Genomic DNA, 111,278 nt, shown 5'->3' on the forward strand with positions numbered 1-111,278 from the left:
GCAAGTTCCGCAGCGAGGCCAGCGAGAAGCAGGCCGCCAAGGCCCGGCAGACCCAGCGCATGATCGAGCGGCTGGACGTGGTCGAGGAGCCGCGCAAGGAGTGGGATCTGCGCATGGAGATCGCGGCCGCCCCGCGCTCCGGCGCGGTCGTGGCGACTCTGCGGGACGCCGAGGTCCGACGCGGCGGCTTCACCTTCGGCCCGGTGTCGTTGCAGATCGACTGGGCGGACCGGGTCGCGGTCACCGGAGCCAACGGCGCCGGAAAGTCGACCCTGCTCGGCGCGCTGCTGGGCCGTGTCCCGCTCGACTCCGGACACGCCGTGCTCGGCTCGGGCGTCCTGGTCGGCGAGGTCGACCAGGCCCGCAAGGTGTTCCACGGCCCCGAGTCCCTGCTCGACGCCTTCTGCGCGGCCGTCCCCGACACGGAGCCGGTCGAGGTGCGCACCCTGCTCGCCAAGTTCGGCCTGAAGTCCGACCATGTGCTGCGCCCGGCCGCGAGTCTCTCCCCGGGCGAACGCACACGCGCCGCTCTGGCGTTGCTCCAGGGCCGGGGAGTGAACCTCCTGGTCCTCGACGAGCCGACGAACCACCTGGACCTGCCCGCCATCGAGCAACTGGAATCGGCCCTCGACTACTATGAGGGCACCCTCCTCCTGGTCACCCACGACCGGCGCATGCTGGACGCGGTCCGGGTGACCCGCCGCCTGGAGGTGGCCGCGGGCAAGGTCACGGAACGCTGACGGCGGGAGCGTACCGAGACGTCCCGCCGCGCGGCGGGACGCCGGCGCGGCCGGTGATCACGGAGCGAGAGGGCGCACGGCCCGATCGGCCTCCTCGGCCGCCCGCTCGACACGCTCCAGGTGCGCGGGATCGAAGGGCGCCACGTTGAGCCCGTTCGGCCGCTGGCCCGTGGCCCCGTCGATCAACTCCCGCACGATGTCCGCGTGCCCGGCATGCCGCTGGGTCTCGGCGACCATGTGCGTGAGGACGCGGTGCAGGGTCGGTTCGGAGCCCCGGTCGCCCGGCATCCGGCCGACCGCGTCCAGTGACAGCGAGGCGATCGTCTCGTCGGAGTGCGCCCACGCCGTCCGGTACGCCCCGACGATCTCCTCCCGGGTCTCCTCGGGCCGCGCCCACAGGTCGGAGTCGGGCTCGGCGTCGCCCATGATCCACAGGGGCGTCCCGGCGAAGGGCCGGCCGAACGTCACCCCGAAGTACAGGGCCTCCGCCCCGGTGAGGTGCTTGACCAGGCCCAGCAGATTGGTGCCGGTCGGCGTCAGCGGCCGCCGGACGTCGGACTCCGACAGGCCCTCCAGCTTCCACAGCAGGACGTCACGGGCATCCTGCAGGTACAGCCGCAGGTCTTCCTTGGGATCCGAGACGGTCATCCGGCCAGTCTGCCGATCGGATGATCACCTTCCACCGGATTTCGGCCCGATCATACGACGCGCGACCGTACGCCGCGGGGGCGGGCGAGGCATGCCGTATGCCTCGCCCGCCCCACGGACTCAGCGCCGTCCGTCCTTCGGGTTCAGCAGGCCCGCCCGGCGCAGCGCGTCCGCCATCGCGCTGTTGGCCGGGGCCGGCGCCTGACGGCCGCCACGGTCACCACCGCGGCCCTGCCGCTGGCCCTGTCCGCTCTGCCCCTGTCCCTGCCGCTGGCCCTGTCCGCCCTGTCCCTGCCGCTGCTGCGGCGGCCGGGCACCGCCACCCCGCTGCTGGCGGCCGCCCTGACCCTGCGGCGCGGCCTCGTCGTCAAGCCGCAGCGTCAGCGCGATCCGCTTGCGCGGAATGTCCACGTCGAGGACCTTCACCTTGACGATGTCACCGGGCTTCGCCACATCCCGCGGGTCCTTGACGAACGTCTTCGACATCGCCGAGACATGCACAAGGCCGTCCTGGTGGACACCGACGTCCACGAACGCCCCGAAGGCCGCCACATTGGTGACCACGCCCTCCAGCACCATCCCGGCGGACAGGTCGGAGATCTTCTCCACGCCCTCCTTGAAGGTGGCCGTCTTGAAGGCGGGCCGCGGGTCGCGCCCCGGCTTCTCCAGCTCCTTGAGGATGTCGGAGACGGTCGGCAGACCGAACGTGTCGTCCACGAAGTCCGCCGGCCGCAGCGACCGCAGCACACCCGTGTTGCCGATGAGGGAGGCGACCTCCTGGCCCGCCGTCTTCACCATGCGCCGCACCACCGGATACGCCTCCGGGTGCACGCTGGAGGAGTCCAGCGGATCGACGCCGTCCCGGATCCGCAGGAAGCCCGCGCACTGCTCGTACGCCTTCGGACCGAGCCGCGCCACCTTCTTCAGCTCGGAGCGCGACGTGAACGGTCCGTTCGAGTCCCGGTGCGCCACGATGTTCTCGGCCAGGCCGGCGGAGATGCCGGACACCCGCGAAAGCAGCGGCACGGACGCGGTGTTGACGTCCACACCGACGCCGTTCACACAGTCCTCGACGACCGTGTCGAGGGAGCGGGACAGCTTCACCTCGGACAGGTCGTGCTGGTACTGGCCGACACCGATCGACTTGGGGTCGATCTTCACCAGCTCGGCCAGCGGGTCCTGCAGGCGCCGGGCGATGGAGACCGCGCCGCGCAGCGAGACGTCCATGTCGGGCAGCTCCTGCGAGGCGTACTGCGACGCCGAGTACACCGAGGCGCCCGCCTCGGACACCATCACCTTGGTGAGCTGCAACTCCGGATGCTTGGAGATCAGTTCACCGGCGAGCTTGTCGGTCTCCCGGGACGCCGTGCCGTTGCCGATCGCGACCAGGTCGACCGCGTGCTCCTCGGCCAGCCTCGCCAGCTTGGCGATCGCCTCGTCCCACTTGTTGGCCGGGACGTGCGGGTAGATGACGTCCGTCGCGACGACCTTGCCGGTGGCGTCGACCACGGCGACCTTCACGCCCGTCCGGAAGCCGGGGTCCAGGCCCAGCGTCGAGCGCGTGCCGGCCGGCGCAGCCAGCAGCAGGTCCCTGAGGTTCGCGGCGAACACGTTCACCGCCTCGTCCTCGGCGGCCGTACGGAGCCGAAGGCGCAGGTCGATGCCGAGGTGCACCAGGATGCGGGTGCGCCAGGCCCAGCGGACCGTGTCCTTCAGCCACTTGTCGGCCGGGCGGCCGCGATCGGCGATGCCGAACCTCCCGGCGATGATTCCCTCGTACGAGGAAGGCCCGTCCGTGGGCTCCTCCGGCTCCAGGACGAGGTCCAGGACCTCCTCCTTCTCGCCGCGCAGCATCGCCAGGATGCGATGCGAGGGCAGCTCCGTGAACGGCTCGGCGAAGTCGAAGTAGTCGGCGAACTTGGCGCCCGCCTCCTCCTTGCCGTCCCGGACCTTCGCGGCCAGCCGCCCGCGCACCCACATGCGCTCGCGCACCTCGCCGATCAGGTCGGCGTCCTCGGAGAACCGCTCGGTCAGGATCGCCCGTGCGCCCTCCAGCGCGGCCTGCGGGTCGGCGACGCCCTTGTCGGCGTCCACGAACGCGGCGGCCGCGGCCTGCGGCTCGACCGACGGGTCGCCCAGCAGCCCCTCGGCGAGCGGCTCCAGGCCCGCCTCACGCGCGATCTGCGCCTTGGTGCGCCGCTTCGGCTTGTAGGGCAGGTAGATGTCCTCAAGCCGCGCCTTGGTCTCGGCGCCCCGGATCTGGGCCTCCAGCTCCTGCGTGAGCTTGCCCTGCTCGCGCACCGACTCCAGGATCGCGGCCCGCCGCTCTTCCAGTTCCCGCAGATAGCGCAGCCGCTCCTCGAGCGTACGCAGCTGCGCGTCGTCGAGCATCTCGGTCGCTTCCTTGCGGTAGCGGGCGATGAAGGGCACGGTCGAACCGCCGTCGAGCAGCTCCACCGCGGCCTTCACCTGCCGCTCCCGTACGCCGAGTTCCTCGGCGATCCTGCCTTCGATGGACCCTACTTCGATGGACCCGGGTGTCGTCACGATCCCGTACCGCCTTCTCCACTGAGGTTGCGCGGCAATTGTGGCAGGTGACACCGACAACCGGGGATCAGGGCGCCACCCGGCGGGCCGCGCGTCCCGGAAGACGGGCCCGGTCCGGGCGCCATGGCAGCAAAGGTGGGGAACCCGTCATTGCGGCCACGCCCTCGGCCTCGAAGAATCGGAGGTATGCAGCAGCGAACCCTCCTCTTCGTCCTGTTCGACGGTGTCCAGAGCCTCGATGTCACCGGACCCCTGGAAGTGTTCGCCGGCGCCGAGACCCACACGCCCGGGACGTACCGCATCCGCACCGCCTCCCTGGACGGCGGCCCTGTGCGCACCTCCAGCGGTCTGACCCTCGTACCGGACGAGGCGCTCGACGAGGTGTCCGACCCGCACACCCTGCTGGTCCCCGGGGGCCGGGGCACCCGTAGTCCTGATCCGCTGCTGACCGAGTGGCTGCGTACGCACGGCCCGCGGGCGCCGCGGCTCGTCTCCGTGTGCACCGGCGCGGTCCTGCTCGCCGCCGCGGGTCTGCTCGACGGCCGCCGGGCGACGACCCACTGGGCCTACTGCGACAAGCTCGCCCGCGACCATCCGGCGGTGGCGGTGGACCCCGAGCCGATCTACGTCCGTGAGGGGCACGTCTCCACCTCGGCGGGCGTGACGTCAGGCATCGACCTGGCCCTGGCGCTGGTCGAGGAGGACCTGGACCGGGACGTGGCGCTCGCCGTCGCCCGGCACCTGGTGGTCTTCCTGCGCCGGCCCGGCAACCAGGCCCAGTTCAGCGCGCAGCTCGCCGCCCAGACCGCGCAGCGCGCACCCCTGCGGGAGGTCCAGCGCTGGATCACCGAGCACCCCGCCGACGATCTGACGGTCGAGTCGCTCGCCGCCCGGGCCCGGCTCTCGCCGCGCCACTTCGCCCGTGCCTTCCGGGAGGAGACCGGGATGACACCCGGCCGCTACGTCGACCGTGTCCGCCTCGAACACGCCCGCCGGCTTCTGGAGGACACCTCCGACGGCATAGAGGAGATCTCTCGCGCCGGCGGCTACGGCACCCCCGAGGCCATGCGGCGCGCGTTCGTCAAGGCCCTCGGCACGGCACCGGCCGAGTACCGGCGCAGGTTCCGCCCCGCCACCGCCCACTGAGCCGACCACCGCCCACTGAAAGGACACCTCATGCAGATCGCCATCGTGCTCTACGACCGCTTCACCGCACTCGACGCCGTCGGACCGTACGAGATCCTCGCCCGCACGCCGGACGCGGAGACCGTGTTCGTCGCCGAGAACGCCGGCCCCGTCCGCGCGGACACCGGTGCACTCACGATCATCGCCGACACATCCCTCGCCGAGGTGAGCAGCCCTGATGTCGTGCTGGTGCCGGGCGGCCCCGGCCAGAGCGCGCTGATGGAGCACCGGCCCCTGCTGGACTGGCTGCGCCGCGTCGACGCCACCAGCACCTGGACCACCTCGGTGTGCACGGGCTCCCTGCTGCTCGCCGCCGCCGGACTGCTGGACGGCCGCCGTGCCACCTCGCACTGGCTGGCCCTCGACCAGCTGAAGCGGTTCGGCGCCGAACCGGCCGAGGAGCGGGTGGTCCTCGACGGCAAGTACGTCACGGCGGCCGGCGTCTCGGCCGGTATCGACATGGCCCTCACCCTGCTCGGCCGGATCGCGGGCGACGAACACGCCCAGGCGGTCCAGCTGGCCACCGAGTACGACCCACAGCCGCCCTACGACGCCGGATCCCCGCACAAGGCCCCCGGGCACCTCGTCGACGCCCTGCGCGCGCGGAGCCGCTTCATCCTGTCGTAGTCCAGGTGAAGCGCGGCTGCCTGCGCTCCAGGAAGGCGGCGACCCCCTCCGCGGTGTCGCCGCTGCCGCCTGCCTGCTCCGCCCAGTGGACGTCCCGGTCGGTGCGGCCGTCAGCGAACTCCTTCGCGGCGGCCTGGGTGAGCTGGGAGCGCGACACCAGGATCCGGGTCAGCTCGGCGACCCGCTTGTCCAGCTCGCCCTCGGGCAGCACCTCGTCCACGAGCCCCGTGCGCAGCGCCCGCTGCGCGTCGATCAACTCGGCGGAGAACAACAGGTACTTGGCAGTGGCCGGTCCCACCAGCGACACCAGCCGCCGGGTGGAGGACGCCGGATACACGATCCCGAGCTTCGCCGGGGTCACCCCGAACAGCGCACCCTCCTCCGCCAGCCGCAGATCGCAGGCCGCCGCGAGCTGGGCCCCGCCGCCCACGCAGTGGCCGCGCACCGCGGCGAGCGTCGGCCCGGGAAACGCGGCCAGCGCCTCCTCGGCCGCCACCGCCAGCGCCTGCGCCTCGGCGGGCGAGCCCTGGAGGGTGGAGATGTCCGCGCCCGCGCAGAAGGTCCCCCCCTCGCCGGTCAGCACGAGCGCCCGTACCCCGGGATCGCCCGCCAGCTCGTCCAGCAGCGGCGGCAGGGATCGCCACATCGCGGCCGTCATGGCGTTGCGCTTGGCCGGATGACGGACGACGACCGTGGCGACGGCGTCGACGACCTGGTGCGACAGCTGGGGCTCCATGCGCGGGATGCTATCGGCCTGCCGGCCGGGGCGGCGGGGAAGGGTTCGGCCTCGGCCCGGAAGCAGCCGGTATCAAACCCGTACAACAGGAATAGTTCGCGAACCGGCGTCAGGGGGACAGGAAACTGTCCTACAACTGACCTTGTCATACGCCAATGGTCAGAAGCGCTCGATACCTGCTGACTTCTGTTCAGTCATCCGGAGGGGAGCGGTTTGTTACCAACACTCGACGTGTGGTGACAATCGAGCGCGAGGGTGGCGACCGGACGATGGACAACCACGGGCGCGGGGACGGCCCGCGCCCAGCGGGGGGCGCCGAGCGGCTGCCCGATCCACTGCCGTACGAGGGCGTCTGGCGGTTCACCGCGGCCGCCGTGGACGCCTCGGTCCCGCAGGCGCGGCACGCCGTACGGGACCTGCTGCTGCGCCAGGGGGTGCCGGTCTACGACGACCTGGTGCACGGGCTGCTGCTGATCGTCTCCGAACTGGTCACGAACGCGGTCAGGCACGCGGCGCTGCTGTCGCCGATGCTCGCCGTGGAGGTGGCCGTCGGTGCCGAGTGGGTGCGGGTGTCGGTGGAGGACAACCACCCCTACCGCCCCACCGCCCTGGAGGCCGATCACGGCCGGACCGGCGGCCGTGGGCTGCTCCTGGTCCGTGAGGTGGCCCGGGAGGCGGGCGGGGTGGTCGACGTGGAGCACACCGCGAGCGGCGGCAAGGTGATCTGGGCCGCCCTGCCGCTCAAGCCCGCGACCCTCGCGTAGGCGCCGGCGGGCAGCACCGGGGACCTACCAGCCCGCGGACTGGCCCGTCAGCTCCCTGATCGCCGGACGGGCCGCGTCCAGCACCGTCATGAACCACGCCGAGAACGGGTCCCGGGCGTGCCGCTCGGCCAACTCGGCGGCGGTCACGAAGGCAGTTCCCCCGACCTCCTCCGGGTCCGGTCCGAGCGGCGCCTGCACGAGGCCCACGAACAGGTGGTTGAACTCCTGCTCGACCAGGCCCGAGGCCGGGTCCGGGTGGTTGTAGCGCACCGTGCCCGCCTCCGCCAGCAGCGACGGCGAGACGCCCAGCTCCTCGTACGTCCGCCGGGCCGCCGCCGCGAAGGGCGCCTCACCGGGGTAGGGGTGGCCGCAGCAGGTGTTGGACCACACACCGGGGGAGTGGTACTTGCCGAGCGCCCGCTGCTGCAGCAGCAGCCGGCCCTGCTCGTCGAAGAGGAACACCGAGAACGCCCGGTGCAGCTGTCCCGGCGGCTGATGGGCCGCGAGCTTCTCCGCGGTGCCGGTCGTCACGCCCTTCTCGTCGACCAGTTCCAGCAAAATCGCCTCTGAGGTGCCGTTCGTCGAGCTGTGCGTCTCGGTGGCAGGTGTGATCGGCATACCCATCCTTCGCCTCGGTCTTCGCACCCCAAGTCTGCCGTACGAATCCGGCACTCCCGGCACTTCGCGGCGCGTCCGCATGTCCCGCGCCGGGGCGCACCGGAGTGGGACCCGGTAGATCATCGTGCCCGGCGTACGCCGCTGGGAACCGTTCCCGATTGTCGAACAAACATGCGCACGGTTAGTGGCACAGCCGGGCCTCGTGCTCCGCGTGTCCGCCCGGCTCCAGCTGGAAGGTGCAGTGCTCCACATCGAAGTGGTCGCCCAGGCAGCCCTGCAGCTCATGCAGCATCTTCTCGTGCCCGATGGCGTTCAGCGCCTCCGAGTTGACCACCACGTGCGCGGACAGCACGGGCATGCCGGAGGTGATCGTCCAGGCGTGCAGGTCGTGCACGTCCTCCACGCCGTCCAGGGCCAGGATGTGCGCCCGTACCTGCGCCATGTCGACGTCCTTCGGAGCCGCCTCGAGGAGCACGTCCAGGGTCTCGCGCAGCAGCTTCAGCGTCCTCGGCACGATCATCAGCCCGATGACCAGCGAGGCGATCGGGTCTGCCGCCTGCCAGCCGGTGGTGAGAATCACGGTCGCGGAGATCAGCACCGCCACCGAACCCAGCGCATCCGCGGCCACCTCCAGGAAGGCCCCGCGCACGTTCAGGCTCTCCTTCTGTCCGCGCATCAGCAGGGTGAGCGAGATGGTGTTCGCGACCAGACCGATCAGACCGAACACGACCATCAGGCCGCCCTCGGTGTCCGCGGGCGTGAAGAACCGCTGGATCGCCTCGAAGAGCACATAGCCGCCGACGCCGAGCAGCAGCAGGCAGTTGGCCAGGGCGGCGAGGATCTCGGCGCGGGCGTAGCCGAAGGTGCGGTTGGTGCTCGGCGGGCGGTTCGCGAAGTGGATGGCGAGCAGCGCCATGATCAGCCCCACCGCGTCGGTCGCCATGTGGGCCGCGTCCGCGATCAGGGCGAGCGAGTCCGCGAGGAGACCGCCGAAGATCTCGACCACCATGATCGTGAGCGTGATGCCCAGCGCCGCGCGCAGCCGGCCACGGTATGCGGCCGCGGCCGTACCCGTGGGCGGCGCATGGCTGTGCGCATGCCCGTGGTCGTGCCCTGCCCCCATGAGAAGACCGCCCTTCCGTGTTGCTCCCGGGCTCCCAGTGAACTACGGGTGGGGGGTATCGGGCAACGCGGCACTGAACACCGTTGTCATGTGCCTTGACCTGCGCAAACGAAGCGCTGGTCAAGGCACCGCCGGCTCACTTCCCGTGGTGCAGCTGCCAGCCCTGCCAGGCCGAGGCCACCATCTCGGGCACCCCGAGCCGGGCCCGCCAGCCCAGCGTGTCGGCGGCCCGCTCGGCCGAGGCGACCGCGCGCGGCGCGTCCCCCGGGCGGCGTCCCTCCACGACCGCGGGCCGCCGGTCGCCGGTGACCTCCCCGATGACCGTGATCAGCTCGCGCACGGAGACGCCCTCACCGCGCCCGATGTTCAGCGTCAGATCGCCCGTGAGGTCACCGCCGGCGAGCCGCCGGGCCGCCGCGAGGTGCGCCTCGGCGAGGTCGGCCACATGGATGTAGTCGCGGATGCAGGTGCCGTCCGGCGTCGGATAGTCGGCGCCGAAGATCCGCGGAGCCTCGTCGCGGGTGAGCCGGTCGAAGACCATCGGCACGATGTTGAACACACCCGTGTCCGAGAGCTCCGGCGCGGCCGCGCCCGCCACGTTGAAGTAGCGCAGGCACACCGTGGAGATCCCGTGCGCCCGGCCCGCCGCCCGCACCAGCCACTCCCCGGCCAGCTTGGTCTCGCCGTACGGGTTCACCGGCGCGCACGGGGTGTCCTCGGTGATCAGATCCACGTCCGGGTTGCCGTACACGGCCGCGGACGAGGAGAACAGCAGCCGGTGGATGCCCGCCCCGGCCATCGTGTCCAGGAGCGTGGCCAGGCCGCCCACGTTCTCCCGGTAGTAGTGGGTGGGCTCGGCCACGGATTCGCCGACCTGCTTGCGCGCCGCGAGATGGACGACGCCGGTCACGTCGTACTCCGCGAAGACCCGCTTGAGCCGGTCCCCGTCCAGCGTCGAGCCCTCGACGAGCGGGATGTCCGCCGAGAGCCGTGCGGGCACCGCGGCCGACAGGTCGTCCAGCGCCACCACGCTCTCCCCGGCGCCCGCCATGGCCCGTGCCACATGCGCCCCGATGTATCCGGCTCCGCCGGTGATCAGCCACGTCATGGTCGCCCACCCTATGCCGACGCGCCCGCGTGTCCGTGATGCCGGGGGATGCCCGGGTCTGCCCCCACGGTTTGTGGGGCGGGCCCGGGATCACCGATGATGATCGCGGCAAAGGCCGGGGCAGCCCCCGTGGACCGGGCCGTGAACGGCCGGTGAACACGGGCCTCGGCCCATCCGATAGCCTCTGCCGACATGCCGCCCGGGTGCCGCAGGTCAGGGGCGCCCCACCACGCAAAAGACCGGTGCCGATGCGCCGGCACCCAGGGAGTGAGTTCGGTTGTCGACCGCCATCGTCACCGGTCAGCCGGTGCCCGGATCGTCGCTCGAGAACGATCTGCGGTCCCTCGGCTTCGACGTGCGCGCGGCCGCCGACGCCTCCGAGGCCGAGGTCCTGCTCGCGGCGGTCCCGGCCGACCGGCGCGTGGCCCTGGTCGACGCCCGCTTCGTCGGCCACCCGCACGCCCTGCGCCTCGGCCTCACCGACCCGCGCTTCCCGCTCGCCGCCGTCCCCGGCGCCGTCACCGCCCAGCCCGCCGCCCGGCAGGCGCTGACCCGGGCGCTGGCCCGCGAGACCTCCGCCGGCGGCGGCACGGCACATGGGGGCGCCCCCGCGCGAGCGAAGTCGAGCGTGGGGGACGTCGACAGCGTCGCCGACCGCGTCGTCACCGCCCTCGACGCCGACGGCAGCGAGGTCCACCGGCCCGAGCTGGGCAGCCTGGTCGCCGCCGTCCCGGCCGACCCGCAGGCCCGCAACGAGGCCCGGCAGGCCGTCGCGGCCGTCGACGACGAGGCGGTCCGGCTGAAGTCGGCCGTGAAGTCCCGCGACGGCTTCTTCACCACGTTCTTCATCAGCCCGTACTCGCGCTACATCGCCCGCTGGTGCGCCCGCCGGGGCCTGACCCCCAACCAGGTCACCACGGCCTCGCTGCTCACCGCCCTGATCGCGGCGGGCTGCGCGGCGACGGGCACCCGGGGCGGGTTCATCGCGGCCGGCCTGCTGCTGATCGCCTCCTTCGTCCTGGACTGCACCGACGGCCAGCTCGCGCGCTACGCCCTGAAGTACTCCACGCTCGGCGCCTGGCTGGACGCCACCTTCGACCGGGCCAAGGAGTACGCCTACTACGCCGGCCTCGCCCTCGGCGCGGCCCGCGGCGGCGACGACGTGTGGGCCCTCGCCCTCGGCGCGATGATCCTGCAGACCTGCCGGCACGTCGTGGACTTCTCCTTCAACGAGGCCAACCACGACGCCGCCGCCAACACCAGCCCCACCGCCGCCCTCTCCGACAGGCTGGACAGCGTCGGCTGGACGGTCTGGGTGCGGCGGATGATCGTCCTGCCCATCGGCGAGCGCTGGGCGATGATCGCCGTCCTCACGGCGGCCACCACCCCCCGCATCACGTTCTACGTGCTGCTGATCGGCTGCGCCTTCGCCGCGACGTACACCACGGCGGGCCGTGTGCTGCGGTCGCTGACCCGCAAGGCGAGGAGGACCGACCGGGCCGCCCGGGCGCTGGCGGACCTCGCCGACTCGGGTCCGCTCGCCGAGAGTCTGACGCGCCTGGTCAAGAGGGGCCTGCCGGGGCTTGCCGTCCCTGCCGTCGCCCTCCTGGGCGGGGCCGTCGTCGTGGCCTGCTCCGCGCTCACCGGCTTCGGCGGGGTGCTGCCGGTCATCGGCGCCGCCGTGTACGTCCTCACCTCGGCCCTCGCCGTCGCCCGCCCCCTCAAGGGCGCCCTCGACTGGCTGGTCCCGCCCGTCTTCCGGGCCGCCGAGTACGGCACCGTGCTCGCCCTCGCGAGTAAAGCAGGGGTAAACGGGGCCCTTCCTGCGGCTTTCGGCCTGGTGGCCGCCGTCGCCTACCATCACTACGACACGGTGTACCGCATCCGCGGCAACGCCGGAGCACCCCCGGCCTGGCTGGTGCGCGTCATCGGGGGGCACGAGGGTCGGACGCTGCTCGTCACCGTCCTGGCCGCGGCGCTCACCGCCTCGCAGTTCAAGGTCGCGCTCACGGTCCTCGCCGTGGCCGTCGCCCTGCTGGTGCTCGTCGAGAGCATCCGCTTCTGGGTGTCCGCTGGGGCGCCCGCCGTACACGATGAAGGAGAACCCGCATGATCGGCCTCGTGCTGGCGGCCGGCGCCGGACGGCGTCTGCGCCCCTACACCGACAGCCTTCCCAAGGCTCTGGTGCCGGTGGGGCCCGCTGGCATAGAGGGCGAACCCACGGTTCTGGACCTGACCCTCGCCAACTTCGCCGAGATCGGCCTGACCGAGGTCGCGATCATCGTCGGCTACCGCAAGGAAGCCGTGTACGAGCGCAGGGCGGCCCTCGAGGAGAAGTACGGCCTCAAGCTCACCCTGATCGACAACGACAAGGCCGAGGAGTGGAACAACGCCTACTCCCTGTGGTGCGGACGTGACGCCCTCAAGGACGGTGTGATCCTCGCCAACGGCGACACCGTCCACCCGGTCTCCGTCGAGAAGACGCTGCTCGCCGCGCGCGGCGAGGGCAAGCGGATCATCCTCGCCCTGGACACCGTGAAGTCCCTCGCGGACGAGGAGATGAAGGTCGTCGTGGACCCCGCCAAGGGCGTCCGGAAGATCACCAAGCTGATGGATCCCGCCGAGGCGACCGGCGAGTACATCGGTGTCACCCTGATCGAGGGCGATGCCGCCCCCGAGCTGGCCGACGCGCTGAAGACGGTCTGGGAGACCGACCCGCAGCAGTTCTACGAGCACGGTTACCAGGAGCTGGTGAACCGAGGCTTCAAGATCGACGTCGCGCCGATCGGCGACGTTCAGTGGGTGGAGATCGACAACCACGACGATCTCGCCCGCGGACGGGAGATCGCGTGCCAGTACTGACCCGGCTCATTCCCTCGCCGGTCGTCGTGGACATCCGCCCGGGTGCCCTCGAGGACCTGGCCTGTGTCCTCGCCGACGAGCGCATCTCGCAGTCCGGCCGGCTCGCCATCGCCGTCAGCGGCGGCTCCGGCGCGAAGCTGCGCGAGCGCATCGCCCCCTCGCTGCCCGGCGCCAGCTGGTACGAGGTCGGCGGCGGCACCCTCGACGACGCCGTACGGCTGGCCGGCGACATAAAGGCCGGCCATTACGACGCCGTGGTCGGACTCGGCGGCGGCAAGATCATCGACTGCGCCAAGTTCGCCGCGGCCCGGGTCGGCCTGCCCCTGGTCGCCGTACCGACGAACCTCGCGCACGACGGCCTGTGCTCGCCGGTCGCCACGCTCGACAACGACGCCGGGCGTGGCTCCTACGGTGTGCCGAACCCGATCGCGGTCGTCATCGACCTGGACGTGATCCGCGAGGCACCGGCGCGCTTCGTGCGGGCCGGCATCGGCGACGCGATCTCCAACATCAACTCGATCGCGGACTGGGAGCTGTCCAACCGGGTCAACGGCGAGAAGATCGACGGCCTCGCCGCGGCCATGGCCCGCCAGGCAGGCGAGGCGGTGCTCAGGCACCCCGGCGGCATCGGGGACAACGACTTCCTCCAGGTGCTCGCCGAGGCGCTGGTCCTCACCGGAATCGCGATGTCGATCTCGGGCGACTCCCGGCCCGCCTCGGGCTCCTGCCACGAGATCAACCACGCCTTCGACCTGCTCTTCCCCAAGCGCGCCGCCAGCCACGGCGAGCAGTGCGGGCTCGGCGCCGCCTTCGCGATGTACCTGCGCGGAGCGCACGAGGAGTCGGCGTACATGGCCGAGGTACTGCGCCGGCACGGGCTTCCGGTGCTGCCGGAGGAGATCGGCTTCACGGTGGACGAGTTCGTCCGCGCCGTGGAGTTCGCCCCGGAGACCAGGCCCGGCCGCTACACGATCCTCGAACACCTCGACCTCAAGACGAACCAGATCAAGGACATCTACGCCGACTATGTCAAGGCCATCGGTAGCTGAACTCCGACCGGTCGTTCACCCCGCAGGGGTGAAGGACCGGCGCAGCGGTGAGCACTGGGCGGGACGCCTCTACATGCGTGAGGTGTCCCTGCGCGTCGACCGCTACCTGGTGAACACCAGGGTCACGCCCAACCAGCTCACGTACCTGATGACCGTCTGCGGCGTGCTCGCGGCCCCGGCCCTGCTGGTGCCGGGGATCCCGGGCGCCGTGCTCGGCGTGGTCGCCACCCAGCTGTATCTGCTGCTTGACTGCGTCGACGGCGAGATCGCCCGCTGGAAGAAGCAGTACTCGCTCGGCGGGGTCTATCTGGACCGGGTCGGCGCGTACCTGACCGACGCGGCCGTCCTGGTCGGCCTCGGCCTGCGCGCCGCCGACCTGTGGGGGAGCGGGCGCATCGACTGGCTGTGGGCCTTCCTGGGCACCCTGGCCGCCCTCGGCGCGATCCTGATCAAGGCCGAGACCGACCTCGTCGGCGTCGCCCGGCACCAGGCCGGGATGGCGCCCGTCAAGGAGTCGGCGGCCGAGCCGCGCTCCTCCGGCATGGCGCTGGCCCGCCGCGCCGCCGCCGCGCTGAAGTTCCACCGGCTGATCCTCGGCATCGAGGCCTCGCTGCTGATCCTGGTCCTCGCGATCGCGGACCAGGTACGCGGCGACCTGTTCTTCACCCGGCTCGGCACCGCTGTGCTCGCCGGCATCGCCCTGCTGCAGACCGTGCTGCACCTGGTGTCCATCCTCGCGTCCAGCAGGCTGAGGTGAGCGGCATGAAGGTCGGCGCGGTCATCATCACCATGGGCAACAGGCCCGAGGAGCTCAGGGCGCTGCTCGACTCCGTCGCCAAGCAGGACGGCGACGGCGTCGAGGTCGTCGTCGTCGGCAACGGCTCGCCCGTCCCGGACGTACCCGAGGGCGTGCGGACCATCGAGCTGCCCGAGAACCTGGGCATCCCCGGCGGCCGCAACGTCGGCATAGAGGCCTTCGGCCCCAGCGGCCGCGATGTCGACATATTGCTCTTCCTTGACGACGACGGCCTGCTCGCCCGCCACGACACCGCCGAGCTGTGCCGTGAGGCGTTCGAGGCCGACCCGAAGCTCGGCATCATCAGCTTCCGCATCGCCGACCCGGACACGGGCGAGACCCAGCGCCGGCACGTACCGAGGCTGCGCGCCTCCGACCCGATGCGCTCCTCCCGGGTCACCACCTTCCTCGGCGGCGCCAACGCCGTACGCACCCAGGTCTTCGCCGAGGTCGGCGGGCTCCCCGACGAGTTCTTCTACGCCCACGAGGAAACCGACCTGGCATGGCGGGCCCTCGACGCGGGCTGGATGATCGACTACCGCGCCGACATGGTGCTGTACCACCCGACGACCGCTCCCTCGCGGCACGCGGTGTACCACCGCATGGTCGCCCGCAACCGGGTCTGGCTGGCCCGCCGCAACCTCCCCGCGCTCCTGGTCCCCGTCTATCTCGGGGTCTGGATGCTGCTCACGCTGCTGCGCCGCCCCTCGGGACCGGCCCTGAAAGCCTGGTTCGGCGGCTTCAAGGAGGGCTGGACCACTCCGGCCGGCCCCCGCCGCCCCATGCGGTGGCGTACCGTGTGGCGGCTGACCCGGCTGGGCCGGCCTCCCGTCATCTGAGAAGCTCGACCGTGCGGGGCCGCGCGCTCCGGGCGTGCCCGAGGACCGGTCCGGCGCACGCGAAACGAAGAACACGACGTAGTCGAAGACGAAAGCTTCCACCTGTGAGTGAGACAACGCACGACGGCGGTGTCGCGGTGACCGCGGCCCCGTCGCCCGACGAGGGACTGACGGCGGCGCAGCTCGCCGCCAAGTACGGGCTCGCCGTGAGCGGTGCCCGGCCTTCGCTCGGTGAGTACGTAAGGCAGCTGTGGGGGCGGCGCCACTTCATCCTCGCCTTCTCCCAGGCGAAGCTGACCGCGCAGTACAGCCAGGCCAAGCTCGGCCAGCTGTGGCAGGTGGCGACCCCGCTGCTGAACGCGGGCGTGTACTACTTCATCTTCGGCGTCATCCTGCACGCGAGCCGGGGCATGTCCAAGGACGTGTACATCCCGTTCCTGGTCACGGGTGTGTTCGTCTTCACCTTCACGCAGAGCTCGCTCATGTCGGGCGTCCGTGCCATCTCCGGCAACCTGGGTCTGGTGCGCGCCCTGCACTTCCCGCGCGCCTCGCTGCCCATCTCCTTCTCGCTGCAGCAGCTGCAGCAACTGCTCTTCTCGATGATCGTGATGTTCGTCGTTGCGGTCGGCTTCGGCAGCTACCCGAGCCTGTCCTGGCTGCTGATCGTGCCGGTCCTGGTGCTGCAGTTCCTGTTCAACACCGGTCTCGCGATGATCGTGGCCCGCATGGGCGCCAAGACGCCCGACCTTGCCCAGCTGATGCCGTTCGTCCTGCGGACCTGGATGTACGCATCCGGCGTCATGTTCTCCATCAGCAAGATGATGGAGGGCCGTCCCGAGTGGGTGGTCCGCCTGCTGCAGGTGAACCCGGCCGCGATCTACATGGACCTGATGCGCTTCGCGCTGATCGACGGGTACGGCGCCTCGAACCTGCCGCCGCACGTGTGGGCCATCGCCCTGTTCTGGGCCGTGGTCGCCTTCGCCGGCGGGTTCGTGTACTTCTGGAAGGCGGAGGAGAGGTACGGCCGTGGCTGAGCTGAATCCCCAGGACACCGTGGACCCGCGCCCCACGGTCATCGCGGACGACCTGCACATCGTCTACCGGGTCAACGGCGCGAAGACGGGCAAGGGCAGCGCGACGGCCGCCCTCAGCCGCATCGTCAAGCGCGGCGAGGAGCGGGGCGTGCGCAAGGTGCACGCCGTCAGGGGCGTCTCCTTCGTCGCCTACCGCGGCGAGGCCATCGGCCTGATCGGCTCCAACGGCTCCGGCAAGTCCACCCTGCTGCGCGCCATCGCCGGGCTGCTGCCCGCCGAGCAGGGCAAGGTCTACACCGACGGCCAGCCGTCGCTGCTCGGCGTGAACGCGGCCCTGATGAACGACCTCACCGGCGAGCGCAACGTCATCCTCGGCGGGCTCGCCATGGGCATGTCCCGTGAGCAGATCAAGGAGCGCTACCAGGAGATCGTCGACTTCTCGGGCATCAACGAGAAGGGCGACTTCATCACCCTGCCGATGCGCACCTACTCCTCGGGCATGGCGGCCCGGCTGCGTTTCTCCATCGCCGCGGCCAAGGACCACGACGTCCTCATGATCGACGAGGCGCTGGCCACCGGCGACCGCAAGTTCCAGAAGCGCTCCGAGGAGCGCATCCGGGAACTGCGCACGGAGGCCGGCACGGTGTTTCTGGTCAGTCACAACAACAAGTCCATCCGCGACACCTGCAATCGCGTCCTGTGGCTGGAACGCGGCGAGCTGCGCATGGACGGCCCGACCGAAGAGGTCCTCAAGGAATACGAGAAGTTCACGGGCAAGTGACCCGTTTCGGCCAGGGCCCCGCCGGAGAACCGTCCGGCGGGGCCCTGCGTCTGCAAAGGAAACGTCAACTCCGGGCGCCCGTAGGAATCTTGACGCCAATCGGTGTGTTGTTGTGATGTGCAGGACACCCCGACGGACCGTGCCGCGTTGTACAACGTAAGCTGTACCGGTGCCGGAAAGCGGCAAGTAGGGCCATAATGCGCGACACCCTCGCCGGGCGACCCCGCCGGACGGCCGGGCGGCGTGTCCGAAATAGTGTGTATTGGGTCGGCGGTGTAGAACGGGAGATGTGACGGCAATGGCTACGGAAACTCCCCAGCTCAACGCAGCATGTGCCGTCCCCGCCCCGGGCAGTGCACGGTGACGGGAACCGACACGGCGCCCGGACTGGAACGCGCCACGCTGGACAAGGCTACGAGCGAGAACTTCCCCGTGGCCCCCTTCTTTCTGCCCCGGGCGTGGCGCGACGACCTCATGGCCGTGTACGGATTCGCCCGGCTGGTGGATGACATCGGCGACGGAGACCTGGCCCCCGGCGGAGCCGACGCGCGCGTCCTCGGTGTGCCGGCCGCCGAGGCCGAGGACCGCCTGGTCCTCCTCGACGCCTTCGAGGCCGATCTGCGGCGTGTTTTCGACGGCACGCCCCGTCACCCTCTGCTCCGCCGACTGCAGCCGACCGTCCGCCGCCGCGCTCTCACTCCCGAGCCCTTCCTCGGCCTGATCGCCGCCAACCGGCAGGACCAGCTCGTCACGCGGTACGAGACCTACGACGACCTCCTGGCCTACTGCGAACTGTCCGCCAACCCCGTCGGCCGCCTCGTTCTCGCCGTCACCGGCACCTCGACCCCCGAGCGGATCCGCCTGTCCGACGCGATCTGCACCGCACTGCAGATCGTGGAACACCTCCAGGACGTCGCCGAGGACCTCGGCCGCGACCGGATCTATCTGCCTGCCGAGGACATGAAGCGCTTCCACGTCCAGGAAACGGATCTCGCCACAAAAACCACGGGCGCATCGGTGCGCGCCCTGGTTGCATACGAAGCACAACGCGCCCGCGATCTGCTGAATGAAGGCGCCCCCCTGGTGGGTAGCGTCCACGGCAGGTTGAAGCTGCTGCTCGCGGGGTTCGTGGCGGGGGGAAGGGCGGCGATCCGGGCGATCGCCGCCGCGGAATACGACGTACTTCCCGGCCCGCCCCGACCCGGCAAGGTCCAGTTGCTGCGTGAGGTGGGCGTGACCCTGCGAGGAGAGGGGTGATCCGGACCGTGGAGTCAGTCCCGCACGTGTCCGCACCGGTACTCGCCGCCTACAGCTACTGCGAGGCCGTCACCGGACAGCAGGCCCGTAACTTCGCGTACGGCATCCGGCTGCTGCCGACGCCCAAGCGCCGCGCCATGTCGGCGCTGTACGCCTTCTCCCGGCGTGTCGACGACATCGGTGACGGCGACCTGCCGGGCGAGGTCAAGGTGGCGCGCCTGGAGGACACCCGGGCGCTGCTCACCCGGGTCCGCGAGGGCGGCGTCGAGGAGGACGACACCGACCCGGTGGCCGTCGCCCTCACCCATGCCGCCCGTGCGTTCCCGATCCCGCTGGGGGGCCTGGACGAGCTGATCGACGGCGTCCAGATGGACGTGCGCGGGGAGACCTACGAGACCTGGGACGACCTGAAGGTCTACTGCCGCTGCGTGGCCGGCGCCATCGGCCGTCTCTCGCTCGGTGTGTTCGGCACGGAACCGGGGGCGCGCGGCGTCGAGCGCGCGCCCGAGTATGCCGACACGCTCGGTCTCGCGCTCCAGCTCACCAACATCCTCAGAGACGTCCGCGAGGACGCCGAGGGCGGTCGTACCTATCTGCCCGCCGACGACCTCGCCAAGTTCGGCTGCTCGGCCGGGTTCAACGGGCCGACCCCGCCGGAGGGCTCCGACTTCGCGGGCCTCGTGCACTTCGAAGTGCGACGGGCCCGCGCCCTTTTCGCCGAGGGCTACCGGCTTCTCCCCATGCTGGACCGGCGCAGCGGCGCCTGTGTCGCCGCCATGGCCGGCATCTACCGCCGGCTGCTGGACCGCATCGAGCGCGACCCGGAGGCCGTGCTGCGCGGCCGGGTCTCGCTGCCCGGACGGGAGAAGGCCTACGTCGCCGTTCGCGGACTGTCCGGCCTCGACACCCGGCATGTGTCCAGGCGGACCGTCAGGAGGCGCGTCTGATGGTCTGCGTGGACCAGTCCGGCTCCGAGGGCCCGATGCGGCGGGCAACCCTCCGCTGCGGCGTGGCGTCCCTGACTGCGACGGCCGACCGTGCACCGTTCATCCAGCACGCTCGGCACGCACGGAAGGACGCACGATGAGCGACGGCTCACGCCACACGGAGGCGCATGCCGACACCCCGGCAGCGCGCAGTGCCGTCGTGGTCGGCGGCGGCCTCGCAGGCATCACCGCGGCGCTCGCGCTCGCCGACGCGGGCGTCCGGGTCACGCTGCTCGAAGGCAGGCCGAGACTGGGCGGCCTCGCCTTCTCCTTCCAGCGCGGCGAGTTGACCGTCGACAACGGCCAGCACGTGTACCTGCGCTGCTGCACCGCCTACCGCTGGTTCCTCGACCGCATCGAGGGCACGGGGCTGGCACCGCTGCAGGATCGTCTCGACGTGCCCGTACTCGACGTGAACCGGCCCGAGGGACGGCGGCTCGGCAGACTGCGGCGCGATGCCCTGCCCGTACCCCTGCATCTGGGCCGGAGCCTGGCCACCTACCCGCATCTCTCGCTCGCCGAGCGTGCCGCGGTCGGGCGTGCCGCGCTCGCGCTCAAGGGGCTCGACCTCGCCGATCCGACTCTGGACACACAGGATTTCGGCAGCTGGCTGGCCGCCCACGGCCAGTCGGCGCGTGCCGTCGAGGCCCTGTGGGACCTGGTCGGGGTCGCCACCCTCAACGCGGTCGCGGGCGACGCCTCGCTGGGGCTCGCCGCGATGGTGTTCAAGACCGGCCTGCTGTCCGACCCGGGCGCAGCCGACATCGGCTGGGCCCACGTCCCGCTGGGCGAACTGCACGACCGGCTGGCCCGCAAGGCGCTCGACTCCGCGGGCGTCCGTACCGAGGTCCGTACACGCGTCACCTCCGTCTCTACCAACGAAAACGGGACCTGGAGCGTTCAGGTTCCCGGCGAGACACTTCAGGCCGACGCGGTCGTCCTCGCCGTACCCCAGCGCGAGACGCACGACCTGCTGCCCCCCGGTGCCCTCGACGCCCCCGAACAGCTGCTGCGGATCGGCGCCGCTCCGATCCTCAACGTGCACGTCGTCTACGACCGCAAGGTGCTCGCCAGGCCCTTCTTCGCCGCCCTCGGCACCCCCGTGCAGTGGGTCTTCGACCGGACGGACGCGTCCGGGCTCGGCGAGGGGCAGTACCTGGCGCTGTCCCAGTCGGCCGCGCAGGACGAGATCGAGGCGCCGGTCGCCGCGCTGCGCGAGCGCTACCTGCCCGAGCTGGAGCGACTGCTTCCGGGTACGCGCGGTGCCGTGGTGAAGGACTTCTTCGTGACCCGGGAGCGCACGGCCACGTTCGCCCCCACCCCCGGCGTCGGGCGGCTGCGGCCCGGCGCCCGTACCAAAACACCCGGCCTGTACCTGGCCGGAGCGTGGACCGCCACCGGGTGGCCCGCGACCATGGAGAGTGCGGTCCGCAGTGGAGTGAGCGCGGCCGATGCCGCGCTGAGCGCCCTGGGCCGGCCCCGCCCCCGCCGACTCTTCGAGTTCGAGGAGGCGGCCTGATGCTCGATCAGCAGCCGGCGGCAGGCCCCCGCACCCCCGGTACCGCAACTAGAGGAGAGACTGTGCCCACTGTGCCCCCGGCCTCGATGCCCGATCGGAGGACCGCGGTGGACGTGACCGCGCTTCTGGAGCGCGGCCGGACCCTGGCCACACCGGTACTGCGTGCGGCCGTCGACCGCCTTGCGCCTCCCATGGACACCGTCGCCGCCTACCACTTCGGCTGGATCGACGCCGCCGGCAACCCGGCCGACGGTGACGGCGGCAAGGCCGTGCGTCCCGCCCTTGCCGTCCTCTCCGCCGAGGTCACCGGCGCCGCACCCGAGGTGGGCATCCCCGGCGCCGTCGCCGTCGAACTCGTGCACAATTTCTCGCTGCTGCACGACGACCTGATGGACGGCGACGAGCAGCGCCGGCACCGCGACACGGTCTGGAAGGTGCACGGCCCCGCCCAGGCCATCCTCGTCGGCGACGCCCTGTTCGCCCTCGCCAACGAGGTACTGCTGGAACTCGGCACCGTCGAGGCCGGCCGTGCCACCCGCCGTCTGACCACCGCCACCCGCGCCCTGATCGACGGTCAGGCACAGGACATCTCCTACGAGCACCGCGACCGCGTCAGCGTCGAGGAGTGCCTGGAGATGGAGGGCAACAAGACCGGCGCCCTGCTCGCCGCCTCCAGCTCCATCGGCGCGGTGCTCGGCGGTGCCGACGACCACACCGCGGACACGCTGGAGAAGTACGGCTACCACCTCGGCCTCGCCTTCCAGGCCGTCGACGACCTTCTCGGCATCTGGGGCGATCCGGAGGCCACCGGCAAGCAGACCTGGAGCGACCTGCGCCAGCGCAAGAAGTCCCTCCCGGTGGTGGCCGCGCTCGCGGCGGGCGGCTCCGCCTCCGAGCGGCTCGGCGAGATCCTCGCCGCCGACGCCAAGAGCAGCGACTTCGAGAACTTCTCCGAGGCGGAGTTCGCGGCCCGCGCCGCCCTCATCGAGAAGGCGGGCGGGCGTGAGTGGACGGCCGAGGAAGCGCGCCGTCAGCACACCATCGCCATCGAAGCCCTCGACGCCGTCGACATGCCCGACCGGGTACGGGCCGCCTTCACAGCACTCGCCGACTTCGTCGTCGTACGAAAGAGATGATCGTTATCGGTCGAATACCCCTCGCTTAGTCGCCGGCCGGTGCCGAGGGACGACGGACACCGGCCGACGGCGGACCCACAGCAGCACGACTCGCACGACTGCACGAAGGGGAAGCCATGACAGCGACGACCGACGGAAGCACCGGAGCGACCATTCCGCCCCGCGCGGCCTCGGCCAGCGACACCGACATCACCACCCCCGCGGCGGCCGGGGTACAAGAAGCCGCCGAAGGCGCCGCACGGCGCGCCACCGACTTCCTGCTCGCCCGGCAGGACCCCGAGGGCTGGTGGAAGGGCGACCTCGAGACGAACGTCACCATGGACGCCGAGGATCTGCTGCTCCGTCAGTTCCTGGGGATCCGCGACGAGGAGACGACGCGGGCCGCCGCTCTGTTCATCCGCGGCGAGCAGCGCGAGGACGGCACCTGGGCCACCTTCTACGGCGGGCCCGGCGAACTGTCCACCACCATCGAGGCGTACGTCGCCCTGCGCCTGGCCGGGGACGCGCCCGACGACCCGCACATGGCGAAGGCGTCCGCCTGGATCCGTGAGCGCGGCGGCATCGCCGCCTCCCGGGTGTTCACCCGGATCTGGCTCGCCCTGTTCGGCTGGTGGAAGTGGGAGGACCTGCCCGAACTCCCGCCGGAACTCATCTACTTCCCGAGCTGGATGCCGCTCAACATCTACGACTTCGGCTGCTGGGCCCGGCAGACCATCGTGCCGCTGACCATCGTCTCGGCCAAGCGCCCGGTGCGCCCGGCGCCCTTCCCGCTGGACGAGCTGCACACCGACCCGGCGAACCCCAACCCGCCCAAGCCGCTGGCTCCGGTGGCGAGTTGGGACGGCGCCTTCCAGCGTCTGGACAAGGCGCTGCACCAGCTGCGCAAGGTCGCCCCGCGCAGACTGCGCAAGGCCGCGATGAACTCGGCGGCCCGCTGGATCATCGAACGCCAGGAGAACGACGGCTGCTGGGGCGGCATCCAGCCCCCGGCCGTGTACTCGGTGATCGCCCTGCACCTGCTCGGCTACGACCTCCAGCACCCGGTGATGCGCGAGGGCCTCGCGTCGCTGGACCGTTTCGCCGTCCGGCGCGAGGACGGCGCCCGGATGATCGAGGCCTGCCAGTCCCCGGTGTGGGACACCTGCCTCGCCGCCATCGCGCTCAGCGACGCCGGCCTGCCCGCCGACCATCCGCAACTGGTCAAGGCGGCCGACTGGATGCTCGGCGAGGAGATCGTCCGGCCCGGCGACTGGGCCGTGAAGCGTCCCCAGCTCCCGCCGGGCGGCTGGGCCTTCGAGTTCCACAACGACAACTACCCGGACATCGACGACACCGCCGAGGTCGCCCTCGCGCTGCGCCGGGTCAGGCACCACGACCCCGAGCGGATGGACCGGGTCATCGGCCGCGCGGTGCGCTGGAACCTCGGGATGCAGTCGAAGAACGGCGGGTGGGGCGCCTTCGACGTCGACAACACCAGCCCGTTCCCGAACCGGCTGCCGTTCTGTGACTTCGGCGAGGTCATCGACCCGCCGTCCGCGGACGTCACCGCGCACGTGGTCGAGATGCTGGCCGCCGAGGGACTGTCCCACGACCCGCGCACCCGCCGCGGCATCGAGTGGCTGCTGGCCGAACAGGAGCCGGACGGCTCGTGGTTCGGGCGCTGGGGCGTCAACTACGTCTACGGCACCGGCTCGGTGGTGCCGGCCCTGACAGCGGCCGGACTGCCCGCCTCCCACCCCGCGATCCGGCGGGCGGTGACCTGGCTGGAGAACGTCCAGAACGAGGACGGCGGCTGGGGCGAGGATCTGCGCTCCTACAAGTACGTCAGGGAGTGGAGCGGGCGCGGCGCCTCCACCGCCTCGCAGACCGCATGGGCGCTGATGGCGTTGCTCGCGGCGGGGGAGAAGGACTCCAAGGCCGTCGAGCGCGGCATCCACTGGCTGGCCCGGACCCAGCGGGAGGACGGCTCCTGGGACGAGCCGTACTTCACCGGTACCGGCTTCCCGTGGGACTTCTCCATCAACTACCACCTCTACCGGCAGGTCTTCCCGCTCACCGCGCTCGGCCGGTATCTGCACGGCGACCCCTTCGACCGGCAGCCGCTCGCCAGGGCCAGGAAGCCGCTCTCCGAGGTCAAGGGGACCTGAATGAGCGCCCAGCCCGCCCCGGCCCCGCTGCTGATCGCCTGCGCGCTCGGCATCGAGCACCTCGCCCTGCGCACCGGCGACCGCGGTGTGAGGCGGAGGGGCGCTCTCGGCACCGGCCCTCGGCGTCCCGGAGCCGAACCGAACAAGTGGGGCGCCGGCGGGCCGTTCACCTTCGTCCGTACGGGCATGGGCCCCAGGGCGGCGGAACGCTCCGTCACCCGGCTTCTCGCCGATCCGGCGCTGGCCGATGCGGCCGTGCTGGCCACCGGCTTCTGCGCCGGGCTCGCCCCCGGAATGCACCCCGGCGACCTGGTCGTCGCCGAGGAGACCCGGTACCCGCACGGGACCGTCCCGTGCGTCGGCACCGATCTGCTGGTCAAGGAACTGGTGCGCCTGCTGCCCGGGCGTACGGTCCACACCGGTCCCGTCACCGGCTCCGACCACGTCGTCCGAGGTCACGAACGGTCCGACCTGTTCGCGACCGGCGCGATCGCGGTCGACATGGAGTCCGCGGCCACGCTCCTGAGCGCCGTGCGCACGGGCGAGCGCCCCGTTGCGGCCGTACGGGTGGTCGTGGACGCTCCAGAACATGAACTCGTCCGGATCGGCACGGTGCGCGGTGGAATATCAGCCTTCCGTGTCCTTCGTTCCATCCTTCCCGCTTTTTTCGAATGGCACCGTTCTTTGTTGCTCCCCCGGAGGTGAGCCAGATGGCCATGCCGCTGCGTCAGTCCATCAAGGTCGCTACATACCTGGCTGAACAGAAGGTCCGCAGGCGGGACAAGTTTCCGCTCATCGTCGAGCTGGAACCGCTCTTCGCCTGCAATCTCAAGTGCGAGGGCTGCGGCAAGATCCAGCACCCGGCCGGCGTGCTCAAGCAGCGTATGCCCGTCGCGCAGGCCGTGGGAGCGGTGCTCGAATCAGGGGCGCCGATGGTGTCCATCGCGGGTGGAGAACCGTTGATGCACCCGCAGATCGACGAGATCGTGCGCCAGCTGGTGGCCAAGCGGAAATACGTTTTCCTGTGCACCAACGCCATGTTGCTGCGCAAGAAGATGGACAAGTTCCGGCCCTCGCCCTACTTCGCGTTCGCGGTGCACATCGACGGGCTGCGCGAGCGGCACGACGAGTCCGTGGCGAAGGAGGGTGTGTTCGACGAGGCGGTGGAGGCCATCAAGGAGGCCAAGCGGCGCGGCTTCCGGGTGACCACCAACTCCACCTTCTTCAACACCGACACCCCGCAGACCATCATCGAGGTCCTCAACTTCCTCAATGACGACCTGGAGGTGGACGAGATGATGATCTCGCCCGCCTACGCCTACGAGAAGGCGCCCGACCAGGAGCACTTCCTCGGTGTCGAGCAGACCCGCGAGCTGTTCAAGAAGGCCTTCGCCGGCGGCAACCGCAGGCGCTGGCGGCTCAACCACTCCCCGCTCTTCCTGGACTTCCTGGAGGGCAAGGTCGACTTCCCGTGCACCGCGTGGGCGATCCCGAACTACTCGCTCTTCGGCTGGCAGCGGCCCTGCTACCTGATGAGCGACGGGTACGTGCCGACGTACCGCGAGCTGGTCGAGGAGACCGACTGGGACAAGTACGGCCGCGGCAAGGACCCGCGCTGCGCCAACTGCATGGCGCACTGCGGCTACGAGCCCACCGCCGTCCTCGCCACGATGGGCTCCCTGAAGGAGTCGCTGCGGGCCATGCGCGAGACCGTCGCCGGAAACCGGGACTGACGCCATGACCGCCGTCCCCTTGGGCGTCCCCGAGGTACCGGCGCGGCCGGTCGCACCGCGGCGCGTATCGCGGCAGATCCACGTCGGTCCGGTGGCGGTCGGGGGCGGAGCCCCGGTGTCGGTGCAGTCGATGACGACGACCCGCACGTCGGACATCGGCGCCACCCTGCAGCAGATAGCCGAACTGACCGCGTCCGGCTGCCAGATCGTCCGCGTCGCCTGCCCCACGCAGGACGACGCGGACGCTCTGGCGACCATCGTCCGCAAGTCGCAGATCCCGGTGATCGCGGACATCCACTTCCAGCCGAAGTACGTGTTCGCGGCCATCGAGGCGGGTTGCGCGGCGGTCCGGGTGAACCCGGGCAACATCAAGAAGTTCGACGACCAGGTGAAGGAGATCGCGCGGGCCGCGAAGGACCACGGCACGCCGATCCGTATCGGTGTCAACGCGGGCTCGCTGGACCGGCGGCTGCTGCAGAAGCACGGCAGGGCGACCCCGGAGGCGCTCGTCGAGAGCGCGCTGTGGGAGGCGTCCCTCTTCGAGGAGCACGGCTTCAGGGACATCAAGATCTCGGTCAAGCACAACGACCCGGTCGTGATGATCGAGGCGTACCGCAGGCTCGCCGAGAGTTGCGACTACCCGTTGCACCTGGGCGTCACCGAGGCGGGCCCGGCCTTCCAGGGGACGATCAAATCGGCGGTGGCCTTCGGGGCGCTGCTGTCGCGGGGAATCGGCGACACCATCCGGGTCTCCCTGTCGGCGCCGCCGGCCGAGGAGGTCAAGGTCGGCATCCAGATCCTGGAATCCCTGGGTCTGCGGCAGCGGCGCCTGGAGATCGTCTCCTGCCCGTCCTGCGGGCGGGCCCAGGTCGACGTGTACAAGCTGGCCGACGAGGTCACGGCCGGTCTGGACGGCATGGACGTGCCGCTCCGGGTCGCGGTGATGGGCTGTGTGGTCAACGGCCCGGGAGAAGCCCGTGAGGCCGACCTCGGGGTTGCCTCGGGCAACGGCAAGGGCCAGATCTTCGTCAAGGGCGAGGTCGTCAGGACCGTCCCCGAGTCCAGGATAGTGGAGACCCTGATCGAGGAGGCCATGAAGCTCGCAGAGCAGACGAAATGAGTTGGGGCAAGGCACGGCACGGACCTGGAGGGGGCCCAGCGTGACGATTCTGGAGAGCATCAGGGGACCACGCGACCTGAAGGCGCTGTCCGAGGCAGAGCTCGGTGAACTGTCCGGAGAAATCCGTGAGTTCCTGGTGCACGCGGTGGCGAGAACCGGCGGTCACCTCGGACCCAATCTGGGGGTGGTGGAACTCGCCATCGCCCTCCACCGGGTGTTCGAGTCACCGGTCGACCGCATCCTGTGGGACACCGGCCACCAGAGCTATGTGCACAAACTGCTGACGGGGCGCCAGGACTTTTCCAAGCTGCGCAGCAAGGGCGGCCTGTCCGGCTACCCCTCGCGCGAGGAGTCCGAGCACGACGTCATCGAGAACAGCCACGCCTCCACCGCGCTCGGCTGGGCCGACGGCCTGGCCAAGGCCAACCAGGTGCAGGGCGAGAAGGGCCATGTGGTCGCGGTCATCGGCGACGGCGCGCTGACCGGCGGCATGGCCTGGGAGGCACTGAACAACATCGCGGCGGCCAGGGACCGGCCGCTGATCATCGTCGTCAACGACAACGAGAGGTCGTACGCCCCGACCATCGGCGGTCTCGCCAACCACCTGGCCACGCTGCGCACCACCGACGGCTACGAGAAGGTCCTCGCCTGGGGCAAGGACGTCCTGCTGAGGACTCCGGTCGTCGGCGGCACCCTCTACGAGTCCCTGCACGGCGCGAAGAAGGGCTTCAAGGACGCCTTCGCCCCGCAGGGCATGTTCGAGGACCTGGGGCTCAAGTACGTCGGGCCGATCGACGGACACGACATCAAGGCCGTCGAGTCGGCGCTCAGGCGCGCGAAACGCTTCCACGGGCCCGTCCTGGTCCACTGCCTCACGGAGAAGGGCCGCGGCTACGAACCCGCCCTCGCCCACGAGGAGGACCACTTCCACACCGTCGGCGTGATGGACCCGCTCACCTGCGCACCGCTCACACCGTCCAACGGCCCGTCCTGGACCTCGGTGTTCGGCGAGGAGATCGTCCGGATCGGGGAGGAGCGGGAGGACGTCGTGGCGATCACGGCGGCCATGCTGAACCCGGTGGGCCTCGGGAGGTTCGCCGAACGCTTCCCGGACCGGGTGTGGGACGTCGGCATCGCCGAGCAGCACGCGGCCGTCTCCGCGGCCGGCCTCGCCACCGGCGGACTGCACCCGGTCGTCGCCGTCTACGCCACCTTCCTCAACCGCGCCTTCGACCAGCTGCTGATGGACGTCGCCCTGCACCGTTGCGGCGTGACCTTCGTGCTGGACCGGGCCGGTGTCACCGGGGTCGACGGGGCGTCCCACAACGGCATGTGGGACATGTCCGTCCTGCAGGTCGTACCCGGCCTCAGGATCGCCGCGCCGCGTGACGCCGACCAGCTGCGCGCCCAGCTGCGCGAGGCCGTCGCCGTGGACGACGCACCCACCCTGGTGCGCTTCCCGAAGGAGTCCGTCGGACCCGGGATCCCGGCGATCGACCACGTCGGCGGCATGGACGTCCTGCACCGCGCCGAGCGCCCCGAGGTGCTGCTGGTGGCCGTCGGCGTGATGGCACCGGTGTGCCTGCAGGCCGCCGAGCTGCTGGCGGCCCGCGGTATCAACTGCACGGTCGTGGACCCGCGTTGGGTCAAGCCCGTCGACCCGGCGCTGCCGGGCCTGGCCGCCGGGCACCGTCTGGTGGCCGTCGTGGAGGACAACAGCCGTGCCGCCGGCGTCGGTTCGGCCGTGGCCCTCGCCCTCGGTGACGCCGACGTGGATGTGCCGGTACGGCGCTTCGGCATCCCGGAGCAGTTCCTCGCGCACGCCAAGCGCGGCGAGGTGCTGGCCGACATCGGTCTCACGCCCGTCGACATCGCCGGGCGGATCAGCGCGAGCCTGGCCGTCAAGGAGGCGGGTTCCGCCCTGGAGGAAGCGAGGTTCGCCGTCAGGGACGCGGGGGGCACAGTCAAGGAGAGAGCTGAATGACCACGGAGTTCGACCTCGGTGCCCTCCTCACCGAGCGCGGAGCCGAGCGCTACGAGCTGCATGCGAAGTACCTCAACCCGCAGCTCCCGCGCATGCTGCACACCATCGGCTTCGACAAGGTCTACGAGCGCGCCGAGGGCGCCCACTTCTACGACGCGGACGGCAACGACTACCTGGACATGCTCGCCGGGTTCGGGGTGATGGGCCTCGGCCGGCATCACCCGGTCGTCCGCAAGGCGCTGCACGACGTCCTGGACCTGAACCTGGCCGACCTCACCCGCTTCGACTGCCAGCCGCTGCCCGGCCTGCTCGCGGAGCGGCTGCTCGCCCACAGCCCGCACCTGGACCGGGTGTTCTTCGGCAACAGCGGCACGGAGGCGGTCGAGACCGCTCTCAAGTTCGCCCGGTACGCCACAGGCAAGCCGCGCGTCCTCTACTGCGACCACGCCTTCCACGGCCTGACCACCGGCTCCCTGTCGGTCAACGGCGAGGACGGATTCCGCGACGGCTTCGCCCCGCTGCTGCCCGACACCGCCGTACCCCTCGGCGACCTCGACGCGCTCGCCCGGGAGCTGAAGAAGGGGGACGTCGCCGCCCTGATCGTCGAGCCGATCCAGGGCAAGGGCGTGCACGAGGCCCCTCCCGGTTATCTGCGTGCCGCGCAGGAGGTGCTGCACCGGCACAAGGCGCTGCTCATCGCCGACGAGGTGCAGACCGGGCTCGGCCGCACCGGCGACTTCTACGCCTACCAGCACGAGGACGGCGTCGAGCCGGACCTGGTGTGCGTGGCCAAGGCGCTGTCCGGCGGCTATGTCCCGGTCGGCGCCACCCTCGGCAAGGACTGGATCTTCAAGAAGGTCTACTCGTCCATGGACCGCGTTCTGGTCCACTCGGCGAGCTTCGGGGCCAACGCGCAGGCGATGGCGGCCGGACTCGCCGTGCTGTCGGTGATGGAGAGCGAGCAGATCGTCGCCGGCGTCCGCACCACGGGCGACCTGCTGAAATCCCGGCTCACCGCGCTGATCGACAAGTACGAGCTGCTCGCCGACGTCCGCGGCCGGGGCCTGATGATCGGCATCGAGTTCGGAAAGCCGGCCTCGCTGAGGCTGCGCGGCCGCTGGGCCATGCTGCAGGCCGCGCGCAAGGGCCTGTTTGCCCAGATGGTGGTCGTACCGCTGCTGCAACGGCACCGGATCCTCACCCAGGTCTCCGGCGACCACCTGGAGGTGATCAAGCTCATTCCGCCGCTGGTCGTCGACGAGGCCGACGTGGACCGCTTCGTGGACGCCTTCACGTCCGTGATGGACGACGCCCACAGCGGCGGCGGCCTCATGTGGAACTTCGGCAAGACCCTGATCAAGCAGGCGGTGGCCAACCGCTAGTGCGGACCACCGGCCGGCGCCCGCGCAGCGGCCCGGCCGGTGACCCGGACGGCCGGGCCGGTGACTGGGCAGACCGGGCAAGCGGCCCAAGCCTGCTCACGGGCTTGCACGCCCAGAAAATCGATCGCCTGTGCTGATCGGCGCGGGCACAAGCTGCCCATGCCGACCACCGCGGACCAGCTGCTCTCCGCACTCGAACCGCTGCCGTTCCCCACCCGTCTCACCCACACCGCGACAACGGCTCGTCGGCTGGCGGACGAGGGACGGCTCACCTCGCTTCTCACCGGCCTCGACGCACGCGGGCCCTACGAGCGGCGGCTCGCGGCGCTGGACGACGCCGGGGTGACCGTCGCCACGCAGATCGCGAGCCGGCTGAGGACCGACCGGGTCCAAGGGGCCCTGCCCCGACGCGGCGGCGCCCTTCTGGCCGCCGCCGACCAGCTGGCCCGCGACAGGCGGCGGTGTCACCGGTCTGCCGGCGGCCGGGCTGGTCACCGGAACGGGCGCCGCCCTCGGCTGGCCGGAGGAGTGGCGTGCGCCGCTGCGCCTGCTGCGCGGACATTCGCACCCGGACGTACGGCACAGGGCGTACGAGACCATGACGACGTACGAATGACCAGCGGAGGGGGAGGGCTCGCGGGCACCCTTTGCCTCTGAGGCAAGAAATTTGCCGCAGAGGCAATGCTCCGGCTGAATGGAGGCATGAACGCCTCAGAAGTCACGCCTCCGGCGGGCCAGGGCGACGACCTGCCCGCCGTGGCGCCGCAGCTGCGCGCCCTGCGCCGGCGTGCCGGTCTCACCCTGGAGGCCGCGGCCGGATCCGCCGGGCTCTCGCCCGCCCACCTCTCCCGGCTGGAGACCGGGCAGCGCCAGCCCTCGCTGCCGATGCTGCTCTCGCTCGCCCGCATCTACAGTACGACTGTCTCGGAGCTGCTCGGCGAGACGGTCGCCGACCGTGACGCCATCGTGCGCGCCGCCGACATGGAGCCGACCCATGCGGGTGGCTGGACATACTTCCAGGCCGGGGCCCCCGGGCGCGGCATGCAGGCGCTGCGCGTCCGGGTGCCGTACGGGGCGCAGGGCGACATCGTGCGCGTCCACCCCGGCGAGGAGTGGCTCCACGTCCTCAAGGGGCGGCTCAGGCTGCGCCTGGGCGACACCGTGCACCTGCTCGCGCCCGGAGACAGCGCGCACTTCGACTCGCTCACCCCGCACCGCCTCGCCGCCGAGGACCACGACGGCGTGGAGCTGCTGTTCGTCCACACCCTGCTGCAGAGCCCCACGGCCACGCTGTGCCTGGGCCCCCTGACTGGAGAGCTGCCATGAGCAACCTGGAGGAGAAGTTCCCCCGCGCCCTGTGGGTCCGGCTGATCATCTACATCGCCCTCGGGCACGTCCTGGCCGCGTTCCTCTATCTGCTGTTCGCGGTCGGAGCCAAGGGCTGACCGTACGGCGCGGCGTCAGTCGACCAGACGCTCCCGCAGCCGCTCCCGGGTCCCGGGGGTGAGCCCCAGGCCCTGCTCGAAGTACGCGTCGAGACCGCCCCACGTCTCCTCGATGCTGTCGAACGCCGCCTCGAGATACTCGGCGCGCGCGTCGAAGAGCGGGCTGAGCAGCTCCATCACCTCGGGCGTGTAGGCGGTGTCCGGGCTGCCGTTGCGGCGGACCTTGTACCGCCGGTGCTTGGCGTTGGACTCCAGGTAGTCGGCCACGATCGCCTCGCGCTCCACGCCCACGGCGAGGAGCGTGACGGCTATGGAGATGCCCGCGCGGTCCTTGCCCGCCGCGCAGTGCATCAGCGCGGGCACGCTGTCCTCGGCGATCGCGTGCAGCACCCGGGAGTGCTCGGCGGTGCGCTCCTTGACGATCGTCCGGTACGACGTGACCATCCGGGCCGCCGCCTTGCCGTCGGCGAGGATGCCGCGCAGCTGGTCGAGGTCGCCGTCGCGGACCATCTTCCAGAACTCGGCGCCGTCGGCGGGGTCGCTCAGCGGCAGGTTCATGTTGCGCACGCCGGGCAGCTCGACGTCCGGGCCCTCCAGCTTCTGGTCGGCCGCGTTGCGGAAGTCGAAGATCGTGTGCAGGTCCAGGGTGGCGAGGAAGGCCGCGTCCTGCTCGGTCGCGTGCGCGAGGTGGCCGCTGCGGAACAGCACTCCGGGGCGCACCCGCCGTCCGTCCACGGTCGGCAGTCCGCCCACGTCACGGAAATTGCGCACTCCGGCCAGCTCGGGCTCGGTCGACGGGACCTGCTGCGTCACGGGGGCTCCTCCCAGTCGGCCCCGCCGGCACGGTTCGTCGACGGGCGCTCCGTCGACGATACGACATCGATTTCCTCAGGCAATGAGTTGTCCACAGGCGTTGCCATCAGGGCCCACGGGGCTTGATGATGTTGGCACTTGAGCGGATCTGTTGACACCTGTGAGGTCTCGATGGTGGACATCGCCGAAAACGGTCGTACGTGGCTCCTGTCGGGGCCCACCAGCAGCTATGCGCTGCATCTCACCGAGGCGGACGAACTGCTGCACCTCCACTGGGGACCACGGATCGCGCTCGTCGACGCCGAGGCCCTGGCGGTGCACCCGCTGCCGGCCTACTGGCCCTTCGAGTCCCCGCTGGACGGCCGTGAGGAGTACCCCGTCGAGGGCGGCCCGCGTTTCGTGCGCCCCGCCCTGTCCGTGCGCACCGAGGAGCGCCGCGGAACCGAGTGGCGCTTCGTGTCGTACGACACCGGGGGCGGTGCGGACGGCGAGCAGCTGCGGCTGCGCTTCGACGACGCGGGCCTGGCCGTCACCCTGCACTACCGGATGCGCGGGGACGTCGTGGAGCGCTGGGTGACCGTGGCGAACGGCGGGCACGCGCGCGTGGAGCTGCTGCGTGCCGACGCCGCAGCCTGGACCCTGCCCGACCGCGAGGGATGGCGGCTGTCCCAGCTGCACGGCCGCTGGGCCGCCGAGTCCCTGCTCGCCACCGCCCCCCTCACCTACGGTGAGAAGGTCATCGGCAGCCGCCGCGGCCACACCGGACACCAGCACCTGCCCTGGGTCGCCCTGGACACCGACGCGACGGAGGAGCGCGGCGAGGTCTACGGCTGTGCGCTCGGCTGGTCCGGCTCCTGGCGCATCGCCGTCGCCCAACTCCCGGACGCACGCGTGCAGATCACCGGCGGTGCCGGCCATGACGACTCGGGCCTGCTGCTGCTCCAGCCGGGCGAGTCGTACACCACCCCCGTCTTCGCGGGCCTGTGGAGCGACGGCGGCTTCGGCGGGGCCAGCCGCACCTGGCACGCCTACCAGCGGGCCCATGTCGTCCCGGGCGCGGAGCAGGACCGGCCGGTGCTGTTCAACTCCTGGGAGGCGACCAACTTCGACATCTCCGAGGAGCAGCAGACGGCCCTCGCCCGGCGGGCCGCCGGGATCGGCGTGGAACTGTTCGTCGTGGACGACGGCTGGTTCGGTGCCCGCACCAGCGACCGCGCCGGGCTCGGGGACTGGACGCCCAACCCCGACCGCTTCCCGCAGGGCCTCAAGCCTCTGGCCGACCAGGTGCACGACCTCGGTATGCAGTTCGGCATCTGGGTCGAGCCCGAGATGATCAACCCCGACAGCGATCTCTACCGCGCCCACCCCGACTGGGTGCAGCACCAAACGGGACGTAAGCGGACGGAACTGCGTAATCAACTCGTCCTGAATCTCGCCCGTGAGGACGTCCAGGAGTACCTCTGGGAGCAGTTGGACGCCCTTCTGTCCTCCGCCCCGATCGACTATGTGAAGTGGGACTTCAACCGCTGCTTCACCGACGCCGGCTGGCCCGGGGAGCCCTACCCGCAGCGCCTGTGGGTCGACCACGTCCGCGCCCTGTACGCCCTGCTGGACCGGCTGCGTGCCGCTCACCCCCGCGTCGCCTTCGAGTCCTGCTCGGGCGGCGGCGGCCGGATCGACCTCGGCGTGCTGAGCCGCACCGACCAGGTGTGGACCTCCGACAACACCGACCCGCTCGACCGGCTCGCCATCCAGCACGGCTTCAGCCAGATCCACCCCGCGCGGGTCATGGCCGCCTGGGTCACCGACAGTCCGAACACCCAGTTGAACGGGCGGGTCAGCTCGCTGCGGTTCCGCTTCGTCAGCTCGATGGCCGGGGTGCTCGGCGTCGGCGGCGACCTCACCGAGTGGACCGAGGGGGAGCTGGCCGAGGCGGGGAAATGGGTGGCTCTCTACAAGGAGATCCGTCCGGTGGTCCAGCGGGGCGACCTCTACCGGCTGCGGCCTCCGGTGGGCGGTCTTGGCGCCGTCCAGTACGTCCTCGGGAACGAGACGGTGGTCCTCGCCTGCCTCCAGGCGCAGAGCTACGGCGAGCCGGTGCCGGCGGTGCGGCTGCGCGGACTCGACCCGACAGCATCGTATGAATGCCGTGAAACGGGCGAAGTGCACCGTGGTGCGGTCCTGCTGCACCACGGATGGCACACCGGGCTGACGGGTGACCTGGATGCGGCGATTCTCCGACTGTGCCGCATTTGAGCGATATATCCGAATTAGAGCCTTCATTCCAACTCGCTCTGGAATAAAGAGGCATGGGCGGGTGGTGCGTGAGGAGCGTCATATTCGTGACCGTGTGTCGCGCGTCATGTCCACGTAATTCCCATATCGACACGGGGAATTGAAAAGGGCAGGGATCCGGGAATTTACGGAGAGTGACCGTGAATTCCCGAATTCGATCATCTGGACCGGTGATGCCGGGAACCTACTGCTTGTCCGGCTGCGTCTTGCTCGCTTACGTTCGCCACCAATCCGGACGGAACGCCGAATCCTGCCGCCGCCCGGAGTCCCCACACACTTCACCCGTGTTCGGCAGGAGCGGGGGACCCGCCAGGTACGACTGCCTGTCCCGGTCTCCGGGGCAGGCTCGGGGTGCAGTCGCGCACCGCGCGGCCGGGCAGCTCCAGCCCGAACCCGACAGCTCACCTCGCAGGCGGCGGAGAGGAATGCGCCATGCCCGCGAAGGGTAAGCACCGCCGTCCCAAGACCCCGCGATTCACCCGCTCGATCGCCGTCGCCGGAACCGGTGGCGCCGCGCTGGCACTGCCGCTCTTCGGTGCCACCGGAGCGCACGCCGTCACCGCGCAGCCCGCTTCCGGAAAGACCGTGCAGTCCCTTCCGGTCGTGCAGAAGGCGACCGTGAAGAAAGCCCCCGCACGGCAGAATTCGGGCGGGCACACCTACACGGTGAAGTCCGGCGACTGGCTTGCGAAGATCGCCGACGAGCAGAACATCAGTGGCGGCTGGCACCGGGTCTACGCCGACAACCGGCAGGCCGTCGGCGAGAACCCCTCGCTGATCCACCCGGGTCTGAAGCTGACGCTCGGTGCGAAGGCCGCCCCCAAGCACACGGAGTCCTCCGCGCCTACGCAGACCCCGCAGCCGTCGCAGCCCCGGCCGAAGGTCTCCCCGCAGACCTCGCAGCCGTCGCAGCCCTCCCAGTCCAGGTCGGACACCGCCCCGCAGGCCTCCCGGTACAGCCGGACCGCGGGGTCGGCCGCCACGGTCACCTCCACCGGCTACTCCCTCCCGGTCGCCGGCGCCACCGTCGGCACGGCCTACCACGTGGCCGGCAGCATGTGGTCCAGCGGCTACCACACCGGTGTCGACTTCGTCGTACCGACCGGCACCTCTCTCAAGGCCGTCGGAGCCGGCACGGTCGTCTCCGCCGGGTGGGGCGGCGCGTACGGCAACCAGGTCGTCATCAAGCTGAGCGACGGCTACTACGCCCAGTACGGCCACCTCTCGCAGCTGTCCGTCTCGGCCGGCCAGACCGTGACCGCGGGCCAGCAGATCGGCCTGTCCGGCGCCACCGGCAACGTGACCGGCCCCCACCTGCACTTCGAGATCCGTACCACCCCGGACTACGGCTCGGACGTGGACCCGCTCGCCTACCTCCGCTCGCACGGCGTCGCCGTCTGAGGCTCCCCCTCTGCGGGACTCGCTCCTGAGGAACCACCTGCCTGACACGCGCGCCGAAGGCCGGACCTCGATCCCCGGGTCCGGCCTTCGGTGTGTCCGCTCGCGCATCGACTGTCGCCGATCGCACGGTCAACGCGCCTGCCGGGCAGGCTATTCCTGGCTTGGCAAATTATTTAAGGGTGTCTCATCTCACCGTTCGTCAACCCCTGCCTACGGTCGCGTAGGTCACATCCGAAGGTGAATCATGGTCCGACGTGGCAGACGATTCGAAGAATGACAACAGATCAGTGATCGGGTCGTACGTGGCGGTGGGGGACAGCTTCACCGAGGGCGTCGGCGACCCCGGGCCCGACGGGGCGTTCGTAGGCTGGGCCGACCGCTTCGCGGTACTGCTCGCCGACCGGCGTCCCGAGGGCGACTTCGCGTACACGAACCTGGCCGTGCGCGGGAAGCTGCTCGACCAGATCGTGGCGGACCAGCTTCCGAAGGCCGTCGAACTGGACCCGGACCTTGTCTCCTTCTGCGCGGGCGGCAATGACATCATCCGGCCCGGCACCGACCCGGACGAGGTGGCCGAGCGCTTCGAGCGGGCCGTGGCCCAGCTCGCCGAGGCGGCGGGCAGCGTGCTGGTGACGACCGGCTTCGACACCCGTGGCGTTCCGCTGCTCAAGCACCTGCGCGGCAAGATCGCCACCTACAACGGGCACGTCCGCGCCATCGCCGACCGATATGGCTGTCCCGTCCTCGACCTGTGGTCCCTGAAGTCCGTTCAGGACCGCAGGGCCTGGGACGACGACCGGCTCCACCTCTCGCCCGAGGGGCACACGCGCGTGGCGCTGCGCGCCGGCCAGGCCCTCGGCCTCCAGATCCCGGCCGACCCGGAGCAGCCCTGGCCGCCGCTGCCGCCCCGGGGCACCCTGGACATCCGCCGCGACGACGTCCACTGGGCCCGCGAGTACCTGGTCCCGTGGATCGGCCGCCGGCTGCGCGGAGAGTCCTCCGGGGACCATGTGACGGCGAAGGGCGCCCTGTCGCCTGACGACATCAAGATGCGGATCGCATCGGTGGCCTGACGGCCGCCGCCCGTGCCCCGTACCGCGAGCCGGCGGTGCGGGGCACACCCGTGTGCGGGTCCGTCCCGGCCGGACCGCTCACCGCTCCCGCCCGGTCAACGCCTCCCGCCGCAGCCCGAGTTCCCGGGCCAGTGCGTCGTCCACCCACTGCTGCGCCCGGGACCGCGGCATCGCGCCCGGGTACGAGGTCAGCTGCACAGCGAGCCCGTCGAGGAGCGCGGTCAGCCGCAGAGCCGTCCCCGCCGGATCGGCGCACTCGAACTCGCCCGCGGCCACACCCTCGGCGATGACCTCGGCGATCGCCGCTTTCCACTGCCTGTCCAGGTCCCGGGTGACCTGCCGGAGCGCGGGTTCGCGCAGCGCCACCGCCCAGCCCTCGATCCACAGCCGCCAGCCCTTGGCCTGACCCGTGGGCGCGTACCAGCGCACGGCCGCCCGCAGCCGGCGCAGTGCCGAGGTCCGCCGGCCCAGCAGCCCGCGCAGATGCGCGAGGTCGTCCTCGGCCGCGTAGGCGAAGGCCTCGGCGACCAGCTTCTCCTTCGTCGAGAAGTGATACAGCACCAGCGCGTTGCTCACACCGAGCGCGGAGGCCACATCGGCGATCCTCACAGCCGCCACGCCCCGCGCCTCGATCTGCTCGATGGCGGCCCGCAGCAGTTCCTCACGCCGCTCCGCCACACTCAACCGCACTCTCGCCACGCGGTCACCCTAGTCCGTCGGTCGGGAAGGTGCCGAAGGGACCGGGTTCCTCCGGCCACTTCGCGCGCCGCGGAGCGTCGCGTGCCCGGCCACCGTCAGCGGTACCACCCGAAGCGCTCCGCGATCACCGGCAGCCGGTCCGTCACCAGGGCGTGGGCGGCCGCGCGCGGGGTCGTCCCGTCCGTCTCCGCGCGGGTGAGCATCAGGTCGATCAGGGCACGCATCGAGTGGCGGATGTGCGCGAACGCCTCGTCGGCGTCCGGGCCGATGTCGCCGAACAGCGTCCACCACCACCAGGCGTTCGTGGCGGAGTTGACCACCACGTCCGGCAGCACGGTCACCCCGCGCGCGGCCAGCAGCGCTTCCGCCTCGGGCAGGACGGGCATGTTGGCGGCCTCGACGATCCAGCGGGCGGTGACCCGCTCCTGCTCGGCGGTGCCGATCGCGTACGACACCGCCGCGGGCACCAGCACCTCCGCGTCGGCGGACAGCCACGCGTCACCGGGCAGTTCACGGTCACCGGGGCGCAGAGCGGAGCGGTCGACGGTGCCGTAGGCGTCCCGTGCGGCCAGCAGCGCCGCCACGTCCAGGCCTTCCGGGTTGGCGATGGTCCCCTTGATGTCGGCCACGGCCACGACCGTGAGGCCCGCGCGGGCGAGGAAGCGCGCCGTGGCCCCGCCCATCGTGCCCAGGCCCTGCACGGACACCCGGGTGCCCCGGTACGGCACCGACGTCCGGTCCAGGGCCGCGAGCACCGACTCGGCGACCCCGCAGCCGCCCGCCAGCTCGTCCAGCCCGATGCCGTCCACCTCGACCGCGAAGGCGTCGGCGAGCCGCCTGCGGGCCGCCGTCTCGTCGTCCAGCAGCGGATACACGGCCTGGACGGAGGAGACCAGGCCCGCCTCCGCCGCCGCGCGGTCCACCAGGTCCTGGGTGAGGCCCAGGTCCTCGCCGGTGGTCCAGAAGCTCTCGATGTACGGCCGCATGGCACGCAGGTAGCGCACGAGCAGCCCGTACGCCTGCGGGTCCTGCGGGTCGCAGTCGATGCCGCCCTTGGCGCCGCCGAGAGGGACGTACCGCCCCTCGGGGTTGTAGTGCAGGGCCTCCTTCATCGTCATGCCGCGGGCGAGTCCGGTGACCTCCTCCAGGGTGCAGCCCGGGCGCATGCGCAGCCCGCCGCTGGCCACGCCCCGCACCAGCCGGTCGACGACCAGGAATCCCCGGCGGCCGGTGATGTGGTCGGTCCAGACGAGCGACATCAGAGGGGCGGTCATAACGTCTCCAGGAGGATGTTTACTGAATCGCGAGTCAGTATTCGGAGCCGGTGGACGGCCTGTCAACGTGCCACGTACCCTCGGCGGCGGTCCAGGACGGGACTGGGCGATCCGGACGTGACCCCGGCCACGCCGGGCTGTCGGAGGGCCCGACCATAATGGAGGGCCTCAGCGACTCCACCTGGAGGTACCGTGACCGGTTTGGGTTCCCAGAGCTTCGGGCTCAGCGTGCTGCGGCCCGCGGCGTTCGGAGTGGACCCCGGTGGTGAGCGCCTTGCGCGGATCCGGCGCTCCCCCCACTTCAAGGACGGGGTCTTCCAGAACCCGGGCGGCACCGCCCGCACCCGGCCCTCCGGTTCCATGCTGGACTTCGCGAAGGTGTTCTTCGACAAGGACGTCCGGCCCCTGCGCGCTCCCCGCGGCACCGTCCCGGTGCACGCGACCACCCTGGCCGACCTCGCCAAGGCGCCCGCCACGGGGCTGCGGGTGACCTGGATGGGCCACTCCAGCGTGCTCGCGGAGATCGACGGCCACCGCGTCCTGTTCGACCCCGTCTGGGGTGAGCGCTGCTCGCCGTTCCCCTTCGCCGGTCCCAAGCGGCTGCACCCGGTGCCGCTGCCGCTGGCCGCGCTCGGCCCGGTCGACGTGGTGGTCATCTCGCACGACCACTACGACCACCTGGACATGCCCACGATCAAGGCGCTGGCCGGCACGGACACCGTGTTCGCCGTACCGCTCGGCGTCGGCGCCCACCTCGAGCACTGGGGCGTGTCCGCGGACCGGCTGCGTGAGCTGGACTGGCACGAGGCGACCAAGATCGGCGGCCTCACCCTGACCGCCACCCCGGCCCGGCACTTCTGCGGCCGCGGCCTGCGCAACACCCAGCACACGCTCTGGGCCTCCTGGGTGGTCGCCGGCGAGGAGCACCGGATCTACCACAGCGGCGACACCGGGTACTTCGACGGCTTCAGGGACATAGGTGCCGACCACGGCCCGTTCGACGCCACGATGATCCAGATCGGCGCGTACAGCGAGTTCTGGCCCGACATCCACATGACCCCCGGGGAGGGCCTGCGGGCCCACCTCGACCTCCAGGGCGGAGCCCCGCACGGCGTACTGCTGCCGATCCACTGGGGCACCTTCAACCTGGCCACGCATGCCTGGGCCGAGCCGGGGGAGTGGACGAAGGACGCGGCCGAGGAGGCCGAGCAGGCGGTGGCACTTCCGCGGCCCGGCGAGCCCTTCGAGCCTGCGGGAGCCCTCCCCACCGTGCCCTGGTGGCGAGCCGTGTCGGCGCCGACCGCACGCCCCTGGCGTCGCCCCGACGAGCCGCAGATCGCGCCGGAGGTCACCCGGGCCGATGTGGATCTTGCCGGCGAGCTGTGACGCCGGCAGCGGGCGATCCCGCGGGGCCGGTGGCGAAGCGGAGCGCCGTGTCGCGCCAGGGACGGGACGGCATGATGCTTCCCGGTCCCGTGCTTCGCAGGTGAGCGCGGGGATGGGCATGATCCTTCCCGGTCCCGTGCGCCGTCTGTGAGTACGCGGACGGGCAAGATGCTGCTCGCTGCCGCGCTCGGTCGGCGAGCACGGGGATGCCTCACGCGCCGCCTTGTTGATCTGTTGATCCAGCAGCCGACCGCCGGGTCATCGCGATGTGCGCGGACCTGACGACGTGCGGGAGTCGGGCTGCCGGGGAGGCGGGGGTCAGGCTGCCTGGGCCGCGGTGGCCAGCGGCTGGGGGGAGAGGGCGTCCTCGCCGTACAGGTCCTGCACCCAGTTGTTCTGGTAGACGGTCTCCAGATACCGCTCACCCAGGTCCGGTGCGATGGCCACCGCGGTCAGCTTCCGTCCGTCCTGCCGGGCCAGCCAGTCCATCGCGCCACTGACGACTGTGCCGGTGGAGCCCCCGAACAGAAACCCGCGCCCGGCCAGCCGGCGGCAGGCCCGGACGGTGTCGGCCTCGGCCACGTGCACCACATCGTCGACATAGGACTCGTCCAGCAGCGGCGGGCGCTTGCTGGTGCCCAGGCCCGGAATCATCCGCCGGCCGGGGGCGCCTCCGAAGGTCACCGAACCCACGCTGTCGACGGCCACGACGCGCACCGGCCGGTGCCATTCGCGGAAGTAGCGCGCGCAGCCCATCAGGGTGCCGGTGGTGCCGGCCCCGACGAACAGCACATCCAGGTCCGGGAACTGCCGGGCGATGGCCGGGGCGGTACTTCGGTAGTGGGCCATGCCATTGCAGGGGTTGTCGTACTGGTTGAGCCACACATAGCGGTCGTCGGAAGCGCACAGCGCGCGGACGTGGTCGATGCGCGCGCCGAGGAAGCCGCCGACGGGGTCGGGCTCGGTGATGACATGGATCTGGCTGCCCAGAGCCTCCATCATCAACCTGGTCGCCAGGTTGCAGCGCGAGTCGGTCACGCACAGGAACCGGTATCCCTTGCTGGCCGCGATGATGCTCAGGGCCACGCCCAGATTTCCCGAGGACGACTCGACCAGAACCGAGCCCGGCGTCAGCAGACCGTCGCGCTCGGCGGCCTCGATCATTTCCGCGGCGGCCTTGATCTTGATCGAGCCGGCGAAATTGAAGCCTTCACACTTGAGGAACAGCGGCTGCCCCAGGATTCCCTCAAGGTCGACGTAGAGGTCGTTCTCGTTGAAGGCCTCGGGGGTGGATATGACGGGCATGCTCGTCTCCTCGACTGCGGGGGTCTTCCGGCCGCTGACCCGTCTCGGTGCGGACCGGGGGAGGAATTCGGCGGCGCGCTGCGATTCGCCGGAACACCTCCAGTACGCCCGATCCGGAGCCGCCGTGTCATGCCACCGAAATTCGGGACTTGACACGCGCCCTGTGCGCGGTTCGGCGAGGGTGCCGATCACGAATTTCCACCCGGAAAACGCCGTGCAAGAGGGGCGCCCGACGAACTTCCCGGCCGATCACCCGCGGATTGAACGGGTTCCGGTGACAAGCGGTCGCAAGCCGGATGACGCGCACAGAAAACAAGAGAACGCAGGTCGCCTTCCGGGCAGGACGGTCGGGCCGTCAAGGCTGTCGCGCCGTGTCAAGCCCCGAAATTCAGGGGCGCGACAGGAAAAAGCCGGACGGGCCTACTGGAGAGACGGGCAGCGCTGATCCGCCCGACCGACGCCGACCGAAACGTTCTCAAGGAGCTCACGTGCCTGCTAAATCCGCCGACGTCCTGGCGGCCGATCCGGCTGACGTCCCGATCCTCGGAGCCGGCGACGACGCCGGCCCCGCAACCGGCACCGAGAGGCTTCTGGCCGAGGTACTGGCCGGCGTCGTACGTGTCGAACACGTGCCGTCCGACAGTCACTTCTTCAATGACCTGGGCGCCGACTCCCTGGTGATGGCCCAGTTCTGCGCGCGGGTCAGGAAGCGGGCGGACCTGCCGACGGTCTCGATGAAGGACATCTACCGGCACCCCACCATCCGGAGCCTTGCCACCGCACTCGACGACACCGCGCCCACATCCGTCCCGTCCCCGGCCGCGGAGGGGCCGGCACCGACGCGGACACCGGCCGACGCAGGGACACCGGCCGAGGAGCCGACACGGGCGGGGATCTCGACGGCGGCCGGTAATCGGCGCTACATCGTCTGCGGCCTGCTGCAGTTCCTGATCTTCCTGGGCTATTCCTGCCTCGTCGCCCTCGGCACCACGGCAAGCTACGAGTGGATCTCCGCGGGCTCGGGCCTGCCCGACCTCTACCTCCGGTCGGTCCTGTTCGCCGGAGCGGGCTTTCTGACCCTGTGCATCGTCCCGATCGTGGCGAAGTGGACGCTCGTCGGCCGCTGGCGATCCGGCGAGTTCCCGCTGTGGGGCATGGCCTATCTGCGCTTCTGGGTCGTCAAGACCCTGATCCGTACCAGCCCCCTGCGCCTGTTCACCGGTTCACCGCTCCACGTGCTCCACCTCAGGGCGCTCGGCGCGCGAATCGGCAAGGGCGTCACGATCCTGTCCCGCACCATCCCGGTCTGCACCGACCTGCTCACCGTGGGGGAGGGCACGATCATCCGCAAGGACGTGCTCCTGTCCTGCTACCGCGCCCATGCCGGCCTGATCCAGACCGGTCCGGTCACCCTGGGCAGGGACGTGCTCGTCAGCGAACACACGGTCCTCGACATCGACACCTCGATGGGCGACGGCGCCCAACTGGGCCACGCCTCCTGCCTGCACGCCGGACAGCGGGTGCCCGACGGCGCACGCCGGCACGGCTCGCCGGCGCAGCCGGCCGAGGTGGACTACCGGACCGTCGGCCCAGCCGACTGCCCCACCCGCAAGAGGACGGCGTACTGCATCCTGCAACTGCTGGCTCTGCTGATGGTGTACCTGCCCCTGGCGATGGGCGGCGTGAGCCTTCTGCTCGACGGCGTACCCCAGCTGCACGCGCTCCTGCATCCCCGGCCGATGAACAGCCCGGCCTTCTACACCGACGCCCTGTTCACCGCAGTCATCGTCTTCTTCGGCTCCGTGCTCGCCGGCCTCCTTGTCGTGGGCACCGTGCCGCGGATCCTCAACCAGGCCCTCGAGCCCGGCACGGTCTACCCGCTCTACGGCTTCCACTACGGCATCCACCGGGCGATCGCACTGATGACCAACCGGAAGTTCTTCACGGCACTCTTCGGAGACAGCTCCGCCATCGTCCACTACCTGCGCTACCTCGGATACGACCTGTCCCGCGTCGACCAGACCGGGTCGAACTTCGGCACCGAGGTCCAGCACGACAACCCGTACCTCAGCTCCGTCGGCACCGGCACCATGATCGCCGACGGACTGTCGCTCATGAACGCCGACTTCTCCAGCACGTCCTTCCGTGTGTCCCGCACCTCGATCGGTCCCCGCAACTTCCTCGGGAACCGCATCGCCTACCCCACGGGAGGCAGGACCGGCGACAACTGCCTGCTCGCCACGAAGGTCATGGTCCCCATCGACGGTCCGGTGCGCGAAGGCGTGGGCCTGCTGGGCTCACCCAGCTTCGAGATCCCGCGCACGGTTATGCGGGACAACCGGTTCAGCCACCTGGAGACCGGCGACGAACTGCGCCGTCGTCTGGCCGCCAAGAACAGGCACAATGCGGCAACCGCCGGCCTGTACCTGCTTGCGCGGTTGATCCACTTCTTCGTGATCACCCTCATCGCCATGGGCGCGGCGGACCTCTACCCCTCGCTCGGCGCGCCGGCGATCGCCCTGGCCGGCGTTCTCACCCTGGCGTTCACCGTCGTCTGCTTCGCGCTGATCGAACGGGCCTCCACCGCGTTCAAGCCCCAGCAGCCGCTGTACTGCTCGATCTACACGCCGTCCTTCTGGCGTCATGAACGCTTCTGGAAGATGGCCTCGGTCGACTACATCCAGGTGTTCGACGGCACCCCCTTCAAGAACGTGATCTGGCGGCTGCTGGGGGCCAGGATCGGCAAGCGGGTCTTCGACGACGGCTGCTTCTTCCCGGAGCGCACCCTCGTCACCATCGGCGACGACAGCGTGCTGAACGCCGGGACCGTGGTCCAGTGCCACTCGCAGGAGGACGGCGCCTTCAAGTCCGACCGCAGTGCCGTCGGCAGCGGCTGCACCCTCGGGGTCGGCGCCTTCGTCCACTACGGCGTGACGATCGGCGACGGCACCGTGCTCGCCCCCGACTCCTTCCTGATGAAGGGCGAGGAAATCCCTTCTCACGCCCGGTGGGGCGGTAACCCGGCCCGGGACATGCCGGAGGACAGGACCCACCGTGAGGCCCGCCAAGAACGCCACGCCGCCGCTGCCGCCCCGGCCCGCGGCAACTGACACCGCCACTTCGACGACCAGCACACCGCCACACCAGCGACAGACAGAGGAACGAACCGATGGCAACGCATGCGAACCGCACCCAGCCGGACCGGGCGTACTGGCGCGCTGTCCTGACAGCAGGAGGCTTCACCCCGGCCCCACGCTGGACCCTCCACCCGGAGACCGGTGTGGGGGAGTACGAGACAGAGGCCTGCGACGACACCGTGACCGGGCTCAGGCGGCTGGCGGGCGAGCTGGCTATGCCCCTGGGTACGCTCCTGCTGGCCGCGCACGCCAAGGTGCTCGCGGCACTGTCCGCAGAGCAGGAGATCACCACCGGCTACGTCACCGAGGCCGGCCGCCCACTGCCGTGCAGGCTCAACACCGCACCCGCTTCATGGCGGGAACTGCTGCACGACACCCACCGGGCCGCCGGTGAACTGCTGGCACACCAGGACGTCCCGGCGGAGGACATCGACACCCTGCGGCGCGAACTGGGTCTGACCGGGCCGCTGTTCGAGACCGTCCTCGATCCCGCCTCGATCGACGGCGACCTCTCCGACGACACCGCGCTGCGGGTGGGCATACGTCACCGCGACGGTCGCCTCGTGCTGCGGCTGCGCCACCGCCTGGACCGGCTCGACACCGACGCCGCCGCCCGCATCGCCGGCTATCACCTGACCGCGCTCGCGCTGATCGCCGCCGATCCCGATGCCGAACACGCACGCCAGAGCCTGCTGTCCGACGACGAGCGGCGATTCCAGTTCGAGCAACTGGCCGGACCGACCCGGGAGCTGCCGAACGCGCGGGTGCATGAGCTGTTCGAAGACCGGGTGCGGACGCATCCGGATGCCGTCGCCGCCGTGCACGCCGGCCGGCAGTGGACGTATGGGGAGCTGAACGCCCGGGCGAACCGGCTGGCCCGCGCCCTCGCGGCGCGCGGGCTGGCCCGCGAAGGTGCCGTCGCGGTGGTGACCGAACGCAACCTGGACTGGCTCGCCGCCGTCATCGCGGTCTTCAAGGCCGGAGGCGTCTACCTGCCCATCGAGCCGCACTTCCCGGCCGAACGCATCGCAGCCGTCCTCTCCCGCGCCGAATGCACCCTGGTGCTGACCGAATCCGGCAGCACCACCACCCTCGACCAGGCACTCGACTCCCTGCCCGCAGTCGCGAAGCTGCCCGTCGAGTCGGCCTACGAAGAAGACCACGCCGAAGAGGACCTCGGCATCCACGTCACGCCCGACCAGCTCGCCTACATCTACTTCACCTCAGGCTCCACCGGTGGGCCGAAGGGCGCGATGTGCGAACACGCCGGCCTGCTCAACCACCTCTACGCAAAGATCGACGACCTCCGGCTCGGCGAGGGACAGGTGGTGGCCCAGACCGCGCCGCAGTGCTTCGACATCTCCCTGTGGCAACTGGTCTCCGCACTGCTGGTCGGCGGGCGGACCCTGCTCGTCGAGCAGGACGTCATCCTCGACGTACCCCGCTTCCTCGACACCGTCACCGACGGCCGGGTCACCGTCCTGCAGGTCGTGCCCTCCTACCTCGAAGCCGTCCTGACCGAGCTCGAACACCGCCCCCGCGCGCTGCCCGATCTGCGCTGCGTGTCGGTCACCGGGGAGGCGCTGAAGAAGGAGCTCGCCGAGCGCTGGTTCACCACCCAACCCCGGATCGGGCTCGTCAACGCCTACGGGCTCACCGAGACCTCGGACGACACCAATCACGACGTCATGGACCGGGCGCCGGAACGCGTCCTGCTCGGCCGCGCGGTCAACAACGTGCACATCTACGTCGTCGACGAGCATCTGGAACCGGTGCCACTGGGCGCCCCAGGTGTGATCGCGTTCTCCGGTGTCTGTGTGGGCCGCGGCTATATCAACGACCCCGAACGCACCAGTGCGGCGTACATGCGCGATCCGCACCGCGAAGGCACGCGGCTCCACCTCGGCGGCGACTACGGCCGCTGGCACCCTTCGGGGAAACTGGAGTTCCTCGGGCGCCGCGACGCCCAGGTCAAGATCCGGGGGTTCCGGATCGAGATCGGCGAGGTGGAGAACAGCCTGCTCCGTCTTCCCGGCGTCCGCGACGGCGCGGTCGTGGTGGCCGAACGTGCCGACCGGAGCACTCACCTGGTCGCCTTCTACTCCGCCCCGAGGCAACTGGACCCGGCGGCTCTCGCCGACCGGCTGGCTGCCTCACTGCCCGTCTACATGATCCCGTCGGCCTTCCGCCGGAGCGAAAGCCTGCCGCTGACCGCCAACGGCAAGATCGACAAGAAGGCACTGACGGCGCTCGCCGCGGAACTCGCCACCGGCGGGGACGACCACGAGCCGCCGGCCACACCGACCGAGCGGCGGCTGGCAACCGCCTGGGGGCACGTCCTCGGCGTCCCGCAGGACCACATCGGACGCCGCGACCACTTCTTCGACCGTGGCGGCACCTCCCTGGCGGCGGTGAAACTCGCCATCGCCCTGGACCGCGCCGTCTCCCTCAAGGACGTCACCGCCCACCCCGTCCTCACGGACCTCGCCGCGCTGGTCGACCACCTGCCCGGGCGCCGCGCAACCGAATCGATGACCTCCTCCTGAACCGATCACCCACTCCTGAACCGCAACGGACAACCACATCGAAAGGAAAGGCGCCATGTCCTACCTGACCACGGCAGTCCTTCTCAAGCTGGACCTGAACCCCGGAAAGCCCCCGATCCTGTACACCGAGACCCCTGACGACGTGTCGGCCTGGGCGGATGAACACCATCGCGCACTGCGCACTCTCGTCGCCGAACACGGCTCTCTCCTCGTCCGCGGGCTGCGACTGCACGACGCGGCCCGGGCCTGCGCCGCCCTGCGCAGCCTGGCCCCGGCCCCGATGACCGACACGGAAGCGTTCGCCCCCCGCCGGACCCGCACCCCGGGCGTGTACTCCTCCTCGGCATGGCCGCCGAACCAGCCGATGTGCATGCATCACGAACTCAGCTACACCCTCCAGCCGCCCGGTCTCATGCTGTTCGCCTGTCCGACCGCGCCCAGCACCGGCGGAGCCACCGCCGTCGCCGATGCGGCCACCGTCCTGGAGGCACTGCCCACCGAACTCGTTCAGCGCTTCGAACAGGAGGGCTGGCTGCTCACCCGCACCTACAACGACGAGATCGGCGCCTCGTACGCCGAGGCCTTCGGCACCGACGACCGGAGCGCCGTCGAGGAGTACTGCCGCACCGCCGCCATCGAATTCGCCTGGCAACCCGATGGGAGTCTGCGCACCCGCCAGCGCCGCCCAGCCGTGACGGTCCACTCCGTCACCGGCCGCCGTTGCTGGTTCAACCAGATCGCCTTCCTCAACGAATGGACGATCGAGCCCGAGATCCGTGACTACCTCATCGAGGTCTACGGCGCCGAGTCACTGCCGTTCAACACCCGCTTCGGCGGCGGCGACCCCATCGGCCCGGACGTCATCCACCTCCTCAACGACACCTATTCCACCCACACCGCCCGCGAGCCGTGGCGGGCCGGCGACCTCATGCTCGTCGACAATGTCCGCACCGCACACAGCAGGGAGGCCTTCCAAGGACCGCGCGAGGTACTCGTCGCCATGGCCGAACCGCTGCGCCCGGCCCAGTGCCCGCCGACCGCCGAGGTGCGCCCTGGATGACCACCGTCCGTTCCGACGCAATCGAGTCCGCCGTGTCCCAGACGTACACCGTGCCGCCGTTCGCAGTGATCTCCGGCGCCCAGGTCCAGCAAGCCCTCCAGGACCGGGAGAAGCAGATCGTGGACCTCGTCGAGGCCACCTACCAGCTGCACGCCGCGGGAGAGTCGGTCAACCCGCCCTCCTACTTTCTGCGCTTCCCCGATCGGCCCTCCTCCCGGATCATCGCGCTGCCCGCCTCGATCGGCGGACAGGTGCGGGTGGACGGCCTGAAATGGATCTCCAGCTTCCCCGGCAACGTCCAGGCCGGTATCCCGAGGGCCTCCGCGGTCCTGATCCTCAACGACCACGACACCGGCTACCCGTTCGCCTGCCTGGAAAGCTCCATCATCAGCGCCACCAGAACCGCCGCATCCGCGGCTCTGGCCGCCGACCGTCTCACCCGCAACCGCCGCCGCCCCACTCGCATCGGGTTCTTCGGCACGGGCCTGATCGCGCGCTACATCCACACCTTCCTGACCGCGGTGGGCTGGTCCTTCGACGAGACCGGCGTCCACGACCTGTCCCGGGACAGCGCTGCCGGCTTCCGTGACCGCCTCCAACAGACCTCCGCCGCCGGACGGATCACCCTGCACGACTGCCCCGAGGACCTGATCCGCTCCAGCGACGTCGTCGTCTTCGCCACCATCGCCGGCGAGCCACACGTCAGCGACCCGGCCTGGTTCGACCACAACCCCCTGGTGCTGCACGTGTCCCTGCGCGACCTCGCGCCCGAGATCATCCTGGCCTCGACCAACATCGTCGACGACGTCGACCACTGCCTCAAGGCCGACACCTCCCCCCACCTGGCCGAACAGCTCACCGGCAACCGCGACTTCGTGCACGGAACACTGGTCGACGTCATGACCGGGCGGGTGACACCCCCCACCGACCGGCCCCTGGTGTTCTCGCCCTTCGGCCTCGGAGTGCTCGACCTCGCCGTCGGCAAATACGTCTACGACGAGACGGTCCGCTCCGGGCAGCTCCATGTCATCGACGACTTCTTCCACGACCTGCGCCGACACGGCTGATCGGCCCCGGTGCCGTCCGTGGCCCCGTTCTCGTCCCTGGCCCCGTTCTTGACTCCTGCAGCCGTCGGTTCGCACACGCGGCCGATACGGCCGGTGACGATGCGGATGGCATGACCGAAGGCACCTCAGACCCGGAACGCCGCCGCGGCGGATCGGCGGCGGACGGACAACGGGAAGAAAGCGGACACCGGTTGAGGGCTGGGCAGTGGGCGGCTCCCTGGCCCTCGACGTCTCTTCGTGACCACTTCTGACCAGCTGGGATCGATCTGTTGTCGTTCGCCTTCGAGTGTCCGGCAGGGTTATCGGTCTGTCGTGCGATGCCTCATACCAGAGCGGGACCCTGGCCGGGGGAGTTTGTCAACTGCCCACCGCACATGATGCGCAGGCGACTACTGTGAGTGTCCGGATGGCAGCCCGACGGACCAGTACGAGGACGCAGATGTCTCACCTCCGTGCACCGGCCGCCCGCGCCGACCGCCGTGAGGGCGGCCGGCACGGGCGACCGGTCGCCCGACCCGCTCCCGCACTGCCCGAGACGCACATACGGCCGCAGCTCATGCGGCTCGCCGTGCTCCCGCCCGTCGCGGTCGCGCTGAGCGCCGGGTCGGCCGTTCTGTTCAGCATCCGCTCCACCGGCGTGCGCCCCGGCCCCACCCTGTGGGCCGTACTGGCCGGAGCGGTCGCGGTCACCGTCGCGGGCGTCCTGATCGCCGCCGTCGCCGCGGACCGCGCCGCCCGACTGGTGAGCGACCGTGTCGGCGCCCTGCGTCGCAGCGCCGCCCGCGGCGAGGCCGACCTGTGCGCCCTCGTCGAGGCGTTACGCCAAGGCGAGACCCCGCCGCAGCGGGTGCCGCGCCGTCGGCCGCCCGAGGACGCCGACGACTTCGAGCTGCTCGCCGCGGACCTCGCCCGCGCGTACGACGGCGCCGTCACCGCCGTCGTGCAGGCCGCCCAGCTCTCCAGCCAGGCGGGCAGCGAGCAGAAGCTCGAGGTCTTCGTCAACCTCGCGCGGCGGCTCCAGTCCCTGGTGCACCGGGAGATCTCGATCCTGGACGACCTGGAGAACGAGATCGAGGACCCCGACCTGCTCAAGGGTCTGTTCCACGTCGACCATCTGGCCACCCGCATCCGGCGGCACGCCGAGAACCTCGCCGTGCTCGGCGGGGCCGTCTCCCGCCGGCAGTGGAGCAACCCGGTCTCCATGACCGAGGTGCTGCGCTCCGCCATCGCCGAGGTGGAGCAGTACTCCCGGGTCAAGCTGGTACCGCCGATCGACGGCGAACTGCGCGGTCACGCCGTTGCCGACGTCATCCACCTGCTGGCCGAACTCGTGGAGAACGCCACGGTGTTCTCCGCCCCGCACACCCAGGTACTGCTGCGCGCGAACCTCGTCACCTCCGGGCTCGCCGTGGAGGTCGAGGACCGCGGACTCGGCATGCCGGTCGGCGAGCAGAGCAGGATGAACGCCCTGCTCGTCGACCCTGACCAGGTCAATGTCGCGAGCCTGCTGGCCGACGGCCGCATCGGTCTCTACGTCGTCTCCCAGCTCGCCCGGCGACACGGCATCACCGTGCGCCTGCAGACCAACATCTACGGCGGCGTCCAGGCCGTACTCGTCGTTCCGCAGGCACTGTTGGGTACCGCACCGGGTGTACCGGGGGCCGTACCGCAGACTCAGGATCCGACGGGAACCGGCCAGTTGCCGGTGACGGCGACCCAACCGGCACCCGCGACCGATGGAGTACCGACCGACGCGGGGATTCCCGAGCACAGCGGCGGGCCTGCGGACGGAGCGCTCGCCGGAGCGCTGGGCACCACCGTCGAAGCCGGGGCCGCGCAGGGGCACCCAGGATCCGCCGAGAGCCGGCCGGGAGCCCCGGCCGGAACGCAGGGCGGGACCGGGCAGGCCTCCGCCACAGGCCGGCGGCGGCACGCGCAGCGCGGATCCGGACGGAGCGCCGCCGCCCGGAGCGGGGGCACGTACAACGGGGATGCACGGAGCTGGAGCACGCAGGACGCGGGCTCACCGCCCCCGCTCCCCATGCGCGGCGCCCACGAGCAGCGGGCCAATCCCGCCGAGGCCCTGCCCGGTATCAGTCCCGGGGACCGACCGGCGGTCGAGGCCCATGCGGGCACCCTGCCCACCCCGCGCGGCGGCGCGGTCCGCGGCACCATGGGCAAGCCCCAACTGCCCCGCCGCCGCGCCCAGGAGCACATCGTTCCCCAGCTGCGCGGCGGCCCCGCGCCCCGGCACGACTGCGATGTCGTCGCGGGCCACGACCCCAGCCTGATGGCCGCCTTCCAGCGCGGGATCGGACTCGCCGAGGCACAGCAGAACATGGAGTCGGCGTACGGGGATCCGTCTCATGTGGAGGCCGCACACGGGGGGACCGAGCACATGGCTTCCTCGCACATGGATGTTCCGCACATGGGCTCCGCCCACCTGGACCCCGTGACGCCGGCCCACGGTACACCGGCCACGCTGCCGCCCCCTGTGCGTGCCGCACATGTGGACGCAAACCTCCTGGGCACCAGCCACCTGAGCGCCGATCCCATGGACACGCTCCCCATGGACACGCACCCCAGCCAGGCGGCGAGCCCCCTGGCCCCCAACCGCATACCCCCGACGCACTCCCACGTGCCGTCATCCGAGGGCACCGGCCGACCCGACGGGAGCGCACCGGCCGGATGACCACCCTCTTCAGTCCCGTACCCACCCCCACCCCCAGCGCTCCCGATGACCTTCGTACCCCAAGGAGTCGATCCACCATGGCGAGCGATGCACCGACCGCCCAGGCGTCCGACCTCGACTGGCTGCTGAGCGGCCTCGTGCAACGCGTACCGCACACCTCCAGCGCGGTGCTCCTGTCCTGTGACGGGCTGGTCAAGTCCGTCCACGGCCTCGATGCCGACAGCGCCGACCACATGGCGGCCCTCGCGTCCGGCCTGTACTCCCTCGGCCGCAGCGCGGGCGTCCGGTTCGGCGACGGCGGGGACGTCCGTCAGGTCGTCGTGGAGCTCGACTCGACACTGCTGTTCGTCACCACCGCCGGCTCCGGCACCTGCCTCGCCGTGCTGGCCGGCCGCGAGGCCGACGCCGCCGTGCTCGGTTACGAGATGGCGATGCTGGTCAAGAGCGTCCGTCCGTACCTCATGACCGCACCCCGGCAGCACGCCGTCGAACCCACGGCGACGAGGCCTTGAACGTGGCCGCAGCCGGCGACGGGCCCTGGCTCGACGACGCGGCCGGGCGGCTGGTGCGCCCGTTCACGGTCAGCAACGGCCGCACCAAGCCCAGCATCGCCCTCGACCTGATGTCGCAGGTGATGTCCACCGGTGCCACCCCGCTCGGCTACCTCGGCCCCGAGCACGCCCAGGCCCTCGACCTGTGCCGCGCCCCCGTCTCGGTGGCCGAGGTGGCCGCTCATCTGAAACTGCCCGCCGTGGTCACCAAGGTGCTGCTCTCGGACCTCGTCGACTGCGGGGCGCTGACCACCAAGCCCCCCGCGTTCCACCACAACCCCACTGACCGGTCTCTGCTGGAGGCAGTGCTCGATGGACTACGACGACAGCTCTGACCCCTTCCCCACCGCGCTCAAGATCCTGGTGGCGGGCGGGTTCGGGGTCGGCAAGACGACCTTTGTGGGGGCGGTCAGCGAGATCGCCCCGCTCAGCACCGAGGAGCTGCTCACCACGGTCAGCGCCGACACGGACAACCTCGACGGCATCGAGAACAAGGTCGAGACGACCGTCGCCATGGACTTCGGCCGGATCACCCTCGATCGCGAGCACGTCCTGTACCTGTTCGGCACGCCCGGGCAGGAGCGGTTCTGGTTCATGTGGGACGAGCTGTCGGAAGGGGCGCTCGGCGCGGTCATCCTCGCCGACACGCGCCGTCTGGAGGAGTGCTTCGCGGCCGTGGACTTCTTCGAGGAGCGCGGCCTCGCCTTCATCATCGCCATCAACGAGTTCGACGGCGGCTACCGCTACGACCCGGAGGAGGTGCGCGCGGCCCTCGACCTCGACCCCGGGATCCCGGTCGTCTGCTGCGACGCCAGGATCTCCAGCTCCGGTGTGCAGACCCTGCTCACCCTCGTGCGCCACCTCATCGCCCACGCCCCTGCACCCGCGCCGAGCCACAACGCCCGCATGTGACCCAGCCGCACCTCCCATGGAGCCGCCCCATGAGACACGCCCACAACGCCGGAGGCCGGCCATGAGCTACGAGCCGCCCCGTCCGGTACGGGGTCTGCTGCTCACCCCCGAGGACAGGGCGGCCCCCGCCCGCATCTCCAGGCTGCGCCGACTCGGCCTGGGGGAACGGCCCGAGCCCGCTCTGGACGCCTTCGCCGACCATCTCGGCCAGCTCACCGGGGCGCCGTACGCCATGGTCAACTTCATCGGTGAGGACCACCAGTTCTTCGCGGGTCTGTGCACCCCGGTGGTCGCGCCGGTGGTCCGGGAGGACGGCAGCAGGCCCGAGGTCGGCCGCATCCTGCCGCGCGACCACGGCTTCTGCCCCCATGTGGTGGTCCGCCGCAAGGCCCTGGTCCTGGAGGACGTCCGCGACTATCCCCGCTTCGCCGGCAATCCGGTCGTGGACGAGTACGGCATCCGCTCCTACCTCGGCGCCCCGCTCGTCGACAGATACGGCATGGTGCTCGGCACCGTGTGCGCCTCCGACGTCGCACCCCGGGCCTGGGGGCGGTCGGGACTGGACACCATCAAGGCGCTGGCCGCCGAACTCGTCGTACGCATCGAACGGTCCGAGGCCGACGGACTGCCCATCTGAGTGGCTCAGGGAAGGGGCGCGGCAGGGGGGATCCGGGAGGCGTGAAGGAAAGCTGAGGCGGCGGTTAAGAAAAGCTCGATGGACCACGGCCCGCGCATACGGCAGATTGCAGGGTGATTCCACCCCTGTGACCCGGTGCGGGCTTCTTCGGCATGCCTGCGGTCGGGAACCTCACCGACAGGAGCCGTACCGATGAAGGCGCTGGTCAAGGAGAAGGCGGAGCCCGGGCTGTGGCTCGTGGACGTTCCGGAGCCCGTCATCGGTCCCGGTGACGTACTGATCAAGGTCATGCGGACCGGTATCTGCGGCACCGACCTGCACATCCGGGCCTGGGACGGCTGGGCGCAGCAGGCCATCCGCACGCCGCTCGTGGTCGGGCACGAGTTCGTCGGACAGGTCGTGGAGGTCGGCCGGGACGTCGACGACATCCGGGTCGGCGACCGGGTCAGCGGTGAGGGCCACCTGGTGTGCGGCAAGTGCCGCAACTGTCTGGCCGGCCGCCGCCACCTGTGCCGGGCCACCGTCGGCCTCGGCGTCGGCCGGGACGGCGCGTTCGCCGAGTACGTCGCACTGCCCGCGTCCAACGTCTGGGTGCACCGTGTCCCCGTCGACCTCGACGTCGCCGCGATCTTCGACCCGTTCGGCAACGCCGTGCACACCGCGCTGTCCTTCCCACTGGTCGGCGAGGACGTCCTGATCACCGGTGCCGGCCCGATCGGTCTGATGGCCGCCGCCGTGGCCCGCCACGCCGGCGCCCGCAACGTCGTCATCACCGACGTCAGCGAGGAGCGCCTGGAACTCGCCCGCAAGATCGGCGTGAGCCTCGCCCTGAACGTCTCCCGGACGACCATCGCCGACGGACAGCGCGAGCTGGCCCTGCGCGAGGGCTTCGACATCGGCCTGGAGATGTCCGGCCGCGCCGAGGCCATGCGGGACATGATCGCCAACATGACGCACGGCGGCCGGATCGCCATGCTGGGCCTGCCGTCCCAGGAGTTCCCAGTGGACTGGGCCAGGATCGTCACCTCGATGATCACCATCAAGGGCATCTACGGCCGCGAGATGTTCGAGACCTGGTACGCGATGTCGGTGCTGCTGGAGGGCGGCCTGGACCTCGCCCCGGTGATCACCGGCCGGTACGACTACCGCGACTTCGAGTCGGCCTTCGCCGACGCGGCGAGCGGCACCGGCGGCAAGATCATTCTGGACTGGACCGTTTGATTTTCGGCTCGGTTCGCCTCCGGGGCACTCGGTGCCGGTGTCGAGAGCCCGACCGTGCTCAGCCCTTCGGGCCTGCGCGCGTTCGACCACTCGACACCGGCGCGCCCCTTCGGCTCACTCGCCCCCGCACTTGATGGAGTCCCTCATGTTCAACTCTGTTCGTGACGACCTGCGCGTCGCCCTCGACGAGATCCGCGCCGCCGGCCTGCACAAGCCCGAGCGCGTCATCGACAGCCCGCAGTCCGCGACCGTCAACGTCAGCGCCGGCGGCCGCCCCGGCGAGGTCCTCAACTTCTGCGCCAACAACTACCTCGGCCTCGCCGACCACCCCGAGGTGATCGCCGCCGCCCACCAGGCCCTGGACCGCTGGGGCTACGGCATGGCCTCCGTGCGCTTCATCTGCGGCACCCAGGAGGTGCACAAGGAGCTGGAGGCACGGCTGTCCGCCTTCCTCGGCCAGGAGGACACGATCCTGTACTCCTCCTGCTTCGACGCGAACGGCGGTGTCTTCGAGACCCTCCTCGGCGAGGAGGACGCGGTGATCTCCGACGCCCTCAACCACGCCTCCATCATCGACGGCATCCGGCTGTCCAAGGCCCGCCGCTTCCGCTACGCCAACCGCGATCTGGCGGACCTGGAGCGGCAGCTGAAGGAGGCCACCGAGGGCGGCGCGCGCCGCAAGCTGATCGTCACGGACGGCGTCTTCTCCATGGACGGCTACGTGGCCCCGCTCGGCGAGATCTGCGACCTCGCCGACCGCTACGAGGCGATGGTCATGGTCGACGACTCGCACGCCGTCGGCTTCGTCGGTCCCACCGGCCGCGGCACCCCGGAGCTGCACGGCGTCATGGACCGCGTCGACATCATCACCGGCACCCTCGGCAAGGCCCTCGGCGGCGCCTCCGGCGGTTATGTCGCCGCCCGCGCCGAGATCGTCGCCCTGCTGCGCCAGCGCTCCCGCCCGTACCTGTTCTCCAACACCCTCGCCCCGGTGATCGCCGCCGCCTCGCTGAAGGTCCTCGACCTGCTCGAGTCGGCCGACGACCTGCGCATCCGGCTCGCCGAGAACACCGCGCTCTTCCGCAGCCGGATGACCGCCGAGGGTTTCGACGTCCTCCCCGGCGACCACGCCATCGCCCCCGTGATGATCGGCGACGCGGCGAAGGCGGCCCGCATGGCGGAGCTGCTGCTGGAGCGGGGTGTCTACGTGATCGGCTTCTCCTACCCGGTCGTCCCGCAGGGCCAGGCCCGCATCCGCGTCCAGCTGTCCGCGGCGCACTCCACCGAGGACGTCGACCGTGCCGTGGACGCCTTCGTGGCCGCCCGCGCCGAGCTGGAGGCCTGACCAGCGCCGACACCTTGAGATAATTGCTCCATGATCGAGGCACGGCGGCTCCACATCCTCCGTGCGGTGGCCGACCACCGCACGGTCACCGCGGCAGCCGCCGCGCTCTATCTCACCCCGTCCGCCGTCTCCCAGCAGCTGGCGGCACTGGAGCAGGAAACCGGCCACCGCCTGGTCGAACGCAGCGCCAAGGGCGTACGGCTCACCCCGGCCGGTGAGATCCTGCTCGGCCACACCAACGCGGTTCTCGCCCAGCTGGAGCGGGCCGAGGCCGAACTGGCGGCCTACGGCTCGGGAGAGGCGGGCACCGTCACCGTGGCCGCGTTCGCGACCGGCATCGCCCAGGTGGTCGCGCCCGCCGTGGCCCGCCTGTCCGCCTCCGCGCCCGGCATACGCATCCGCGTCCAGGACGCCGAGGGGGACGCCAGCCTGCCCATGGTCCTGGACCGGCAGGTGGACGTCGCGGTCGCCGTCGAGTACCGCGGCGCCCCGCCCGCCGACGACCCCCGGCTCACCCACATGCCCCTGTACGCCGAGCCCTTCGACGCGGTCGTCCCGGTCGGCCACCGTCTCGCCGACGCCCCCGAGGTCCGGATAGCCGAGCTGGCCAAGGACCCGTGGATCGGGCCGTACCCCGGCAACCCCTGTCACGACGTGGTCGTCCTCGCCTGCGAGAGCGCCGGGTTCCAGCCCCGCCTGGAGCACTCCTCCGACGACTTCCGCGCCGTCGTAGCCCTGGCCTCGGCCGACGCGGGCGTGGCCCTCGTACCGCGCTCGGCTCTGCGCGGCATGGACCTCACGGGCGTGGTCGTCCGTCCCGTCGACGGTGTGGCCCCGACCCGCCGGGTGTTCGCGGCCGTACGGCGAGGGGCCGAGGGGCATCCGCTGATCCGTCAGGTGCTGGAGGCGCTGGGGGAGGCGGCCCGGGCGTGAGCCTTCGGTAACCAGCCCGTCTCATATCCGGGATAACGTCCCGGATATGAGAACCGAGGATCCCGACCCCGTAGACGCCCGGATCGGCGCCCGGCTGGCCGAACTCCGGGCCGGGCACGGCTGGTCCCTGGGCGAGCTGGCGGAGCGCAGCGGAGTGAGCCGGTCGACCCTGTCCCGGGCCGAGCGCGCCGAGATCAGTGCCACCGCGGCCCTCCTCAACCGCCTCTGCCATGTCTACGGACGCACCATGTCCCAGCTGCTCAGCGAGGTCGAGGCGGAACCCGCCCCGCTGGTACGGGCGGCCGGGCAGCCGGTGTGGCAGGACGACGCCTCCGGCTTCGTACGCCGGTCCGTGTCCCCGCCGCACGCCGGCCTGCGCGGCGAGCTGGTCGAGGGCCGGCTCACCCCCGGCGCCGACATCGCCTACGACCGTCCGCCCGTGCCCGGCCTGGAACAGCACCTGTGGCTCCTCGACGGCACGCTGGAGGTGACCGTCGGCGACACCGTCCACCACCTCGACGCGGGCGACTGTCTGCGGATGCGCGTCTTCGGGCCGACGCGGTTCCGCTCGGCCGGGCCCGAAACGGCACGCTATGTGCTGGCGGTGGTGCGGCCATGAGGGTGCTGCGCTGGAATGACGCCCAAGTACGGGACGGCAGCGAGGAATTGGCGGTTCTGCTGGCCGACACCGTGGCCGGGGGCGCCTCGGTCGGCTTCCTCGCGCCGCTCGCACGCGCACAGGCCGCCGGCTGGTGGCGGGAGCGGGCCGACGCGGTGGCGGCCGGACGGCTGGCGCTGTGGGTGGCCGTGGACGACACGGAGCGGGTGGCGGGCACGGTCGGCCTGGCCCTGCCCGACAAGCCGAACAGCCGCCACCGCGCCGAACTCGTGAAGCTGATGGTGCACCGCTCGGCGCGCGGCCAGGGCCTGGGGCGCAGGCTCCTCACCACCGCCGAGCAGGCGGCCGCCGCCACCGGCATCACCCTCCTCCACCTGGACACCGAGACCGGCAGCCCCGCCGAGCACCTCTACCGCGCGGCCGGCTGGACCCTCGCCGGTACCATCCCCGACTACGCGGCGAGCCCGTCCGGCGACCTGCGCCCGACGACCCTCTACTACAAGCGCGTGGGCTCACCCGCCGGGTGACTGTCAGTGGCAGGAGCTACGGTGCGTGGCATGCCCGATGCTGAAGACGTACGCCGTATCGCCCTGTCGCTGCCGGACACCACGGAGAAGATCGCCTGGAGCATGCCCACCTTCCGGGTGGCCGGGAAGATGTTCGCCACGCTCCCGGAGGACGAGACGTCCATCGCCGTGCGCTGTCCCAAGGAGGAGCGCGACGAACTGGTCATGGCCGAGCCGGAGAAGTTCTGGATCGCCGACCACGAGGCCCAGTTCGCCTGGGTGAGAGCGAGACTCGGCGCGCTGGAGGACGAGGACGAGCTGCGGGACATCCTCGCCGACTCCTGGCGCCAGGCCGCCCCGCCCCGACTCCTGGACGCGTACCCCGAATTGGGCATGTCCGGCGGTCGCTGAAAATCCCTCGGCGGGCACCGGGGCGGCGTGGCATGACCCCGCGCGGCGGGGCGCGTCGGGGGCGCGGTGAGGGCGGGGGAACCGGGAGGGGAGTACGCGCGATGACCGGTGCGGATGCACGGCGTGACATCGTTGCCCAACCGCGGGGCACGGCCGGTGACGAGCCCCCGGCTGTCTGGTCACCCGACTTCGCCCTGTTCTTCGTGGCCCGGGCCGCAGCCCGCCTCGGCGACACGATGCTGCCGGTGGCGCTCGCCGCCGGCCTGCTGGAACACGGGTACGGCGCGGGCGCGGTAGGCCTCGCCATGGCCTCCACGGCAGCCGCCTTCGCGGGGCTCGTAGTCTTCGGCGGGGTGATCGCGGACCGGTTCAGCACCCGTAGGCTGATGATCGGCGCCGACCTGGTCCGGCTCGTCACCCAGTCCCTCGCCGCCGGCCTGTTCTTCGCCGGGCATGTGGTCCTGTGGCAGATCTGCGCCATCGGCGTCGTCAACGGCGTGGCCGGAGCCGTCTTCCAGCCGGGCGTGGCCAGTATCGTGCCTTGGCTCGCCTCCGACATCCAGGGCGCCAACGGAGCGATCCGCATCGCCGAGTCGTCCGCGCAGCCGGCGGGTCCGGCCGTGGCCGGACTCCTGGTCGGCTTCGCCTCGCCCGGCGGTGTGTTCGCCGCGCACGCCGGCACCTACGCCGCCAGTGCCCTGTGCCTGCTGCTCCTGAGGCTTCCTCCGCTCCCCGCCGGCGCCCGCACCACCGGCCACGTCCTGCTGGTCTCCGGCGCGACGAGCCTCCTGGTGGCCGCGGCCCTGCTCTCGGTCCCCGCGATACGGGGGCTGACACGAGCCGACACACCGGCTCCCGCCCACTGAGCCCGGCCGCCCTGCCGGCAAGGACACCGCTCGGGGTGTGGCCGCCGGGCATGGTCGGTGCGGCGGCCGTGGTGGTGCGGCGGCTGTTGAGCCGGGCCGCGCTCGGACCCCGGCTCGCACGGGCCCCGACCCGCAACCGGACCGGCGCCCCGCTCACACTCGCGACGACACCCGCCCCGCTCCCACGAATCGACCGATGCGCTCCCGCAGACCGCGCGCATCGAGCCCGTGCGCGGCCACATGCTCCTCGATCGTGCCGTAGCGCCGCAGCTCACGCCGTCCGACGCCGAGCCCCAGCACCCGGTGCGGGACATCGGCCAGCGCCTCGCTCACGGCCGTCGTCGACGTCCCCGCGAGGTACGGCTCCACGAGCACGACGTCCGTGCCCGCCCACTGTGCGGCCCGGCGCAGCCCGGCCGCGTCGAAGGGCCGGACGGTCGTCGCGTACAGCACGGTCACGTCCAGCCCCTCCGTGGCGGCGAGCACGGCGTCCAGCACCGGCCCGACCGCGACGACCACACCGGAGCGCCCCTCACGAACCGTCAGGAAGTGCTCCCCGTCGATCACCCGCCCCTGCCGGTTGGCCTGCACGGAAAGCCGGACGTACACCTTGTCGTCCCCCGCGGCCGCCGCGTGCCACAGCAGCGTCTCGGCCTCGTCGGGATGCCCGGGCACGTGTACGGTCCAGCCGTCCAGGGTGTCGAGCAGCGCCACGTCGCCGGGCGCCATGTGGGTGTAGCCGCCGGCCGGCCAGTCGAAGGAGGCGGCCGCGCTCACCAGCACCGCGCCGGCGTTCTGGTGCCCGAGGTCCAGCTTGACCTGTTCGAAGGGCCGCTCCACGAGGAAGGGGGCGAAGGTGTGCACGATCGGCCTCAGCCCGGTGAGCGCAAGACCGGCCGCGGCCCCGACCAGCAGCTGCTCGCGGATGCCCACGTTGATCACCCGGTCCGGGTGCCGGCGCAGGGCCTCGGCGAAGCCGTCCTTGCCGATCTCGGCGAGGACGACCGCGACCCGTGGATCCTCGTCCAGCAGCCGGGAGACGACGGGGGCGAAACGGTCACGCATGGTGTCCATGAGGATGGACCCTTTCCACTGGAATTCGGCAGGGACGAGGGGGTCAGGCGTTCTTGGGCTCGACGCGGGCGACGACCATGTGCGGGCGCCCCGGATGCGGGGCGGTGAACGCGGCGTACAGGGCCGCGTGGTCGCGACCGTCGACGGTCACCGCGGACCAGCCGGCGGCCTCGAACCGGGCGGCGATCCCGCCGGGCCGGGCGTGGCCGGCGGAGGAGTTGTCGATCACGACGGTGTGCAGCCGTTCGAGCCCGGCGGGCCCGGCGAAGGCGATCGCCTCGTGGTTGCTGCCCTCGTCCAGCTCGGCGTCCCCGACCAGCACCCAGACGGCCGGTTCGGACAGGCCCTGCGCCCGCAGCCCCAGCGCGGTGCCCACGGCGATCGGCAGCCCGTGCCCGAGCGACCCGCTGCCGATCTCCGCCCCCGGCACCAGCACCCGGTCGGGGTGGTGCCCGAGCGGGGAGTCGTACGAGCCGAAGCCCGGCAGCCGGCCGACCGGCACGAAACCCTTCGCGGCCAGCACCGCGTAGTACGCCATCGGCCCGTGTCCCTTGCTCAGCAGGAACCGGTCCCGGGCGGGGTCCTCCCTTCGTTCCGGCGTGACCCGGAGCACCCGGTCGTAGAGCACCCACAGCACGTCGAGCGTGGAGGTGGCCGCGGGGCCGTGCTTCTCGTCGCCCGTCATGAGCGCCATGAGCCGGGGCAGGTCCTCATAGCCGTGGATGTGGTTGTCGTTCGCGGTGATCGTCATGCCGACGAGCGTGCAACCTCAACCAAGCTTGAGGTCAACCGGAAACGGGTGCGCGACCACCGACCCGAGTGCGGTATTGTTTCCCTGCGCGTTTCGACCGGGGAAACCCCAGGTCAAACGGCACCGGGACGTGGCGCAGCTTGGTAGCGCACTTGACTGGGGGTCAAGGGGTCGCAGGTTCAAATCCTGTCGTCCCGACCAGCTTTGATGCCGGTCGGAGGCCGTCTTCTCAGGGATGAGCGGACGGCCTTTGTCGTGTCTGGGCCGCTCTCGGTTGCGGCTCCCTCTGTTCGGCCTCGCCGTTGGGGAGCATGGGGCGGTGGTCGCCGGTGGCGATCCTGGCGACCATTCCGGCGATCTGCGCGCAGGCTCGCGTGATCTCGCGCTGGGTCTGGTTCCGCTCGCTGACGACCGCCCCGAGCAGCAGCGCGGTCAGGGAGGCGGAGCCGTTGAACGCCTGCAGGGTGATCATGTTGGTGAGCAGGTCTTGACCGGCGAACGGGCCCGATTCCTGGGCGGCCGCGATGATCGCAAAGGTAGACACGGCCAGTGCGCAGGACACGGCCCCGGCCAGCTGGAAGCGGAAGGCCGCCCAGAACAACAGCGGGAAGCCGAGGAACAGGAGCGGCGCGGGACCGGTCTCGACGAGTCCGATGCCGACCGTGGCTGCGACCAGCAGCAGTCCTTCCACCCACCGGGACGGCGGCGCGTGCCTCGGCAGGCGTGCCGATCTGAGTACGAGCAGGAAAGGCGTGACCACCAGGACCCCCATCGCGTCGCCGGTCCACCACACCGACCACGTGGGCCAGAAGTCGGCGGTGCTCAGCACTCCGGCCAGGACCAGGGTCGCGCTGCCCGTCGTGGAGCTGATCAGCATCCCGGTGAACGCGCCGAGAAAGATCAGCGCGAGTGCGTCCCGCAGCCGGTCCAGCTCGTTGTGGAACCCCGCGCGGCGGAGCAGCAGGTAGGAGCAGACGGGCGCGAGGGTGTTGCCCGCCGCGATCACGAGCACGGCCGGGAGTGTCGGTCCCAGCGAGAGGTTGACCAGGAACGCGCCGAGTGCGATCGCGGGCCAGACCCGCGGGCCGCGGATGAGCAGACTCGCCACCGCGATCCCGCTCGGCGGCCACAGCGGGGTGACCTGGCCGCGCACCAGTTGCTGGAGCAGTCCCACCTTGGCCGAGCCGAAATACAGCGCGGCGATGACACAGATCTCCAGGACGGCCAAGCCGCCCCGTCTGAGCCGGTCCTGCCGCGCGACAGCCATCGGGCGACCTCCGTGTCGATATCGCCCCGAAGACCATCATCCGTCGAATCCCCCGGATCCTCCAGGCCACTGGTGGCCTGCGAGATCGGCACCGCACAGCCGGACGGGCGGGAGTCAGGCCGGCGGGGTGCGCAGGGCGAGGATGGCCATGTCGTCGTGACCGTCGCTCGGGTGGTGATCGGCCAGCGCCTGGACGAGCTCCGGCAGGGGCAGGCCGGCATGTACGGCGGCGAGCTTGGCGAGCGTGTTCAGACTCTCGTCGATCGCGTGGGCCGGATGTTCGACCAGCCCGTCGGTGAAGAAGAGAACGGTGGAGGCAGGAGGCACGAAGCGGGAGTGGTCGGGGCGGGACACCTTGGTGTCGACGCCGAGCGGCACGCCTGGCTCGGCGAACAGGTATTCCACCTGGTGGTCAGGGGTGATCAGCAGGGGCGGGACATGGCCCGCGGTGCTCCAGCGGAGCCGCCAGCCCGGTCCCTCCGGCTCGATGCGGGCCAGGGTGGTGGTCGTGACGGGATTGTCCGTGATGGCCTGCAGGATCCGGTCGAGCTGGGCGAGGATCGTGCCGGGCGGATTGCTCTGGTCGAACAGCAGGGCGCGCAGCATGTTGCGGGTGGAGGCCATGGCGGCCGCGGCCTGCAGATCGTGGCCGACCACGTCGCCGATGACGACGGCCACCACGTTGTCGGGCAGCGGGATGGCGTCGTACCAGTCGCCGCCAAGTTGACTGGGCTCGGCGGCGGGCCGGTAGATGGTGGCGGCGGTGAACGGATGCAGATCGGGCAGGGTGGGCAACAGCAGCCGCTGGAACTGTTCGGCTCCGACACGAATCCGTTCGAAGAGGCGGACGTTCTCGATCGCGATGCCGGCGGCGCTGGCCAGGGCGACGACGACGTTCTCGTCGTGCACGTCGAAGGGCTGTCCGTCGTACCGCTCGGAGAGGTAGAGGTCGCCGTAGATCTCGCCGCGCACGGTGATGGCGACGCCCAGCAGGGAGCGCATGCACGGGTGTCCCGGCGGGAACCCGGTGGAGGACGGATGGGTCGCGATGTCGTCGACCCGCAGGGGTGTGGCGTAGCGGATCAGGTGGCCGAGGACGCCCCGGCCACGAGGCAGGCCGACGTCGGCCAGATCATTGCGCTCCTGCTCGGACAGACCGGCCGAGATGAACTGCGTCAGGCGCTCTCCGGACTCGTTGAGCACGCCCAGTGCGCCGTATCGGGCGCCGACCAGGTCCATGGCGGTGGTCACGATGCGGTGCAGCACCGCGGGCAGTTCCACCTCGCGGGTGATGGCCACGACCGCGTCCAACAGGCCCTGCAGCCGGTCCATGGAGGACAGCAGGGAGCGCAGCTGGTCGTCGATCCGGCCCAGCTCACACCGCAGACGCTGGTGCAGGTCGGGGAGCGCCGGCTGCCGCGGCTGTCTCCCCGGCCTCTCTCCCGCCATCATCCCGGCCTCCTGACACGATCCCGAGCACGTCGAGACCACGGCGTGGCACGGTGGATCTGGGCAAAAGGCTATTACGTCACAAGCGGGCGCCCCACCCGGAGTGTCGGTGGGCCGGGGCCGCCCCGGTGCGGGGCCGCCCCCGTCGTCGTCAGCGCGTGGCCGCCATCCGCGCGTAGCGCGCCTGCATGATCTTCGGGTACCGGGCGGTGAACACGGCCGGAGCCATGAAGCCGAGGACCTGGATCGTGACCTTGACCCCTGTGCCCGCGCCGGCCAGACCGCACGCCGTCAGGGCGATCGCGGTCAGCGTGAAGGCCGCGGCCCAGGCAGCCGTGATGACCACGTTGATGCGCAGGAACTGCGGCGTGTGCCAGAACTTCTCCGGTGTCGTACGGCGGGCGATGCCCAGGGTGAAGGGCCGGCGGAGGGCGAGGGTGGCCCACGCTGTCAGGGCCAGCCAGGCGAAGGACAGGGCCCCGCCGTAGTCGGAGACGGAGGAGTCCGGGGCGGCGAAGGCCACCGCGGTCAGGGCCGCGAAGAAGACGGCGGTGCTGCACTCCAGGATCAGCGCGTCCGCGGCCATGCCCGCCTTGAGGTTCACGGCTATCAGTGCCAGGCCCGTGACCAGGCCGGCCAGGGCGCTCCACTGCCAGCCGAGCGGGGAGAGGCAGGCGTAGACGATCCAGGGGGCGAAGCCGCGCAGGTAGTGCATTGCAGACCCCTCCGAGGGGTAAGGACCGGATCCGGTGCGCCGATCCGGCGATATTCCACTACTGACATGTCGAAGTTATGAGGTCAGCTGTGACATGTCAATGGTGGAGTTACGGTGGTGGGCATGAGCCTTCGCCACGCACTCCTCGGCCTGCTGGTCGACCGGCCCGCCAGCGGCTACGACCTCATGAAGCTCTTCGACACCTCGCTGGCCCACGTCTGGCCCGCCACGCAGAGCCAGGTGTACGGGGAACTGAACCGGCTCGCGGAGGCCGGGCTGGTCGACGTCTCCGCCGAGGGGCCGCGCCGGCGCAAGGAGTACACGATCACCGGGCAGGGGCGGCAGGAACTGGGCAGCTGGCTGGCGGCTCCCACGCAGCGGCAGCCGCGCCGCAGCGAGCTGCTGCTGAAGGTGTTCTTCCTGCACCTGGCCACGCCGGAGCAGACCCGGGCCATGCTCGCCGAGCGGGAGAAGCGGGCCGCCGCCGACCACGAGCGGCTCGCGGCGCTGCGGGCCGCGCTGGAGAGCGAGGAGGGACCGCTGACCGTCAACGGGCGCATCGCCCTGGAGTACGGGCTGCGCTGGGCCGAGATGGAGCGGGACTGGGCGGGCTGGGCCGCCGCGCAGATCGAGGGATGAGCACACGCCGCCCTTGCCGCCGTACGGGTGGCGGCAAGGGCGCGGGGCTCAGGACACGACGCCGACGTGGGCGAGGGCCTGCTTCAGCAGCGCCCCGTGCCCGCCCGGCATCTCGCTCTGGACGGCCATGGAGGCGGCCTCGTGCGGCCTGAACCAGACCAGGTCCAGCGCGTCCTGCCGGGGCCGGCAGTCGCCGGTCACCGGGACGACATAGGCGAGTGACACCGCGTGCTGGCGCGGGTCGTGGTACGGCGTGATGCCGGCCGTCGGGAAGTACTCCGCGACGGTGAACGGCTGCAGGGAGGCCGGCACCCGGGGCAGGGCGACCGGGCCGAGGTCCTTCTCCAGGTGGCGCAGCAGTGCGTCACGGACCCGCTCGTGGTGCAGAACCCGGCCGGAGACCAGAGTCCGGTTGACCGTTCCGTCCGGGCCGATGCGCAGCAGCAGTCCGATGCTCGTGACTTCGCCGCTGTCGTCCACGCGCACGGGCACGGCCTCGACGTACAGGATCGGCATGCGGGCCCTGGCCATTTCCAGCTCGTCCGAGCTCAGCCAGCCGGGCGTGGTTTCGGTCATGTCAGACATTGCTTGATCATACTTTCCGGGTGGGGCGCCCGCTCAGTTGCGGGCCGGATCGTTCGGGGGCAGTCCGTACAGTCGGCGGGCGTTGTCGCGGCCCGTCCAGGCCGCGATGCGCAGGGCGTCGGGCAGGCTCAACTCATCGGCGTCCACCCGGGCTTGCAGCATTTCGGCCAGTCCCTGCCGGAAGGACAGCGCGCCCAGGTGGTGGAACTCGGCCACACCATAGGCGTCGGAGCTGTACAGCAGTTTGCGGAACGGGGTGATCTCCAGTGCCTCCTCGAGCACCGCCCGGCAGCGGGCCGGGCCGGTGTAGTGCAGGGCCAGCCCGACATCCAGGTACACGCGTTCGAACACGGTGGCCAGGTAGGCGGCCTGGCGCTGGTACGGCCAGCAGTGCAGCAGCAGGACCGGGATCGTGCCGGCCGTCAGCTGCAGCCAGTCCGTGAGCAGGGCGGGGTCGGCATGGTGCAGCCGTAGGTCGGCGTCCCCGAAGCCGGTGTGCAGTTGGAGCGGCAGGCCCAGGTCGACAGCCGTCCACAGCAGGTGCCGTACGAGGACCGGTTCGGTCAGGCGTCCGCCGCGCGCGAGCCAGTGCCGGGCGGCCTGAGCCACTTCCGTGTCCGTGGGGCGCTGCGGGGCGAGGGCGAAGCCCGTGCGGTAGGCCGCCACCGACTTCACCGCCACGGCGCCCGCCCGTCGTACGGCCTCCTCGGCGGCCGCCGGGAACACGGCTGCGTACTCGCCCGCCTCGACGCCCCGCGCGGCCACGGCCTCGGCGACCTGCTCCAGCCGTACGACCTCGTGGGCGGCTCCGCCTGCGGCTGAGGCCAGTTCGGCGGGGGAGGTGACGGGGTGCGGGGCGTAGCCGGTGTCGACGCAGAAGGCCTCGGCTCCCGCGGCAGTCAGGAAGCGGCGGTTGACCTCGCGCCAGCCCAGCTCGGCGCGCCGGGCGAGGTAGTCGGCGGCGGGTGCGTGCCGGGGCAGGTCCAGCAGGGGTGCGCAGTGGCGGCGTACGGCCACGCCCACCGGGCTGTCGAAGGCCGACATGCCCGGCCAGGCCTCGCCCTCGGTGATCAGCGACTCGAACTGCTCGGGCGCGAGATCGGCTGTCACCGCGCCGTGGCAGTGGTGGTCGACCAGGGGGAGCGCGGCGAGGGCCTCGTGGACCGGGCCGGGGGCGGGCATCGTCAGTACTTCCAGCGGTAGGCGGCCGCCACCTGCGCGTCGTCCAGGCCGTCCACGGCCGCCGACTCCCCGAGCCGTACGGCGGTCACCGCGTCCGCCAGGACCGGGCCCAGCGCGGCCCGCAGCACCCCGTCGGCACGGAACTCGCGGACGGCCTGCTGCAACGAGGCCGGCAGGCGCTCCACCCCGCGGGCGGCCGCCTCCTCCTGGCCGTAGCGGGCCGGGTCCCCGGTGACCTCCTCGGGCAGCGGCCGGGACGCCGTCATCCCGTCGAGGCCCGCGGCGATGACACAGCCCAGCGCGAGATACGGATTGGCGGCCAGGTCGACAGGCTTGATCTCCATGTTGGCGTCCTGGTCCTGACGGCCCGTCGTGCCGGTGACGATCCGCAGCGCGGCCTCGCGGGTCTCCCGGCCCCAGGCGGTGAACACCCCTGCCCACCGGGACGGTTTGAGCCGCAGATAGCTGGCCGGGCTCGGCGCGGTCACCGCGGTCAGCGCGGGCAGATGGGCGAGCACTCCGGCCACGAACGACTCCGCCTCGGCCCTCATGCCGTACCGGCCCTCGCCGCCGGAGTGCAGGTTCACCCCGTCGCGCCAGGCCGACAGATGCAGATGGCCGCCGTTGCCGACGCCCTCGGCGAGGAAGGCCGGCGCGAAGGACACCTTCAGCTGGTGCCGCTGTGCCACCGCCCGGATCGTCTGCCGCACCAGCACACTGCGGTCGGCCGCCGCCACCGGGTCCAGCGCGCCCACCGAGACCTCGAACTGCCCGGCCGCGTACTCGGGATGGATCTGGCCGACCTCCACGCCCTGGGCCGCGAACGCCGCCAGCAGGTCGGCGACATAGTCGCTCAGTTCCACCTGCCGGACCGCGCCGTACGCAGGCCCGGAGACCGCCGGGACGAACTCCCCGCCCGGCGCCGAGCCCAGCCCCACCGCCCACTCGATCTCGACGGCCGCCTTGAAGGCGAGGCCGTGCCGTTCGGCGGCGTCCGCGACGATCCGGCGCAGAAAGGTCCGGGTACAGCCGGGATGCCGCTCCCCCTCCTGGGTGATCCGGTCAACGGGCGCCCACGCCCAGCCGGGCTGCCCGGCCAGGGACACCAGCTGGTCGAGGTCGGGGTAGAGCCGGAGGTCGCCGTCGGGGGAGCCGAGGACGTCGGTGCTGACGATCGAGTCGTCGGCCAGGAACGTGTCGAACACCGGTGACATGCCGACACCCCAGGCCACGGCCGCCTCCAGCCGAGCCGTGGGGACCGTCTTGACCCGGCCGATGCCCGCCGTGTCCACATAGGCGAGGACGATCCCGTGCACGCCGTCCGCTGCCAGCTCGGCGGCGAGGGCGGTGACCCGCTTCAGATCGTCGGGGCGCCCGCCGGGCACGGGATCGGCAAGGGTGGTCATGCGTCCTCCTCGACGGGCTCGGCCCCGGCCGGGGCCGGGGGACCCGCTCTGCTCCCGCTGGGTCGGGGTCAGGGTTTCACGGCCACCGCGCCGTACTGCGGCACCGCGGCGGCGTCGGGCTCGGCGCGCCACCGCGAGCACGGCACCAGACCCGGCCCGACCGGCTCCAGACCCTCGAGGAAGGAGGCGATCTCGGCGCGGCCGCGGGCGGTGATCGGCGGTGTGGCGTTGGCGTTCCAGAACTCCATCGCGGCGACGTTCCCCTCGCCGCCCACCTCGGCGTCGTAGGTCGGGTGGGTGAGCACCAGGTGGCTGCCGGAGGGGACCGCGGCCATGATCTGCCGCACGATGTCCCGGGCCTTGTCGGTGTCCAGGACGAAGTTGAGGATGCCCAGCATCATCACCGAGACCGGCCGGTCCAGGTCGAGTGTCTCGGCGGCGCGCCGGACGATGACGTCCGGGTCGTGCACATCGGCGTCGATGTAGTCGGTGACGCCCTCGGGGGAGCTGGTGAGCAGCGAGCGGGCGTGCACGAGCACGATCGGGTCGTTGTCGACGTACACGATCCGCGACTCGGGGGCGATCCGCTGGGCGATCTCGTGGGTGTTGTCGACCGTGGGCAGTCCGGTGCCGACGTCGAGGAACTGGCGCAGTCCGCGCTCGGCGGTCAGGAAGCTCACCGCCCGCCCGAGGAAGTCCCGGTCCGCGCGCGCAACCGCCCGGATCACCGGGAACATCCCGGCGACGTGCTCGGCGACCCGCTGGTCGACCTCGTAGTTGTCCTTGCCGCCGATCCAGTAGTTCCAGACCCGGGCGTTGTGCGCCACGGAGGTGTTCAGCCTCGCCGGTCCGGCCGTCGGGGAATGACCCTCACTCACGTCGCCGCCCTTCTCGCATGCGGTTGTCCGCCGTCATTGTGCCGCTCCTTGATCGCGCTGTCCCGGGAAACGCGCACCGTGGGGGTACGGGCACGCTCCGGAGCGCACCGGTGCATGAGGAACACTGGACCCTTCGGTGCGCACCCGCCCACCTGGTATTCCGTTCCCGGCAGGAAAGAAGGACATGCCCGCCACGCCCGCGTCCCTCCTCGACGTCCCCGCCCCGCCCGTCGGTTCTGCCGGCATCCGGCTCGTCGTCACCGACATGGACGGCACCCTGCTGGACGACGCCAAGCGGATACCGGACGGCCTGTGGCCGATGCTCGCCGAACTGCGCCGCCGCGGAGTGCTGTTCAGCCCGGCGAGCGGCCGCCAGTACGCCACCCTGCCGCGGCAGTTCGCCGAGGTCGCCGAGGGCATGGTGTTCATCGCGGAGAACGGCACCTATGTGGTCCGTGACGGCGTGGAGCTGAGCTCGGACCCGCTCGACCGGTCCGTCGCCGCGGACCTGGCCCGTACGGTACGGCGGCTGGTGGCGCAGGGCGTCGACGTGGGCGCCGTGGTCTGCGGCAAGCGGTCGGCGTACGTCGAGCGGACCGACGAGGCGTTCCTGGCGGAGGTGCGCAAGTACTACGTCGAGCACCGGATCGTCGGGGACGTCACCGCCGTCGAGGACGACGTGATCAAGGTGGCGCTGTTCGACTTCGGGTCCGCCGAGCACACCACCGCCCCGGCCCTCGGGGACTTCGCCGCCACCCACCAGGTCGTGGTCTCCGGCGACCACTGGGTCGACGTCATGAACCGCACAGCCGACAAGGGCGCCGCACTGCGCGGCCTGCAGGGCGAGCTGGGCATCACGCCCGCGCAGACGATGGTGTTCGGCGACTACCTCAACGACCTGGAGATGCTGGACGCCGCCGACTGGTCCTTCGCCATGTCCAACGCCCACCCGGAGGTCAAGCGCCGCGCCCGCCACCTCGCCCCGTCCAACAACGACAACGGGGTGCTGCGGACCGTCGCCCGGGTCCTCGGCATACCGCTGCCGCTGGCCTAGACCCGGCCCGCCTCCCGCCGGGTGTCAGCCTGCGGACTTGCGGCCCACCGCGCCGTACAGGGAGATCGGGCCGCCGGTGTCCGGCGCCTGCTCGGGCCGCCAGTCGGCCACCGACACGATGCCCGGCTCCAGCAGGTCGAGTCCCCTGAAGAATGTGCCCACTTCGGCCTGCGAGCGGGCCACCAGGGTCACTCCGCCCGCCGCGTAGGCGGCGATGCCCCGCTGGACGTTCTCCGGTTCGAAGTCGGCCGTCATCGTCGACAGCACCAGGCAGCTGCCCGGGGCCAGCGCGTCGACGAGCGTGTCGACCAGGTGGTGGGCACCGTCCTCGTCGGCGACGAAGTGCAGCAGTGCGATCAGGGACAGGGCGACCGGGCGGTCGAAGTCCAGGACCCGGGCCGCCTGTTCGACGATGGAGCGCGGATCGCGGGCGTCGGCCTGGACGTACTCGGTGACGCCCTCGGGGGTGCCGCGCAGCAGTGCGCTCGCGTGGGCCAGCACGATCGGGTCGTTGTCGACGTAGACGACGCGGGCGTCCCGGGCGACGGACTGGGCTATCTGGTGCAGGTTGGGCTCGGTCGGTATGCCGGTGCCGATGTCCAGGAACTGGCGGATGCCCGCGTCCTCGGCCAGTGCTCGGGTGGCGCGGCGCATGAAGGCCCGGTTGGCGAGGGCGGCCCGCGGGGCACCCCCGTCGATCGCCGTGATCCGACGGCCGAGTTGCTCGTCGACGGGGTAGTTGTCCTTGCCGCCGAGGAACCAGTCGTAGACCCTGGCCGGATGCGGCCGGGTGGTGTCGATCTCCTGGGCTGCCGGTCCGGTCCCCGTCACGACCTGCTCCTCCGCTCGATCCTGCCCCCTCGTCCACAGCGGGGGCGTTCGAGCAGTGTGACACGATCACCCGCACGCCGCAGACAGGCTGCGGCCGCCTGCCCGTCCAGGGCGGCCCGTACCAACGCGGTTGCCGGCACGGCGCGTTCGGTGTGCCCGGCGGGCTTTTCCCCGAGCGGACACCGGCTCACGGCCGACCCGCTCGTCGCGGTCCATGGCTAGGGCCTGAGCGGGTCGTGGCCCAGTGTCATCAGCCGGTGCCTGCGGCGGGTGTCCTGCGGCGTGCTCTCCGGCCCGGGCCCGTTCCCGGTGTCCACCAGATCGTCGACCGTGTCGACCACCTGGTACATCACCCGGACGTCGTCGTCCGTGAGATCGGTACGGCGCTTCTGGAGGATGGCGAGGACATGCTGCCCGGTGAGCGTCCCCGCCTCCGCAGGCCGTGGCTCGGCCTCCTCGTCCGCGTCACGGACCGTGAGCCAGGACGCGAGTTCCATCGAGGTCATGTTCACCACGCGGTGGAAGTCCTGCCACAGTGCGTCGAGTTCGAGGGCGTCGGCCACGGGTGTTCCCTTCCCTGGGAGGGTGTGCGTGCACGTGTCGTCCGGGCGCTGTCAGCCGCCGTCGCGCGGCTGGTTCTCGGCCTCGAACATCCAGCGCTGCTTCTCCAGGTCGGCGGTGAGGGAGATCAACAGGTCCTGGGTGACCGGATCGGGCTTCGCAGTCGCCGCGATCCGCTCGCGCAGCCGCCCGATCTCCGCCGTCAACACCGACACCATCAACTCCACCACCTCGGTGTCGCGCAGCCGTCCGTCCTTGGTGCCGGGCAGGGCGAAGGTGGAGGCGATGGTCTCGGGCCGCCCGTCCGGCGGGACGCCCAGTGCGGCGGCGCGCTCGGCGACCGTGTCGGAGTAGGTGCGGGCCGTCGCGACGACCTCGTCCAGCTGGAGGTGGATCGAGCGGAACCGCGGCCCCACGATGTTCCAGTGCGCCTGCTTGCCGATCAGCGACAGCCCGAGCAGGTCCACGAGGGTCTCCTGCAGGGCGGTGCCGGTGACGCCGAGCGCCTTCCCGGGCAGCGTGCTCTTCACCACGGTCATGGTGCCTGTCCCCTTTCGCGATCCGGATGCCGTTGCGTCCGGATCGCACGCGGGTGCCCGGCGCGAAGGGGTGCAAACATGCCCGGATCAGCGGGGGAGAGCCCCGTCGAGGAAGCGGATCACCTCCGCGAAGACGTCCGCCCGGTTCGTCTCGTTGAAGACCTCGTGCCGCGCCCCGGCGAAGATCCGCTCGGCCGTCCGCCCGCCACCGAGCCGCTCCACGCCGATGCGGCTTCCGGGCAGCGGAACCAGCCGGTCCTCGTCCCCGTGCAGCCACTGCAGCGGCAGTGGGCCGACGTGGCCGCCCTCGTCGACGGTCTTCAGCGTCCGTACGAACGCCTGGAGCGTCGGCCGCTTCATCGGGCCGTGCCAGACCAGCGGGTCGGCGGCGTACGAGGCGCCCACGGCCGGGTCGCGGGAGAGCGCGCCGGGGCTGATCGGGGTGTCCGGGATCTCGTCCAGGGCGAGCAGCCGCCCGGGCAGCTCCCAGGCGCCGATCACCGGCCCGGACAGGATCAGCGCGCTCAGCTCCGCGCCGTACCGCTGGGCGTACCGGGCCGCGATCAGTCCGCCCATGGAGTGACCGACCATGACGAGCGGGAGGCCCGGATGCCCGGCGCGGGCGAGGTCCGCCACCGTGTGCACGTCGCTGACGACGTCCTCGAAGTCCTCGATCACCACGCGCTCGCCGGCCGACTTTCCGTGTCCGACGTGATCGGGCCCGTACACGGCCGCCCCGTGCCCGGCGAGGATGCCCGCCAGTTCGTCGTACCGGCCCGCGTGCTCGCCGTACCCGTGCACCACGACGGCCAGGTAGCGCGGCTCGGGGTGCGGCCACTCGCGTACGGCGATGCCGTCGAGGATGTGCTCGCGCACGTGGGCCATGTCTCCTCCGGCTTCCTGGGTGAAGGTACGGGAGGATCTTCCCAGGGGGCCGGGCGGAGGTCTATAGTCTAAAACTAGCAGTGCTAATTAAGAGGCTCAGCTGCACATCCGTACATTCGTGCTGATCCACAGCGTCGTCGGTCAGGAGTCCAAGCCGTGCGTCCCGTCCACTTCGCGGCCGCCCGCCGCACCCCCATCGGAAAGCTCCGCGGGGCCCTGTCCTCCGTGCGGCCCGACGACCTCGCGGCGACCGTGATCCGCCATGTGGTTGCCGACGTGCCCGCGCTCGACCCCGCCCGGATCGACGACGTCTACTGGGGCGCCGCCAACCAGGCCGGTGAGGACAACCGCAACATCGCCCGCATGGCCGCGCTGCTGGCCGGTCTGCCCGAGTCCGTGCCCGGCGCCACCGTCAACCGGCTGTGCGCCTCCGGCCTCGAGGCGGTCACCACCGCGGCGCGCACCATCGCCGCGGGAGAGGCCGACATCCTGATCGCGGGCGGCTCCGAGTCGATGAGCCGCGCCCCCTTCGTGCTGCCCCGCCCCGACGAGGCCCTGCCGCAGCGCATCGAGACCCATGACACCCGACTCGGCTGGCGCCTGGTCAACCCGGCCATGAAGGACCTGCACGGTCTGCTGTCCATGGGGGAGACGGCCGAGGAGGTCGCCGAGCGGTACGGCGTCTCCCGCGCACGGCAGGACGAGTTCGCCCTGCGCAGCCACCGGCTGGCCGCCGCCGCACGCAAGAACGGCCACTTCGACGACGAACTCCTGCCCGTGGAACGCCCGGACGGCATCACGGTCACGCAGGACGAGTGCGTCCGCGAGGACACCTCGCTGGAGAAGCTGTCCCGTCTCAAGCCGGTCTTCCGCGCGGGCGGCACGGTCACGGCGGGCAACGCCTCGCCGATGAACGACGGCGCGGCCGGGCTGCTGCTGGTCAGCGAGGAGGCCCTGAACGAGCTGGGTCTGGAGTCCCTCGGCCGGTATGTCGCCGGCGCCTCGGCGGGCGTCCACCCCGACGTGATGGGTATCGGCCCGGTCCCCGCCACCCGCAAGGCGCTCGCCCGGGCCGGCTGGGAGATCGGCGACCTGCAGGAGGCCGAGTTCAACGAGGCGTTCGCCGCCCAGGCACTGGCCTGCGTCGACCAGCTCGGCATCGACCCGGACCTGGTCAACCCCACCGGCGGCGCGATCGCCCTCGGCCATCCGCTCGGCTGTTCCGGCGCCCGCATCCTGACGACGCTGCTGCACCGGATGCGGCGCACGGGTGCCGAGCGGGGCCTGGCGACCATGTGCGTCGGGGTGGGGCAGGGCAGCGCGATGCTGGTCGAGAGGCACTGACAGCTCTTCAACGGGGGGTCCCCGCAAGGGGATTCGGATACACGAGCCGTAGCAAGGAACGGAGCATCACCCCATGGCAACCCTGTCCGTCGCCGCCATCCTCGCCGAGAACGCCCGGCGCCGCCCCCGTAAGACCGCTCTGGTCGAAGGTGATCTGCGGCTGTCCTTCGACGAGGTGTGGCGGCGGGCCAGGGCGCAGGCGGGCGCGCTCACCGGGCTGGGCGTACGACCGGGGGACCGGGTCGCCCTGATGGCCCCCAACACCGTCGAGTTCCCGATCGCCTACTACGCGATCGCCGCGGCGGGCGGAGTCGTCGTCCCCGTGCATCTGCTGCTGTCCCGGCCGGAGGTCGAGCACGTCCTGAAGGACAGCGGCGCCACACTGCTCCTGGTCCACCCGGCGCAGGCGGAGACCGGACGGGCCGCCGCCGAAGCCCTCGGCGTCCAGGCGGTCACCCTGGGTGAGGAGTTCGACGGGCACGCGGCTCACGCCACCCCGCCGGCCTCCTACGTCACCCGCGCCGCCGACGACCCGGCGGTCGTCTTCTACACCAGCGGCACCACGGGAGTCCCCAAGGGCGCCGTGCTCAGCCATCTGAACCTGGTGATGAACGCGACGGTCAACGCCTTCGACGCCAACGACATCCGCGCCGACGACATCGCGCTCGGCGCGCTGCCGCTGTTCCACGCCTTCGGCCAGACCGTGTCGCTCAACTCCACCTGGCGGGCGGGCGCCACGCTCGTCCTGCTGCCCCGCTTCGACGCGGCCCGCGCCATCGAGCTGATGGTGAAGGAGGGCGTGAACACCTTCCACGGGGTGCCGACCATGTTCGTGGCCCTCGCGGCCGCCGCCGAGGACGCAGGCGCCCTGCCCGAACTGCGCGTGTGCGTCTCCGGCGGGGCCTCGCTGCCGGTGGCCGTACTGGAGCGGTTCGAGGCCGCGTTCGGCGCGACGATCTACGAGGGGTACGGACTCTCGGAGACCTCGCCCGCGGCCGCCGCCAACCAGCCCGACTTCGGCACCCGGGCCGGCACCATCGGCCACTCGCTGTGGGGCGTCGACGTGGAGATCGCACGGGCCGAACTGGAGGGCCGCATCGAACTGCTGCCGCCCGGGGAGCTGGGCGAGGTCGTCATCCGCGGCCACAACGTCTTCTCCGGCTACCTCGGCCGCCCCGAGGCCACCGCCGAGGCCCTGGTCGACGGCTGGTTCCGCACCGGCGACCTCGGCACCAAGGACGACGAGGGCTTCCTCAGAATCGTCGACCGCAAGAAGGACATCATCATCCGCGGCGGCTACAACGTGTATCCGCGGGAGGTCGAGGAGGTCCTGATGCGGCACCCCGAGGTCGCCCAGGTGGCCGTCATCGGCCTGCCCGACGAGCTGCACGGCGAGGAGGTGTGCGCCGTCGTCGTCCCCGCACGGGGGACCACCCCCGACGCCGCCGGGATCACCGAGTGGTCCAAGGGGCACCTGGGCCGCTACAAGTACCCGCGGCGTGTGGAGTTCGTCGACGCGCTGCCGCTCGGACCGAGCATGAAGGTGCTCAAGCGGGAGCTGCGGGCGCGGTACACCGGCCGTTGAGGCGGGACCGCTGAACCGGTCGTGAGGACCGCCCCGCGAGACGGTCCTTACGACACCGGATACGTGCGCATAGCATCGGCCCCCGCATGAACACGATGACGCTCTGGCACATCTCCGGCTGGGAGTTCGCCGCGCTCGCCTGCGCGGCGCTGCTCGTGGGCTTCTCCAAGACCGCCGTGAGCGGGGCCAACACGGTCAGCCTCGCGATCTTCGCGGCGGTCCTGCCCGCCCGCGCCTCCACCGGCGTACTGCTTCCCGTCCTGATCGCAGGCGACGTGCTCGCCGTCCTCACCTACCGGCGGCACGCCCACTGGCCCACGCTGTGGCGGCTGTTCCCGGCCGTGGCGGCCGGCGTGGTGGTCGGCACGCTGTTCCTGCTGTGGGCCGACGACGGGGCCGTACGGACCTCGATCGGCGCGATCCTGCTGCTGATGGCCGGTGTCACGCTGTGGCGGCGGCGCAGGGCCGAGCCGGGGGACGATCCGGAGGCGGTGACGGGCCGGAGCGGCCGGATGAAGGCCCGGTCCTACGGTGTCCTCGGCGGGTTCACGACGATGGTCGCCAACGCGGGCGGGCCGGTGATGTCGATGTATCTCCTTTCGGCGGGCTTCCGGAAGCTCGGCTTCCTCGGCACCTCGGCCTTCTTCTTCCTCATCGTGAACGTGTCCAAGGTGCCCTTCAGCGCCGGACTCGGCCTCATCGACGGCCGCTCGCTGCTCCTCGACGCCGCACTCGTGGTGTTCGTCGTGCCCGGCGCGCTGTTCGGCACCTGGGCCGTGGACAGGATCAACCAGCGGCTGTTCGAGCAACTGGTGATCGCCGCGACGATCGTCGGCGGCGTGCAACTGCTACTGCGCTAGCCCGAGCAGCCCGGGCAGGTCCGCGAAGGAGTCCAGCACGTGGTCCGGGCTGCCGCTCGCCCGCTCCACCGCCTCCGGCAGGAACTTGCCGGTCCGCACCAGCACCCCGGTGACGCCGAGCCGCTGTGCCGCCAGCACGTCCGACTCGACGTCGTCCCCGATCATCAACGCCTCGCCCGGCTCCACACCCAGCCGCGCGAGCGCCGCCCCGAAGAAGGCACGCGACGGCTTCCCGGTCACCTCGGCCTCCGTCCCGGCGGCCGCCTCCAGGCCGGCGACGAACGCCCCGGCGTCCAGCTGGAGCCCCGCGTCCGTCCGCCAGTACAGGTTCCGGTGCATGGCGACCAGCCGCGCGCCCCGCTGCAGATGCCCGAACGCCCGGTTCAGCGCCGCATAGCCGAACTCCGGCCCGGCACCGCCGATCAGGACCACATCCGGTACCGCGTCGTCGGCGGCGTTGTCGGTGTCGTCGCTCGCCTCGCCGACGAGGGTGATCCCCGCCAGGTCCTCCCGGACGTCCCCGCTGTTCAGCAGCGCGCACCGGGACCCGGCCAGATGGGCCGCGGTGGCCGCGGGCGCGGTCAGGATGTCCTCGGAGGTCACCGGGAAGCCCGCCTCCGCGAGCGTTCCCGCGATCGACGCCCGGGTCCGGGAGGTGGTGTTGGTCACCAGCACGACGCCGAGTCCGGCCTCCCGGATCGCCCGCAGGGCCTGCACCGCGCCCGGCAGCGCACGCCAGGACACGGTGAGCACCCCGTCGATGTCGATGAGCACGGCACGCACGGCACGCACGGACGCCAGGGAAGCCATGCCCGGACCATAACCGGCGAGAGCACCGCGCCTGCCACAGGACATGCGCGCGAGCAGGCCACGGGACATGCGCGCGAGCCGCGGGCCGTCAGGGCATCGCCTACGCTCACCCCATGTCCCCGCACGTCCTGATCCTCGGCGGCACGACCGAGGCCCGCCGCCTCGCCGCCGACCTCGCCGTCCGTCCCGGGGTCAGGGTCACCACGTCGTTGGCCGGCCGCGTCTCCCGGCCCGGGGCGCTGGACGGAGAGGTGAGGATCGGCGGCTTCGGCGGCGCGGAGGGCCTCGCCGACTGGCTGCGCACGCACGACGTGGACGCCGTCGTCGACGCCACGCATCCCTTCGCCGAGTCGATCACGGCCCACGCGGCCCACGCGGCGACGGCGACCGACATCCCCGCGGTCGTCCTGCGCCGCCCGGGCTGGCGCCCGGGCCCCGGTGACCGCTGGGACGACGTCGAGTCCCTGGCCGCTGCCGCCACGGCCCTGCCCGGCCTGGGCCGCCGGGTGTTCCTCACCACCGGCCGCCTGGGCCTTGCGGCCTTCGCCCACCTGGCCGACCTGCACTTCCTCGTACGGTCGGTGGAGCCGCCCGAGCCACCCCTGCCGCCGGACACGGAAGTGGTGCTCGCGCGCGGGCCGTTCGGCCTCGCCGACGAGACGGAACTGCTGCGCGCCCACCGCGTCGAGGTGCTGGTGACCAAGGACAGCGGCGGCGAGGCGACGGCCGCGAAACTGACGGCCGCACGCGAACTCGGGCTGCCCGTGGTCGTCGTACGACGCCCCCGGCTCCCGGACGGCGTGACGGCGGTGCCGGACGTGGCGGGCGTACTCGACCGGCTGGGATTCAGCGGCCCGTAGTGCTCAGGTGCGAGGCGACCGCCACCGATCTGCACGCGGCGGCGCTCAGGCCCGGAGGATCGCCGGCGGCTCCGTATCCGAGGAGGGACCGTCCCCGTGCGCGGGGCGGTCCGCCCGGGTGCCGGTCAGGCCTGCCCGGGATCGGGATGTCTGCGCAGCAGATACGTGTCCATGATCCATCCCTTGCGCTCCCGGGCCTCGGCGCGCAGCCGCTCGATGCGGGGGCCGGCCTCGGCGATCGGGCCGGAGACGAGGATCTCGTCCGGGGTGCCCAGGTAGGCCCCCCAGTAGATGTCGATGTCCTGGTCCGCGTACCGCCGGAAGGCCTGGTGTGCGTCCAGCATCACGACCACGTCGTCCACCCCCTCCGGGAAGCCCTCGGCCAGCCGCCGCCCGGTGGTGATCTGCACCGGCCGCGCCACCCGGTTCAGCCCCGTACGATGCCGGGCCACCAGTGAGGAGACGCTGCTGATGCCGGGCACCACGTCGTACGCGAAGTCCACCGTGCCCCGGTCCAGCACCTCCTGCAGGATCGCCAGCGTGCTGTCGTACAGCGAAGGATCTCCCCACACCAGGAAGGCTCCGGTGCCGTCCTCGCCCAGTTCCTCGGCGATCAGCCGCTCGTAGATGCCGGCGCGGGCGCTGCGCCAGTCCTCCACGGCCGGCGAGTACGAGGCCCCGCCCGCCCCGCGGTCCCGCTCCGGGTCACGGGCCTCCACCACCCGGTACCCGCCCTCGGGCCGGTGTGCGTCCAGCATGCCCCGGCGGAGCCGGGTCAGATCGCTCTTCACCTCGCCCTTGTCGAGCAGGAAGAACACGTCCGTGCTCCGCAGCGCCTTGACCGCCTGCAGGGTCAGCTGGTCGGGATCGCCCGCACCGATACCGATGACATGAATCTTTCGCACACCCCGAGTCTGCCGTATGCCACCGACAGTGAACCCACCGCCCGGGTGTGACCGGCGGCGGCGTCGCTCACGACCCGAGCCGCGGCGCTTCCGCCCCCGCGTCGACGGGTCCCGCCCCGCGCTCCACCCGTGCCGCCAGCTCCCGCGCCCACCCCGCGAGCCCGGGAAGGTCCATCCCGTACGACTGCGCGTCGCCCTGCTCGGCCGCCCAGTCCTCGACCGCGCCCGCACCACGCCTCAGCAGGCGCGCCCCGCCGGTGCCGTTGCCGCGGGCCGCGTGCGTGAGTCCCACCGCCAGCTGGGCGAGGCCCCGCCACAGCGTGCGCTCGGACGCGGGGCCCGACTTCCAGGCGTCCTCGAACACCTCGTGCGCGTGGAAGGGCTTGCCCGCGTCCAGCAGCCTCTGCGCCTCGGCGACGGTCTCCGCCGGGGTCCGCACGACTCCCTCCGGCTGGCGGGCGACCCCCTGTGCCCCGTACGGCAGCGGACGCCCCAGCCCGTCCCGCGGCCGTGCGTTCCGCGCCCGCCCCTCCGTGTCCCGGTCCCGGCCGCCCGGCGCCGCGCCTGTGATTTCCATACGACCGATTGTCCCCGCCCCACCCCGCCCGCTCTTCGGCGCACCCCCGTCCGTGGGGTAAAGTGCTGTTCGCGCGATCACGCGGGTCACCGCGAGTGAGCGCATCGGGACGTGGCGCAGCTTGGTAGCGCACTTGACTGGGGGTCAAGGGGTCGCAGGTTCAAATCCTGTCGTCCCGACGGTGGCAGAGCCCGCCGACCTGCAACAACAGGTCGGCGGGCTGCTGGCGTTCCTCGGTGAGGAGGTGACTGCTGCTAGGGAAGCGCTAGGGACTGGCGTCAGGCTGCGGCCTGTTGGGCGGGACGGCGAACGAGACCCGGACCTGTGGGACGGCGGTCACCTATGTCTTTAGAGCGTCCCAAGAGAATCCCCGCTCTAACCTGCGAAAACATGGGTCCCCTTGGTAACCCCGTGGCTCCCATTGGTAACCCTAGGGCTACCACCGCGGGCCAGCAGACGACATTAGTACGACGATCATCGAATGACCTTTCTGCGCAGGTGCGGGAGGCCTTCATGACGGAGGCGCAGCGCCTGTCTCGGATGACGCGTGAGTCCGGGCGTGCCGGGGATATGGCGATTATTCAGCTCAGCCGTCGAGTGGCCGTGCTGGGTGATCAAGTACCGCAGGCGCGGGAAGAATGGGCGCGCCGAGAGGCAGCGACCGAGGGAGAGCCGGTGGTGTGAGCCGCCCGGCGGATCACGTGAGGCGATGAGCCGGGCGGCGGTGGGACCTGCGGGCAGCGTACGGGGGCCGGTCGCCGCGGTGGCGCCGGCGCGCGGGGTCAGGGCCGAGCGCCCGCTGTCTGATCGTTCGTCAGCGTCACGGGCCGTCCGGAGGGGGTGTACAGGCGCGTCACGAAGATCCGGAAGCCCAGCTCCCTCAACGCGATCTCGGCCGCGTGGGTGTTGACTGGCTCGGCGCCGTCGAGGACGGCTCGCATGAGGGGCACGACGGGTATGAGGCGCCCGGCGACGTCGGCCACGACCCAGTGGTCGTTTCGGCCGTATGCGGTGTAGTCGGGCTGGTCGAGCGCGACGGCGCCCACGTCGGGGCGGCTGATGGTGACGCTGTGGCCGCCCGTGGTCTTCACGGTGGCCTGGACCAGGCGCACCACGGCGTCGGTCTGTCTGGGGGTCTCGCTCATGGATGGATGCTCCGGTGAGTGGGTGGGTGTGCCGGTGGACATGGGGGCGCCCCCGCCGGTCAACGGGGGCGCGGTGGTGCCTGTTCTCTTCCTGCGCTTTCAGGAGCAGTCGGAGCACCAGGCGGCGCGGCCCTGTCGGCGGAGGGGGCGTACGGCGATCATGTGGGGGACGACGGTGTGCGTGTGGTGGATGGGGCACGTGATCGCGTTGACGGTGTCCGCTCCGGTTCCCTTGCGGATCATGATGTAGGGGTCGCGCTGTGTGGAGTGGTCGTGGGTGATCTCCCAGCCGGGCAGCCAGGGGCAGGGCCCGAGGGGGACGACGCGCTTCCGTCCGTCCGCTTCTATTCGGGTGGGCCGGGTCATGTGATCGGGTCCTCTCGGTTTCGCCGGTGGACGGCCCGGCGTGACGGCGCCCCCGCCGGTCGACGGGGGCGCGGTGATGTTGGGTGGCGTCAGGCCGCGGTCTTGGCGAGGGCGGTGCGGATCAGCTCGTCGGCGACCAGGACGGCGGCGGCGTCAGACAGGGTCACCTCTACACGCCAGGGGTTGACGGTCTCGATCATCCGGACGCAGGGGAGTTCGGCGTAGTCGCCTGCGTCCTCGTGTTCGAGGCCCAGTTCTACGCGGCCGTACGGATAGATCCAGGCGGCCGACTTCGAGGCGGACTTCAGCCTGAGGCGCACGTACTTCTGGGGCTTCTCCGTGCTGTCCTTCGTCCGCGGCAGCTCCACCGTCACGTCGTCGTCGGGCAGGATGCGCGAGAGCAGGCGCATGGTGCGGCCGAGCATCTCGGCGTCGGTGGCGCCTGCCTTCAGGTGCTCCTCGATGGCGGGCGGCAGGCCGTGGGTGTTGGTGTTCATGGTGTGTCCTTTCCGCCGGCGGACGGGCCAGGCATGGGTGCGCCCCCGCCCGTGTGGCGGGGGCGCAATTTGGGTGGTCAGATGGCGGTGCCGTCGCGCGGGATGATCACGGCGGTGACAAGGGCGATGCGAACGAGGCCCGGCGCGTCATGCGCGTCCTGGGGTGGTTCGTCGTACGCGTAGGTGATCGTCAGCGCGGGCCGGTAGCTCGTCGCCTCCAGGCGGGTGGTGCGCAGCCCCAGAGCTTCCCCAGCGGCTCCCTGTACGGGCTTACCGAGCGTGGGGTTCTTCTCCAGTTCGGCGCGCAGGGCTTCTACGTCCTGTTCGGTCTGCTTGCCGTCCGTGATGGGGTAGCGGTAGCACTGCTGCCGCGCCCTGTGGGTGATCTCGGCGACCACGCGCGGTTGATCGTCGGTCACTGGGCAGCCTCGCGCGCTGCCTCGATCTCGGCGAGGGCAGCGGCGATGGAGGTTTCCCATTCCGGGTCGTGCTTGGCGAGGATGCGTCCGCGGTAGTCGTCCACCACCTTGGCGGCGGCGGTGAAGTCGATGCCGTCGGAGTGGTTGACCGCGCGGTTGAACTCGGCGTCGAAGTCGTCGGCGTCGCCGGGGAAGCCGTAGCCCATGACGAGTGCGGCGCGGACCTCGGAGACGAGGCGCAGCGGGGGCAGTTTGGGGGAGCCGGAGTCGGCGGGGTTCGTGGTCATGGCGGTCACGGTTGTCCTTCCGTCGATGTGTTCACGGTACCCGGGGCACGGTCGTGCGTGCCCCAGGAGTCTGGGAGCGGGTGGCGGCGGCCGGCCATAACGGACCGGCGTGGACGCTCGCGCGGCGCCAGATGGGAGCGCTCACGCGGCGGCGAGTCCGGCCGGACGGTACGTGCTGAAGAAGTCTGTGACCCATTCGCCGCCTTCGCCGCCAACCGATGCGGCCGTCTCCTCGATGGCGGCGGGCGCGGGCTGCTCGATGAGCACTACGCGGATTGTGGGGTCTGCGGGTTTGCGGGGGATTGGTTCGCCCACCTCGCGGAATCGGCGCTCGATCGCTGTGCGGTCCCACACCATGCGGCCGGTCTCGACCCACTCGACGCGGACGGAGCCGTACACGCCGGTTCGGGTGCTCTTGAGGATCTTGTCAGCGGGGCGCTGCCGCCGGGCGCCTTCGTTCGCCAGTTCGCGGGCGGATATGCGCTCCAGGCCCGCGGCCTCGATCTCTTCTGCGGTGTAGAGGGTGCTGCCCCCCGGGCCGTCCACGACTGTCTCGGTGGTGCGGCCGGTCACGCGGTTGAAGGCGGTTCGGGTGAGGCGGGCGAGCGTGGAGAACATCGGGCGACTCCTCGGGGGGTTCGCACTCCGTTCCCGTCAACGTAGCGCAGTGCGATATTTTAGCACAGTGCTAAATATTGCCACAGTGCTAGCCTGTGCCCATGGCGACCGACGATGCTTACGACCTGGGGCCCCTGACGGAGGCCGTGCGGGCGCTAGAGCAGGCTGAGGAAAGGGTTCGGGCGCTGATCCGTGACGCCCTGACGTCGGACCCGGTCACCGGCCGTCCACCACAGGGACGCATCGGCCAGGTACAGGACGCCACGGGGTGGAGCTACCGGAAGGTGAAGGAGTGGCAGAACCCCGACCTGGCTAGCCGCCGGCGCGAGCAGCGGCGTACGGTCGCACCCACCGACTAGACCACCGACACGGAAAAGCGCCCCGCCGGTCTCCGGCGGGGCGCTTTGCTGTGGAACGTGTCAGGGCTTGCGGTGTCGGCCGCGCCCGATCATCGGATTCGGGCCGGGTGCGGGCAGCTCCATGCGGCCGTCTCCTTCGATGCCGTTCAGCAGTCGCTGCGCGGCGGCGTAGTCGTCCACGGTGGTGACCGGCACCCACTGGTAGCCGTCCCACTCCATGATCATCCGGGGTGTGTCCCGGTCGAGGTGGGCGGCGCGCTGCGGGCCGGTGCCGAGGGCGACGGCGCGGCGTTCGCCGACCGGGCGCAGGCGTGCGGCGCGGCGGTCCGCCCATTCGTTCAGCGGTTCGTCTGCCGGGTCGCCCATCGCTCACCCTCCCTCGTTGTCGGCTCAGACCTTAGTCCACGTCGCGGTCTGCCCTTCGGGCGTGACAGCGACCTCGAACGCTTCCAGCGGCGGGGCGCCGTCGGTACGCCACCGCGTCACCTCGTCCTCTACGGCGTCCCAGAGGCGTGCGGGGCCGTCCTGGCGGACAGTCCAGGTGTCGCCGTCCCTCGCGAGCGCGGCCCACGACCCCTCTTCGACGTCCAGGAGCACGTGCGTCTCCCGGCCCTCCCACGTGAGGGTGACGCGCTGGGCGTGGGGGGCGGCGAACTGGGCGACGAAGCGCGTGTTCCAGTCGTTCAGCACGTCGGGGGCGAGGGTGGCGGGGCGCTCGTGTCCGGCGTTCAGGTCGGGGAGGGTGCCCAGGGGCGGCGGGAGTTGGGGGCGGGCGAGCATGAAGGAGACTTGGCCGCCGAGGAGCTGGCCGCGCGCGGTGCCGTCCTCGTGGACGGTGAGGCGGGCGAGTTCGGAGGCGTAGAGCCAGCCGGACAGGGTGGCGAGGATGGTGCCGCCGGGCCGTGTCTGCTCCACCCACGCGTAGGGGAGATCGATCACGCCGCATGTGGCGATCAGCCGGTCATACGGTGCGCCGTGGGGGTCACCGGCAAGACCGTCACCCGTGATCACCTGCGGGCAGTAGCCGCAGTTCCCGAGGGCTACCCGGGCCGCGCCGGCAACGTCCGCATCGACTTCCACGGACGTCACACAGTCGCCGCCGAGCCGGTGACACAGGAGCCCGGTGGAGTAGCCCGATCCGATCTCCAGCACCCTGTGCCCGTCCTCCACTTGCAGCTCTTCCAGCATGCGCACCACCAGGGACGGCAGGGTACGGGATGAGGTGGGGGCGCGCAGGATCTCGCCGCGGATGTCGCGGGGGGCGATGGTGTCGGCGATCTGGGTGACGAGGGAGTCATCGTCGTAGCAGCGCGCCAGCCATCGGGGGTCGTCGGGCATGACCGGCCGCCATGCGGTGGGCGCGGAGCCGGGTACGGGCTCGAAGAAGCCGCCGCTCAGGAACTCGTGCCGGGGCACCTCTTCGACGGCCGTCCGCCATGGCGCGGTGTGCAGGTGTCCGCTGGCGGTCAGCCGGTCGGCGAGCGCGAGGCGTAGGGCTTTGTCGTCGGTCACGTGGTGTTCTTCCTCTCCAGCAGGTCAGCCATGGCCGCGATCATGGGAAGGCCGGTCTCGGGCTCCAGCCACGCCCACTGCCCGGACGGGTTGCACTCCAGAAACCACCATGTCCCTTCGCGGTCGATGGCAAAGTCGAAAGCGCCGAAGACCAGCCCGAAAGCGCCGAGATACCGGTACAGGGCAGCGGTCAGGCCCGGGGGCGGCTCGACGGGGGTGTAGGTGAGCTGGGTGTAGTCGGTGCGCCAGTCCAAGAGGTCGGAGTCGATGCGGACGGTGAACACGTGGTCGCCGATCACGGTGACTCGCGCGTCGGCCGCCTTGTTCACGCGCTGCTGGAACAGGTGGGCGGTGCCGGCTACTGCGTCGTCGATGTCGTCGGCGGTGGCCTCGTCCACCTTCACCGTGCAGGAGATGCCGTCGGCACCCTGGTAGAGCGGGGCGGCCAACGGCTTGTAGATCACCGGCCCGTGCCGCTTGATGAACGAGCGGGCCGCGTCGGGGCTGGAGGTGATCAGGGTGGGCGGGAGCGTGAATCCGGCCGCCGCGGCGGCGGCGAGACCGGACGGTTTGAACTCGGCGTCGCCGATGCGGTGCGGGTGGTTCACGTACAGGCAGCCCGGCAGGGACGCCATGATGCCGCCGAGCCCGTAGCGGGCCTGGGCGATGGCGAAGCGGGCCGTCTGCTGATCGAGGTGGGGGAAGGCGAAGCCGGAGGGACGGCGGTAGTACAGCGACCGCACGCCTGCGAGGTCGGCGGTACGCGTCGGCGTGGTCAGGGTGCCGTGGATGCCGTCGCTGGTGATGGTGGCCGCAACCGACAAGGTGGCGGGGAAGTCCCCGGAGTCGAACCGCACGACCGGGACGTCCCGGCCGTGCAGCTCGTCAATCACCAGGTCGGTTGTGGGGTCGTCCAGGTTGGTGACGACCAGAACCGGACCCGGATGCATCACTGGTCGTTGTCGTTCCCGGTGTCGGAGTCCTGGGTGGTGCCGTTCCCATCGGGTGAGGTGCCGGTGGGCGGGTTCGTGCCGGTGCTGGTGCCGTGCCCCGGCATCATCACCGGCTGCCCCGTGGCGTCGAAGTACCGGCCGGTCTGGGTGACCGGGTCCAGCTCGACACGGGCGTAGCCGGGGGCGACTGCCGGGTAGGGGGCCATGCGGCGCAGGCCCCACGGGGCCAGCGTGTGGGCGCCCGACGGAAGCGGGCTGCCGGTCGGGGCACGATCGGAGTGAGCGAACAACGTTCCTCCCATGGTCGGCTGTTGCGGCTCTTGCTGGACCCTGCCGGGGCCGGGGTGTGATGAGTAAGACGGCCCCGGCAGGGGGCCTAGTTGGGTCCGGGACGGCGGGGGCGGCGGTCCCGGACCCGTCCCGGCCGGCTCACGGGTGCCGGCCGGGTGGTTGTGCGCCCCGCTGCGGGGTGCAGGCCGTGGGGAAGCGGCTCAGGGGACGTCCCGCAGCGAGGCAGTCAGGGGATGGTGCGTGGTCCGCACCGGCAGGTGTGGACGTCGGCGCGGGCGGCGACCACGAAGGCCGCGGGCTCTCCGGGGTCGACGTCCAGGCGAGATTGCCCGATCGGGTGCGGGGTGGCGCGTAAGTCGGTGGAGACGATCGACGCGACCAGGCCAAGCCCCACGGCCACGGCTCCGAGGAGCGTTGCGCCGGCGGTTCGGCCGTCCGGCTCGGGCATCCTGTGGCGTCCGGTCACTGGGCGCCTTCCTTGATCATGATTTCGGCCCAGCAGCGTTTCCCCCACGGCAGCAGGTCTGTGCCCCAGCGGTCGGAGAGAGCGTCGACCAGGAGCAGGCCCCGGCCGCCGATGGCCTCCGGCCCGGGATGGTGAAGTTCGGGCATGCAGCGGCGGGACCGGTCGACCACGGCGACGCGAAGACGGTCAGGCGCCGGCTGCTCGGCGATCACCCGGACACTGTGTGAGTGGCCGTGCCGGACGGCATTCGTGACCAGCTCGGACAGGAGGAGCGCGCCGGTCTCGGCGGCGCCCTGGTCCAGGCCCCATTCCGTGCATGCCTCGCGGAGTATCTGTCGTGCCGCCGGGACGCTGGCGGCCTCGCTCGCGAGGGTGATGCTCTGGCGCGGGTGTTGCCCTGGTCTCACCTGTTCGTCGGTCATGGTCATCGTCAACGCCTTGGGTGGGGCGGCTGGGGGTGAGCCCCGCCCGCGTGCCTCGGGGGAGAAACCTGCGGGCGGGGCAGCCGTACAGAGGCGTTCACGGGAGCGTTTCCGGGCGGCTGATAGGTAGTCAACGCCCGGGGAAGGGGATGGGGAGACTCCAGAAGGTGACTCCAACTCGGAGTCACATGCGGGGCGTTGGCCTTAGCATCGGTTCCATTCGCTACTCGGGGGAGTTGCAGATGGACCGTCTGTCACCGGACCCGTGTGAGGTCGTCGCCGGTCTGCTCGGGGATGAACGCCTGCTCAGGGCGTGCGCCGAGCGGGACATGGGAACGGTCTTCCGGATGCTCAATGCCCGTGGGGTCAGTACGCGGCGGCTGGCTGCTGCTGTCGACATCACGCAGGGGCGCCTGTACGACTACATGAACGGCAAGAGCCGGGTAGAGAAGCTGACCCTGTTCGAGCAGATCGCCGACGCCTTCCACATTCCCGGTCACCTGTTGGGGCTGGCTCGCCGGTCGTGGGAGCCCGCGCCGGCAGAAGCGGAGCACCAGCGGGCGGACGATCATCCGCCACCGGACGGTGACGACCTGGTGGCCATGGACCACTTCCGCAGCGCGGACCGGCAGACCGGCGGCGGACGGTTGTACGGGGCGGTCGTCCGGCACCTCAGTGACCGGGTGGCGCCCCGGCTGGTCGACGTCGGCGGCGGCCCGCAGGTGTTCGCGGCAGCGGCGGCACTTACCGAGATGGCCGGGTGGATGGCCCACGACTCCGGCCACGACGACCGCGCCGCACAGCACTTCGCCCGCGCGCTCCCCCTGGCCCGCACCGCCGGTGATCTCCCGCTGGCCGCGCACGTAGCCGCGAGCAGCAGCCACCTTGCCCGTGAAGCCGGGGACGCCGCGGGTGCGGTCGGCTGGGCCCGGACCGGGCTCGACCTCGCAGCGCAGGGACCGAGAATTCCAGCGCTGACGGCGCGGCTGCACACCATGCAGGCGCGGGCCCTGGCCGTCGCCGGGCAGCGGACCCCGGCCGCCCAGGCGCGGGAGGCCGCGCGGCGCGACCTGGACGGCATGGCCGCCGCTGATCACCCGTGGCTGAGCCCGTTCGATGCCGCCGCCCTGGCCAGCGAGACGGCGCTGATCCTGAGGGACCTGGAGCAGTTCGAGCAGGCACTGACGCACGCCGAACAGGCCGTCGCGCTGCGGGAAGCGGGACGGGCACGGTCGCTGGCACTCAGCCGGATCACGCTGGTGGACGTCCATGTACGCCGCGGCGACCTGGACGCCGCCGTGCACGTCGGCCACGACCTCCTCAGCACGAGCCCGACCCTGGGTTCGGTACGGGTCGTGCAGCAGCTCGACGGGTTGCGCCGGCTGCTGGAGCCGCACCGGGGGTACGGGCCGGTCCGTGAGTACCTGGTGCGGTTCGATGATGCGCGCCGCGCCAGAATGCTCCTGCTGGCCGATCTGATCCCGCCGTCCCCGGGAGGCACCACCGCATGAGGCCCACCGCACCTGACCCTGCCGACACCGATGCCTGGAACGCCTACCTTGCGGAGGGCAACGCGAAACAGGCCCGCAAGCGCGTGGCGGCCGATGTGCTGCTACGGGATCCGTCCGGCCGTGTGCTGCTGGTGAACCCCACCTACAAACCCGGCTGGGACCTGCCCGGAGGGATGGCGGAGGCCAACGAGCCGCCGGAGGACACCGTACGTCGGGAGCTGACGGAGGAACTCGGGCTACGTGTGACCCCGCTGGGGCTGCTGGTGGTGGACTGGGTTGCTCCGCACGGCCCCTGGGACGATCAGATCGCCTTCATCTTCGACGGCGGCACCCTGGACCAGGACCAGGCCGACCGGCTACGCCCGCGCGACGACGAACTGTCCGAAGTCGCGTTCGTCACGGCCGCCGAAGCCGCCGTTCGTCTCCGGGACCGGATGCGGCGCCGGTTCGAGGGAGCCCTGAAAGCGCTCGACGGGGGACGGCCGCTGTACCTCCGGGACGGCGTACCCGTGATGTGACTGGCGCTCTGTCTCCACCGGCTCAGGAGACGAGGCACCGTCACGTACGGGGTAAGTGACGGATGCCGTACAGCCGCGAGAGACCCGGCGTATACCCGATCGGGTGGTAAGTGCCGGATCTCTAGCAGTTCTCAGTGATCCGGCACTTAGCGTCAGGTCATGAGCCGTGGACCCGGGCGGGTCCAGCGCGCCATCATCGCCGCCCTGACCGAAGCCCGCACGAGCGAGCCGTATCCCGTCGATCTGTCATGGACCGGGCTATCAGCCCGAGTCTACGCGGGCCACATCCCCTCCGGCGGGACACCGACGGCCGCACAGATCGAGCAGGTACGCCGCGCCTGTCGGAAGCACCCAGGGATCATGTCCCTGCACTGGGACATCAGCCGGCACGCCTATGCAGCAATGCTCCAGCCGACCGAGGCGGAGATGTGGCTGTCGAATGCAGTGCAGAGCGATCAGGACCTGTCTGGCGAACCTGCGCGGCCGTTCCCGACGTCGGACGATCCCCGGTACCGCCCTCCGACCCGCGAGGAAGTGTGGGCCGGGTACGGCAAGAGGCGCCCCACGCTGACCCGGGAAGGCCTGGATGGAGTGCTGGCGCTGCTCGGCGCGTTCTACGGGGCCCACACCGTGGCGGGCGAGGTGGAGCTATGGGAATGCGAACAGCGAGAGATCGAGCGGCAGCAGGTGCAGGCCCGTGCGCGTCGGGAGGCCGGGGGCCCCGGGTGGTGCTGGGACCGTACAGGGTCACGACGATCGATGACCTGAAGAACTGTCCGTGCTGCCGCCGGGAGCTGGACGACGACACGCGCGTCGGGATGGAGCTTCGGACGCTGCTGTAAGCGCCGGATCCTTAGGCTGGCTGGACGATCCGGCGCTTAGGGAATGGCCGGCCCGCTACGAGCGGCTCTTTGCCCGCGGCCCGGTGGGCGGCAGGCGCCCCGTGACGGCCGTAAGAGGCCACGTGCGCGTCACTACGGGCCGTGGGCGCCCCCGGGCCGCCAGTGGCCTCCGTAGCCCCGTAGACGACCTGGCAAGCCGGGCCAGTGGGGATGAAAGGTGGCGCGCGGGGCGCCGGGCTGCCGCCCCTCCCTCGTCCCTCGGGAGGGTTGCCCCATGAAGTCGGCACCTGGACGCCGCGCCGGTTGCTGCTGCCCTTGCTGCTGGTCGTCCGTGCCCCATCGTGGGTGCACGTTCCCTGGTTGCTGTAGATCACCACCCCGAGAGAGATCAGCCACCGACGAGGACCCCCGAGAGGGCGCGGCCGACGACGGCGGCGCGGAGGTGCAGCAGCCCCTACGGCAGCCGGCAATCCCATCCCAGGGGCAACCCCCGCGAGGGACGAGCGGGGCGCGGCAGCCTGGCGCCCCGCGCGCCACAGTCGACCCGCGGTGCCGCGTGATGATCGGCGGGGTGCGTCAGGGGCACCCACCGACGTGCACGTGCCTACCGGCCGAGACAGCAGGTCAGACGGCGGTCGGTCGCTAGGACGGGGCTAGGGGTTCCGCTAGGAAACGCGCTAGGGCCTAGCCGTACGAGGACGTACAGAGCCGGACGGAACCAGGACGCAGACGTACGCAGCCGCACCGTTCCGGGCCGATGCGCCCGATTCCGGACCGGCGGCGCGTGACTGGGGGTCAAGGGGTCGCAGGTTCAAATCCTGTCGTCCCGACTCGTAAGAGTCGTGGTCAGGGGCCGTTTCGGAGCAATCCGAAGCGGCCCCTGGCCATTTTCTGATGTACGGCGACTGCCAGGGTGCGGCCCCTCGGCCCCCGCCCGGGGTGTCGGATCAGTCGCGCTCGACGGTGACGGTCACCTCGCTGCCCGCGGCGGCCCGTACCGATGCCCTGCCCGCCGTCCTGCGCACGACGACCGCGCTGCCGCCGGACCTGATCCGCCAAGCACCCGGGGGCACGGACAGTTCGGTGACCCGGTGGCCGCGGGGTGCCGCGCGATAGGCCAGCCGGTAGACGCCCTGCGCGGCGTCGTACGAGGCGGAGCGCACCGTGCCCGCCACGCTCTCCGCGTACGGTTCGGCGGTCAGCTCCTTGTTGGTGCGGAAGGCACCGGAGCCGTCGACCGCGCAGTACCCGCCGCCGTAGCACCACACGTAGCCCGCCCAGCCGGAGGTGTAGCGGCCCAAGGAGGTCATCGCGTCGCCGTAGAAACGGTTCATGTGCGGCAGGGAGTTGTTGAGCGGACCCCACTCCCCGACCACGACGGGGACCTGGTACTCCTTCGGGTACTGCGTGACGGCCCGTTCGTACGCCTCGATCCAGCCGGCCTCCGGGTCGTAGTCGGAGCCTGCCTCCATGGCCGTGTTGTAGAAGTGCGGCGCGTACACGACCCGAGGGCCGTCGATGCGACCGAGGCCGGTCGGCACGCCCTCGCCGACGATCGGGGTGGGTTCGACGAACACCCAGGCGTCCCGGTCGGCCGAACGGACCGCGTCCGCCAGGCGGTTGTACATCGGAGTGAGCTGATCGCGTTCGATCCGCCGTGCGGCCGTCGGCAGATCCTCCCCCTGGTGCTGTTCGCCCATCGGTTCGTTCATCAGGTCGTAGCCGAGCACGGCCGGATGGTGGGCGAAGCGGCCGGCGAGGACCCGCCACATCCGGGACTGGGCGCGTCGGAGGTCCTGGTCCTCGTAGAGATGGGTGAAGGCGCGCTGCACCGCCGGTTCGAAGTACTCGGCGAACCAGTCGTCCGGATGCGGGGTGAACGGCAGTCCGTCGGTCCTGGTGGCCCACTCGGGTATGCCACGGTGGCCGAAAGCGGGTCCGAAGACGTCCTGATGGGCGTCGATCAGAACCCTCACGTCGTAGCGCTCGGCCCAGTCCAGAACACGTTCGATCTTCCGCAGATACCTCTGGCTGTACTGTCCTGGTTCCGGCTCCAGGTCGTCCCAGAAGACCAGCAGCCGTGCGAAGTCGAAGCCCTTGGCCCGCATGTCGCGCAGGTGGCGTTCGGTGATGCCCGTCAGCGCCTGGTCGCCGCGGTGCGCCTTGTCCTCGATGTTCCAGCCGTGCAGGGTGAGGGTTCGGCCATGGCGGTCGGTGAGCCGGGGAATGCCCTGACCCTGCCCGGCGTGGGCGGTGGTGGGGGCGAGCAGCGCGACGACGAGCGCGCCCGCCGTGACGATCGATCGCAGCACAGGAAACCTCCGGGGCGACGGTGCTCGTGGTGTCGCGCATCCCATCAGCACCCGGACCACCCTTCAAGCGATGAAGCGGGCCGTTCTCGCGACGCCGCTCGGCCCGCCGTGCCGCGCGATCGCCTCCTGCCGCCCGGAGAGATGCGCACGGGAGAGCACGTGAGAAGAGGTCCACCCCCGGCCGGCCGGCCGGTGGGCCGGCCCACCGGATCGCTCGTGCCCCGCGTGCCCCGCGGGTCACGCCCTCCGACCGCGCCGGCCCGCCATCACCGCGTAGACGATGATCCCCACGAACCATGTTCCGCGGAGGCCTCCTCGCCCGGAGATGTCGCGGTCGCCGTCGCACCCGTCCGGATCCGTCAGGGCGCTTGTGCGCAGGTGAGGGGCGAGGCTCCTCCAGCGGGCCGAAAGCCGCTGTGCGGGGAGCAGCCGGGTGTGTTCGGCGACGCGTCGGCCGGGCGGACTCGCTTGACTTCGTGTGCGCTTCAAGGCGAAGACTCCCCGACACCAGCCGTGAACGGGAGGACCAGCATGAAATACCGCACGATCGGCACCGACCCCGCCACCCGACGCGAGGTGAGCGTGCTCGCGCTCGGCGCGATGCTGTTCGGGTCGCGTACGGACGAGAAGACCTCCTTCGCCGTTCTCGACCGGTACGTCGAGGCCGGCGGGAACTTCATCGACACGTCCGACAACTACGCCTTCTGGGAGGACGGCAGCCAGGGCGGCCAGAGCGAGGAACTGCTCGGACGGTGGCGGCGCAGCCGGGGCATCGGCGACGAGATCGCCATCGCCACCAAGCTCGGCGCCCGGCCGCTCGCCCCCGGAACCGGTTACGTCGACAACCCGGAGGGCCTGTCCGCGAAGGTCATCCGTGAGGCGGCGGAGCGCAGCCGCGAGCGGCTCGGGGTGGACCGCCTCGACCTGCTGTACGCGCACATAGAAGACCCCACCGTGCCGCTGCGGGAGACGGTGGAGGGCTTCGCCGCGCTCGTCGCCGAAGGCACCGTCGGCCTGCTCGGAGTCAGCAACCACGCCGTCTGGCGCGTGGAGCGGGCCCGCGCCCTCGCGGCGGGCGCGGGCCTGCCCGGCTACGAGGTGCTCCAGTACCAGCACAGCTTCCTGCGGCCGCGCACCGACATGCCCGGCGAGCTGTTCCCGGACGGCAGCCTCGGCGGGGCGGATGCCCAACTGCTCGGCTATCTGCGGGCGGAACCGCACCTCACCCTGGTCGCCTACTCACCACTCCTGGCCGGCGCCTACACCCGCACCGACAAGCCGCTCCTGCCCGACTACGACCACCCCGGCACCCCCGCCCGCCTCGCGGTCCTGCGCGAGGTGGCTCGGGAGACCGGAGCGAGTGTCAACCAGGTCGTGCTGGCCTGGCAGCTGGGCGGCCCGTTGCCGGTCGTCCCGCTCGCCGGGGCCTCCTCCGTGGCGCAGCTTGAGGAGAACCTGGCCGCCGTCGACCTGGAGCTGACCGAGGAGCAGCGGGCCCGGCTGGACGCGGCTCACTGACTGCGCGGCTCCCGGACCACCGCCACGTCCCCGGGCGCGACCGTGACCGAACCGGCCGTCTCCTTGCCGGTCAGGAGTTCCGTGGCGCCCGGTGCGACGGGCACCCGCCCGCCCCGGCCGGAGTGGTCGATGACGAAGACGTAGTCCGCCTCCGGGCCGCGCCTGCGGGCCACCTCCACACCGGCCGGTGCGGTGCGCCCCGGCTCCACCTCCGCGTCCGCCCGGATACGGTCCAGGAGGGCGGTCAGCGTGGCCGGGTCGGGGAGCGTGGCCAGGTACCAGGCGGCGCCGGCGCCGTACGGGTGCCGAGTGACGGCCGGGACACCGGCCAGGGGACCGCCCGCGTACGCGGCGACCGCCTCCGCTCCCTCCAGCCGCAGCCGCTCCGACCACAGCGTGCCGGTCGCCCCCTCCGGCACCGCCCCGCTCAGGGCGACCGGCTGCCCGGGCAGCAACGGGAACGGCTCGTCCGAGCGCACGCCCAGCACGTCCCGGAACGCTCCCGGGTAACCGCCGAGGCGCACATGGCAGTTCTCGTCCACCGCCCCGCTGTGGAAACCGACGGCGAGGGTGCCGCCGCGCTCGGCGTACGCCGTGAGGTTCGCGGCGCCCGCGTCGTCGACCAGGTACAGGTTCGGGGCGAGGACCAGGCGGTAGGCGGACAGGTCCGCGTCGGGCCGTACGAAGTCCACGGCCACGCCCGCGCGCCACAGCGGCTCGTACCAGGCCCGGACCAGGTCCAGCTGGCGCAGTTCGCCGCTCGGCTGGGAGGGCAGTTCCAGGGCCCAGCGGGCGTTCCAGTCCCAGACTACGGCCACCTCGGCGGTGCCGGTGCTGCCGCGGACCTCGGCCAGTGCCTTCAGATCGGCCCCCAGACGGACCACGTCCCGCCAGATGTGGCTGTCGGTGCCCGCGTGCGGCAGCATCGCCGAGTGCCACTGCTCGGCGCCCGCCTTCGCCGCCCGCCACTGGAAGAAGGCGACGCCGTCCGCCCCGCGCGCCACATGGGCAAGGGCGTTGCGGCGCAACTCACCAGGATTCTTGGCCCGGTTGACGGGCTGCCAGTTCACCGCGCCCGTCGAATGCTCCATCAGCAGCCACGGGCCGCCCGCGAGCGAGCGCATCAGATCGCCGCTCAGCGCCACGTCGATCTCCGACTCGGGGTCGGCGGACATCAGGTAGTGGTCGTTGGCAACGATGTCCAGCTCCGGTGCCCAGCGCCAGTAGTCCAGGGCGTCGAAGCCGGCCATCACCATGAAGTTGGTGGTGGCCGGGATCGCGGGGGCCGCCGCCCGCAGCACGTCCCGCTCGGCCGTGTACAGCGACAGCAACTCGTCCGAGCAGAAGCGGCGCCAGTCCAGCCGGTGCGTCGGGTTGGCTACGGCACCGGTCGCGCGCGGCGGCAGGATCTCCTCCCAGTCGTAGTACCACTGCGACCAGAAGGCCGTGCCCCAGGCGTCGTTGAGGGCCGCCAGGTCGTCGCCGTAGCGGGCCCGCAGCCAGCGCCGGAAGGACGCCGCGCTGGTGTCGCAGTAGCAGGCCGCGTTGTGGCAGCCGTACTCGTTGTGCACGTGCCACATGGCGACGGCCGGATGTCCGGCGTACCGCTCGGCCAGCGCGCCCGTGATGCGCAGCGCGGCCTCGCGGTAGGCGGGGCTGGACGGGCAGAACGTCTGGCGGCTGCCGTAGGAGAGGGTACGGCCGTCCCGGTCGACCGGCAGCGCCTCGGGGTGGGCACGGAAGAACCACGCCGGAGGCGCAGCCGTGGGCGTGGCCAGGTCGGCGGCGATGCCGTTCTCGTGCAGCAGGTCCAGGATCCTGTCCATGCGCGAGAAGTCGTACCCGCCCTCGGAAGGCTCCAGCGGCGCCCAGGAGAAGATGCCGACGCTGACCAGGGTCACCCCGGCCTCGCGCATCAGGCGCATGTCCTCGGCCCACACCTCCTCGGGCCACTGTTCGGGGTTGTAGTCGCCGCCGTAGGCGAGGCCGGGGACGGACAGGGTGCGTTTCACGGCGTTGTCGTTCTCTTTCACGTGGGTGCGCCTCAGCCCTTGCTGGAGCCCAGCGTCAGGCCGTTGACGAACTGGCGCTGGAGCGCGAAGTACACGATCAGGGTCGGGATCGCGGTGAGCAGGGCGCCCGCGGCCACCAGGTTGGGGTCGGTGAAGTACTGGCCGGAGAGGTTGTTCAGTGCCGAGGTGATCGGCATGTTCTCGCCGGTCGAGATCAGCACCAGGGCCCAGAAGAAGTCGTTGTAGATCCAGATCGACAACAGGGTCGCCAGGGCCGCCATCGCCGGCTTGCACAGCGGCAGCGTGATCTGCCAGTACAGCCGCCACACCGAGGCGCCGTCGACCAGCGCGGCCTCCGTCAGCTCGTGCGGCAGGGAGCGCATGTAGTTGCTCAGCACGAACGCGCAGAAACCGGACTGGAACGCCATATGGATCAGCACGAGCCCGAGCGCGGAGTCGTACAGCTTGCCGCTCGCCGTGATGCCGGGCAGGTCGGTGAGCAGGTACAGCCGGTACAGCGGGGTGATGATGACCTGCTGCGGGAGCAGGTTGCCCGCCGTGAAGACCAGCAGCAGCGCGAGGTTGAGGCGGAAGTCGAACCGGCTGACGTAGAAGGCGACCATCGACGACAGGAACAGGGTCAGCAGCACGGCCGGTACGGCGATGATCAGCGTGTTGCCGAAGTAGTGCAGCATGTCCGACTGCGTGAACGCGTTCGTGAAGTTGTCGAAGTTCAGCGTGTCCGGCCAGGACACGTAGCCCTTGGCGCTGGTCTCGCTGTACGGGCGCAGGGCCGAGAAGACCGCCCACAGCAGTGGGGCGAGCCAGGCCAGGGCGGTCCCCGCGAGGAAGACGTGCAGCAGGATGCGGGCCGGCCGGACCGGGGCGCGCCGCTTCAGCGCGACAGTGGTGCTCATGCGCGCCGCTCCTTCCGGAAGGTGGCGATCAGATACGGGATGATCACCGCGAGGGAGATCACCAGCAGGACGACGGCGATGGCCGATCCGTACCCGATGCGGCTGGACTCGCCGATGATGTTGTTGGTCACCAGGATCGACAGCAACTCGGTGCCCTGGGCACCCTTGTTGAAGACGAAGACCAGGTCGAAGGCGCGCAGCGCCTCGATGATGGTGACGACGAGGACGACCGTGTTGGTCGGGCGCAGGGTCGGGAAGATGACGTTCTTGAACGTCTGCCACTCGTTCGCGCCGTCCAGCGCGGAGGCCTCTCTGAGGGACGGGTCGACGCTCTTCAGACCGGCCAGGTACAGGATCATCATGTAGCCGGTGTGCCGCCAGGACGCGGCGATCAGGACGGCCCACAGATTGAGCTTGGGGTCGCCGATCCAGTCGATGTAGTGGCCCGGCTTGTTGGCGCCGATGATGCTGTTGATCAGGCCGGTGTCAGGGTTGTAGACGAGCTGCCAGACGAAGCCGATGCACGCCATCGAGATGACGACGGGCAGGAAGAACGCCGTCTGGTAGACGCGGCTGAACCGGATCTTCTTGTCCAGCTGCACGGCCAGGAACAGGCCGAGCGGCGTCGGGATCAGGATCAGGACCACGAACCAGATGACGTTGTGCTGGACGGCGGGCCAGAACTGCGGGTTGTCGTTGAAGAGTTGTTTGAAGTTGTCCAGGCCCACCCACTTGATCGAGTCGAACCCGATGCCGTCCCAGGTGGTGAAGGCGAGCGCGATGGAGGCGAGGGCCGTGACCCAGACCAGGACCACGTGCAGGACCGTGGGCACGCCCGCCATCAGGGCGAGCGTGAGCCGGTCACGGCGGGTCAGCAGGCGCCGGTGGCCCTGCGTGGCCCGCGAGGTGCGGGAAGCGGCGCCCGGAGGCGGCACGGCGGCCGCCTCCGGGGTCTTCGTCGTCGTGTCCGTCGTCATCGGGCTGCTCACGCGGACGCGAAGATCTGCTTCTTCTGGCGCTCGATGGACGACAGCAAGCTGTCCACGCCCTTGGGGTTCTGCAGGAACTTCTGCAGCGAGGGCTGCATCACCGTGGAGGTGAAGTCCGGGCGGCTGTCACGGTCCATGAACTGCGTCAGGGTCTTGGCGCCGCTGATCATCTCGAACGCCTTCTTCTGCAGCGCCGAGTACGAGGAGGTGTCGGCCTTGCTGGAGGCGGCCACCACGCTCGGGTCGGTCTTCAGATAGAGCTGCTCGGCCGCCGGGCTGCCGAGGTACTCCAGCAGCTTGAGGACACCGGCGTGGTTCTTCGGGCTCTTGCTGACCATGAAGCCGTCGGTGGGCGCCTCCACGGTGTCCTGGCCGTACGCGGAGTTGATCTCCGGGAAGGGGAAGAAGTCGAGGTCGTCCAGGTCCGCCTTGTCGGTGAACTGCTGGGCCACGAAGGAGCCCAGGAGATACATGCCGGCCTTCTTCGAGACCAGCGACTGGGCGGCGTCCTGCCAGGTGCGGCCCATGAAGCCGTCCTGGTGGTAGGGGAGCAGTTCGCTCCAGTGGTCGAAGACGGCCTTGACCTTGGCGTCGGTCCAGGAGGCCTTGCCCGCCATCAGCTGGACGTGGAAGTCGTAGCCGTTGAGGCGGAAGTTGATCTGGTCGAAGGTACCCATCGCCGGCCAGGCGTCCTTGTCGCCGAAGGCGATCGGGACCAGGCCGTCCTTCTTCATCTGCTTGCACAGGGCGACCAACTCGTCCCACGTGGCGGGGACCTTGTAGCCGTGCTGCTGGAAGACGCTCTTGCGGTAGAAGATCGCCCACGGGTAGGTGGTGAGCGGCACGAAGTAGTACTTGCCGTCCTCGCCCTTGCTCAGCTTCTTCATGGCGTCGGGGAAGTTGTCCCCGATCTTCGCCCACACGTCGTCGATCGGCGTGGCCAGCTTCTTCGCGGCGAAGAACTGCATGCGGTAACCGGCGAACCAGTTGAACACGTCGTCCGGCGTGCCCTGCAGGTAGGAGTTGATCTGCTCCTGGAAGGTGTTGTGGTCCTTCGTGTTCACATCGACGGTGATGCCGGACTGCTTCTTGAAGGCCGCGTAGACGCTCTCGAAGGCCTTCTTCGGCACCGCGTCCGAGGCGTTGGAGCCGAGGGTGACGGTCTTCGGGTCGGAGGACGAGCCACTGCCGCCGCAGGCGGACAGCAGGGGTATGCCGGCACCGGCGAGGAGGGCGGCACCGCCCGCTCCGCGCAGCAGCGAGCGGCGGCTGGGACCCGGGACGGAAGCTCCGGAAGGGGAGGGGCGCATGGCGGCTCCTGAGGAATGCAGGGTTCGGTCAAGGGGATGAGTCGATCACCGAAAGGTCCTCGAAACCGATCAGAAACCAACTCGACCGAACATCGTGGGCGTAATAACAGCCCCATGTCCGCTCATGCGTCAATAGCTCTGGTCGTACTGGGGGGTCTCTTGCCCGAAACGTAATCGTCATCGTTACCTGCAACTTCGTTGAGGCAGGGCGGCCCGTGGACAAGCAGCGAAGCCCCCACGGCACGGGCGGCCGTGGGGGCTGTGCGAACGCGGGCGTTCCGCTTCAGGGTCTGACCAGCAGCTGGAAGTCGAAGGCGTAGCGCGAGGCCCGGTAGACATGGGTGCCGTACTCCACCGGCCGGCCGGTGTCGTCGTAGGCGGTGCGCTGCATGGTGAGCAGGGCCGCGCCCTCCTTCTCGTCCAGCAGGGCGGCCTCCTCGGCGGTGGCGCTGCGGGCGCCGATGGACTGGCGGGCGCTGTGCAGGGTGATGCCCGTCGAGCGCATCATCCGGTACAGCCCCGTCGACTCCAGCCGCTCGGTGCCGAGTTCGAGCAGCGTCGGCGGCAGGTAGTTGCACAGGAATGCCACCGGCCGGCCGTGCGTGCAGCGCAGCCGCTCCAGCACCGTGACCTCGGCGCCCTCCGCGATGCCGAGGGCCGCGGCGACGTCCGGGGCCGCCGGGATGCGTTCGTTGCGCAGCACCCGGGTGGACGGGCTCTGCCCGGCCGACTCCAGGTCGTCGTAGAGGCTGCTCAGTTCCAGCGGCCGTTTGACCTGGCTGTGCACCACCTGGGTGCCGACGCCGCGGCGGCGCACCAGCAGCCCCTTGTCGACCAGGGACTGGATCGCCTGACGGACGGTGGGCCGGGACAGACCGAGGCGCACGGACAGGTCGACCTCGTTGCCCAGGAGGTTCCCGGGAGCGAGGACTCCGTGTTCGACGGCCGCCTCCAACTGCTGCGCGAGCTGGTAGTAGAGCGGTACCGGACTCGTACGGTCCAGGGCGAAGTCGAGGGAGTCGAGAGCGGAGCCGGTCACGGGACGAGCGGAGTCACCGGTCCTCGCCACGGGGCACCTCCTTCCAGAGCGGGGATGGTGGGGGGCGTGCTGTCGAAGGGTGGTTCAGAGGTGCCGGCGACGCCCGGCGATCTGTCGGTCGTAGTCGGCGCGGGCGCGCACGGCCGCCGCACGGGTGGCCGTCTCGGCGACGGGTACGTCCCACCAGGCCTCGGCGCCGGGAGCGGCGGACGGGCCCGAGGTGTCCGTCTCCACGTACACGCACGTGGGGGTCGTGGCGTCCCGTGCGGCGGCCAGCGCCTCGCGCAGCTCCCGTACGGTCCCGGCGCGGAGCACGTCCATGCCGAGACTGGCCACGTTCGCGGCGAGGTCGACGGGCAGCGGGGCGCCGGTGAAGGTGCCGTCGGCGGCCCGTGCCGGTAGGCCGTGCCGAACCGCTCACCGCCGACCGACTCCGAGAGGCCGCCGATGGAGGCGTACCCGTGGTTCTGGATCAGGACCAGCTTGACGGGCAGGCCCTCCTGCACGGCGGTGACGATCTCGGTCGGCATCATCAGGTAGGTGCCGTCGCCGACCAGTGCCCAGACCGCCGTGTCCGGGGCCGCCTGCCGGACGCCGATCGCGGCCGGGATCTCATAGCCCATGCACGAGTAGCCGTACTCCAGGTGGTACTGGCGCCGCGACCGGGCCCGCCACAGTTTGTGCAGGTCGCCGGGGAGCGAGCCCGCCGCGTTGATGACCACGTCCTGGTCCCCGACGACCGCGTCCAGCGCGCCGAGCACTTGCGGCTGGGTCGGTACGGCGTCCTCGTCGCCGGCGCGGTAGGCCGCCTCGACGACCCGGTCCCAGCGCTCCCTGCCCGCCCGGTACTCGGCCTCGTACGCCGGGTCGACGCGGAAGCCGGCCAGCCGGGCAGCGAGCGCCTCCAGGGCGGTCCGCGCGTCGGCGACCACGGTCCGCGCGGCGAGCTTGTGGGCGTCGAAGCCGGTGATGTTGAGGTTGAGGAAGCGGACCCCGGGGTTCTGGAACAGCGTTCCGGAGGCCGTGGTGAAGTCGGTGCAGCGGGTGCCGACACCGATGACCAGATCGGCGGTGCGGGCGAGGTCGTCGGCGACCGCGGTGCCGGTGTGGCCGATGCCGCCCAGGTCGGCCGGGTGGTCGTGGCGCAGGGAGCCCTTGCCGGCCTGGGTGGAGGCGACCGGGATGCCGGTGGCGTCCACCAGGGCCCGCAGCGCCTCCTCGGCGCGGCTGTGGTGGACGCCGCCACCCGCGACGAGGAGCGGCCGCCGCGCGGCCCGGACCGCCCGCACGGCCTCGGCCAGCTCGGCCGGGTCGGGCGCGGGCCTGCGCACGGTCCAGACGCGCTCGGCGAAGAACTCCTCGGGCCAGTCGTACGCTTCAGCCTGCACGTCCTGCGGCAGGGCGAGGGTGACGGCGCCGGTCTCGGCCGGGTCGGCGAGGACGCGCATGGCCTGGAGCGCGGACGGGATCAGCTGCTCGGGGCGGGCGATCCGGTCGAAGTGGCGGGACACCGGGCGCAGGGTGTCGTTGACGGACAGGTCGAACCGGCCCGGATGCTCCAGCTGTTGCAGCAGCGGATCGGCCGGACGCGTGGCGAAGCAGTCGCCGGGCAGCAGCAGTACGGGCAGCCGGTTGACCGTGGCCAGGGCGGCGCCGGTGACGAGGTTGGTCGCGCCCGGGCCGATGGACGTCGTCACCGCCTGCGCCGAGAGGCGGTCGAGCTGGCGGGCGTGTCCGACGGCCGCGTGCACCATCGCCTGCTCGTTGCGGCCCTGGTGGAACGGCATGACGGCGCCGTACTCGAGCAGCGCCTGGCCGATTCCGGCCACGTTGCCGTGCCCGAAGATGCCCCAGGTGCCGGCGATCAGCCGGTGCCGCTCGCCGTCGCGTGCGGTGTACTGGGCGGACAGGAACCGCACCAGTGCCTGGGCGACGGTCAGGCGGCTCGTCGATGCGCTCGTCGAGTGGCTCATGCCTCCCAGGTGTAGGTGGAAACCGGTGGCCATGTCAATGGTTTGTACTTACATTCGGACCTGCTTGTGAAATGATGTCTTAACAAAGTATTGACAGCGGGCTCCACAGGGACTTGTATCCCGTCCCAACGCAACAGCGTCCCTTCCCCCGTAGCACAGTGAGGTGCAGGACAGATGGACCGCTCTTCGCACTCCCGCTCCCGCAGACTGGCCCCCGTTGTGGCCGTGGCCGCTGCGGCGGCCCTCACCCTCGCCGGCTGCTCCAGCAGCTCTGGAGGGAAGAAGGCCGAAGAGGGAGGGTCGGGTGCCTCAGCGGGCAAGGCCAACACCCCCCGCATGACGGTCGCGCTGGTCACCCACCAGTCGCCCGGCGACACCTTCTGGGACATCGTCCGCAAGGGTGCCGAGGCCGCCGCCGCCAAGGACAACATCAAGCTGATCTACTCCGCCGACCCGAACGCCGGCAGCCAGGCCAACCTGGTGCAGAACGCGATCGACCAGAAGGTCGACGGCATCGCGATCACCCTGGCCAAGCCGGACGCCATGAAGGACGTGATCAGCAAGGCCAACGCGGCCAAGATCCCTGTGGTCGGTCTGAACTCCGGCGTCAGCGACTGGAAGAAGCTCGGCCTGCTGGAGTTCTTCGGGCAGGACGAGGGGGTGGCCGGCGAGGCGTTCGGCAAGAAGCTGAACGAGGTGGGCGCCAAGAAGGCGGTCTGTGTCGTCCAGGAGCAGGGCAACATCGGCCTCACCCAGCGCTGCGACGGTGTGAAGAAGACGTTTTCCGGCACCACTGAGACGCTGTACGTGAACGGCACCGACATGCCGTCCGTGAAGTCGACGATCACGGCCAAGCTCAAGCAGGACAGCTCCATCGACTACGTGGTCACGCTCGGCGCTCCCTACGCGCTGACCGCCGTGCAGTCGGTGGGCGACGCGGGCAGCAAGGCCAAGGTCGCCACCTTCGACCTGAACAACCAGCTGACCAGCGCCATCAAGAAGGGCGACATCCAGTTCGCCGTGGACCAGCAGCCGTATCTGCAGGGCTACCTGGCGATCGACTCCCTGTGGCTGTACAAGAACAACGGCAACTACAGCGGCGGCGGCGAGCAGCCCGTGCTCACCGGTCCGGCCTTCGTCGACAAGTCCAACGTCGACCGGGTCGCCCAGTTCGCCGCGAAGGGCACCCGGTGATGAGCATGACCCAGCAGGCTGAGCCGGCGGTCAACAGGCCGCCGGCATCCGGCCCCAAGGAGACCGACGGCCGTACCGCCCGGCGCCCCCTGGCTCTCCGGCTGCTGGCCCGTCCCGAAGTGGGCGTCTTCCTCGGCGCCGTGGCCGTCCTGATCTTCTTCCTGATCGCCGCGCCCTCGCTGCGCCAGGGCAGCTCGATCGCCACGGTCCTCTATCAGTCCTCGACCATCGGCATCATGGCCCTCCCGGTCGCCCTGCTGATGATCGGCGGCGAGTTCGACCTGTCCTCCGGCGTCGCGGTCATCACCTCCGCGCTCACCGCGAGCATGCTCAGCTACCAGCTGACCGTGAACGTGTGGACCGGCGTGATCGTCGCCCTCGTCGCCTCGCTCGCGGTCGGCGCCTTCAACGGCTGGATGGTGGTCAAGACCGGGCTGCCCAGCTTCCTGGTCACCCTGGGCACCTTCCTGATCCTGCAGGGCGTCAACCTGGCCGTGACCAAATGGGTGACCGGCAATGTCGCCACCGACGACATCAGCACCATGGACGGCTTCGACCAGGCCAGGAAGATCTTCGCGTCCTCCGTCGACATCGGCGGCGTCCAGGTGAAGATCACGATCTTCTACTGGCTGGCCTTCGCGGCCCTGGCCACCTGGGTGCTGCTGCGCACCAAGTACGGCAACTGGATCTTCGCCGTCGGCGGCAACAAGGAGAGCGCCCGCGCCGTCGGTGTCCCCGTGAACTTCACCAAGATCACGCTGTTCATGACGGTCGGCTTCGGTGCCTGGTTCGTGGGCATGCACAACCTGTTCTCGTTCAACACCGTGCAGTCCGGCGAGGGCGTCGGCCAGGAGCTGATCTACATCGCCGCGGCGGTCATCGGCGGCTGTCTGCTCACCGGTGGCGCCGGCTCCGCGATCGGCCCGGTCTTCGGCGCGTTCATGTTCGGCATGGTGAACCAGGGCATCGTCTTCGCGGGGTGGAACCCCGACTGGTTCAAGGCCTTCCTCGGCGTGATGCTGCTCGGCGCCGTCCTGATCAATCTGTGGGTCCAGCGCACGGCGACCCGGAGGTGACACCGATGACCACCAAGAACGGAACCGGAACGCACGGCGCCGTCCTCCAGGACGCCGCGCCCGCCAAGGACGGCCCGATCGTCGAACTGCGCGGCGCGGGCAAGTCCTACGGCAACATCCGCGCCCTGCACGGCGTCGACCTCCAGGTCCACGCGAGCCAGGTGACCTGCGTCCTCGGTGACAACGGCGCCGGCAAGTCCACCCTCATCAAGATCATCTCGGGTCTGCACCAGCACACCGAGGGCGAATTCGCCGTGGACGGCGAACCGGTGCGCTTCAGCTCCCCGCGGGAGGCCCTCGCCAAGGGCATCGCCACCGTCTACCAGGACCTCGCCACCGTGCCCCTGATGCCGGTGTGGCGCAACTTCTTCCTCGGCTCCGAGATGACCAAGGGCCCCTGGCCCGTGCGGCGCCTGGACATCGCCCGCATGAAGGCGACCGCCGACCAGGAACTGCGCAACATGGGCATCGTCCTGCACGACCTGGAACAGCCCATCGGCACCCTCTCCGGCGGCCAGCGCCAGTGCGTGGCCATCGCCCGCGCCGTCTACTTCGGCGCCCGCGTCCTCATCCTGGACGAGCCCACCGCCGCCCTCGGCGTCAAGCAGTCCGGCGTGGTCCTGAAGTACATCGCCGCCGCCCGCGAGCGCGGCCTCGGCGTCATCTTCATCACCCACAACCCGCACCACGCCTACATGGTCGGCGACCACTTCAGCGTCCTGCGCCTCGGCACCCTGGAACTCAGCGCCGAGCGCAGCCGGATCACGTTGGAGGAACTGACCAACCACATGGCCGGCGGCGCCGAACTCGCCGCCCTCAAGCACGAGCTGGCACAGGTGCGGGGCGTCGACGTCGAGGAACTCCCGGAGGAGGAGGACCTCACCGCACCCGTCGCAAGCTCTCCCGAAGGGACCACCTGACATGGCCAACCCGTCCCCACTGGACCGAATCCGGGTCGGCTCGGCCCCGGACTCCTGGGGCGTCTGGTTCCCCGACGACCCGAAGCAGGTGCCCTGGGAACGCTTCCTCGACGAGGTGTCCGAGGCGGGCTACGACTGGATCGAACTGGGCCCGTACGGCTATCTCCCCACCGACCCGGCCCGGCTGACGGACGAGTTGGGGCGGCGGAGCCTGAAGGTGTCGGCCGGCACGGTCTTCACCGGCATGCACCGCGGCCCGTCCGTCTGGGACGAGACCTGGGCCCACGTCAGCCAGGTGGCCGCCCTCACCCAGGCCATGGGCGCGCGGCACCTCGTCGTCATCCCCTCCTTCTGGCGGGACGACAAGACCGCCGAGATCCTGGAGCCGCCGGAGCTGACCGCCGAGCAGTGGGCGCACCTGACCAAGGGCATGGAACGGCTCGGCCACGAGGTCAGGGAGACGTACGGACTCGAACTCGTCGTCCACCCGCACGCCGACACGCACATCGACACCGAGGACCATGTGGAGCGGTTCCTCGACTCCACCGACGCCGAGCTGGTCAATCTCTGCCTGGACACCGGGCACTACGCCTACTGCGGCGGCGACAGCGTCAAGCTGATCGAGACCTACGGTGAGCGGATCGGCTATCTGCACCTCAAGCAGGTCGACCCCGCGATCCTCGCCGAGGTCGTGGCGAACCAGGTGCCGTTCGGGCCCGCGGTGCAGCGGGGCGTGATGTGCGAACCGCCGTCCGGGGTCCCCGAGCTGGGACCGGTCCTGACGGCGGCGCAGGGGCTCGGCGTGGAGCTGTTCGCGATCGTCGAGCAGGACATGTACCCGTGCGAGCCGGACAAGCCGCTGCCGATCGCGGTCCGCACGCGCAGGTTCCTGAGGTCGTGCGGGGCCTGAGGATTCGGTCCGGCGAGGGCCCGGAACAAACGGGGGACCGCGGGCGTTCTGACCGGCGACGGGGGAACGCCCGTGAGGTCGGAAGGACGACACACATGGCACACCGCACGGAAGTCCACGAGACGCCCTGGCCGGCCGGCGAGGGCGCCGGTACCGCGAGTCGGAGCCGCTTCAGCCGCCTGCCCGAGCGGATACGCCTGGAGGACACGGTGGAGACGAAGCCGGCGACCCTGCCGGACCCGGCGCGCGACCGGTACAGCGCGGACGAGTGGCTGGTGCGCTACTGCCTCTGAGCCGAACCGAGCGGGACGGTGCCGTGGCCGAAGGGCTCTCGGCCCCGGTCCGGCGCTGTCCGCGCGGCGGGCCGGGGCCGGCGGCAGGCGGCCCCAGGGCCCTGGCGGCACCCGGGCCATGTCCGTCGTCCACATGAACTCGCCGGTGGCATGGAGGCAGGCGTCCGCCTGCTCTCGTTGGTGAGGTCACCGCTTGCGTCGACCCCGCGCTGCACACGGCACTTCCCGGGGCGCGGGGCACCTGTGGGCGACGCGTGGTCCGGTGCTGAACGCAAAAGGAACCCCGGGCGCCGAGCGTGGAAGCACTGCGGGCCGGGCCCTGGTAGGGGCGCCGGCCCGCCGACGTGTGTGCGGGGCACGGTGGTCCGTGCCCCGGCCCGTCAGGCCCCCCGCACCTCGTCGAGCGTCACCGGCCGGTGCTCGTGCAGGGACAGGGTGCAGGCCTCGGCGATCCAGCCCGCCTCCAGGGCGTCCTCGACGGTGCAGGGGGAGGGGCGGGTGCCTGCGACGACCTCGGTGAACGCGGTGAGTTCGGCGCGGTAGGCCGCGGTGAAGCGGTCCATGAAGAAGTCGTGCGGGGTGCCCGCCGGGAAGGTCACGCCGGGCTCGACGGAGCGGAGCGGGAGCTTGTCGTCCAGGCCGACCGCGATCGAGTCCTGGAAGCCGTGGACTTCCATACGGACGTCGTAGCCGCGGGCGTTGTGGCGGGAGTTGGAGACCACCGCGATCGTGCCGTCGTCCAGGGTGAGGATCGCGCCCGTGGTGTCGGCGTCGCCCGCCTCCTTGATGTAGTCGGCGCCCCGGTTGCCGCCCACCGCGTACACCTCGGTGACCTCGCGGCCGGTGACCCAGCGGATGATGTCGAAGTCATGGACGGAACAGTCGCGGAAGATGCCGCCGGACGCGGCGACGTACGCGGCCGACGGCGGCGCCGGGTCCAGGGTCGTCGAGCGGACCGTGTGCAGTGTGCCCAGCTCACCGGCCCGGACGGCGGCCCGTGCGGCCACGAAACCCGCGTCGAAGCGGCGGTTGTAGCCGATCTGGATCGGCACGTCACTTCCCTGCACGGACTTGAGCACCTCGACGCCCTCCGCCATGGTGCGGGCGACCGGCTTCTCGCAGAAGACGGGGACGCCCGCCTCCACGCCGGCCAGGATCAGCGCCGGGTGGGCGTCGGTCGCGGCCGCCACGACGATGCCGTCCACGCCGGCGGCCAGCAGCGCCTCGGGCGAGTCGGCGACCTCGGCCCCGAACCGCTCGGCCGCGGCCTTGGCCGCCTCCGCGAACGGGTCGGTGACGACGAGGGACTCGACGGCGTCGAGCCCGGAGAGGGTCTCGGCGTGGAAGGCGCCGATGCGGCCGAGGCCGAGGATTCCGATACGCATGGGGTGCGGCTCCTGGAGTGCGAGGGTACGAGGGTTCGGGAGGAGAGAGAGCTAGTCGAGTCCGCCGAGCACGTTCTGGTCCCAGTCGATCACCGAACCGGTGACCACGCCCGAGCGGTCGGACAGCAGAAAGACCACGAAGTCGGCGATCTCGGCAGGTTGGCCGAGCTTGCCCATCGGCAGCCGGGCGGCCGCCTGCTCCCGCCAGTCGTCGCCGGCGCCGTGGAAGGTGCGCTGGGTGGCGTCCTCGCCCTCGGTCGCGGTCCAGCCGATGTTCAGGCCGTTGATCCGGATCCGGTCGAAGCGGTGGGCGTGCGCCGCGTTGCGGGTCAGACCCACGAGGCCGGCCTTCGCTGCGACGTACGGGGCGAGGAACGGCTGCCCGCCGTGCGCCGACGAGGTGATGATGTTGACGATCGTGCCGGGCGCCGCCCGGGCCACCATGTCGGCGACCGCCGCCTGCATCGCGAAGAACGGCGCCTTGAGGTTGATCGCGATGTGCGCGTCGAACAGCTCGGGCGTGGTGTCCAGCAGGGTGCCCCGTGAGGTCAGCCCCGCCGAGTTCACCAGGCAGTCGATCCGGCCGTGGGCGTCGACCACCTCGGCCACGGACGCCTTCGCCCGGTCGGCGTCCGCCAGGTCCGCACGGACGAACATCGCCTTGCCGCCGGCCGCCGCCAGCTCGGCCACCAGGGCCTCACCCGGTTCGGTGCGGCGCCCGGTGACGGCCACCACGGCCCCCGCGCGGACGGCGGCCCGTGCGATCGCGGCGCCCACGCCCTGGCTGCCGCCGTTGACGAGGACCACCTTGTCGCGGAGCAGTCCGTCGAGAAGTCCCATGATCTCCTTGCCCTTTCAGCTCTCGCGCCGCCCGGCGCCGGCCCGTGGCTGCTTGTCGGTCACGGGAGCGACGCAGCCCTGTCATTCTTGTCAGTACAAACCCCTCGAACAACCAGCAGGCAACCTTCAAAAACCCCTCAAGGAGCCGGTCCATGGGACACCCGTTCCCCCTCCGGGAAATCGCGCGTCAGGCAGGCCTCAGCGAGGCCACCGTGGACCGTGTGCTGAACGGCAGGGGAGGGGTGCGGGAGAGCACCGCCCGTGAGGTGCACCGGGCCATCGCGGACCTGGACCGGCAGCGCACCCAGGTCCGGCTGGTCGGCCGTACCTTCATGGTCGACATCGTGGTGCAGGCACCCGAGAGGTTCACCACCGCCGTGCGGGCCGCCCTGGAGGCCGAGCTGCCCTCGCTGCACCCGGCCGTGGTCCGCTCCCGCTTCCACTTCCGGGAGACGGGGCCCGCGGCGGAGCAGGCCGCAACGCTGGACCGGATCGGCCGCCGCGGCTCGCAGGGCGTGATCCTCAAGGCGCCGGACGTCCCCGAGGTCACCGCCGCGGTGGGCCGGCTCACCGCGGCCGGCATTCCGGTCGTCACGCTGGTCACCGACCTGCCGGCCAGTGGCCGCCTCGCCTACGTCGGCATCGACAACCGGGCCGCGGGCGCCACCGCCGCCTACCTGATGGGCCAGTGGCTCGCCGACCGGCCCGGGAA

The 111,278-nt window shown here is 71.1% G+C and carries 107 protein-coding genes, 2 tRNA genes, 2 pseudogenes and 1 riboswitch (2 of these 112 running past the window's edge); of the genes and pseudogenes, 64 read left to right on the plus strand and 47 right to left on the minus strand.

All coding sequences use genetic code 11. The features are described 5' to 3' along the window. Positions 1–740, plus strand: the 3' end of a protein-coding gene (locus tag ACIRU3_RS06690; protein WP_404052323.1) for an ABC-F family ATP-binding cassette domain-containing protein. Its footprint begins 901 nt before the window's first position; only the last 740 of its 1,641 coding nucleotides appear in the window; the start codon falls outside the window, past its left edge; it ends in the stop codon at positions 738–740. Between the two features lie 57 nt (positions 741–797). On the opposite strand, the gene ACIRU3_RS06695 is transcribed toward ACIRU3_RS06690, so the two are convergent. Further along, positions 798–1,388 carry a DinB family protein gene (locus ACIRU3_RS06695; RefSeq protein ID WP_404052325.1) on the minus strand — a complete coding sequence of 197 codons (591 nt, stop codon included), beginning with the start codon at positions 1,386–1,388 and terminating at the stop codon, positions 798–800. 120 nt (positions 1,389–1,508) lie between these two features. Then, a complete protein-coding gene (locus ACIRU3_RS06700) occupies positions 1,509–3,935 on the minus strand; it encodes a Tex family protein (protein ID WP_404052328.1) in 2,427 nt (808 codons plus the stop codon). Between the two features lie 186 nt (positions 3,936–4,121). Between ACIRU3_RS06700 and ACIRU3_RS06705 the strand changes: the two genes are divergently transcribed. Next, positions 4,122–5,081 (plus strand): GlxA family transcriptional regulator, encoded by a 960-nt coding sequence (locus ACIRU3_RS06705; RefSeq protein ID WP_404052331.1) that lies wholly within the window; start codon positions 4,122–4,124, stop codon positions 5,079–5,081. 30 nt (positions 5,082–5,111) lie between these two features. Continuing rightward, positions 5,112–5,747 (plus strand): DJ-1/PfpI family protein, encoded by a 636-nt coding sequence (locus ACIRU3_RS06710; RefSeq protein WP_404052334.1) that lies wholly within the window; start codon positions 5,112–5,114, stop codon positions 5,745–5,747. On the opposite strand, the gene ACIRU3_RS06715 is transcribed toward ACIRU3_RS06710, so the two are convergent. Beyond that, on the minus strand, positions 5,734–6,483 hold the full coding sequence (locus ACIRU3_RS06715) for an enoyl-CoA hydratase/isomerase family protein (protein WP_404052336.1): 750 nt from the start codon (positions 6,481–6,483) through the stop codon (positions 5,734–5,736). The two genes, ACIRU3_RS06710 and ACIRU3_RS06715, sit on opposite strands and share 14 nt — an antisense overlap. Positions 6,484–6,752: 269 nt before the next feature. Between ACIRU3_RS06715 and ACIRU3_RS06720 the strand changes: the two genes are divergently transcribed. Beyond that, the gene (locus tag ACIRU3_RS06720) at positions 6,753–7,247 is read left to right on the plus strand and encodes an ATP-binding protein (protein ID WP_404053172.1); all 495 of its coding nucleotides are present in this window, start codon (positions 6,753–6,755) and stop codon (positions 7,245–7,247) included. A 24-nt stretch (positions 7,248–7,271) separates the two neighbouring features. Here ACIRU3_RS06720 and idi read toward each other — a convergent pair whose 3' ends face one another. The 3 genes from idi to galE form a co-directional block, all read right to left on the minus strand. Beyond that, the gene (gene idi / locus ACIRU3_RS06725) at positions 7,272–7,865 is read right to left on the minus strand and encodes an isopentenyl-diphosphate Delta-isomerase (protein ID WP_404052339.1); all 594 of its coding nucleotides are present in this window, start codon (positions 7,863–7,865) and stop codon (positions 7,272–7,274) included. Positions 7,866–8,046: 181 nt separating this feature from the next. Next, the gene (locus ACIRU3_RS06730; protein WP_404052341.1) at positions 8,047–8,988 is read right to left on the minus strand and encodes a cation diffusion facilitator family transporter; all 942 of its coding nucleotides are present in this window, start codon (positions 8,986–8,988) and stop codon (positions 8,047–8,049) included. Between the two features lie 136 nt (positions 8,989–9,124). Continuing rightward, positions 9,125–10,096, minus strand: coding sequence for a UDP-glucose 4-epimerase GalE (gene galE, locus ACIRU3_RS06735; RefSeq protein WP_404052343.1), 972 nt, complete (start codon positions 10,094–10,096; stop codon positions 9,125–9,127). A 277-nt stretch (positions 10,097–10,373) separates the two neighbouring features. Here galE and ACIRU3_RS06740 point away from each other — a divergent pair, with 277 nt between their 5' ends. From ACIRU3_RS06740 to ACIRU3_RS06840, 21 genes are all read left to right on the plus strand, one after another. Further along, the gene (locus tag ACIRU3_RS06740) at positions 10,374–12,209 is read left to right on the plus strand and encodes a DUF5941 domain-containing protein (RefSeq protein ID WP_404052345.1); all 1,836 of its coding nucleotides are present in this window, start codon (positions 10,374–10,376) and stop codon (positions 12,207–12,209) included. Next, positions 12,206–12,958 carry a sugar phosphate nucleotidyltransferase gene (locus tag ACIRU3_RS06745; RefSeq protein WP_404052347.1) on the plus strand — a complete coding sequence of 251 codons (753 nt, stop codon included), beginning with the start codon at positions 12,206–12,208 and terminating at the stop codon, positions 12,956–12,958. Before ACIRU3_RS06740 ends, ACIRU3_RS06745 begins: the two co-directional genes overlap by 4 nt. Continuing rightward, complete coding sequence (locus tag ACIRU3_RS06750; protein WP_404052350.1) at positions 12,946–14,007, plus strand: iron-containing alcohol dehydrogenase family protein; 1,062 nt, start codon at positions 12,946–12,948, stop codon at positions 14,005–14,007. Before ACIRU3_RS06745 ends, ACIRU3_RS06750 begins: the two co-directional genes overlap by 13 nt. Next, positions 13,985–14,764 (plus strand): CDP-alcohol phosphatidyltransferase family protein, encoded by a 780-nt coding sequence (locus ACIRU3_RS06755; RefSeq protein WP_404052352.1) that lies wholly within the window; start codon positions 13,985–13,987, stop codon positions 14,762–14,764. The genes ACIRU3_RS06750 and ACIRU3_RS06755 overlap by 23 nt, the downstream gene beginning before the upstream one ends. 5 nt (positions 14,765–14,769) lie before the next feature. After that, positions 14,770–15,642, plus strand: coding sequence for a glycosyltransferase family 2 protein (locus ACIRU3_RS06760; RefSeq protein WP_404052354.1), 873 nt, complete (start codon positions 14,770–14,772; stop codon positions 15,640–15,642). Positions 15,643–15,746: 104 nt separating this feature from the next. Then, on the plus strand, positions 15,747–16,676 hold the full coding sequence (locus tag ACIRU3_RS06765; RefSeq protein WP_404052357.1) for an ABC transporter permease: 930 nt from the start codon (positions 15,747–15,749) through the stop codon (positions 16,674–16,676). A 1-nt stretch (position 16,677) separates the two neighbouring features. After that, positions 16,678–17,457, plus strand: a complete 780-nt coding sequence (locus ACIRU3_RS06770) for an ABC transporter ATP-binding protein (RefSeq protein ID WP_404053175.1) — start codon at positions 16,678–16,680, stop codon at positions 17,455–17,457. Positions 17,458–17,787: 330 nt separating this feature from the next. Further along, entirely contained in the window at positions 17,788–18,714 is a 927-nt protein-coding gene (hpnC, locus tag ACIRU3_RS06775) for a squalene synthase HpnC (RefSeq protein WP_404052360.1), read from the plus strand. Next, on the plus strand, positions 18,711–19,661 hold the full coding sequence (hpnD, locus tag ACIRU3_RS06780; RefSeq protein ID WP_404052363.1) for a presqualene diphosphate synthase HpnD: 951 nt from the start codon (positions 18,711–18,713) through the stop codon (positions 19,659–19,661). The genes hpnC and hpnD overlap by 4 nt, the downstream gene beginning before the upstream one ends. A 35-nt stretch (positions 19,662–19,696) precedes the next feature. Further along, positions 19,697–19,801: a DUF6380 family protein gene (locus ACIRU3_RS06785; RefSeq protein ID WP_404053178.1), complete on the plus strand. Its 105-nt coding sequence runs from the start codon at positions 19,697–19,699 to the stop codon at positions 19,799–19,801. Continuing rightward, positions 19,798–21,219, plus strand: a complete 1,422-nt coding sequence (gene hpnE, locus ACIRU3_RS06790) for a hydroxysqualene dehydroxylase HpnE (protein WP_404052365.1) — start codon at positions 19,798–19,800, stop codon at positions 21,217–21,219. Before ACIRU3_RS06785 ends, hpnE begins: the two co-directional genes overlap by 4 nt. Before the next feature lie 71 nt (positions 21,220–21,290). Then, the gene (locus tag ACIRU3_RS06795; RefSeq protein ID WP_404053180.1) at positions 21,291–22,355 is read left to right on the plus strand and encodes a polyprenyl synthetase family protein; all 1,065 of its coding nucleotides are present in this window, start codon (positions 21,291–21,293) and stop codon (positions 22,353–22,355) included. 116 nt (positions 22,356–22,471) lie between these two features. After that, positions 22,472–24,502 (plus strand): squalene--hopene cyclase, encoded by a 2,031-nt coding sequence (gene shc / locus ACIRU3_RS06800; RefSeq protein ID WP_404052368.1) that lies wholly within the window; start codon positions 22,472–22,474, stop codon positions 24,500–24,502. Further along, a complete protein-coding gene (locus ACIRU3_RS06805; protein ID WP_404052371.1) occupies positions 24,503–25,207 on the plus strand; it encodes a 1-hydroxy-2-methyl-2-butenyl 4-diphosphate reductase in 705 nt (234 codons plus the stop codon). It abuts the gene before it with no gap. Positions 25,208–25,212: 5 nt separating this feature from the next. After that, entirely contained in the window at positions 25,213–26,235 is a 1,023-nt protein-coding gene (gene hpnH, locus ACIRU3_RS06810) for an adenosyl-hopene transferase HpnH (protein WP_404052374.1), read from the plus strand. A gap of 4 nt (positions 26,236–26,239) precedes the next feature. Next, positions 26,240–27,355: a flavodoxin-dependent (E)-4-hydroxy-3-methylbut-2-enyl-diphosphate synthase gene (ispG, locus tag ACIRU3_RS06815; RefSeq protein WP_404052377.1), complete on the plus strand. Its 1,116-nt coding sequence runs from the start codon at positions 26,240–26,242 to the stop codon at positions 27,353–27,355. A gap of 40 nt (positions 27,356–27,395) precedes the next feature. After that, on the plus strand, positions 27,396–29,339 hold the full coding sequence (gene dxs / locus ACIRU3_RS06820; RefSeq protein ID WP_404052379.1) for a 1-deoxy-D-xylulose-5-phosphate synthase: 1,944 nt from the start codon (positions 27,396–27,398) through the stop codon (positions 29,337–29,339). After that, positions 29,336–30,721, plus strand: coding sequence for an aspartate aminotransferase family protein (locus tag ACIRU3_RS06825; protein WP_404052382.1), 1,386 nt, complete (start codon positions 29,336–29,338; stop codon positions 30,719–30,721). The genes dxs and ACIRU3_RS06825 overlap by 4 nt, the downstream gene beginning before the upstream one ends. A gap of 159 nt (positions 30,722–30,880) precedes the next feature. Continuing rightward, positions 30,881–31,378, plus strand: coding sequence for a hypothetical protein (locus ACIRU3_RS06830; protein ID WP_404052385.1), 498 nt, complete (start codon positions 30,881–30,883; stop codon positions 31,376–31,378). 45 nt (positions 31,379–31,423) lie between these two features. Further along, complete coding sequence (locus tag ACIRU3_RS06835) at positions 31,424–32,047, plus strand: helix-turn-helix domain-containing protein (protein WP_404052387.1); 624 nt, start codon at positions 31,424–31,426, stop codon at positions 32,045–32,047. Continuing rightward, positions 32,044–32,166 carry a DUF6126 family protein gene (locus ACIRU3_RS06840; protein ID WP_404052390.1) on the plus strand — a complete coding sequence of 41 codons (123 nt, stop codon included), beginning with the start codon at positions 32,044–32,046 and terminating at the stop codon, positions 32,164–32,166. The genes ACIRU3_RS06835 and ACIRU3_RS06840 overlap by 4 nt, the downstream gene beginning before the upstream one ends. A gap of 15 nt (positions 32,167–32,181) precedes the next feature. Here the strand turns inward: ACIRU3_RS06840 and ACIRU3_RS06845 are convergent, their stop codons facing one another. Further along, positions 32,182–32,979: a tyrosine-protein phosphatase gene (locus tag ACIRU3_RS06845; protein ID WP_404052393.1), complete on the minus strand. Its 798-nt coding sequence runs from the start codon at positions 32,977–32,979 to the stop codon at positions 32,182–32,184. A 171-nt stretch (positions 32,980–33,150) separates the two neighbouring features. Between ACIRU3_RS06845 and ACIRU3_RS06850 the strand changes: the two genes are divergently transcribed. From ACIRU3_RS06850 to ACIRU3_RS06860, 3 genes are all read left to right on the plus strand, one after another. Beyond that, positions 33,151–35,235: an alpha-galactosidase gene (locus ACIRU3_RS06850; protein ID WP_404053183.1), complete on the plus strand. Its 2,085-nt coding sequence runs from the start codon at positions 33,151–33,153 to the stop codon at positions 35,233–35,235. A 303-nt stretch (positions 35,236–35,538) separates the two neighbouring features. Beyond that, positions 35,539–35,702, plus strand: a riboswitch (cyclic di-AMP (ydaO/yuaA leader). Between the two features lie 4 nt (positions 35,703–35,706). Continuing rightward, a complete protein-coding gene (locus ACIRU3_RS06855) occupies positions 35,707–36,675 on the plus strand; it encodes a peptidoglycan DD-metalloendopeptidase family protein (protein ID WP_404052396.1) in 969 nt (322 codons plus the stop codon). 287 nt (positions 36,676–36,962) lie between these two features. Continuing rightward, positions 36,963–37,748 carry an SGNH/GDSL hydrolase family protein gene (locus ACIRU3_RS06860; RefSeq protein WP_404053186.1) on the plus strand — a complete coding sequence of 262 codons (786 nt, stop codon included), beginning with the start codon at positions 36,963–36,965 and terminating at the stop codon, positions 37,746–37,748. A gap of 78 nt (positions 37,749–37,826) precedes the next feature. Here the strand turns inward: ACIRU3_RS06860 and ACIRU3_RS06865 are convergent, their stop codons facing one another. Further along, positions 37,827–38,447, minus strand: a complete 621-nt coding sequence (locus ACIRU3_RS06865; protein WP_404052399.1) for a TetR/AcrR family transcriptional regulator — start codon at positions 38,445–38,447, stop codon at positions 37,827–37,829. 95 nt (positions 38,448–38,542) lie between these two features. Further along, positions 38,543–39,721: a Glu/Leu/Phe/Val dehydrogenase dimerization domain-containing protein gene (locus ACIRU3_RS06870; protein WP_404052401.1), complete on the minus strand. Its 1,179-nt coding sequence runs from the start codon at positions 39,719–39,721 to the stop codon at positions 38,543–38,545. A gap of 192 nt (positions 39,722–39,913) precedes the next feature. On the opposite strand from ACIRU3_RS06870, the gene ACIRU3_RS06875 reads away from it, so the two are divergent. Beyond that, on the plus strand, positions 39,914–41,107 hold the full coding sequence (locus tag ACIRU3_RS06875) for an MBL fold metallo-hydrolase (protein ID WP_404052403.1): 1,194 nt from the start codon (positions 39,914–39,916) through the stop codon (positions 41,105–41,107). 318 nt (positions 41,108–41,425) lie between these two features. Here the strand turns inward: ACIRU3_RS06875 and sbnA are convergent, their stop codons facing one another. Next, the gene (gene sbnA / locus ACIRU3_RS06880) at positions 41,426–42,412 is read right to left on the minus strand and encodes a 2,3-diaminopropionate biosynthesis protein SbnA (protein WP_404052405.1); all 987 of its coding nucleotides are present in this window, start codon (positions 42,410–42,412) and stop codon (positions 41,426–41,428) included. Between the two features lie 488 nt (positions 42,413–42,900). On the opposite strand from sbnA, the gene ACIRU3_RS06885 reads away from it, so the two are divergent. From ACIRU3_RS06885 to ACIRU3_RS06960, 16 genes and pseudogenes are all read left to right on the plus strand, one after another. Continuing rightward, positions 42,901–45,522, plus strand: a complete 2,622-nt coding sequence (locus tag ACIRU3_RS06885; protein ID WP_404052408.1) for a Pls/PosA family non-ribosomal peptide synthetase — start codon at positions 42,901–42,903, stop codon at positions 45,520–45,522. 59 nt (positions 45,523–45,581) lie between these two features. After that, the gene (locus ACIRU3_RS06890) at positions 45,582–48,095 is read left to right on the plus strand and encodes an amino acid adenylation domain-containing protein (RefSeq protein WP_404052410.1); all 2,514 of its coding nucleotides are present in this window, start codon (positions 45,582–45,584) and stop codon (positions 48,093–48,095) included. Positions 48,096–48,150: 55 nt separating this feature from the next. Beyond that, on the plus strand, positions 48,151–49,155 hold the full coding sequence (locus ACIRU3_RS06895; RefSeq protein ID WP_404052412.1) for a TauD/TfdA family dioxygenase: 1,005 nt from the start codon (positions 48,151–48,153) through the stop codon (positions 49,153–49,155). Beyond that, the gene (gene sbnB / locus ACIRU3_RS06900; protein WP_404052415.1) at positions 49,152–50,222 is read left to right on the plus strand and encodes a 2,3-diaminopropionate biosynthesis protein SbnB; all 1,071 of its coding nucleotides are present in this window, start codon (positions 49,152–49,154) and stop codon (positions 50,220–50,222) included. Before ACIRU3_RS06895 ends, sbnB begins: the two co-directional genes overlap by 4 nt. 439 nt (positions 50,223–50,661) lie before the next feature. Next, positions 50,662–52,914, plus strand: a complete 2,253-nt coding sequence (locus ACIRU3_RS06905; protein WP_404052418.1) for an ATP-binding protein — start codon at positions 50,662–50,664, stop codon at positions 52,912–52,914. A gap of 77 nt (positions 52,915–52,991) precedes the next feature. Beyond that, entirely contained in the window at positions 52,992–53,426 is a 435-nt protein-coding gene (locus ACIRU3_RS06910) for a roadblock/LC7 domain-containing protein (protein ID WP_404052421.1), read from the plus strand. Between the two features lie 2 nt (positions 53,427–53,428). Continuing rightward, positions 53,429–53,800, plus strand: a complete 372-nt coding sequence (locus ACIRU3_RS06915; protein ID WP_404052424.1) for a DUF742 domain-containing protein — start codon at positions 53,429–53,431, stop codon at positions 53,798–53,800. Further along, a complete protein-coding gene (locus tag ACIRU3_RS06920; RefSeq protein WP_404052426.1) occupies positions 53,778–54,377 on the plus strand; it encodes a GTP-binding protein in 600 nt (199 codons plus the stop codon). Before ACIRU3_RS06915 ends, ACIRU3_RS06920 begins: the two co-directional genes overlap by 23 nt. A gap of 61 nt (positions 54,378–54,438) precedes the next feature. Next, positions 54,439–55,014, plus strand: a complete 576-nt coding sequence (locus ACIRU3_RS06925) for a GAF domain-containing protein (RefSeq protein ID WP_404052429.1) — start codon at positions 54,439–54,441, stop codon at positions 55,012–55,014. Between the two features lie 192 nt (positions 55,015–55,206). Then, positions 55,207–56,235, plus strand: coding sequence for an L-threonine 3-dehydrogenase (gene tdh, locus ACIRU3_RS06930; protein ID WP_404052431.1), 1,029 nt, complete (start codon positions 55,207–55,209; stop codon positions 56,233–56,235). 145 nt (positions 56,236–56,380) lie between these two features. Further along, the gene (locus ACIRU3_RS06935; protein ID WP_404052433.1) at positions 56,381–57,580 is read left to right on the plus strand and encodes a glycine C-acetyltransferase; all 1,200 of its coding nucleotides are present in this window, start codon (positions 56,381–56,383) and stop codon (positions 57,578–57,580) included. A 30-nt stretch (positions 57,581–57,610) separates the two neighbouring features. Beyond that, entirely contained in the window at positions 57,611–58,513 is a 903-nt protein-coding gene (locus ACIRU3_RS06940) for a LysR family transcriptional regulator (RefSeq protein WP_404052435.1), read from the plus strand. 46 nt (positions 58,514–58,559) lie between these two features. Further along, a complete protein-coding gene (locus ACIRU3_RS06945; protein WP_404052438.1) occupies positions 58,560–59,132 on the plus strand; it encodes a helix-turn-helix domain-containing protein in 573 nt (190 codons plus the stop codon). Further along, positions 59,129–59,659 (plus strand): GNAT family N-acetyltransferase, encoded by a 531-nt coding sequence (locus tag ACIRU3_RS06950; protein ID WP_404052441.1) that lies wholly within the window; start codon positions 59,129–59,131, stop codon positions 59,657–59,659. Before ACIRU3_RS06945 ends, ACIRU3_RS06950 begins: the two co-directional genes overlap by 4 nt. A 30-nt stretch (positions 59,660–59,689) precedes the next feature. Beyond that, entirely contained in the window at positions 59,690–60,049 is a 360-nt protein-coding gene (locus ACIRU3_RS06955) for an MmcQ/YjbR family DNA-binding protein (protein WP_404052444.1), read from the plus strand. A gap of 101 nt (positions 60,050–60,150) precedes the next feature. Next, positions 60,151–60,795: pseudogene (locus ACIRU3_RS06960) on the plus strand (MFS transporter); the annotation flags it as partial. Positions 60,796–61,068: 273 nt separating this feature from the next. On the opposite strand, the gene ACIRU3_RS06965 reads toward ACIRU3_RS06960, so the two are convergent. Next, positions 61,069–61,989: a transketolase family protein gene (locus tag ACIRU3_RS06965; protein WP_404052447.1), complete on the minus strand. Its 921-nt coding sequence runs from the start codon at positions 61,987–61,989 to the stop codon at positions 61,069–61,071. 43 nt (positions 61,990–62,032) lie between these two features. Continuing rightward, positions 62,033–62,740, minus strand: a complete 708-nt coding sequence (locus ACIRU3_RS06970) for a transketolase (protein WP_404052450.1) — start codon at positions 62,738–62,740, stop codon at positions 62,033–62,035. Positions 62,741–62,864: 124 nt separating this feature from the next. Here ACIRU3_RS06970 and ACIRU3_RS06975 point away from each other — a divergent pair. After that, positions 62,865–62,941, plus strand: a tRNA-Pro gene (locus ACIRU3_RS06975). A 28-nt stretch (positions 62,942–62,969) separates the two neighbouring features. Here ACIRU3_RS06975 and ACIRU3_RS06980 read toward each other — a convergent pair. The 3 genes from ACIRU3_RS06980 to ACIRU3_RS06990 all read right to left on the minus strand — a co-directional run bounded on the left by ACIRU3_RS06980 (position 62,970) and on the right by ACIRU3_RS06990 (position 66,171). After that, positions 62,970–64,007, minus strand: coding sequence for an MASE1 domain-containing protein (locus ACIRU3_RS06980; RefSeq protein WP_404052452.1), 1,038 nt, complete (start codon positions 64,005–64,007; stop codon positions 62,970–62,972). A 114-nt stretch (positions 64,008–64,121) separates the two neighbouring features. After that, the gene (locus ACIRU3_RS06985; RefSeq protein ID WP_404053189.1) at positions 64,122–65,456 is read right to left on the minus strand and encodes a PP2C family protein-serine/threonine phosphatase; all 1,335 of its coding nucleotides are present in this window, start codon (positions 65,454–65,456) and stop codon (positions 64,122–64,124) included. A 151-nt stretch (positions 65,457–65,607) separates the two neighbouring features. After that, complete coding sequence (locus tag ACIRU3_RS06990) at positions 65,608–66,171, minus strand: hypothetical protein (RefSeq protein ID WP_404052455.1); 564 nt, start codon at positions 66,169–66,171, stop codon at positions 65,608–65,610. Positions 66,172–66,294: 123 nt separating this feature from the next. On the opposite strand from ACIRU3_RS06990, the gene ACIRU3_RS06995 reads away from it, so the two are divergent. Further along, entirely contained in the window at positions 66,295–66,810 is a 516-nt protein-coding gene (locus ACIRU3_RS06995) for a PadR family transcriptional regulator (RefSeq protein ID WP_404052457.1), read from the plus strand. A 48-nt stretch (positions 66,811–66,858) separates the two neighbouring features. Here the strand turns inward: ACIRU3_RS06995 and ACIRU3_RS07000 are convergent, their stop codons facing one another. The 4 genes from ACIRU3_RS07000 to ACIRU3_RS07015 form a co-directional block, all read right to left on the minus strand. Beyond that, positions 66,859–67,386 carry an NUDIX hydrolase family protein gene (locus ACIRU3_RS07000; RefSeq protein ID WP_404053192.1) on the minus strand — a complete coding sequence of 176 codons (528 nt, stop codon included), beginning with the start codon at positions 67,384–67,386 and terminating at the stop codon, positions 66,859–66,861. A gap of 42 nt (positions 67,387–67,428) precedes the next feature. Beyond that, positions 67,429–68,577 (minus strand): amidohydrolase family protein, encoded by a 1,149-nt coding sequence (locus tag ACIRU3_RS07005; protein ID WP_404052461.1) that lies wholly within the window; start codon positions 68,575–68,577, stop codon positions 67,429–67,431. 2 nt (positions 68,578–68,579) lie between these two features. After that, positions 68,580–69,983, minus strand: a complete 1,404-nt coding sequence (locus ACIRU3_RS07010; protein WP_404052464.1) for a glutamine synthetase — start codon at positions 69,981–69,983, stop codon at positions 68,580–68,582. A gap of 68 nt (positions 69,984–70,051) precedes the next feature. Beyond that, the gene (locus ACIRU3_RS07015) at positions 70,052–70,861 is read right to left on the minus strand and encodes an SAM-dependent methyltransferase (protein ID WP_404052467.1); all 810 of its coding nucleotides are present in this window, start codon (positions 70,859–70,861) and stop codon (positions 70,052–70,054) included. Positions 70,862–71,045: 184 nt separating this feature from the next. On the opposite strand from ACIRU3_RS07015, the gene ACIRU3_RS07020 reads away from it, so the two are divergent. Next, entirely contained in the window at positions 71,046–71,915 is an 870-nt protein-coding gene (locus ACIRU3_RS07020) for a Cof-type HAD-IIB family hydrolase (protein ID WP_404052470.1), read from the plus strand. 24 nt (positions 71,916–71,939) lie between these two features. On the opposite strand, the gene ACIRU3_RS07025 is transcribed toward ACIRU3_RS07020, so the two are convergent. The 4 genes from ACIRU3_RS07025 to ACIRU3_RS07040 form a co-directional block, all read right to left on the minus strand. Next, entirely contained in the window at positions 71,940–72,746 is an 807-nt protein-coding gene (locus tag ACIRU3_RS07025; protein WP_404052473.1) for an SAM-dependent methyltransferase, read from the minus strand. A gap of 218 nt (positions 72,747–72,964) precedes the next feature. Then, positions 72,965–73,309: a DUF3140 domain-containing protein gene (locus ACIRU3_RS07030; RefSeq protein WP_404052474.1), complete on the minus strand. Its 345-nt coding sequence runs from the start codon at positions 73,307–73,309 to the stop codon at positions 72,965–72,967. Between the two features lie 51 nt (positions 73,310–73,360). Continuing rightward, a complete protein-coding gene (locus ACIRU3_RS07035; RefSeq protein WP_404052476.1) occupies positions 73,361–73,846 on the minus strand; it encodes a DNA starvation/stationary phase protection protein in 486 nt (161 codons plus the stop codon). An 87-nt stretch (positions 73,847–73,933) separates the two neighbouring features. Then, positions 73,934–74,731 carry a lysophospholipase gene (locus ACIRU3_RS07040; RefSeq protein WP_404052478.1) on the minus strand — a complete coding sequence of 266 codons (798 nt, stop codon included), beginning with the start codon at positions 74,729–74,731 and terminating at the stop codon, positions 73,934–73,936. Between the two features lie 156 nt (positions 74,732–74,887). On the opposite strand from ACIRU3_RS07040, the gene ACIRU3_RS07045 reads away from it, so the two are divergent. From ACIRU3_RS07045 to ACIRU3_RS07055, 3 genes are all read left to right on the plus strand, one after another. Beyond that, on the plus strand, positions 74,888–76,075 hold the full coding sequence (locus ACIRU3_RS07045; protein ID WP_404052480.1) for a thiolase family protein: 1,188 nt from the start codon (positions 74,888–74,890) through the stop codon (positions 76,073–76,075). A gap of 73 nt (positions 76,076–76,148) precedes the next feature. Continuing rightward, positions 76,149–77,660 carry a long-chain fatty acid--CoA ligase gene (locus ACIRU3_RS07050; RefSeq protein ID WP_404052483.1) on the plus strand — a complete coding sequence of 504 codons (1,512 nt, stop codon included), beginning with the start codon at positions 76,149–76,151 and terminating at the stop codon, positions 77,658–77,660. 86 nt (positions 77,661–77,746) lie between these two features. Next, positions 77,747–78,520 carry a sulfite exporter TauE/SafE family protein gene (locus tag ACIRU3_RS07055; protein WP_404052485.1) on the plus strand — a complete coding sequence of 258 codons (774 nt, stop codon included), beginning with the start codon at positions 77,747–77,749 and terminating at the stop codon, positions 78,518–78,520. On the opposite strand, the gene ACIRU3_RS07060 is transcribed toward ACIRU3_RS07055, so the two are convergent. Then, positions 78,509–79,312, minus strand: a complete 804-nt coding sequence (locus ACIRU3_RS07060; RefSeq protein WP_404053195.1) for an HAD-IIA family hydrolase — start codon at positions 79,310–79,312, stop codon at positions 78,509–78,511. The genes ACIRU3_RS07055 and ACIRU3_RS07060 overlap by 12 nt on opposite strands. A gap of 131 nt (positions 79,313–79,443) precedes the next feature. Here ACIRU3_RS07060 and ACIRU3_RS07065 point away from each other — a divergent pair, with 131 nt between their 5' ends. Beyond that, complete coding sequence (locus ACIRU3_RS07065) at positions 79,444–80,190, plus strand: cobalt-precorrin-6A reductase (RefSeq protein WP_404052487.1); 747 nt, start codon at positions 79,444–79,446, stop codon at positions 80,188–80,190. A gap of 125 nt (positions 80,191–80,315) precedes the next feature. Here ACIRU3_RS07065 and cobF read toward each other — a convergent pair whose 3' ends face one another. Both cobF and ACIRU3_RS07075 read right to left on the minus strand, forming a co-directional pair. After that, positions 80,316–81,095: a precorrin-6A synthase (deacetylating) gene (gene cobF / locus ACIRU3_RS07070; RefSeq protein ID WP_404052489.1), complete on the minus strand. Its 780-nt coding sequence runs from the start codon at positions 81,093–81,095 to the stop codon at positions 80,316–80,318. A 67-nt stretch (positions 81,096–81,162) separates the two neighbouring features. Continuing rightward, complete coding sequence (locus tag ACIRU3_RS07075) at positions 81,163–81,672, minus strand: DUF309 domain-containing protein (protein WP_404052492.1); 510 nt, start codon at positions 81,670–81,672, stop codon at positions 81,163–81,165. 105 nt (positions 81,673–81,777) lie between these two features. Here ACIRU3_RS07075 and ACIRU3_RS07080 point away from each other — a divergent pair. Continuing rightward, a tRNA-Pro gene (locus ACIRU3_RS07080) sits at positions 81,778–81,851 on the plus strand. A 603-nt stretch (positions 81,852–82,454) separates the two neighbouring features. On the opposite strand, the gene ACIRU3_RS07085 is transcribed toward ACIRU3_RS07080, so the two are convergent. The 6 genes from ACIRU3_RS07085 to ACIRU3_RS07110 form a co-directional block, all read right to left on the minus strand. After that, positions 82,455–82,817, minus strand: a complete 363-nt coding sequence (locus ACIRU3_RS07085; RefSeq protein ID WP_404052495.1) for a hypothetical protein — start codon at positions 82,815–82,817, stop codon at positions 82,455–82,457. Between the two features lie 99 nt (positions 82,818–82,916). Then, entirely contained in the window at positions 82,917–83,183 is a 267-nt protein-coding gene (locus tag ACIRU3_RS07090; RefSeq protein ID WP_404052498.1) for a hypothetical protein, read from the minus strand. Positions 83,184–83,272: 89 nt separating this feature from the next. Then, positions 83,273–83,680, minus strand: coding sequence for a hypothetical protein (locus tag ACIRU3_RS07095; RefSeq protein WP_404052501.1), 408 nt, complete (start codon positions 83,678–83,680; stop codon positions 83,273–83,275). A gap of 77 nt (positions 83,681–83,757) precedes the next feature. Next, a complete protein-coding gene (locus ACIRU3_RS07100; RefSeq protein ID WP_404052504.1) occupies positions 83,758–84,099 on the minus strand; it encodes a hypothetical protein in 342 nt (113 codons plus the stop codon). Further along, positions 84,096–84,386 carry a hypothetical protein gene (locus ACIRU3_RS07105; RefSeq protein ID WP_404052506.1) on the minus strand — a complete coding sequence of 97 codons (291 nt, stop codon included), beginning with the start codon at positions 84,384–84,386 and terminating at the stop codon, positions 84,096–84,098. Before ACIRU3_RS07105 ends, ACIRU3_RS07100 begins: the two co-directional genes overlap by 4 nt. Positions 84,387–84,527: 141 nt before the next feature. Continuing rightward, on the minus strand, positions 84,528–85,004 hold the full coding sequence (locus ACIRU3_RS07110) for a hypothetical protein (protein WP_404052508.1): 477 nt from the start codon (positions 85,002–85,004) through the stop codon (positions 84,528–84,530). Positions 85,005–85,105: 101 nt separating this feature from the next. Here ACIRU3_RS07110 and ACIRU3_RS07115 point away from each other — a divergent pair, with 101 nt between their 5' ends. Next, the gene (locus tag ACIRU3_RS07115) at positions 85,106–85,363 is read left to right on the plus strand and encodes a hypothetical protein (RefSeq protein ID WP_404052510.1); all 258 of its coding nucleotides are present in this window, start codon (positions 85,106–85,108) and stop codon (positions 85,361–85,363) included. A gap of 60 nt (positions 85,364–85,423) precedes the next feature. Here ACIRU3_RS07115 and ACIRU3_RS07120 read toward each other — a convergent pair whose 3' ends face one another. The 6 genes from ACIRU3_RS07120 to ACIRU3_RS07145 form a co-directional block, all read right to left on the minus strand. Continuing rightward, positions 85,424–85,729, minus strand: a complete 306-nt coding sequence (locus ACIRU3_RS07120) for a DUF6087 family protein (RefSeq protein WP_404052512.1) — start codon at positions 85,727–85,729, stop codon at positions 85,424–85,426. Positions 85,730–85,753: 24 nt separating this feature from the next. After that, a complete protein-coding gene (gene tgmC, locus ACIRU3_RS07125; protein WP_404052514.1) occupies positions 85,754–86,875 on the minus strand; it encodes an ATP-grasp peptide maturase system methyltransferase in 1,122 nt (373 codons plus the stop codon). Beyond that, the gene (tgmB, locus tag ACIRU3_RS07130; protein WP_404052516.1) at positions 86,872–87,825 is read right to left on the minus strand and encodes an ATP-grasp ribosomal peptide maturase; all 954 of its coding nucleotides are present in this window, start codon (positions 87,823–87,825) and stop codon (positions 86,872–86,874) included. Before tgmB ends, tgmC begins: the two co-directional genes overlap by 4 nt. Beyond that, positions 87,825–88,118: a putative ATP-grasp-modified RiPP gene (gene tgmA / locus ACIRU3_RS07135; RefSeq protein WP_404052519.1), complete on the minus strand. Its 294-nt coding sequence runs from the start codon at positions 88,116–88,118 to the stop codon at positions 87,825–87,827. The genes tgmB and tgmA overlap by 1 nt, the downstream gene beginning before the upstream one ends. 227 nt (positions 88,119–88,345) lie before the next feature. Then, positions 88,346–88,585, minus strand: coding sequence for a hypothetical protein (locus tag ACIRU3_RS07140; protein ID WP_404052522.1), 240 nt, complete (start codon positions 88,583–88,585; stop codon positions 88,346–88,348). Continuing rightward, positions 88,582–89,013 carry an ATP-binding protein gene (locus ACIRU3_RS07145; RefSeq protein ID WP_404052525.1) on the minus strand — a complete coding sequence of 144 codons (432 nt, stop codon included), beginning with the start codon at positions 89,011–89,013 and terminating at the stop codon, positions 88,582–88,584. The genes ACIRU3_RS07140 and ACIRU3_RS07145 overlap by 4 nt, the downstream gene beginning before the upstream one ends. Positions 89,014–89,249: 236 nt before the next feature. On the opposite strand from ACIRU3_RS07145, the gene ACIRU3_RS07150 reads away from it, so the two are divergent. From ACIRU3_RS07150 to ACIRU3_RS07160, 3 genes are all read left to right on the plus strand, one after another. Further along, positions 89,250–90,518, plus strand: a complete 1,269-nt coding sequence (locus ACIRU3_RS07150; RefSeq protein WP_404052528.1) for a helix-turn-helix domain-containing protein — start codon at positions 89,250–89,252, stop codon at positions 90,516–90,518. Further along, on the plus strand, positions 90,515–91,036 hold the full coding sequence (locus ACIRU3_RS07155; RefSeq protein ID WP_404052530.1) for an NUDIX domain-containing protein: 522 nt from the start codon (positions 90,515–90,517) through the stop codon (positions 91,034–91,036). Before ACIRU3_RS07150 ends, ACIRU3_RS07155 begins: the two co-directional genes overlap by 4 nt. A gap of 159 nt (positions 91,037–91,195) precedes the next feature. Next, positions 91,196–91,804: a hypothetical protein gene (locus ACIRU3_RS07160; protein ID WP_404052533.1), complete on the plus strand. Its 609-nt coding sequence runs from the start codon at positions 91,196–91,198 to the stop codon at positions 91,802–91,804. 1,021 nt (positions 91,805–92,825) lie between these two features. Here ACIRU3_RS07160 and ACIRU3_RS07165 read toward each other — a convergent pair. After that, complete coding sequence (locus tag ACIRU3_RS07165) at positions 92,826–94,190, minus strand: cellulase family glycosylhydrolase (protein WP_404052535.1); 1,365 nt, start codon at positions 94,188–94,190, stop codon at positions 92,826–92,828. Between the two features lie 531 nt (positions 94,191–94,721). Between ACIRU3_RS07165 and ACIRU3_RS07170 the strand changes: the two genes are divergently transcribed. Beyond that, positions 94,722–95,708, plus strand: coding sequence for an aldo/keto reductase (locus ACIRU3_RS07170; protein ID WP_404052538.1), 987 nt, complete (start codon positions 94,722–94,724; stop codon positions 95,706–95,708). On the opposite strand, the gene ACIRU3_RS07175 is transcribed toward ACIRU3_RS07170, so the two are convergent. The 6 genes and pseudogenes from ACIRU3_RS07175 to iolD form a co-directional block, all read right to left on the minus strand. Then, positions 95,702–97,720, minus strand: a complete 2,019-nt coding sequence (locus ACIRU3_RS07175; RefSeq protein ID WP_404053198.1) for a beta-galactosidase — start codon at positions 97,718–97,720, stop codon at positions 95,702–95,704. The two genes, ACIRU3_RS07170 and ACIRU3_RS07175, sit on opposite strands and share 7 nt — an antisense overlap. A 32-nt stretch (positions 97,721–97,752) precedes the next feature. Further along, complete coding sequence (locus tag ACIRU3_RS07180; protein WP_404052541.1) at positions 97,753–98,637, minus strand: carbohydrate ABC transporter permease; 885 nt, start codon at positions 98,635–98,637, stop codon at positions 97,753–97,755. Further along, positions 98,634–99,614, minus strand: a complete 981-nt coding sequence (locus tag ACIRU3_RS07185; RefSeq protein ID WP_404052544.1) for a carbohydrate ABC transporter permease — start codon at positions 99,612–99,614, stop codon at positions 98,634–98,636. Before ACIRU3_RS07185 ends, ACIRU3_RS07180 begins: the two co-directional genes overlap by 4 nt. Before the next feature lie 8 nt (positions 99,615–99,622). Next, complete coding sequence (locus ACIRU3_RS07190; RefSeq protein WP_404052546.1) at positions 99,623–100,936, minus strand: ABC transporter substrate-binding protein; 1,314 nt, start codon at positions 100,934–100,936, stop codon at positions 99,623–99,625. Positions 100,937–101,219: 283 nt separating this feature from the next. After that, complete coding sequence (locus tag ACIRU3_RS07195) at positions 101,220–102,005, minus strand: GntR family transcriptional regulator (protein ID WP_404052548.1); 786 nt, start codon at positions 102,003–102,005, stop codon at positions 101,220–101,222. 54 nt (positions 102,006–102,059) lie between these two features. Continuing rightward, positions 102,060–103,948 (minus strand): annotated as a pseudogene (gene iolD, locus ACIRU3_RS07200) (3D-(3,5/4)-trihydroxycyclohexane-1,2-dione acylhydrolase (decyclizing)). Between the two features lie 174 nt (positions 103,949–104,122). Between iolD and ACIRU3_RS07205 the strand changes: the two are divergent. The 5 genes from ACIRU3_RS07205 (at position 104,123) to ACIRU3_RS07225 (ending at position 108,341) form a co-directional block, all read left to right on the plus strand. Then, a complete protein-coding gene (locus tag ACIRU3_RS07205) occupies positions 104,123–105,142 on the plus strand; it encodes a sugar ABC transporter substrate-binding protein (protein ID WP_404052551.1) in 1,020 nt (339 codons plus the stop codon). Next, positions 105,142–106,218: an ABC transporter permease gene (locus tag ACIRU3_RS07210; RefSeq protein WP_404052553.1), complete on the plus strand. Its 1,077-nt coding sequence runs from the start codon at positions 105,142–105,144 to the stop codon at positions 106,216–106,218. Before ACIRU3_RS07205 ends, ACIRU3_RS07210 begins: the two co-directional genes overlap by 1 nt. A gap of 5 nt (positions 106,219–106,223) precedes the next feature. Beyond that, positions 106,224–107,138, plus strand: coding sequence for an ATP-binding cassette domain-containing protein (locus tag ACIRU3_RS07215; protein ID WP_404052555.1), 915 nt, complete (start codon positions 106,224–106,226; stop codon positions 107,136–107,138). Between the two features lies 1 nt (position 107,139). Then, complete coding sequence (locus ACIRU3_RS07220; protein ID WP_404052557.1) at positions 107,140–108,048, plus strand: sugar phosphate isomerase/epimerase family protein; 909 nt, start codon at positions 107,140–107,142, stop codon at positions 108,046–108,048. A 95-nt stretch (positions 108,049–108,143) separates the two neighbouring features. Next, complete coding sequence (locus tag ACIRU3_RS07225) at positions 108,144–108,341, plus strand: hypothetical protein (protein WP_404052559.1); 198 nt, start codon at positions 108,144–108,146, stop codon at positions 108,339–108,341. Positions 108,342–108,721: 380 nt separating this feature from the next. On the opposite strand, the gene ACIRU3_RS07230 is transcribed toward ACIRU3_RS07225, so the two are convergent. Together ACIRU3_RS07230 and ACIRU3_RS07235 are read right to left on the minus strand one after the other, a co-directional pair. Further along, positions 108,722–109,726 carry a Gfo/Idh/MocA family oxidoreductase gene (locus ACIRU3_RS07230; protein ID WP_404052562.1) on the minus strand — a complete coding sequence of 335 codons (1,005 nt, stop codon included), beginning with the start codon at positions 109,724–109,726 and terminating at the stop codon, positions 108,722–108,724. A gap of 51 nt (positions 109,727–109,777) precedes the next feature. Then, entirely contained in the window at positions 109,778–110,566 is a 789-nt protein-coding gene (locus ACIRU3_RS07235) for an SDR family oxidoreductase (RefSeq protein ID WP_404052564.1), read from the minus strand. Positions 110,567–110,718: 152 nt separating this feature from the next. Between ACIRU3_RS07235 and ACIRU3_RS07240 the strand changes: the two genes are divergently transcribed. Further along, on the plus strand, positions 110,719–111,278 hold the 5' portion of the coding sequence (locus ACIRU3_RS07240) for a LacI family DNA-binding transcriptional regulator (RefSeq protein ID WP_404052566.1). It continues 472 nt past the right edge of the window; the window shows 560 of its 1,032 coding nt (coding positions 1–560); its start codon is at positions 110,719–110,721; its stop codon lies off the right edge, out of view.

Origin of the sequence: Streptomyces sp. NPDC101151 (assembly GCF_044768335.1) — a bacterium.
Taxonomy (GTDB): Bacteria; Actinomycetota; Actinomycetes; order Streptomycetales; family Streptomycetaceae; genus Streptomyces.

Excerpts from the sequence above, each read along its gene's own strand:
- ACIRU3_RS06695 (WP_404052325.1), bottom strand. The coding sequence starts at position 1,388 with ATGACCGTCTCGGATCCCAAGGAAGACCTGCGGCTGTACCTGCAGGAT.
- ACIRU3_RS06705 (WP_404052331.1), top strand. The coding sequence starts at position 4,122 with ATGCAGCAGCGAACCCTCCTCTTCGTCCTGTTCGACGGTGTCCAGAGC.
- ACIRU3_RS06710 (WP_404052334.1), top strand. The coding sequence starts at position 5,112 with ATGCAGATCGCCATCGTGCTCTACGACCGCTTCACCGCACTCGACGCC.
- ACIRU3_RS06715 (WP_404052336.1), bottom strand. The coding sequence starts at position 6,483 with ATGGAGCCCCAGCTGTCGCACCAGGTCGTCGACGCCGTCGCCACGGTC.
- ACIRU3_RS06720 (WP_404053172.1), top strand. The coding sequence starts at position 6,753 with ATGGACAACCACGGGCGCGGGGACGGCCCGCGCCCAGCGGGGGGCGCC.
- idi (WP_404052339.1), bottom strand. The coding sequence starts at position 7,865 with ATGCCGATCACACCTGCCACCGAGACGCACAGCTCGACGAACGGCACC.
- ACIRU3_RS06730 (WP_404052341.1), bottom strand. The coding sequence starts at position 8,988 with ATGGGGGCAGGGCACGACCACGGGCATGCGCACAGCCATGCGCCGCCC.
- galE (WP_404052343.1), bottom strand. The coding sequence starts at position 10,096 with ATGACGTGGCTGATCACCGGCGGAGCCGGATACATCGGGGCGCATGTG.
- ACIRU3_RS06745 (WP_404052347.1), top strand. The coding sequence starts at position 12,206 with ATGATCGGCCTCGTGCTGGCGGCCGGCGCCGGACGGCGTCTGCGCCCC.
- ACIRU3_RS06755 (WP_404052352.1), top strand. The coding sequence starts at position 13,985 with ATGTCAAGGCCATCGGTAGCTGAACTCCGACCGGTCGTTCACCCCGCA.
- ACIRU3_RS06760 (WP_404052354.1), top strand. The coding sequence starts at position 14,770 with ATGAAGGTCGGCGCGGTCATCATCACCATGGGCAACAGGCCCGAGGAG.
- hpnC (WP_404052360.1), top strand. The coding sequence starts at position 17,788 with ATGTGCCGTCCCCGCCCCGGGCAGTGCACGGTGACGGGAACCGACACG.
- ACIRU3_RS06785 (WP_404053178.1), top strand. The coding sequence starts at position 19,697 with ATGCGGCGGGCAACCCTCCGCTGCGGCGTGGCGTCCCTGACTGCGACG.
- hpnE (WP_404052365.1), top strand. The coding sequence starts at position 19,798 with ATGAGCGACGGCTCACGCCACACGGAGGCGCATGCCGACACCCCGGCA.
- shc (WP_404052368.1), top strand. The coding sequence starts at position 22,472 with ATGACAGCGACGACCGACGGAAGCACCGGAGCGACCATTCCGCCCCGC.
- ACIRU3_RS06805 (WP_404052371.1), top strand. The coding sequence starts at position 24,503 with ATGAGCGCCCAGCCCGCCCCGGCCCCGCTGCTGATCGCCTGCGCGCTC.
- hpnH (WP_404052374.1), top strand. The coding sequence starts at position 25,213 with ATGGCCATGCCGCTGCGTCAGTCCATCAAGGTCGCTACATACCTGGCT.
- ispG (WP_404052377.1), top strand. The coding sequence starts at position 26,240 with ATGACCGCCGTCCCCTTGGGCGTCCCCGAGGTACCGGCGCGGCCGGTC.
- ACIRU3_RS06825 (WP_404052382.1), top strand. The coding sequence starts at position 29,336 with ATGACCACGGAGTTCGACCTCGGTGCCCTCCTCACCGAGCGCGGAGCC.
- ACIRU3_RS06830 (WP_404052385.1), top strand. The coding sequence starts at position 30,881 with ATGCCGACCACCGCGGACCAGCTGCTCTCCGCACTCGAACCGCTGCCG.
- ACIRU3_RS06835 (WP_404052387.1), top strand. The coding sequence starts at position 31,424 with ATGAACGCCTCAGAAGTCACGCCTCCGGCGGGCCAGGGCGACGACCTG.
- ACIRU3_RS06840 (WP_404052390.1), top strand. The coding sequence starts at position 32,044 with ATGAGCAACCTGGAGGAGAAGTTCCCCCGCGCCCTGTGGGTCCGGCTG.
- ACIRU3_RS06850 (WP_404053183.1), top strand. The coding sequence starts at position 33,151 with ATGGTGGACATCGCCGAAAACGGTCGTACGTGGCTCCTGTCGGGGCCC.
- ACIRU3_RS06855 (WP_404052396.1), top strand. The coding sequence starts at position 35,707 with ATGCCCGCGAAGGGTAAGCACCGCCGTCCCAAGACCCCGCGATTCACC.
- ACIRU3_RS06870 (WP_404052401.1), bottom strand. The coding sequence starts at position 39,721 with ATGACCGCCCCTCTGATGTCGCTCGTCTGGACCGACCACATCACCGGC.
- sbnA (WP_404052405.1), bottom strand. The coding sequence starts at position 42,412 with ATGCCCGTCATATCCACCCCCGAGGCCTTCAACGAGAACGACCTCTAC.
- ACIRU3_RS06890 (WP_404052410.1), top strand. The coding sequence starts at position 45,582 with ATGGCAACGCATGCGAACCGCACCCAGCCGGACCGGGCGTACTGGCGC.
- ACIRU3_RS06895 (WP_404052412.1), top strand. The coding sequence starts at position 48,151 with ATGTCCTACCTGACCACGGCAGTCCTTCTCAAGCTGGACCTGAACCCC.
- sbnB (WP_404052415.1), top strand. The coding sequence starts at position 49,152 with ATGACCACCGTCCGTTCCGACGCAATCGAGTCCGCCGTGTCCCAGACG.
- ACIRU3_RS06905 (WP_404052418.1), top strand. The coding sequence starts at position 50,662 with ATGTCTCACCTCCGTGCACCGGCCGCCCGCGCCGACCGCCGTGAGGGC.
- ACIRU3_RS06910 (WP_404052421.1), top strand. The coding sequence starts at position 52,992 with ATGGCGAGCGATGCACCGACCGCCCAGGCGTCCGACCTCGACTGGCTG.
- ACIRU3_RS06920 (WP_404052426.1), top strand. The coding sequence starts at position 53,778 with ATGGACTACGACGACAGCTCTGACCCCTTCCCCACCGCGCTCAAGATC.
- ACIRU3_RS06925 (WP_404052429.1), top strand. The coding sequence starts at position 54,439 with ATGAGCTACGAGCCGCCCCGTCCGGTACGGGGTCTGCTGCTCACCCCC.
- tdh (WP_404052431.1), top strand. The coding sequence starts at position 55,207 with ATGAAGGCGCTGGTCAAGGAGAAGGCGGAGCCCGGGCTGTGGCTCGTG.
- ACIRU3_RS06935 (WP_404052433.1), top strand. The coding sequence starts at position 56,381 with ATGTTCAACTCTGTTCGTGACGACCTGCGCGTCGCCCTCGACGAGATC.
- ACIRU3_RS06940 (WP_404052435.1), top strand. The coding sequence starts at position 57,611 with ATGATCGAGGCACGGCGGCTCCACATCCTCCGTGCGGTGGCCGACCAC.
- ACIRU3_RS06945 (WP_404052438.1), top strand. The coding sequence starts at position 58,560 with ATGAGAACCGAGGATCCCGACCCCGTAGACGCCCGGATCGGCGCCCGG.
- ACIRU3_RS06950 (WP_404052441.1), top strand. The coding sequence starts at position 59,129 with ATGAGGGTGCTGCGCTGGAATGACGCCCAAGTACGGGACGGCAGCGAG.
- ACIRU3_RS06955 (WP_404052444.1), top strand. The coding sequence starts at position 59,690 with ATGCCCGATGCTGAAGACGTACGCCGTATCGCCCTGTCGCTGCCGGAC.
- ACIRU3_RS06965 (WP_404052447.1), bottom strand. The coding sequence starts at position 61,989 with ATGGACACCATGCGTGACCGTTTCGCCCCCGTCGTCTCCCGGCTGCTG.
- ACIRU3_RS06970 (WP_404052450.1), bottom strand. The coding sequence starts at position 62,740 with ATGACGATCACCGCGAACGACAACCACATCCACGGCTATGAGGACCTG.
- ACIRU3_RS06980 (WP_404052452.1), bottom strand. The coding sequence starts at position 64,007 with ATGGCTGTCGCGCGGCAGGACCGGCTCAGACGGGGCGGCTTGGCCGTC.
- ACIRU3_RS06985 (WP_404053189.1), bottom strand. The coding sequence starts at position 65,456 with ATGGCGGGAGAGAGGCCGGGGAGACAGCCGCGGCAGCCGGCGCTCCCC.
- ACIRU3_RS06990 (WP_404052455.1), bottom strand. The coding sequence starts at position 66,171 with ATGCACTACCTGCGCGGCTTCGCCCCCTGGATCGTCTACGCCTGCCTC.
- ACIRU3_RS06995 (WP_404052457.1), top strand. The coding sequence starts at position 66,295 with ATGAGCCTTCGCCACGCACTCCTCGGCCTGCTGGTCGACCGGCCCGCC.
- ACIRU3_RS07000 (WP_404053192.1), bottom strand. The coding sequence starts at position 67,386 with ATGACCGAAACCACGCCCGGCTGGCTGAGCTCGGACGAGCTGGAAATG.
- ACIRU3_RS07005 (WP_404052461.1), bottom strand. The coding sequence starts at position 68,577 with ATGCCCGCCCCCGGCCCGGTCCACGAGGCCCTCGCCGCGCTCCCCCTG.
- ACIRU3_RS07010 (WP_404052464.1), bottom strand. The coding sequence starts at position 69,983 with ATGACCACCCTTGCCGATCCCGTGCCCGGCGGGCGCCCCGACGATCTG.
- ACIRU3_RS07020 (WP_404052470.1), top strand. The coding sequence starts at position 71,046 with ATGCCCGCCACGCCCGCGTCCCTCCTCGACGTCCCCGCCCCGCCCGTC.
- ACIRU3_RS07035 (WP_404052476.1), bottom strand. The coding sequence starts at position 73,846 with ATGACCGTGGTGAAGAGCACGCTGCCCGGGAAGGCGCTCGGCGTCACC.
- ACIRU3_RS07040 (WP_404052478.1), bottom strand. The coding sequence starts at position 74,731 with ATGGCCCACGTGCGCGAGCACATCCTCGACGGCATCGCCGTACGCGAG.
- ACIRU3_RS07050 (WP_404052483.1), top strand. The coding sequence starts at position 76,149 with ATGGCAACCCTGTCCGTCGCCGCCATCCTCGCCGAGAACGCCCGGCGC.
- ACIRU3_RS07055 (WP_404052485.1), top strand. The coding sequence starts at position 77,747 with ATGAACACGATGACGCTCTGGCACATCTCCGGCTGGGAGTTCGCCGCG.
- ACIRU3_RS07065 (WP_404052487.1), top strand. The coding sequence starts at position 79,444 with ATGTCCCCGCACGTCCTGATCCTCGGCGGCACGACCGAGGCCCGCCGC.
- ACIRU3_RS07075 (WP_404052492.1), bottom strand. The coding sequence starts at position 81,672 with ATGGAAATCACAGGCGCGGCGCCGGGCGGCCGGGACCGGGACACGGAG.
- ACIRU3_RS07085 (WP_404052495.1), bottom strand. The coding sequence starts at position 82,817 with ATGAGCGAGACCCCCAGACAGACCGACGCCGTGGTGCGCCTGGTCCAG.
- ACIRU3_RS07090 (WP_404052498.1), bottom strand. The coding sequence starts at position 83,183 with ATGACCCGGCCCACCCGAATAGAAGCGGACGGACGGAAGCGCGTCGTC.
- ACIRU3_RS07095 (WP_404052501.1), bottom strand. The coding sequence starts at position 83,680 with ATGAACACCAACACCCACGGCCTGCCGCCCGCCATCGAGGAGCACCTG.
- ACIRU3_RS07105 (WP_404052506.1), bottom strand. The coding sequence starts at position 84,386 with ATGACCACGAACCCCGCCGACTCCGGCTCCCCCAAACTGCCCCCGCTG.
- ACIRU3_RS07110 (WP_404052508.1), bottom strand. The coding sequence starts at position 85,004 with ATGTTCTCCACGCTCGCCCGCCTCACCCGAACCGCCTTCAACCGCGTG.
- ACIRU3_RS07115 (WP_404052510.1), top strand. The coding sequence starts at position 85,106 with ATGGCGACCGACGATGCTTACGACCTGGGGCCCCTGACGGAGGCCGTG.
- ACIRU3_RS07120 (WP_404052512.1), bottom strand. The coding sequence starts at position 85,729 with ATGGGCGACCCGGCAGACGAACCGCTGAACGAATGGGCGGACCGCCGC.
- tgmB (WP_404052516.1), bottom strand. The coding sequence starts at position 87,825 with ATGCATCCGGGTCCGGTTCTGGTCGTCACCAACCTGGACGACCCCACA.
- ACIRU3_RS07145 (WP_404052525.1), bottom strand. The coding sequence starts at position 89,013 with ATGACCATGACCGACGAACAGGTGAGACCAGGGCAACACCCGCGCCAG.
- ACIRU3_RS07150 (WP_404052528.1), top strand. The coding sequence starts at position 89,250 with ATGGACCGTCTGTCACCGGACCCGTGTGAGGTCGTCGCCGGTCTGCTC.
- ACIRU3_RS07155 (WP_404052530.1), top strand. The coding sequence starts at position 90,515 with ATGAGGCCCACCGCACCTGACCCTGCCGACACCGATGCCTGGAACGCC.
- ACIRU3_RS07160 (WP_404052533.1), top strand. The coding sequence starts at position 91,196 with ATGAGCCGTGGACCCGGGCGGGTCCAGCGCGCCATCATCGCCGCCCTG.
- ACIRU3_RS07170 (WP_404052538.1), top strand. The coding sequence starts at position 94,722 with ATGAAATACCGCACGATCGGCACCGACCCCGCCACCCGACGCGAGGTG.
- ACIRU3_RS07180 (WP_404052541.1), bottom strand. The coding sequence starts at position 98,637 with ATGAGCACCACTGTCGCGCTGAAGCGGCGCGCCCCGGTCCGGCCGGCC.
- ACIRU3_RS07185 (WP_404052544.1), bottom strand. The coding sequence starts at position 99,614 with ATGACGACGGACACGACGACGAAGACCCCGGAGGCGGCCGCCGTGCCG.
- ACIRU3_RS07190 (WP_404052546.1), bottom strand. The coding sequence starts at position 100,936 with ATGCGCCCCTCCCCTTCCGGAGCTTCCGTCCCGGGTCCCAGCCGCCGC.
- ACIRU3_RS07205 (WP_404052551.1), top strand. The coding sequence starts at position 104,123 with ATGGACCGCTCTTCGCACTCCCGCTCCCGCAGACTGGCCCCCGTTGTG.
- ACIRU3_RS07210 (WP_404052553.1), top strand. The coding sequence starts at position 105,142 with ATGAGCATGACCCAGCAGGCTGAGCCGGCGGTCAACAGGCCGCCGGCA.
- ACIRU3_RS07215 (WP_404052555.1), top strand. The coding sequence starts at position 106,224 with ATGACCACCAAGAACGGAACCGGAACGCACGGCGCCGTCCTCCAGGAC.
- ACIRU3_RS07220 (WP_404052557.1), top strand. The coding sequence starts at position 107,140 with ATGGCCAACCCGTCCCCACTGGACCGAATCCGGGTCGGCTCGGCCCCG.
- ACIRU3_RS07225 (WP_404052559.1), top strand. The coding sequence starts at position 108,144 with ATGGCACACCGCACGGAAGTCCACGAGACGCCCTGGCCGGCCGGCGAG.
- ACIRU3_RS07230 (WP_404052562.1), bottom strand. The coding sequence starts at position 109,726 with ATGCGTATCGGAATCCTCGGCCTCGGCCGCATCGGCGCCTTCCACGCC.
- ACIRU3_RS07235 (WP_404052564.1), bottom strand. The coding sequence starts at position 110,566 with ATGGGACTTCTCGACGGACTGCTCCGCGACAAGGTGGTCCTCGTCAAC.